At 70.7% G+C, this 113,205-nt stretch carries 98 protein-coding genes (1 of these 98 only partly in view); 39 read left to right on the top strand and 59 right to left on the bottom strand.

The genetic code is table 11. From position 1 onward, the window contains the following. Positions 1-611: the 5' portion of an amidohydrolase family protein gene (locus tag K8640_RS04605; RefSeq protein WP_223745956.1), read on the bottom strand. Its footprint begins 3,904 nt before the window's first position; only the first 611 of its 4,515 coding nucleotides appear in the window; it begins with the start codon at positions 609-611; its stop codon lies off the left edge, out of view. Between the two features lie 185 nt (positions 612-796). Between K8640_RS04605 and K8640_RS04600 the strand changes: the two genes are divergently transcribed. Next, positions 797-2,407 (top strand): serine/threonine-protein kinase, encoded by a 1,611-nt coding sequence (locus tag K8640_RS04600; protein WP_141328976.1) that lies wholly within the window; start codon positions 797-799, stop codon positions 2,405-2,407. A 250-nt stretch (positions 2,408-2,657) separates the two neighbouring features. Then, the gene (locus K8640_RS04595) at positions 2,658-3,506 is read left to right on the top strand and encodes a RimK family alpha-L-glutamate ligase (RefSeq protein ID WP_141328974.1); all 849 of its coding nucleotides are present in this window, start codon (positions 2,658-2,660) and stop codon (positions 3,504-3,506) included. 24 nt (positions 3,507-3,530) lie between these two features. Here the strand turns inward: K8640_RS04595 and K8640_RS04590 are convergent, their stop codons facing one another. Continuing rightward, positions 3,531-4,955: an alpha/beta hydrolase-fold protein gene (locus K8640_RS04590; protein ID WP_223745955.1), complete on the bottom strand. Its 1,425-nt coding sequence runs from the start codon at positions 4,953-4,955 to the stop codon at positions 3,531-3,533. A 39-nt stretch (positions 4,956-4,994) separates the two neighbouring features. Continuing rightward, positions 4,995-5,540 carry a hypothetical protein gene (locus K8640_RS04585; protein ID WP_223745954.1) on the bottom strand — a complete coding sequence of 182 codons (546 nt, stop codon included), beginning with the start codon at positions 5,538-5,540 and terminating at the stop codon, positions 4,995-4,997. A 149-nt stretch (positions 5,541-5,689) separates the two neighbouring features. Here K8640_RS04585 and K8640_RS04580 point away from each other — a divergent pair, with 149 nt between their 5' ends. After that, complete coding sequence (locus K8640_RS04580) at positions 5,690-6,226, top strand: FHA domain-containing protein (protein WP_141328968.1); 537 nt, start codon at positions 5,690-5,692, stop codon at positions 6,224-6,226. Between the two features lie 51 nt (positions 6,227-6,277). Here the strand turns inward: K8640_RS04580 and K8640_RS04575 are convergent, their stop codons facing one another. The 3 genes from K8640_RS04575 to K8640_RS04565 all read right to left on the bottom strand — a co-directional run bounded on the left by K8640_RS04575 (position 6,278) and on the right by K8640_RS04565 (position 10,585). Then, a complete protein-coding gene (locus tag K8640_RS04575; protein ID WP_223745953.1) occupies positions 6,278-7,822 on the bottom strand; it encodes a serine/threonine-protein kinase in 1,545 nt (514 codons plus the stop codon). A gap of 229 nt (positions 7,823-8,051) precedes the next feature. Next, the gene (locus K8640_RS04570) at positions 8,052-9,356 is read right to left on the bottom strand and encodes a MopE-related protein (RefSeq protein WP_223745952.1); all 1,305 of its coding nucleotides are present in this window, start codon (positions 9,354-9,356) and stop codon (positions 8,052-8,054) included. A 5-nt stretch (positions 9,357-9,361) separates the two neighbouring features. Next, positions 9,362-10,585: a hypothetical protein gene (locus tag K8640_RS04565; RefSeq protein WP_223745951.1), complete on the bottom strand. Its 1,224-nt coding sequence runs from the start codon at positions 10,583-10,585 to the stop codon at positions 9,362-9,364. A 192-nt stretch (positions 10,586-10,777) separates the two neighbouring features. Between K8640_RS04565 and K8640_RS04560 the strand changes: the two genes are divergently transcribed. Together K8640_RS04560 and K8640_RS04555 are read left to right on the top strand one after the other, a co-directional pair. Then, on the top strand, positions 10,778-11,218 hold the full coding sequence (locus K8640_RS04560) for a host attachment protein (protein WP_046711014.1): 441 nt from the start codon (positions 10,778-10,780) through the stop codon (positions 11,216-11,218). Positions 11,219-11,274: 56 nt separating this feature from the next. After that, on the top strand, positions 11,275-11,874 hold the full coding sequence (locus K8640_RS04555) for an HAD family phosphatase (RefSeq protein WP_141328960.1): 600 nt from the start codon (positions 11,275-11,277) through the stop codon (positions 11,872-11,874). A 10-nt stretch (positions 11,875-11,884) separates the two neighbouring features. Here K8640_RS04555 and K8640_RS04550 read toward each other — a convergent pair whose 3' ends face one another. The 4 genes from K8640_RS04550 to K8640_RS04535 all read right to left on the bottom strand — a co-directional run bounded on the left by K8640_RS04550 (position 11,885) and on the right by K8640_RS04535 (position 18,141). Next, positions 11,885-12,535, bottom strand: a complete 651-nt coding sequence (locus tag K8640_RS04550; RefSeq protein WP_223745950.1) for a glutathione S-transferase family protein — start codon at positions 12,533-12,535, stop codon at positions 11,885-11,887. 41 nt (positions 12,536-12,576) lie between these two features. Continuing rightward, positions 12,577-13,176, bottom strand: coding sequence for an adenylate/guanylate cyclase domain-containing protein (locus K8640_RS04545; RefSeq protein ID WP_223745949.1), 600 nt, complete (start codon positions 13,174-13,176; stop codon positions 12,577-12,579). A gap of 294 nt (positions 13,177-13,470) precedes the next feature. Continuing rightward, complete coding sequence (locus tag K8640_RS04540) at positions 13,471-15,774, bottom strand: protein kinase domain-containing protein (protein WP_370640314.1); 2,304 nt, start codon at positions 15,772-15,774, stop codon at positions 13,471-13,473. Between the two features lie 288 nt (positions 15,775-16,062). After that, on the bottom strand, positions 16,063-18,141 hold the full coding sequence (locus tag K8640_RS04535; protein ID WP_223745947.1) for a S46 family peptidase: 2,079 nt from the start codon (positions 18,139-18,141) through the stop codon (positions 16,063-16,065). Positions 18,142-18,248: 107 nt separating this feature from the next. On the opposite strand from K8640_RS04535, the gene K8640_RS04530 reads away from it, so the two are divergent. Further along, a complete protein-coding gene (locus K8640_RS04530) occupies positions 18,249-19,391 on the top strand; it encodes a triacylglycerol lipase (RefSeq protein WP_194869405.1) in 1,143 nt (380 codons plus the stop codon). On the opposite strand, the gene K8640_RS04525 is transcribed toward K8640_RS04530, so the two are convergent. Next, on the bottom strand, positions 19,366-20,886 hold the full coding sequence (locus tag K8640_RS04525) for a PLP-dependent aminotransferase family protein (protein WP_223745946.1): 1,521 nt from the start codon (positions 20,884-20,886) through the stop codon (positions 19,366-19,368). The genes K8640_RS04530 and K8640_RS04525 overlap by 26 nt on opposite strands. A 123-nt stretch (positions 20,887-21,009) precedes the next feature. Between K8640_RS04525 and K8640_RS04520 the strand changes: the two genes are divergently transcribed. Further along, the gene (locus K8640_RS04520; RefSeq protein ID WP_223745945.1) at positions 21,010-21,447 is read left to right on the top strand and encodes a rhodanese-like domain-containing protein; all 438 of its coding nucleotides are present in this window, start codon (positions 21,010-21,012) and stop codon (positions 21,445-21,447) included. A 5-nt stretch (positions 21,448-21,452) separates the two neighbouring features. Here K8640_RS04520 and K8640_RS04515 read toward each other — a convergent pair whose 3' ends face one another. Further along, on the bottom strand, positions 21,453-22,550 hold the full coding sequence (locus tag K8640_RS04515; protein ID WP_223745944.1) for a TonB C-terminal domain-containing protein: 1,098 nt from the start codon (positions 22,548-22,550) through the stop codon (positions 21,453-21,455). 256 nt (positions 22,551-22,806) lie between these two features. Between K8640_RS04515 and dps the strand changes: the two genes are divergently transcribed. The 6 genes from dps to K8640_RS04485 all read left to right on the top strand — a co-directional run bounded on the left by dps (position 22,807) and on the right by K8640_RS04485 (position 27,515). Next, positions 22,807-23,415, top strand: a complete 609-nt coding sequence (gene dps, locus K8640_RS04510; RefSeq protein ID WP_255652664.1) for a DNA starvation/stationary phase protection protein Dps — start codon at positions 22,807-22,809, stop codon at positions 23,413-23,415. A 104-nt stretch (positions 23,416-23,519) separates the two neighbouring features. After that, a complete protein-coding gene (locus tag K8640_RS04505) occupies positions 23,520-24,383 on the top strand; it encodes an SDR family oxidoreductase (RefSeq protein WP_223745942.1) in 864 nt (287 codons plus the stop codon). After that, complete coding sequence (locus K8640_RS04500) at positions 24,380-24,997, top strand: glutathione S-transferase family protein (protein ID WP_223745941.1); 618 nt, start codon at positions 24,380-24,382, stop codon at positions 24,995-24,997. The genes K8640_RS04505 and K8640_RS04500 overlap by 4 nt, the downstream gene beginning before the upstream one ends. 58 nt (positions 24,998-25,055) lie before the next feature. Then, positions 25,056-26,498 carry a YdiU family protein gene (locus K8640_RS04495; protein WP_223745940.1) on the top strand — a complete coding sequence of 481 codons (1,443 nt, stop codon included), beginning with the start codon at positions 25,056-25,058 and terminating at the stop codon, positions 26,496-26,498. 46 nt (positions 26,499-26,544) lie between these two features. After that, positions 26,545-27,093 (top strand): hypothetical protein, encoded by a 549-nt coding sequence (locus K8640_RS04490; RefSeq protein ID WP_223745939.1) that lies wholly within the window; start codon positions 26,545-26,547, stop codon positions 27,091-27,093. Beyond that, positions 27,090-27,515 carry a B-box zinc finger protein gene (locus K8640_RS04485; RefSeq protein WP_223745938.1) on the top strand — a complete coding sequence of 142 codons (426 nt, stop codon included), beginning with the start codon at positions 27,090-27,092 and terminating at the stop codon, positions 27,513-27,515. The genes K8640_RS04490 and K8640_RS04485 overlap by 4 nt, the downstream gene beginning before the upstream one ends. 243 nt (positions 27,516-27,758) lie before the next feature. On the opposite strand, the gene K8640_RS04480 is transcribed toward K8640_RS04485, so the two are convergent. The 3 genes from K8640_RS04480 to K8640_RS04470 all read right to left on the bottom strand — a co-directional run bounded on the left by K8640_RS04480 (position 27,759) and on the right by K8640_RS04470 (position 30,206). Further along, positions 27,759-28,169, bottom strand: coding sequence for a hypothetical protein (locus K8640_RS04480; RefSeq protein ID WP_223745937.1), 411 nt, complete (start codon positions 28,167-28,169; stop codon positions 27,759-27,761). Positions 28,170-28,319: 150 nt separating this feature from the next. After that, the gene (locus K8640_RS04475; RefSeq protein WP_223745936.1) at positions 28,320-28,889 is read right to left on the bottom strand and encodes an imm11 family protein; all 570 of its coding nucleotides are present in this window, start codon (positions 28,887-28,889) and stop codon (positions 28,320-28,322) included. A 3-nt stretch (positions 28,890-28,892) separates the two neighbouring features. Beyond that, positions 28,893-30,206 carry an AHH domain-containing protein gene (locus K8640_RS04470; protein ID WP_223745935.1) on the bottom strand — a complete coding sequence of 438 codons (1,314 nt, stop codon included), beginning with the start codon at positions 30,204-30,206 and terminating at the stop codon, positions 28,893-28,895. Positions 30,207-30,386: 180 nt separating this feature from the next. Here K8640_RS04470 and K8640_RS04465 point away from each other — a divergent pair, with 180 nt between their 5' ends. The 3 genes from K8640_RS04465 (at position 30,387) to K8640_RS04455 (ending at position 32,574) form a co-directional block, all read left to right on the top strand. After that, on the top strand, positions 30,387-31,040 hold the full coding sequence (locus tag K8640_RS04465; RefSeq protein ID WP_223745934.1) for a hypothetical protein: 654 nt from the start codon (positions 30,387-30,389) through the stop codon (positions 31,038-31,040). Positions 31,041-31,129: 89 nt separating this feature from the next. Continuing rightward, complete coding sequence (locus K8640_RS04460) at positions 31,130-31,669, top strand: inorganic diphosphatase (protein WP_223745933.1); 540 nt, start codon at positions 31,130-31,132, stop codon at positions 31,667-31,669. A gap of 5 nt (positions 31,670-31,674) precedes the next feature. Further along, positions 31,675-32,574 (top strand): CHAD domain-containing protein, encoded by a 900-nt coding sequence (locus tag K8640_RS04455; RefSeq protein ID WP_223745932.1) that lies wholly within the window; start codon positions 31,675-31,677, stop codon positions 32,572-32,574. Positions 32,575-32,588: 14 nt separating this feature from the next. Here the strand turns inward: K8640_RS04455 and K8640_RS04450 are convergent, their stop codons facing one another. The 3 genes from K8640_RS04450 to K8640_RS04440 form a co-directional block, all read right to left on the bottom strand. After that, positions 32,589-33,170 carry a DUF4142 domain-containing protein gene (locus tag K8640_RS04450; RefSeq protein ID WP_223745931.1) on the bottom strand — a complete coding sequence of 194 codons (582 nt, stop codon included), beginning with the start codon at positions 33,168-33,170 and terminating at the stop codon, positions 32,589-32,591. Between the two features lie 118 nt (positions 33,171-33,288). Then, positions 33,289-33,648, bottom strand: a complete 360-nt coding sequence (locus K8640_RS04445; protein WP_223745930.1) for a tenascin-X — start codon at positions 33,646-33,648, stop codon at positions 33,289-33,291. 81 nt (positions 33,649-33,729) lie between these two features. Next, entirely contained in the window at positions 33,730-35,208 is a 1,479-nt protein-coding gene (locus K8640_RS04440) for a hypothetical protein (protein ID WP_223745929.1), read from the bottom strand. 165 nt (positions 35,209-35,373) lie between these two features. On the opposite strand from K8640_RS04440, the gene K8640_RS04435 reads away from it, so the two are divergent. After that, positions 35,374-36,627, top strand: a complete 1,254-nt coding sequence (locus tag K8640_RS04435; protein ID WP_223745928.1) for an Hsp70 family protein — start codon at positions 35,374-35,376, stop codon at positions 36,625-36,627. 6 nt (positions 36,628-36,633) lie between these two features. Here the strand turns inward: K8640_RS04435 and K8640_RS04430 are convergent, their stop codons facing one another. The 9 genes from K8640_RS04430 to K8640_RS04390 all read right to left on the bottom strand — a co-directional run bounded on the left by K8640_RS04430 (position 36,634) and on the right by K8640_RS04390 (position 48,200). Continuing rightward, positions 36,634-37,590 carry a hypothetical protein gene (locus K8640_RS04430; RefSeq protein ID WP_223745927.1) on the bottom strand — a complete coding sequence of 319 codons (957 nt, stop codon included), beginning with the start codon at positions 37,588-37,590 and terminating at the stop codon, positions 36,634-36,636. A 113-nt stretch (positions 37,591-37,703) separates the two neighbouring features. Next, positions 37,704-38,135 carry a hypothetical protein gene (locus K8640_RS04425; protein WP_223745926.1) on the bottom strand — a complete coding sequence of 144 codons (432 nt, stop codon included), beginning with the start codon at positions 38,133-38,135 and terminating at the stop codon, positions 37,704-37,706. A gap of 169 nt (positions 38,136-38,304) precedes the next feature. Continuing rightward, positions 38,305-40,572 carry a pyridoxal-dependent decarboxylase gene (locus K8640_RS04420; protein ID WP_223745925.1) on the bottom strand — a complete coding sequence of 756 codons (2,268 nt, stop codon included), beginning with the start codon at positions 40,570-40,572 and terminating at the stop codon, positions 38,305-38,307. A gap of 236 nt (positions 40,573-40,808) precedes the next feature. Beyond that, on the bottom strand, positions 40,809-41,678 hold the full coding sequence (locus K8640_RS04415) for a hypothetical protein (RefSeq protein WP_223745924.1): 870 nt from the start codon (positions 41,676-41,678) through the stop codon (positions 40,809-40,811). Between the two features lie 2 nt (positions 41,679-41,680). After that, positions 41,681-44,299, bottom strand: a complete 2,619-nt coding sequence (locus tag K8640_RS04410) for a TonB-dependent receptor domain-containing protein (protein ID WP_223745923.1) — start codon at positions 44,297-44,299, stop codon at positions 41,681-41,683. A 40-nt stretch (positions 44,300-44,339) separates the two neighbouring features. Continuing rightward, a complete protein-coding gene (locus K8640_RS04405) occupies positions 44,340-45,146 on the bottom strand; it encodes an OmpA family protein (RefSeq protein ID WP_141327593.1) in 807 nt (268 codons plus the stop codon). A 128-nt stretch (positions 45,147-45,274) separates the two neighbouring features. Next, positions 45,275-45,826 (bottom strand): chalcone isomerase family protein, encoded by a 552-nt coding sequence (locus K8640_RS04400; protein WP_223745922.1) that lies wholly within the window; start codon positions 45,824-45,826, stop codon positions 45,275-45,277. A 313-nt stretch (positions 45,827-46,139) separates the two neighbouring features. Next, complete coding sequence (locus K8640_RS04395; protein ID WP_223745921.1) at positions 46,140-47,147, bottom strand: 3-oxoacyl-ACP synthase III family protein; 1,008 nt, start codon at positions 47,145-47,147, stop codon at positions 46,140-46,142. Positions 47,148-47,288: 141 nt separating this feature from the next. Further along, positions 47,289-48,200: a hypothetical protein gene (locus tag K8640_RS04390; protein ID WP_223745920.1), complete on the bottom strand. Its 912-nt coding sequence runs from the start codon at positions 48,198-48,200 to the stop codon at positions 47,289-47,291. Positions 48,201-48,276: 76 nt separating this feature from the next. Between K8640_RS04390 and K8640_RS04385 the strand changes: the two genes are divergently transcribed. Next, positions 48,277-50,493, top strand: coding sequence for a molybdopterin oxidoreductase family protein (locus tag K8640_RS04385; RefSeq protein WP_223745919.1), 2,217 nt, complete (start codon positions 48,277-48,279; stop codon positions 50,491-50,493). Here K8640_RS04385 and K8640_RS04380 read toward each other — a convergent pair. Then, positions 50,426-51,523 (bottom strand): lysylphosphatidylglycerol synthase domain-containing protein, encoded by a 1,098-nt coding sequence (locus K8640_RS04380; RefSeq protein ID WP_223745918.1) that lies wholly within the window; start codon positions 51,521-51,523, stop codon positions 50,426-50,428. The genes K8640_RS04385 and K8640_RS04380 overlap by 68 nt on opposite strands. 196 nt (positions 51,524-51,719) lie before the next feature. Here K8640_RS04380 and K8640_RS04375 point away from each other — a divergent pair, with 196 nt between their 5' ends. Both K8640_RS04375 and K8640_RS04370 read left to right on the top strand, forming a co-directional pair. After that, complete coding sequence (locus K8640_RS04375; protein ID WP_223745917.1) at positions 51,720-52,706, top strand: zinc-dependent alcohol dehydrogenase family protein; 987 nt, start codon at positions 51,720-51,722, stop codon at positions 52,704-52,706. A gap of 29 nt (positions 52,707-52,735) precedes the next feature. Next, positions 52,736-53,509: a glucose 1-dehydrogenase gene (locus K8640_RS04370; protein ID WP_223745916.1), complete on the top strand. Its 774-nt coding sequence runs from the start codon at positions 52,736-52,738 to the stop codon at positions 53,507-53,509. 4 nt (positions 53,510-53,513) lie between these two features. Here K8640_RS04370 and K8640_RS04365 read toward each other — a convergent pair whose 3' ends face one another. Both K8640_RS04365 and K8640_RS04360 read right to left on the bottom strand, forming a co-directional pair. Continuing rightward, complete coding sequence (locus K8640_RS04365) at positions 53,514-56,267, bottom strand: hypothetical protein (RefSeq protein WP_223745915.1); 2,754 nt, start codon at positions 56,265-56,267, stop codon at positions 53,514-53,516. A 44-nt stretch (positions 56,268-56,311) separates the two neighbouring features. Beyond that, a complete protein-coding gene (locus K8640_RS04360) occupies positions 56,312-57,739 on the bottom strand; it encodes an ELWxxDGT repeat protein (RefSeq protein WP_223745914.1) in 1,428 nt (475 codons plus the stop codon). 199 nt (positions 57,740-57,938) lie between these two features. Between K8640_RS04360 and K8640_RS04355 the strand changes: the two genes are divergently transcribed. The 3 genes from K8640_RS04355 (at position 57,939) to K8640_RS04345 (ending at position 60,551) form a co-directional block, all read left to right on the top strand. After that, positions 57,939-59,360, top strand: coding sequence for a galactose oxidase-like domain-containing protein (locus K8640_RS04355; protein WP_223745913.1), 1,422 nt, complete (start codon positions 57,939-57,941; stop codon positions 59,358-59,360). Positions 59,361-59,417: 57 nt separating this feature from the next. After that, on the top strand, positions 59,418-60,110 hold the full coding sequence (locus K8640_RS42445) for a zf-TFIIB domain-containing protein (RefSeq protein WP_255652663.1): 693 nt from the start codon (positions 59,418-59,420) through the stop codon (positions 60,108-60,110). Between the two features lie 84 nt (positions 60,111-60,194). Continuing rightward, a complete protein-coding gene (locus K8640_RS04345) occupies positions 60,195-60,551 on the top strand; it encodes a PilZ domain-containing protein (RefSeq protein WP_223745912.1) in 357 nt (118 codons plus the stop codon). 10 nt (positions 60,552-60,561) lie between these two features. On the opposite strand, the gene K8640_RS43055 is transcribed toward K8640_RS04345, so the two are convergent. The 3 genes from K8640_RS43055 to K8640_RS04330 form a co-directional block, all read right to left on the bottom strand. Then, complete coding sequence (locus K8640_RS43055; RefSeq protein ID WP_223745911.1) at positions 60,562-61,221, bottom strand: TetR/AcrR family transcriptional regulator; 660 nt, start codon at positions 61,219-61,221, stop codon at positions 60,562-60,564. After that, positions 61,218-62,330, bottom strand: a complete 1,113-nt coding sequence (locus K8640_RS04335) for a saccharopine dehydrogenase (RefSeq protein WP_223745910.1) — start codon at positions 62,328-62,330, stop codon at positions 61,218-61,220. Before K8640_RS04335 ends, K8640_RS43055 begins: the two co-directional genes overlap by 4 nt. Before the next feature lie 281 nt (positions 62,331-62,611). Beyond that, the gene (locus tag K8640_RS04330; protein WP_223745909.1) at positions 62,612-63,802 is read right to left on the bottom strand and encodes a GTP-binding protein; all 1,191 of its coding nucleotides are present in this window, start codon (positions 63,800-63,802) and stop codon (positions 62,612-62,614) included. Positions 63,803-64,189: 387 nt separating this feature from the next. On the opposite strand from K8640_RS04330, the gene K8640_RS04325 reads away from it, so the two are divergent. The 6 genes from K8640_RS04325 (at position 64,190) to K8640_RS04300 (ending at position 69,845) form a co-directional block, all read left to right on the top strand. After that, a complete protein-coding gene (locus K8640_RS04325) occupies positions 64,190-65,026 on the top strand; it encodes an urease accessory protein UreD (RefSeq protein WP_324289123.1) in 837 nt (278 codons plus the stop codon). A gap of 86 nt (positions 65,027-65,112) precedes the next feature. Next, positions 65,113-65,883 (top strand): urease subunit gamma, encoded by a 771-nt coding sequence (gene ureA / locus K8640_RS04320; protein ID WP_223745908.1) that lies wholly within the window; start codon positions 65,113-65,115, stop codon positions 65,881-65,883. After that, positions 65,880-67,595, top strand: a complete 1,716-nt coding sequence (gene ureC / locus K8640_RS04315; RefSeq protein WP_223745907.1) for an urease subunit alpha — start codon at positions 65,880-65,882, stop codon at positions 67,593-67,595. Before ureA ends, ureC begins: the two co-directional genes overlap by 4 nt. A gap of 20 nt (positions 67,596-67,615) precedes the next feature. Beyond that, positions 67,616-68,278, top strand: a complete 663-nt coding sequence (locus K8640_RS04310) for an urease accessory protein UreF (RefSeq protein WP_223745906.1) — start codon at positions 67,616-67,618, stop codon at positions 68,276-68,278. Positions 68,279-68,290: 12 nt separating this feature from the next. After that, positions 68,291-69,025, top strand: coding sequence for an urease accessory protein UreG (ureG, locus tag K8640_RS04305; RefSeq protein WP_223745905.1), 735 nt, complete (start codon positions 68,291-68,293; stop codon positions 69,023-69,025). Between the two features lie 28 nt (positions 69,026-69,053). Further along, the gene (locus tag K8640_RS04300) at positions 69,054-69,845 is read left to right on the top strand and encodes a ceramidase (protein ID WP_223745904.1); all 792 of its coding nucleotides are present in this window, start codon (positions 69,054-69,056) and stop codon (positions 69,843-69,845) included. A 4-nt stretch (positions 69,846-69,849) separates the two neighbouring features. Here K8640_RS04300 and K8640_RS04295 read toward each other — a convergent pair whose 3' ends face one another. Beyond that, positions 69,850-70,926 carry a leucine-rich repeat domain-containing protein gene (locus tag K8640_RS04295; RefSeq protein WP_223745903.1) on the bottom strand — a complete coding sequence of 359 codons (1,077 nt, stop codon included), beginning with the start codon at positions 70,924-70,926 and terminating at the stop codon, positions 69,850-69,852. A 219-nt stretch (positions 70,927-71,145) separates the two neighbouring features. Between K8640_RS04295 and K8640_RS04290 the strand changes: the two genes are divergently transcribed. The 3 genes from K8640_RS04290 to K8640_RS04280 all read left to right on the top strand — a co-directional run bounded on the left by K8640_RS04290 (position 71,146) and on the right by K8640_RS04280 (position 75,925). Further along, positions 71,146-71,649, top strand: a complete 504-nt coding sequence (locus tag K8640_RS04290) for a hypothetical protein (RefSeq protein WP_223745902.1) — start codon at positions 71,146-71,148, stop codon at positions 71,647-71,649. Positions 71,650-71,801: 152 nt separating this feature from the next. Next, positions 71,802-73,961: a kelch repeat-containing protein gene (locus K8640_RS04285; RefSeq protein ID WP_223745901.1), complete on the top strand. Its 2,160-nt coding sequence runs from the start codon at positions 71,802-71,804 to the stop codon at positions 73,959-73,961. Between the two features lie 218 nt (positions 73,962-74,179). Beyond that, positions 74,180-75,925, top strand: a complete 1,746-nt coding sequence (locus K8640_RS04280; RefSeq protein ID WP_223745900.1) for a hypothetical protein — start codon at positions 74,180-74,182, stop codon at positions 75,923-75,925. Here K8640_RS04280 and K8640_RS04275 read toward each other — a convergent pair. From K8640_RS04275 to K8640_RS04250, 6 genes are all read right to left on the bottom strand, one after another. Further along, positions 75,854-76,696: a glycosyltransferase family 2 protein gene (locus K8640_RS04275; RefSeq protein WP_223745899.1), complete on the bottom strand. Its 843-nt coding sequence runs from the start codon at positions 76,694-76,696 to the stop codon at positions 75,854-75,856. The two genes, K8640_RS04280 and K8640_RS04275, sit on opposite strands and share 72 nt — an antisense overlap. Positions 76,697-76,765: 69 nt before the next feature. Continuing rightward, positions 76,766-77,515: an NTP transferase domain-containing protein gene (locus tag K8640_RS04270; RefSeq protein ID WP_223745898.1), complete on the bottom strand. Its 750-nt coding sequence runs from the start codon at positions 77,513-77,515 to the stop codon at positions 76,766-76,768. 25 nt (positions 77,516-77,540) lie between these two features. Then, positions 77,541-79,691 carry a lysylphosphatidylglycerol synthase transmembrane domain-containing protein gene (locus K8640_RS04265; RefSeq protein ID WP_223745897.1) on the bottom strand — a complete coding sequence of 717 codons (2,151 nt, stop codon included), beginning with the start codon at positions 79,689-79,691 and terminating at the stop codon, positions 77,541-77,543. Continuing rightward, on the bottom strand, positions 79,688-80,233 hold the full coding sequence (locus K8640_RS04260; RefSeq protein ID WP_223745896.1) for an HAD family phosphatase: 546 nt from the start codon (positions 80,231-80,233) through the stop codon (positions 79,688-79,690). The genes K8640_RS04265 and K8640_RS04260 overlap by 4 nt, the downstream gene beginning before the upstream one ends. A gap of 236 nt (positions 80,234-80,469) precedes the next feature. Continuing rightward, a complete protein-coding gene (locus K8640_RS04255) occupies positions 80,470-80,889 on the bottom strand; it encodes a type II secretion system protein GspG (protein WP_223745895.1) in 420 nt (139 codons plus the stop codon). Between the two features lie 241 nt (positions 80,890-81,130). Beyond that, the gene (locus K8640_RS04250; protein WP_223745894.1) at positions 81,131-81,631 is read right to left on the bottom strand and encodes a nuclear transport factor 2 family protein; all 501 of its coding nucleotides are present in this window, start codon (positions 81,629-81,631) and stop codon (positions 81,131-81,133) included. A gap of 97 nt (positions 81,632-81,728) precedes the next feature. Between K8640_RS04250 and K8640_RS04245 the strand changes: the two genes are divergently transcribed. The 3 genes from K8640_RS04245 (at position 81,729) to K8640_RS04235 (ending at position 84,546) form a co-directional block, all read left to right on the top strand. After that, positions 81,729-82,508: an alpha/beta fold hydrolase gene (locus K8640_RS04245; RefSeq protein WP_223745893.1), complete on the top strand. Its 780-nt coding sequence runs from the start codon at positions 81,729-81,731 to the stop codon at positions 82,506-82,508. Between the two features lie 105 nt (positions 82,509-82,613). Beyond that, on the top strand, positions 82,614-83,948 hold the full coding sequence (locus K8640_RS04240) for an AHH domain-containing protein (RefSeq protein ID WP_223745892.1): 1,335 nt from the start codon (positions 82,614-82,616) through the stop codon (positions 83,946-83,948). 22 nt (positions 83,949-83,970) lie between these two features. Continuing rightward, on the top strand, positions 83,971-84,546 hold the full coding sequence (locus K8640_RS04235) for an imm11 family protein (protein WP_223745891.1): 576 nt from the start codon (positions 83,971-83,973) through the stop codon (positions 84,544-84,546). A 6-nt stretch (positions 84,547-84,552) separates the two neighbouring features. On the opposite strand, the gene K8640_RS04230 is transcribed toward K8640_RS04235, so the two are convergent. From K8640_RS04230 to K8640_RS04205, 6 genes are all read right to left on the bottom strand, one after another. Beyond that, on the bottom strand, positions 84,553-86,727 hold the full coding sequence (locus tag K8640_RS04230) for an LA_2272 family surface repeat-containing protein (protein ID WP_223745890.1): 2,175 nt from the start codon (positions 86,725-86,727) through the stop codon (positions 84,553-84,555). 95 nt (positions 86,728-86,822) lie between these two features. Next, positions 86,823-87,749, bottom strand: coding sequence for a hypothetical protein (locus K8640_RS04225; RefSeq protein ID WP_223745889.1), 927 nt, complete (start codon positions 87,747-87,749; stop codon positions 86,823-86,825). A 2-nt stretch (positions 87,750-87,751) separates the two neighbouring features. Next, positions 87,752-90,472: a TonB-dependent receptor gene (locus K8640_RS04220; protein WP_223745888.1), complete on the bottom strand. Its 2,721-nt coding sequence runs from the start codon at positions 90,470-90,472 to the stop codon at positions 87,752-87,754. 167 nt (positions 90,473-90,639) lie between these two features. Then, entirely contained in the window at positions 90,640-91,431 is a 792-nt protein-coding gene (locus tag K8640_RS04215; protein ID WP_223745887.1) for an energy transducer TonB, read from the bottom strand. A gap of 10 nt (positions 91,432-91,441) precedes the next feature. Further along, positions 91,442-91,867, bottom strand: coding sequence for a biopolymer transporter ExbD (locus K8640_RS04210; protein ID WP_141333083.1), 426 nt, complete (start codon positions 91,865-91,867; stop codon positions 91,442-91,444). Positions 91,868-91,869: 2 nt separating this feature from the next. Beyond that, on the bottom strand, positions 91,870-92,544 hold the full coding sequence (locus K8640_RS04205) for a MotA/TolQ/ExbB proton channel family protein (RefSeq protein WP_046710965.1): 675 nt from the start codon (positions 92,542-92,544) through the stop codon (positions 91,870-91,872). Between the two features lie 156 nt (positions 92,545-92,700). On the opposite strand from K8640_RS04205, the gene K8640_RS04200 reads away from it, so the two are divergent. Further along, positions 92,701-93,513: an SDR family oxidoreductase gene (locus K8640_RS04200; protein WP_223745886.1), complete on the top strand. Its 813-nt coding sequence runs from the start codon at positions 92,701-92,703 to the stop codon at positions 93,511-93,513. Positions 93,514-93,567: 54 nt separating this feature from the next. Here K8640_RS04200 and K8640_RS04195 read toward each other — a convergent pair whose 3' ends face one another. Next, a complete protein-coding gene (locus K8640_RS04195) occupies positions 93,568-93,834 on the bottom strand; it encodes a hypothetical protein (protein ID WP_223745885.1) in 267 nt (88 codons plus the stop codon). Between the two features lie 202 nt (positions 93,835-94,036). On the opposite strand from K8640_RS04195, the gene K8640_RS04190 reads away from it, so the two are divergent. Beyond that, a complete protein-coding gene (locus K8640_RS04190; protein WP_255652781.1) occupies positions 94,037-95,263 on the top strand; it encodes a hypothetical protein in 1,227 nt (408 codons plus the stop codon). A 16-nt stretch (positions 95,264-95,279) separates the two neighbouring features. On the opposite strand, the gene K8640_RS04185 is transcribed toward K8640_RS04190, so the two are convergent. The 6 genes from K8640_RS04185 to K8640_RS04165 all read right to left on the bottom strand — a co-directional run bounded on the left by K8640_RS04185 (position 95,280) and on the right by K8640_RS04165 (position 107,173). Beyond that, on the bottom strand, positions 95,280-96,878 hold the full coding sequence (locus K8640_RS04185; RefSeq protein WP_223745884.1) for a DUF4041 domain-containing protein: 1,599 nt from the start codon (positions 96,876-96,878) through the stop codon (positions 95,280-95,282). 411 nt (positions 96,879-97,289) lie between these two features. Then, the gene (locus K8640_RS42430; protein WP_255652661.1) at positions 97,290-97,415 is read right to left on the bottom strand and encodes a hypothetical protein; all 126 of its coding nucleotides are present in this window, start codon (positions 97,413-97,415) and stop codon (positions 97,290-97,292) included. A 375-nt stretch (positions 97,416-97,790) separates the two neighbouring features. After that, complete coding sequence (locus K8640_RS04180) at positions 97,791-100,364, bottom strand: hypothetical protein (RefSeq protein WP_223745883.1); 2,574 nt, start codon at positions 100,362-100,364, stop codon at positions 97,791-97,793. A gap of 48 nt (positions 100,365-100,412) precedes the next feature. Continuing rightward, a complete protein-coding gene (locus K8640_RS04175) occupies positions 100,413-101,447 on the bottom strand; it encodes a trypsin-like peptidase domain-containing protein (RefSeq protein ID WP_223745882.1) in 1,035 nt (344 codons plus the stop codon). 210 nt (positions 101,448-101,657) lie between these two features. Beyond that, entirely contained in the window at positions 101,658-104,078 is a 2,421-nt protein-coding gene (locus tag K8640_RS04170) for an alpha-2-macroglobulin family protein (RefSeq protein WP_223745881.1), read from the bottom strand. Next, positions 104,075-107,173, bottom strand: coding sequence for an MG2 domain-containing protein (locus tag K8640_RS04165; protein WP_223745880.1), 3,099 nt, complete (start codon positions 107,171-107,173; stop codon positions 104,075-104,077). Before K8640_RS04165 ends, K8640_RS04170 begins: the two co-directional genes overlap by 4 nt. 107 nt (positions 107,174-107,280) lie before the next feature. Here K8640_RS04165 and K8640_RS04160 point away from each other — a divergent pair, with 107 nt between their 5' ends. After that, positions 107,281-108,474 (top strand): hypothetical protein, encoded by a 1,194-nt coding sequence (locus K8640_RS04160; RefSeq protein ID WP_370640321.1) that lies wholly within the window; start codon positions 107,281-107,283, stop codon positions 108,472-108,474. Here the strand turns inward: K8640_RS04160 and K8640_RS04155 are convergent, their stop codons facing one another. Both K8640_RS04155 and K8640_RS04150 read right to left on the bottom strand, forming a co-directional pair. Next, on the bottom strand, positions 108,475-108,756 hold the full coding sequence (locus tag K8640_RS04155; protein ID WP_141332980.1) for a hypothetical protein: 282 nt from the start codon (positions 108,754-108,756) through the stop codon (positions 108,475-108,477). A gap of 83 nt (positions 108,757-108,839) precedes the next feature. Further along, positions 108,840-109,034, bottom strand: a complete 195-nt coding sequence (locus tag K8640_RS04150) for a hypothetical protein (protein WP_046710946.1) — start codon at positions 109,032-109,034, stop codon at positions 108,840-108,842. Positions 109,035-109,264: 230 nt separating this feature from the next. Here K8640_RS04150 and K8640_RS04145 point away from each other — a divergent pair, with 230 nt between their 5' ends. Beyond that, positions 109,265-109,474: a hypothetical protein gene (locus K8640_RS04145; RefSeq protein WP_141332979.1), complete on the top strand. Its 210-nt coding sequence runs from the start codon at positions 109,265-109,267 to the stop codon at positions 109,472-109,474. Positions 109,475-109,531: 57 nt separating this feature from the next. Here K8640_RS04145 and K8640_RS04140 read toward each other — a convergent pair whose 3' ends face one another. The 4 genes from K8640_RS04140 to K8640_RS04125 all read right to left on the bottom strand — a co-directional run bounded on the left by K8640_RS04140 (position 109,532) and on the right by K8640_RS04125 (position 112,781). Next, a complete protein-coding gene (locus K8640_RS04140) occupies positions 109,532-109,921 on the bottom strand; it encodes a hypothetical protein (RefSeq protein WP_223745878.1) in 390 nt (129 codons plus the stop codon). A gap of 193 nt (positions 109,922-110,114) precedes the next feature. Further along, positions 110,115-110,789, bottom strand: a complete 675-nt coding sequence (locus K8640_RS04135) for a hypothetical protein (protein ID WP_223745877.1) — start codon at positions 110,787-110,789, stop codon at positions 110,115-110,117. A 124-nt stretch (positions 110,790-110,913) separates the two neighbouring features. Next, the gene (locus K8640_RS04130) at positions 110,914-111,714 is read right to left on the bottom strand and encodes a nucleotidyltransferase family protein (RefSeq protein ID WP_223745876.1); all 801 of its coding nucleotides are present in this window, start codon (positions 111,712-111,714) and stop codon (positions 110,914-110,916) included. A gap of 161 nt (positions 111,715-111,875) precedes the next feature. Next, positions 111,876-112,781 carry an AEC family transporter gene (locus tag K8640_RS04125; protein WP_223745875.1) on the bottom strand — a complete coding sequence of 302 codons (906 nt, stop codon included), beginning with the start codon at positions 112,779-112,781 and terminating at the stop codon, positions 111,876-111,878. Positions 112,782-113,205: the final 424 nt, after the last annotated feature.

Here is a 113,205-nt window from a genome sequence, read left to right as displayed (position 1 = left end):
GGACCGTTCTGCTTGGTGACGTGCTCGTGCGTGTTGATGAGGCCCGGGGAGATGACGCCCGTGGGGCACGCCACGTGCGTGGCCTCGGCCGCGCCCGCCTCCGCGGAGCAGTCACACGACGCGCAGGTGATGACGCCGCTGGCGTCCACCAGCACCTGGCCGCCCACCAGCGTCTCGTCGTCCTTGAGCACCAGGCCCGTGAACAGGCGCGCGCCGTTGCCGGGCTTGGAGACCTCGCACGTGGCGCCGCTCGCCAGGGGCGGAGCGTCCGCCGCCGCGCAGCGCGTGAGCGTCAGCGAGCAGTCCGCCTCACAGCCATCCTGGCCCGTCAGGTTGCCGTCGTCGCAGACCTCCGTGCCCTCCAGCCGGCCGTTGCCACAGGCCGCCTGCGGCCGGGTGGGCGTGGAGGTACAGTCCGCCTCACAGCCGTCGCCGCCCACCTTGTTGCCGTCGTCGCACGCCTCCCCCTCCTCCTGGACCCCGTTGCCGCAGACAGCGGCCTGGGTGCAGCCCGTCCCCTCACAGGGCTTCGGGTCCTCCCGCGAGCACCCGACCTGGAACAGCAACACCGCGCTGAGCGCGGCCAACAACGAGCGAGGCGACATTCGCATCTCGGGGGTCTCCTGATGGCACCCGCCTGGGTGCGCGGACGGCACGTACTTGAAACGCCGCGCAGAGTAGCCTGTGAAACATTTCAGCGACAGACGTCCCCGGGGCAATCCACCCTGGCGAAATGCAAGGGGCTCGGGGGCACCCCCCGCAGCCGCTTCCCACCTTTCTGTAGACTGAGAAGCCGATGACCGCCCACACCCTGACGAGCCCCGTCTCCCGCTTCCTCGACGGACACCTACGACGCGATGCGCAGGGCCGTGAGCTGTCCGTGGCGCGCTTCATGGCGGGCCTGTCGGGCGCGTCGGTGGTGGTGGCGGCGGCGCTGGGTCCCTCGCTGGGCTGGGGGCTGACGCAGGCGCTGATGGGGCTGTCGGCGGTGCTGGCGCTCTACTACACGGCGCTGTGGCGCGTGCTGCGCTCGGGCGCGTTCCATCCGGCCATCCCCTGGCTCAACGTGGCCATCGAGGTCAGCATCCCCGCGGTGGTGCTCGCGTTCGACTTGCGCTTCCAGGGGCCCATCTACGCGCTCACCGCGCCCACGCTGGTCATCTGGCCCACGCTGATTACGCTCGCGACGTTGCGCAGCAACCCCCGGCTGGCGCTGGCCGCGGGCCTGCTGGTGGCCGCCGAGTACCTGGGCATCTACTTCCTCTTCGTCCAGCCGCTGCTGCCGGAGTCGGCGCTCATCACGCTGACGCCGCGCTTCATCGCCACGCGGGCCTTCTTCTTCGTGGCCGCGGGCGTCTTCACCGCCACGCTGGCGCGGCACTTCCTTCAGCTGACGCGGGGGGCGCTGTCCGCGCTGCGCGAGCAGGAGGTGATGGGCAAGTACGTGCTGCACGAGCGCGTGGGCGCGGGCGGCATGGCGGAGGTGTACCGGGCCACGTACTGCCCGGAGGGCGGCTTCCAGAAGCAGGTGGCCCTCAAGCGCATCCTCCCCTCGTTCGCGGACGACGACGACTTCGTCGCCATGTTCCGCCGCGAGGCGGAGCTGTGCTCGTCGCTCAACCACCCCAACATCGTGCAGGTCTTCGATTTGGGGCGGCACGGGGGCACGTACTTCCTCGCCATGGAGTTCGTGGATGGGATGCCGCTGAGCACGCTGATGCGGGGGCTTGCGCGCAGGCCGCTGCCGGTGGCGGCGGTGACGTTCCTGGGGGCGGAGCTGGCGTCGGCGCTCGACTACCTGCACCGCCGCACGGGCACGGATGGACAGCCGCTGCGGCTGGTGCACCGTGACCTGAACCCGCCCAACGTGCTGGTGTCGCGCTTCGGCGACGTGAAGCTGTCGGACTTCGGCATCGCGCGGGACTCGGCGCGCTCGCAGCTCACCGCCGCGGGCAGCGTGCGCGGCAAGCTGGGCTACATGGCGCCCGAGCAGGCCGCGGGCAGGCCCTTCGATGGGCGCGCGGACCTCTTCGCGCTGGGCCTGACGCTGCACGAGGCGCTCACGGGGCGGCGCGCGCTGCAGGGCTCCACGCAGGAGGCGCTCTTGCGCGCCACGCTGGACCAGGAGGTGCTCCCGCCCTCGCGCTTCAACCCGGAGGTGCCGCCCGCGCTGGACGCGGCGGTGATGGGGCTGCTCGAGAAGCGGCCCGAGCAGCGCACGGCCAGCGGGGCCATCCTGCGGCAGCAGCTGCTCGCGCTGGAGGGAGAAGCCGCGCCGTATCCGCGGGGACAGGCGCTGCTCGCGGGCGTCCTGCGTGAGGCGTCGGAGCGGCAGCAGCAGGAGAAGGCGGCCCAGGCCTCGCCCGAGGCTCCCGCGCGTGTGCCCGTATCGGCGCGCTCGGCGTGAGGCGCTGACGACACACCGAGGGAGCACGCGCCCCAGGGCCGCGCTCCGCGCGCTCCCGCGGTGAAGCCGGAGCACACCTCCCCACGCCGCTGACCATCACAGTGCGAGCCCCCGCGAAACTCCTGCTGCCCGGACGACCTCGCGCTACGTATCGTGTCGATGCGCGCCGCCCGGTCCGCCTCGACTGTCCGAGGCGTCCGTGCCCGGCCACCGCCCACACCCCTCGGCGCCCCACCTGGAGCCCTTCACCATGGATGTCGCTGTCCTCACCTATTCAGACATGCCCGAGCTCGCCGAGTTCGAGCGTCCCCTGCTCCCCGCGCTCCGCGCGCTGGGCCTGGATGCGCGGCCCGTCGTCTGGGACGACCCGACGGTGGACTTCAAGACCGTGCGCCTCGCCGTGGTGCGCAGCACCTGGGACAGCCACCTGCGCCGCGACACCTTCGTCGCCTGGGCCCAGAAGGTCGGCCGCCTCACCAGGCTCCACAACCCCGCCGACGTGCTGCGCTGGAACACGCACAAGTTCTACCTGCGCGAGCTGGAGGAGAAGGGCATCCCCGTGACGCCCACCGCGTGGGTGGAGCGCGAGGGCACCCTGGACCTCGAAATCGTCGCCCGCGCCCGGGGCTGGGACACGCTGGTCCTCAAGCCCGCCGTGTCCGCCGGCGCCGTGGAGACGCACATCATCCCGCGCGCCGAGGCCGCGGCCGGCAACGCGCTCGTCACCCGACTCTCCGCCACCAGCGAGCTCATGGTGCAGCCCTACCTCCGGGCCTTCGAGTCGGAGGGAGAGCGCAGCTATATCTTCTTCGACGGCGCCTTCAGCCACGCGGTGCGCCGCCCGCCCACGCTGAAGTCCGCGCCGCGCGGCTTCTCGGAGCCCACCCTCTTCACGCCCGACGCCAAGGAGCTGAAGCTGTCCGAGCGCGTGCTCGAGGCCATGGGCGCCCCGCTGCTCTACGCCCGCGTGGACGTGGCCACCGACAACGAAGGCGTCACCCGGCTGCAGGAGGTGGAGGTCACCGAGCCCGCCCTCTTCCTCAACCTGGACGCCGAGGCCCCGCACCGGCTGGCACGGGCCATCGCCGCGAAGCTGTAGCGGCGTCGCCGAGGGAGTGCGCGCCTAGAGGCCGCACTCCTTCGCGTCCGTGTTGCGGAACGCGCACAGCAGCCCCGGCTGGCGCTTCTTCCAGAAGGCCCAGTCGTGCGCGCCGCTCACCTCGTTCACGTGCACCACGCCGTAGCCCTTGTTGCGCAGCGCGGAGACGAACTGGAGGTTGGACTGACAGTCGTCCGCGCCCTGCTCGCCGTCGCGCGTGCAGCCCGCCGAGGGTGAGCCGTGGTCCACGTAGAAGCGCACCGGCACCACCGGGTCCGCGCTCGCGCGCACCACCATGGCGTTGCCGTCGTTGCGGTCCACCTCGCCGTCGTGCGGCCAGAACAGCGTGCCGGACTGCGTGCCCACGAAGCCGAACTTCTCCGGCGCGCGGAAGCCCGCGTACACGGAGATGAGCCCGCCCAGCGACGCGCCGGAGATGCCCGTCTCCTGGGGCCCCGTCTTCACGCGCAGGCCCGACTCCACGCGCGGCATCAAGTCATTGACGATGAAGGCCAGGTAGTCGTCACCCCGAGGCGTGGGCCAGCCCGGCGCGAGCGCGGGCGGGAAGGTGTACTGCCCCAGCCGCACGTCCTGGCTCGGCAGCGCGATGAACACGAGCACCGCCGAGTCCTGGGGCCGCGCCTTGTAGTGGGCGTCCGCCGCGTCCACGAAGGACTCGCGGGTGATGCTCTCATTGCCGTCGTGCACGTACATCACCGGCAGCGACGGGCACTCCGGGCCGTCGTACGACGCGGGCGTGTAGACGAAGACATCGCGCGCGTCGTTCAGCGCCGTGGCGCGCACGTCGTACCACGCGGTGAGCCGGCCCTTCGCCGGGTCCTGCGCGTCCGGATAGACGAGCGAGTTGAACTGGCCCACGTCGTTGCGGTTGAGGCGGTCCCACACGACGTTGCGCGCGCGCGGGTCCTCGAAGAAGCTGCCGCCCTTCACCAGCTTGTACGGCTGCGGCCCCGTGCGCGGAATCTCCACCTCCGCGAGGTACAGGTCCGTGTCGCGCACCTGCCCGAGCGGCGTCGCCGTGGGCGACCACTCGTTGAACTCACCGGCCACGAAGGTGTCGCGCGCGGACTCGCCCCGGGCGAAGAAGGCCACGCGCTGGCGGCCCGCGCTCGCGTCGCTCACCAGCGGCGTGCCTCCCTGGGCCTCCACCTGCTCCACGAAGCGGTCGATGGCCTGGGTGCGCTCGTTCGACGTCGTGGCCCGCCCCATGGCGAGCTGCAGGTCCGCCAGGAGCGACATGGGCGCGCCCTTCACCACCGCCTGCCGCTGACAGGCCCACGTCGTCGGACCGCCTCCCCCGTCGGGCGTCGGCCCCGCGTCCGGATAGGACTGGGTGAAGGGCGGCGGCGGGACGACGGGCGCGCCCTCCGAATCATCACAGGCGGACGAGAGGCTCGCGCACAGCAGGACCAGGGACAGACGGCGCATCGCGACTCCAGGCGGCGACAGGCGAGAAGCAGGGACGGACTACGGCTGCGGCTTGGCGGCGGTGGCCGCGGCGGGCACGGTGAGCTCGCGCCCCCACACCCGGACCTTCGTGGCCTTCTCCGCCTCGCCATCGAAGTAGATGCTCGCCTTCACCTTCACGGAGGGCGGCACCTTGATGGAGTCGGCCGACTGTCCGGGGGAGCGGGCCTGCAGCGGCGTGGCGAAGCCGTCCTTGTCCAGCAGCTGCGCGCCGCCGCCCTCGTGCAGGCCCAAGAGGTGCAGCGGCTGGTCCGTCTTGTTCGTCACCGCGAGCACCACCTCCACGCCGCCGCCGTGGGAGGGCTTCGCCTCCAGGACGGACAGCTCGGTGTTGGCGGCCACCTCCTCGGCGGTGGACAGCGTGCGCGAGCCGTCCGCGCTGGCGGCGCCCTTGCGGCCCTCGTTGAAGCCCTCGACGACGCCGCTGCCGGCGCCCTTGGCCACCTCCACCGTCTTGCCCACCACCGTGGCGGTGACGTCCTTGGCCGTCTCACCCTTGCAGGCGGGGACGAGGAGCAGGAGCGGGGCGAGCAGGAGACGACGCATGGGACCTCCAGAAGGATGTGGGCGCGGGTGTACTACAGGGCCCACTCCGCGCGCGAGTGGGGGGCCACCCGCCGGGTTTCAGACGATTCGTGGACACCGGAATGCACCTTCTCGCGCGCTGCGGGGGCCGAAGGGGTTATGAGTCATCCATGGCTCGCGCACTGCTGCTCTCGCTGCTGGTGAGGCAGCACCTGGCACTCAAAGAGAAGTTTCGCGCCAAGTACCCGCACCCCTGGCTGGTGTGGGAGGCAGGCGCGTGGAACGTCCCGGAGACCGTGGACGGAAACGTGGGCGCCACCCGGCTGCCGCTCACGGACCTGAAGGACTGCCTGCCCGCCGGGGACGCCATGTGCTTCGAGCTGGTGGCCCTGGCCGAGCGAGGCCCCATCCGCCTGGGCCGCGCCTCGCAGAACAACGCGCTGGTGGTCAACGACGCCACGGTGTCGCGCGAGCAGCTCATCCTCACGCCCCAGTCCGAGGCCACCTGGCACGTGGCCCGCGTGGCCGACGCCAGGCCCGTGAAGCTGGACGGCCGGGAGCTGCCCGACGCGGGCGTGGTGCTGACGCCCGGCGCGAAGCTCGAGGTGGGCGACGTGCGCCTCACCTTCCACGACGCGGCGGGCTTCGACGAGCGCATCTCCCGCATCGCCGCGCAGGTGCTCGCCCAGACGGCCACCTCGCGCTGAAGGTCCAGGCCGAGACGGCGGCGAGGGCCTCCCGCCGCCACGAAGCCAGGCCTAACGCCCCGAGGACTCGGCGCTCGCCGAGCGCGCCTTGGTCTTGCGCGAGGCGGCGGCGTCCTGCGACAGCTTCTTCGCGCTCGGCTTCTTGCTCGCGTTCGCCCTCGGCGCGGTGAGCGACTTGGCCAGCGGCACCTCCAGCTCCGTGTGCGAATCCAGCCGCACCGAGCGCTCCGAGGACACGTACCCCGCCAGCTCCACGCGCAGGTGCAGCGGCACCTCGCGGCGCGGCAGCTCGCGCACCAGCGGCGTGACGCCCAGCACCTCACCGGTGTCCGAGCGCACCACCTGCGCGCCCTCCGGGAAGGAGTGCACGGTGAGCCGCACCGCGGGCACCACCACCTGCTCGGGCGCCGCCGCCAGCACCAGGGGCTCCGGCACGCGCTCCGGGGAGACGACGGACTCCGACGCGCTCGGGACGATGACCGGCGCGCTCGATGTCCCGGTGCCGCGCCACACCAGCGCGCCGGCCGCGAGCAACGCCACGACGCCCGCCCCCGCGGCCCACAGGGCGCGGCGACGATGGGGCCCCATCACCACGGGCATCCGCCGCGTGGGCCGCTCCGACGGCTCCAGCGCCGCCACGGCCTCCGGCGACGAGGGCACCTGCACGGGCAACAGCAACAGCCCCGTCGTCACCTCCGCGAGCGTCTGCGGCCGGGCCTCCGGCTCCTTCGCCAGACACCGCATCACCAGCTCCGCGAGCTGGGACGGCAGCGGCTCACCGGTCGCCAGCTGCGTGGGCAGCGGCGGCGGCGGCTGGGTGATGATCTGCACCACCAGCTGCCCGAAGGCCTCCGCCTGGAAGGGCGGGTGGCCGGTGAGCATCTCGTACAGGATGTTGCCCACCGCGTAGATGTCCGAGCGCGCGTCCACCGTCAGGCCCGCGGCCTGCTCCGGGGACATGTACGCCGGCGTGCCGATGATGGTCCCGTCCAGCGTGCCCGTGGGCGCCGCGCCCTCGGTGGCCAGGTGCTTGGCGACGCCGAAGTCGAGCACCTTCACGAAGTCCGGCTGCCCGGCGCGCTGGGTGAGGAAGAGGTTGTCCGGCTTGATGTCCCGGTGCACCACGCCCACCTGGTGCGCCGCGCCCAGGGCCGCGCACACCTGCACCGCGATGCGCTGGATGCGCGCGAGCGACAGGGGCTCCTGCTTCAGGAGCGCGCCCAGGCCCTGCCCGCGCAACAGCTCCATGACGCAATAGACGTGGCCGCCCTCGCCCTCGTCCACGAAGTCGAAGATCTCCACGATGTGCTCGTGGTTGATCTGATTCACCGTGCGGGCTTCCTGGAAGAAGCGCTGCACGAAGCCGCCGTCGCGCGCGTGCTCGGGCTTGAGCACCTTCAAGGCCACCTGGCGCCCCAGCCGCGCGTGACGCGCCTGGAACACCCGGCCCATGGAGCCCTCGCCCAGGAGCGCCTCCAGCTGGTAGCTGCCCAGCTGCGAGCCCTCCCGCAGCTCCACGCCGACACGTTGCTCGCCGCTCACGGGCCCTCCGCGAGAGGACAACAAGGTCTGCGCGAAGAGGTCATCGTTGCCCATGGTGTGAAGAACTCTCCATGCTCAGGCCCAACGGCAACCCACCGCGGCCCCTCTGTCTTCCACGTAACGCCCACGTCCCACGTCCCCAGCGGTGCTCGCGAGACGGAGGTCGACGAAGACCCTGTCCGAACCCCGAACCCCTCCACCCCGCACGGCCCCGACGCCCCCCCCGCCACCGTCCACTCGTGGACAGGCGCGAGGGCCGGGCATCCAGGCGGGGCGGCGTGGATCACGTGCAGACCCCCGAGCGGCAGACGCCGGCCACGCGGTTGCCATCCACCAGGCGCGAGCAGCGGGAGTTGTTCGGGCAGTCCTGGGTGTCCGCGCAGTCGGTCAGGCCATCCTTGTCGTTGTCGACGAGGTCGTTGCAGCTCACCTCGGCGCAGCGCTTCGACGTGACGCCGCACACCGCGTTCGGCTCACCGGCCACGCACAGCTGGCCGCCGCAGTCGGAGTCCTGGCAGTCGACGCTGGGGTTGTCCGTCGTGCCATCCCCGTCATTGTCGATGCCATCGGTGCAGTTCGCCTCGGCCTTGGCGCTGCTGCGGCACGCGCAGCCCACGCCGCACGACTGGCCGCTGCAGTCCAAGTCCGCGCAGTCCGTCTGGCCGTCTCCGTCGTCGTCCTCGCCGTTATCGCAGGCGCCCTCGACACAGCTGCCAACGTTGTTACACGAAAGCCCCGGCCCGCACTCCTTGCGCTCGCAGTCGGGGTCCGCGCAGTTGAGCCGGCCGTCGCCGTCCTCGTCGCCGCTGTCCGGCGTGCACAGCGACTCCGTCTTGCGGCCGTCCGTGCACACGCAGCCGGCGCCGCAGGACTTGCCTTCACAGTCGTCGCGGTCCGCGCAGTCGATGCTCCGGTCCTCGTCGTCGTCCTCGCCGTTGCCGCAGTCCGACTCCGTCTGCCGGCCGTTCTCGCAGAGGCAGCCCGCGCCGCAGGCCTGCCCATCGCAGTCGTCGCGGTCCGCGCAGTCGGTGGCCCCGTCGCGGTTGTCGTCGATGCCGTTGCCGCAGTCGAGCTCGCCGCGCTTCTGGCAGACGCCCTCCACGCAGGTCTGCAGCGCGGTGCACACCGTGCCGCACGTGCCGCAGTTGAACGGGTCCGTGAGACGATTGAAGTCCTCGTCCACCTCGCCGTCGCAGTCGTCATCCACGCCGTTGCAGCGCTCGACGGTGGGCAGCACGTCGCCCACGCACGCCACCGTGCCCTGACGGGTGCAGACGGACTGGCCGTCGCGGCACGCGCCCTTGCCGCGGTTGTCGTCCTTGCCCGAGAAGCACGTCGCCTCCAGCTCGTCGATGGCGCCGTCGCAGTCGTCGTCCAGGCCGTTGCAGAGCTCCGCGCCCTCCGGGAGGCAACAGTAGCGGGGCCCGTCATCGGGCAGCGACGTACAGACGAAGCCCTCGCCGCCGCAGTCCCCGTCCTTCTCACAGGTGTAGGCGGCGTTGTCGGGGAACGTCACCTTGCAGCCCGCCACGCCGGAGAGCAGCAGCACCGCGGTGAGGGCTCGCAGCCAGGATTCGAAGGTCTTCATAAGGCTCAGAAGCTCCCACCGACGACGACGTGCACCGCCGTGGACGCGCCACCCGCGCTCACCGTGCCCACGGGCGCGGCCGGCTCGCTGCGCGACGGAATCACCAGGAGCCACGTCACGCTGCCGGCCGCCACGGCTCCACCGCCGATGAGCAGCCCCGCGGCCAGGTTGGCCTTTGACTTCGCGTCCAGCATCTCCTTGCGCGTCACGTCGATGATGCCGTCCCCGTTGGTGTCCGTGGCCCGCTTCTCCACGTCCTTGGCGCTCATGCTCATCACCGCGCCCGCGCCCGCCACCGCCAGCCCCACCAGCGCCGTGTAGAACGCCGGCCGCTTGTAGATGGGCGTGCTGGCGCCGCCGCGTCGCTTCGACGACACCCGCGCCACGCCGTCCTCGGGCCCCTCCGGCGCCGGGCCGGAGATCTCCATGCGGACCTGGACCTCCTCACGCGCGCCGGGCTTGAGCACCACCGCCTTCGTGAAGGACGCGTACTCGTCCGCGGACACCTCCAGCTGCACCGTGCCCGGCGCCAGCCGCGCCTCCACGCTGCCCACGCCGAGGATGCGCTCGCCCACCTTCACCACCGCCGTGGGCACGTTGACGCTCACCTTCAAGAGCGCGCGCGGACGCGCCAGCGCCATCATCCGATTGCCCAGCTTCGTGGCCGCCTCCTTCTGGAAGGCCTCGTCCTTGGGGTTGCGCCCCGACACCACGTCCTCGTGCACCACGCCGCGGTCGCGGTCATACGTCCACGCGCGCAGCGTCCACCCCGCGTCCTCCAGCGACAGCCGCGCCGTCGTCAGCAGGTCCGCGTCCAGCTGCTCCGCCGGCTCCGTCATGCACGACGCCTGGGCGCAGCTCAGCGCCGCCTCGTAGCCCGCCTCCAGTCGCTCCCGCGCCTGCTTGGGCGTCGCGGCGAACTCCACCATGCCGGACGACATCGCGCCCTTCGCCAGCTCCCGCACCCACGCCGACGCCTGCTGCGAGCCCGCGCGCTCCGGCGTCTCCAACCCCAACAGGATGAAGCGCGGCGTCAGCGACACGGCGCTCTCCTCGCCCTCGCGCAAGTCCAGGCCCATGCCCGGCGCCGGCTGCTCCTGGGGCGCGGACTCCGACGACGTCTCGGAGCTGAGGTCCAACCCCAGGCCACCCTGCTCCTGGCTCCTCGCGGGCGGAGCCCAGAGCGCGAGCGCCAGCACGGCGACAGGCAACAACGCGGGAATGCGCATGCCGCCGTTCTACTCCTTTGCCATTCCCAACGGAATGATCGGTCCGGTTCCGAACACCGGAACTCCAGATGTGGGTGTCAAACCCGCGTGACACGCCCGCCTGCCCTGCGCGCGACGGGGGAGCGGCTCGGGACAGGAAGGTTGCCGGGCGCCGCGTGGGTCCTCATCTCCCACCCTAAGGAGGCGTGACACATGGCGGACGCAAAGCTCTGGATTCTCGTGGGGAACGCGAGCCGGGCCCGGCTCTTCGAGACGGACGCGAAGGGGCGCGAGGAGTGGAGTCTGGTCGAGGAGTTCTTCCACGAGGAGAGCCGCGTCAAGAGCGAGCAACTGCGCGAGCAGCCGGACAACCCCAACGCGGGCACCCTGCACGGTCCTCCCGGGGAGAACGAGCCGCAGGGTCGTCGGGAGCTGGAGCACGACCGCTTCGCGCGCGAGCTGTCCGGCGTGCTCGACAAGGGGCATGACCGCCACGCGTTCGACAAGCTCATCATCGCGGCGCCGCCGGAGTTCCTCGGCAGGTTGCGCAAGGCGCTGAGCACGCGGGTGCGTCAGCGGGTCCTCCTGGACGTGGGCTCGGACTACTCGACGGTGCCCGCGCGGGATTTGCCTGAGCGCGTCCCGCTCCTCTAGCCTCGCCTGCCCTTCTGATGACCGGGCCGTCAGGCGACCCGGTGCGAGGAGCAGGCATGGCGGAGGTGAAGGCGGTCCTCCTGGACCTGGGCAACGTGCTCGTCTTCCACGACAACGCGTTGCTCTTCGCGCGGCTGGGCGCGTGCGCGCGGATGTCCGCCGCGGAGGTCGCCCAGCGGCTGATGGGCGCCGGGTGGACCGAGGCCAACCGGGGCACGCTGGACGCCGAGGGCATCCGCAAGAGCGTGTGCGGGGCGCTGGGCGTCGAGCTGCCCATGGCGGAGTTCGCGCCCCTGTGGAGCAGCCACTTCACCACCCACGAGGCCGTGCTGCCCCGGGTGGAGTCGCTCATCGGCCGGGTGAAGCTGGTGCTGGTGTCCAACACCAACGCGCTGCACGCGGCGTACTTGCGGCCCCGGCTGCCGCTGCTGCAGCGCTTCGACGCGCTGGTGATGAGCTGCGAGGTGGGCTTCGTGAAGCCCGAGCCGGACATCTACCGCATCGCCCTGGAGCGCGCCGGCGTCGAGCCGCGCGAGGCCGCCTTCTTCGACGACCTGCCGGAGTTCGTGGAGGCCGCCGACGCGCTGGGGCTGCGTGGGCAGCTGTTCACCACCGCCGACGCGTTCGACGCGCAGCTCGCCCGGCTGGGGCTGTGAGCCAGCGCGCTCAGTCCTCGTACTTCGCCACGGGCGGCTCGTGCAGTCCGGCCTGGGCCCACTTCTGGAAGGCGGGCTGGGACAGGAGCGTGTCGCGGTACGCGGCGCTCACCGGGTCCAGCGTCACGTCGTAGGTGACGAAGCGCGTGGCCACCGGCGTGTAGAACGCATCCGCGATGCTGAAGCGGCCGAACAGGAACGGCCCGCCCTGACCGAAGCGCGAGCGGCAGTCGTTCCACAGCGCCTGGATGCGGGCGATGTCCTCGGCGACGCCCGGCGCCCGCCCCTGTCCCGGCTTGCGCGCGCGCAGGTTCATCCCCATGTGCTCGCGCAGCCGCGAGAAGCTCGAGTGCATCTCCGCCGTCACCGAGCGCGCCACCGCGCGGGCCTCGCGCGACTCGGGCCACAGCCGGGCCTCCGGGAAGGTCTCCGCCAGGTACTCGCAGATGGCCAGCGAGTCCCAGATGACCAGGTCTCCGTGTCGGAGCGCCGGCACCCGTCCGCTGGGCGAGTGCTGGAGGATGCGGTCCTGGGTCCCTGGCGTGTCCAGGGGGATGACGACCTCCTGGAAGGGCTGCCCGGTATGGCAGAGCGCCAGGTACGGCCGAAGCGACCACGAGGAGTAATTCTTCGAGGCGACGACGAGGGTGAGCTGGGGCATGGCGCGCACCGTAGCGCCAGCGTCCGGTGAATACCCGCGCTTCAGTTCGCCGTGGGCGTGCGACTCAACAGCGAGCGCATCCGGGACAGCCACGGCCGACGGCCGCGATGCTCCCGGGGGTCGATGCGATAGACGGCCACCGGCAGGCGGATGTTCTTCATCTCGCCCCGGCCCAGGCGCACCGGCGGCGACGCCAGCCGGCCTTCCACCTGCCGGGCCACCGACTCGCTGACATAGAGCGTGCCGGGCCTCGCGAGCGCCTCGATGCGCGCGGCCAGGTTGACGCCCTCGCCGAACACGTCGCCGTCGCGGTGCACCACCATGCCCACGTGCACACCCACGCGCAGCACCACGCGGCGCTCGGCGGCCACGGTGCCGTTGTGGGTCTCCAGCTCCCGCTGGAGCGCCAGGCCGAAGTCCACGGCGGACATCCCGCCCTCGAACTCCAACAGGAACCCATCCTCCAGACGCTTCACCTCGCGCCCTCCATGGCGCGGCAGCAGCTCTCGGACCAACGACGCGTGTTCCTCGCGCACCACCTGCTGGAGCGCTTCATCACGCCAGGACTGACGGCTCACGGCCTCGATGCCCGTGAACAGGATGGCCGACAGTTTCCCCGGCTCGGGTGCCTCCACCACCATCGCTCATCTCCCCTCCCCCCGATGCCAACTGTTCGAAAGCCTACTCCAGGACGCGGTCCCAGTCCCCGCCGGGCCCCCCTCACGGCGGAGACCGGACCTCGGACGGCCGCTTGCCCTGGTAGGGCGCTGCCTCGCGAAGCTGAACCATCCTATTCGACACCATCAGGAGAATTCATCTTTAACGCAGCGCAACACCCGTCCGCAGGAGGGCGTGGTGGGTCGTGTCTGGCCAACGACGTGGCGGGTCGGGCGGGGGTCTGACGGATGACAGAGGCGAGCGGGGCTCGCCGGTGCTCACAGGGTGATGCCGTGCTGCTGGCAGTACCTGCGCACCTCGGCCTGCTCGGAGGCGGGGACGCGGAGCCAGACGAAGCGCGCGCTGGAGAGGTCCTTCTGGTGGCAGTGGGCGCGCGCGAGGAGCGCGAAGGAGGCGCCGGTGGCCTGGTCGCGCTGACTGCGGCGGGCCAGCTGGATGGCTTCGCCGGGGTCACCACGGGCCAGGGCCTCCTCGGCCAGCTCCAGGTCCGTGGGCTTCGTGTCATTGCCCTCGCGCTTCGCCTTGGCCTCGCGAGATGGCTTCACGGAGGACTCCATCTGACTGATGCCCGTCGGGGGTGGCGAGGGGGCCTGCGTGTTCTTCTCCGCAGGAGGCGTGCCCTGGACGAGCCGTGTCTGTGATTCCGGCGCTGGCGGCGGTGCTGGCGCGGCGGGCGCGACCTCGGGCGGCGGCGCGTTCTGGGTGGGCGTCGTCGCCAGCGGGACGTTGGTGGCGGAGCGGTTCTTGTGGGTCACCACGAGGCCCGCGCCCACGAGGGCGACCACGCCGGCCGCGAGCAGCCATCGCCCGTAGCGCCTGCGGCCCACCACCGGGACACCTCCCGAGGGCGAGCGGATCGTCACCGGCTCGGAATCCGAGTCGGGCTCCATGGCAGGCGCGTTCGCGGCGGGAGGTCTCCAAACCTCCAGCGGGACGGCGGGGGTGTCCGGGACGGGAGGCCGGGGGAGCTCGAGTGGAGGGGAAGGCTCCGCGACGGGAGGGCGCGCGACGACTCCGGGCTTCGGAGGGGAGACGCGCACCGACCTGCCGACGAGCCCCGACGCGGGTGCACGCGAGGGATCGACGGAAGGGTTGTCCACGTCCTGCCCCGCGCTGCCCCGCTCGGCATCGGACGACGCCCTCGCGGCTTGAGCCGCCACGCCGCGCGCGGGACGCGTGGAGCCATCACCGCCATGCACCACGGCACCGAGTGGCGCGCGCGCCGGAGCCTCGGCTCCGTTCGCGGCACGTCCCGCGCCCTGCGCCGAAGCCTCCAGGCCACGGCCCGTCGCGACAGGCCCCTGCGCCGAGCGCGCCGACGCATCCGCGCCGTTCGCGTCTCGTCCCGTGCCATGCGCCTCGGCTCCGTTCGCGGCACGTCCCACGAGTCCCGCGCCCTGTGGCGAGCGCGCCGACGCATCCGCGCCGTTCGCGTCTCGTCCCGTGCCATGCGCCGAGCGCGCCGATGCATCCGCGCCGTTCGCCCCGCGTCCCGTTCCATGCGCGGCGGCCGCCACGCCATTCGGGGCGTGTCCGGTGCCCTCCAGCACGGCTCGAGACGAGACCTCCTCGCGAGGAGCCTCCGCCGGCTTCGCGCGCGACGCCGCGTCCGCCTGCGGCCTCGAGGCCCGCCAGGGCGAGACCACCTGCGTCGCGGGCTTCGACGGCGGCGACGCGATGGGCCGGGGCTGCACGGTCGCCGTCGGCACCTGCGCCGCGGGCCGCACCACCACGGGCGCCGGCGCATCCGGTGACGGCGTCGCCGTGCGCAAGGGCGTCCCCGTCAGCGCGGCGATGAACGCGCTCACGTCCGGGAAGCGGTCCTCCGGGCGCTTCGCCAGCGCCTGCTCGATGGCTCGCACCACGTGCACCGGCGTCTGCGGCGCCACGTCCAGCAGCGGCTCCGGTGGATCATAGACGATGCGGTAGATGAGCTCCGGCAGGATGCCCCCGTCCTTGAAGGGCAGCTTGCGCGCGAGCATCTCGTACACCATGCACCCGAACGAGAAGATGTCCGTCCTCGGGTCCACCTCCCGGTTCTTCCCGGTGGCCTGCTCGGGCGCCATGTACTGCGGCGTGCCCAGCAGGATGGCGTCCTGCGTCTGCACCGTCTTCGAGTCGATGATCTTCGAGATGCCGAAGTCGAGCAGCTTCACGTGCTCCACCGACATCCCCCCGAGCTCCGTGGGCACCAGGAACACGTTGCCGGGCTTCAAGTCCCGGTGCACCACGCCCGCCCCGTGCGCCGCCTGCAGCGCCGAGCCCATCTGCCGCGCGATGGAGAACACCTCCGGCAGCGTCAGCTGCGCGCCCTTGCGGATGCGCCGGGACAGCGGCATCCCCTTCAGGTGCTCCATCACCAAAAACGGCGAGCCGTCCGCCAGCGTGTCGAAGTCGATGACCTCCACGATGTTCGGATGCCCCAGCCGCGAGGCAATCTCCGCCTCCCGCCGGAAGCGCAGGTAGACCTCCTCCCCCAGGCTCGCGTCGTGCCGCAGCACCTTGACCGCCACGTGCCTGCCCGGCAGCCGCAGATGCCGCGCCAGGAAGACGGTCCCCATCCCTCCTCGGCCCAGCACGCCGGAGATCTCATACGTGTCCCGCAGGACCGTACCGAGCGGGATGTCATTCGTTGGCGAGGAGCCCATGGATGAAGCCGGCCTTCACACCGGAAACCTCATTCTATCCTGGAACCCCTGACATGCCTCGGCCAGTCATCAGCCATCCACGCACGTCCCCGCCGAATTTCCGCAGGCACACTGCACCCCGAGGTGCCCTCAGCGAGGACACCTCGGGGTATCGACTTCTCACAGCTTGAGGAAGCCGAGAGGAAGCGTCCTGAATCCAACCTACCTCGCGGGTGGGGCCTCGACGTCGCTGGCTGCCTTCAGCTCGCGCACCACGCGGGCCGCGCCGTAGACGTGCTCCAGCGCGGCGAGGATGCCGTCCCCGTGCACCGCCACGGCGCGGTTCGTCTCCGGGACATAGGCGTAGCGCCCGCCGAGCGAGTGCAGGTTGCCGTCGAAGATGAGCCCCACCACGCGCCCGTCCCGGTCCACCACGGGCGAGCCGGAGTTGCCGCCGATGATGTCGTTGGTGGTGGCCATGTCCAGGGGCGTGGCGTCGGGCACCTTGCCCTTCGCCTTCATCCACGTGTCGGGCAGCTTGAAGGGCTCCTTGCCGGTGTGGCGCGCGTAGGCCCCGCCGAACGTCGTCAGCGACGCCACCGGACGGCCATTCTCCTCCCAGCCCTTCACCTGACCGGGGTTGAGGCGCAGCGTGAAGGTGGCGTCGGGGTAGCCCGAGGTGCCGTACACGGCGAGGTGCGCCTTGGCCAGCCGCTCGCCGTTGCGCTTGAGCACCGCCTCCACCGTGTCCTCGTAGCGCTTGCGCACCTCGCGCGCCGGGCCGTCCACCTTGCGCGCGAACAGCAGCATCGGGTCCTTGGACGCGTCCACCGCGGCCTTGCCACCCTCGAGCAGCGCCTTGCGCGTCTTCACGTCGCCCAGCTTCGTGCCGCGCACCAGCGCGCGGGCCAGCCCCTCGGGGGACTCCGTGCCGAGCACCTCGCGCACGAACGGATCATCCGCGCCCAGGGTCTCCCGCAGCCGGCCCAGGCCGAAGGCGAGCATCGACTCGTCCAGCTCCAGCGCGATGGGCGCGCTCCTGAGCAGCTGCTGACGCAGCGAGGGCAGCTGCGCGTCCGTGTACTCGCGCAGGCGCTCCGCGTTCGGCTTGCCCTGCTCCTCCGACAGCCGCACCAGCTGCCGGGCGATGCCGAACAGCTCCGAGCCGTACGCGTCCCCGGCCTCCTTCATGCGGTACTCGGGCAGCATGCGGCGGTACGTGTCGAGCGCCTTCGCCGTCTCCTCCCACGCCCCCGCCGTGGCGGCCTTCACCTGGGGGTTGGCCTCCACGCGCCGGCGCAGCTCCGCCTCGTCCTCGCGCTTCTTCGCGAGCAGCGCCGGGTCCGCGAGCGCCTGGAGCCGGCCGCGCAGGGCCTTCAGCCCGTTCTCCACGCCGCGCAGCCTGGAGCGCGTGGTGCGGAAGCGCTCCGGCGACGTGCTCGCGTACTCCTTCAGCTTGCCGCGCACCTCCGCGAGCATCAGCAGCGTGTAGGGCAGGTTCACGTCGCGCTGGAACTCCAGCTCCGCGACGCTCGCCTTGCGCTCGGTGCCGCCGGGGTGGCCGGAGACGAAGACCAGGTCCCCGTCCTTCGCGCCCGTCTTCGCCCACGGCAGGTAGTCGGGGCTCTTCGCCGGCTGCTCGTCCTTCCACACGCGCAGGAAGGCCACGTCGTAGCCGAAGCGCGGGAAGTTGAAGTTGTCCGGGTCTCCGCCGAACGCCGCCATGGAGAACTCGGGCGCGAACACCAGGCGCACGTCCTGGAAGCGGCGGTACTCGTAGAGGTGATACTTGCCGCCGTTGAACAGCGTCACCACGTCACAGCGCACGTCCGTGGACGTGGCGCACGCGGACTCCACCGCGGACATCTCCTTCTTGAGCGCGGTGTTGAAGGCCGCGCCGGACAGGCCCTTCGTCGCCGTGTTCATCCGCTCGGTGACGTCCGTCATCTTCACCAGCTGGTTGGCCTCCACCTTGGGGCAGCGCCGCTCCTCGGCGGGCGTGCGGGCCTGGAAGCCCTTGGCCAGCAGGTCCTCCTTGGGCGAGGCCAAGTCCTCGATACATCCTCGGATGCAGTGGTGGTTGGTCATCACCAACCCCTCCGGGGACACGAAGCTGGCGGAGCAGCCGCCCGCCAGACGCACCGAGCCGAGCCGGACCTTGTCCAGCCACGCCTGGGTCGGCGTGAAACCATGGGCCTTCTTCACCGCCTCCACGGGGAAGGCGTCGTAGGTCCACATGCCCTCGTCCGCCACGGCGGGCAGCGACAGGAGCAGGCCAAGTGCGAGCAGTGCACGGTCCACGGGTGTTCATCCTTCTGGAAGTCGAGTGAGAAAGGCGCCGCACAACGCCCGCTCGGCGGCAGCATTCCCGAGGGGAATCACGCGGCGCGTCAGGTATGGTGGAGGCAATGGCCGCGAAGCACCACATCTATCTCGTCCCCGGTTTCTTCGGGTTCATCAATCTGGGCGAGCTCGTCTACTTCGGACACGCGCTCGACTACTTGAAGGCGGAGCTGGCCCGGCGGGGCATGACGGACTCGGAGGTCACCATCGTCCTGTCCCATCCGACGGCGTCCATCCGCACGCGCACCGCGGACCTGCTCAAGGTCGTGCAGGAGACGGCGGGTGGGGACGACGGGCCCATCCACCTGGTGGGGCACTCGACGGGTGGGCTGGACGCGCGGCTGTTCGCGAGCCCCGGCGCGCAGTTGGCGGAGGGGTTGGAGCTGGAGCCGTTCGCACGCAGGGTGCGCTCGGTGGTGACGGTGTCCACGCCGCACGCGGGCACGCCGCTGGCGTCGTTCTTCCTGGGGCTGTTCGGTCAGCGGCTGTTGAAGTTGTTGTCGCTGTTCACGGTGTACGTGCTGCGCTTTGGCCGGCTGCCGCTGCGGGTGGTGTTCCGCTTCGGGCACCTGATGGCGCGCGCGGATGACCAGCTCGGCTGGAAGCAGACGCTGTTGGACCAGCTCTATGACCAGCTCCTGGGGGACTTCTCCTCCGAGCGGCGCGACGCGGTGTCGAAGTTCCTGAGCGACGTGGGCAACGACACGTCGCTGATTCCGCAGCTCACGCCGGAGGGCATCGACCTGTTCAACGCGAGCACCGTGGACCGGCCGGGCGTGCGCTACGGCTCGGTGGTGACGCAGGCCAGGCCGCCGTCCTTGCGCACGCGGGTGTCCGCGGGCCTGGACCCGTACGCGCAGCTCACGCACACCATCTACGCGTTCGTATATGGACAGACGCAGCGCATGCCGCTGACGGCGCTGCCGCTGCACTCGCCCGCGCAGACGGCGGCGCTGGTGCAGGCGTATGGCGCGATGCCGGGGCCCACGGCGTGTGACGGCATCGTCCCCACGCGCTCGCAGGTTTACGGACGCGTGCTCGCGGCGGTGCGCGCGGACCACCTGGATGCCATCGGCCACTTCGACCAGCCCGCGCACCAGCCGCCACACGTGGACTGGCTCATCTCCGGCTCCGGCTTCCGTCGGCCCCAGTTCGAGGCCACCTGGAAGAGCATCACCGACTTCATCTTCGAGGACGAGGCGCGCTGAGGTGAGGTGACGCCTCGCTCTCCGCGAGCAGTGGGACCAGCTCCCGGACGGCGGCGCGGAGGCCGGCGGGACTCGCCCCCGAGAACCCCAGCACCAATCCCTGCTCCCGCTTGCGTCCCAGGTAGAGCGGCGACAGCCGGCGTGCGCCCAGGCGCCTCGCATCCGTCCGCTCGACCAGCGCCAGGTCCTCACACCCGGACGCCAGGAATGCCGTGACATGCATTCCCGCCTCCGCCGCGCCGGGTCGAAGGCTGGGATTGCCTTCACGTCGCAATGCATCCAACAGCGCATCGCGTCGCTCCGAGTAGACCTGCCGCATGTGTCTCAAATGGGTGACGTAGTGGCCCGAGTCCATGAAGTCCGCCATCGCGGCCTGCGACAGCGTGGGCGTGTGTCCCTCCGTCGAGGCGCGCGCCGCGGTGAAGGGCTCCACCAGCCCCTGGGGCACCACCAGGAAGGCCAGTCGCAGCGACGGGAACATCACCTTGTTGAAGGTGCCCGCGTAGAGCACCCGCCCCGCGGCGTCCATGCCCTGGATGGCCGCCAGCGGACGCGTCGCGTAGCGGAACTCACTGTCGTAGTCGTCCTCGAGCACCCACATCCCCGAGGCTCGCGCGTGCTCCAACAACGCCAGTCGCCTCGGCAGGCTCATCGTCACGCCCAGCGGGTATTGGTGCGAGGGTGTGACGTACGCCAGCCGCGCCCTCGGGGCCCGCGTCCGCCCCGTGTCCACCTGGAGCCCCTGCGCGTCCACCGGCACCGGATGCAGCCGCGCTCCCGCGGACTCGAACGCAACGCGCGCTCCCAGATAGCCCGGCTCCTCCAGCCACACGCCGTCGCCTTCATCCAGGAGCAGCCGCGCCGTCAAATCCAACGCTTGCTGTGTGCTGGAGAAGACCAGCACCTGACGCCAGGCACAGCGCACGCCGCGCGCGGGCCCCAGGTGCGCCGCGATGGCCTCGCGCAGGGGACGAAAGCCCTCGGGCTCACCGTGGAGCATCCGCTCCGGCCCCCACGCCCTCGCCTGCCTCGCGACGGCGCGCGCCCAGGCCTTCGCCGGAAACAGCTCCAGCGCGGGGAGGCAGGGCGTGAAGGGACGCACGTCCCGAGGCTCAGGTGGAAGCACGTCACCCGCCATCCGCCGTCCCCGACGGGAGAGCCCATCGCCCCGGGCCCGTGGCGAGCCACCTCGCACTGGGGTGCTTCGGGGCGCGCGTGAATGCTCCGGCAGCGCGACGGTGCTCCCCGAGCCCACGCGCCGCTCCAGGAAGCCCTCGGCGTCGAGCTGCGCGAAGGCCTCCTCCACCGTGCCCCGAGAGAGCCCCAGCTCCCGGGCGAGCGTGCGCGTGGAGGGCAGCCGGCTCCGAGGCGCCAGCGTCCCCGAGAGGATGGCCTCGCGCAGCCGCTCGTAGAGGCGCCGATGCAGCGGGCCTGTCCCCCGACTCGAGTCCAGCATCAGGAAGGACAGGGGCACGCCCTGGGAGCGCTTCGTCATGGCCCCTCACGTAACCGGGCCTCGTGAAATGGTCCACCCCTGTGCACCGAAGTGGTGCTTTCCCATGGGCCACTGGGAGCGCACTGTTCCGAGCGTCACGGCCCATCCACCAGGAGCCCTCCCATGACCACGCCCTTCTCCTTCGTCCTCGAAGTCCCCGCCGCGTCACCCGAGGAGGCCCGCCGCCACTTCCTCGCGAAGCTCTCCGTAGAGACGGACGCCGCCGACGTGCACCTGGACCTGGAGCGCGGCAAGAAGGGCTTCGTCGTCGTGGACACCCGCTCGCCGGACGCCTACGCGCAGCGCCACATCCCGGGTGCGCGGAACCTCCCCACGCGGAGCATCTCCGAGACCACCACCGCCCACTTGAGCAAGGACGACGTCATCGTCACCTACTGCTGGGGCCCGGGCTGCAACGGCTCCACCCGCGCGGCGGCGAAGCTGGCCGCGCTCGGCTTCCGCGTGAAGGAGATGCTGGGAGGAATCGAGTACTGGGTGAAGGAGGGCTACGCCACCGAGGGCACGGCGCCCCAGGGACAGCCCGTGTACGCGGAGCGCTGAGCCCGTCAGTACACGCCGATGAGGATGACCTTCACGCGCGGGTTGCCCACGTACTCCTCCAGGCGCCAGCGGCTGCGCAGCCCGTCCGAGCGGAGCCCATGGCCCGACTCCGGGGGCGCGTCCGCGCTGGCCAGCGCCTCCTTCAGGTGCGCGACGGCCCACTGGTCGAACTTCGGGTCACCCGAGCCCTCCAGCACGCGCAGGTCCACCAGCTCACCTTCACGCGTCTGCCGCACCTCCACCACCGCGGCGAGCGCCAGGATGGGCTCGGTGACATCCACCATGAACATGTTCGCCGCGCGCCCCGCCTCCACGGCCGCCTGCATGCGGTTGCGCTCCTCGAGACGGCGGTCGCGCTTCGTCGCCACGTAGGGCGAGCCCGTCTCACCGAAGCGCTTCACCGCGTCCACCTGCTCGCGCTTCATCCGCGAGGCCAGCACCTTCAGGTCCGGCGACGGCGGGTTCACCAGCTTCTTGGCGAACCGGTCCTGGAGGTTCGTGAAGTAAGGATTCACCGCGCCACTCTCGGCGCGCGCCGAGGCCGCCGCGTCCGCCGCCCAGCCATCCACGCGCGCCTGGGCCTCCTCCGCCTGCTCGCGCGCAATCACGCTCGGGTCCGTCCCCGCGTCGCCGTTGTTGCGCAGCGTCCGCCCGGACTGCGACGGGCCCACCGGCATGCCGCCCACCCAGCCCTTGGGCATCAGTGAAATCGCCGGCCCGCTCGCGCGCGGAGCATCCGCGGGCAGCTCTTCGGAACCGGGCGCGTCCTCCCTCTTCCCGCCACCGGGCGCCTGCGCGACCCGCGAGGGCTCCGTCGACGGCGAGGACGGCGGCGTGGCGGGCGCTTTCGCGATATCCGTCGGCGGACGCTCCGCCTTGCGCGGGGGCTTCGGCGGTTGCGGCGCGGAGGGGCTCGTCGCCGGAGCGGGCGTGGCCACCTGCCGCGGTGCCTTCATGGGCACGTAGACGATGTCCAGCTCCGTCACCGTCGCCGTCCGCCGCGCGGGCACGGGTCCGCTCATCCGCGACAGCGCCACGAAGAGCGCCGCGTGCAGGAGCAGCGACAGGACGACCGCGATGGACCACGAGGAGCGCCGGGACACACCTGAAGTCTGCCTCCAGTGCCTCCCGAGAAGAAGCACTTCGCCGCTCGAAATGTCCGGCCCCGAGCCCCTACCCGGTCCCTCCCAGGACGAAGGGGGCCTGGAGCCGCGTCATCGCGACCCCGTGAGCAGGCCCGTCTTCCAGGGAACCCGGGCGCGCCTCGCGATGCTCACGACGGGGCTGGCCGCCACGTGTCGTCGGGGAGACCGCCCGGTCGGCCGGCCGCTCTGCGGGCGTGATGGGGCGCCATGGCGCATGTGGGAGGTCATCCCCACTCTTCGGAAAGCTTTCTGGAGGGAGCGCCAAACCATGAACTTTCCCAGCCATGTGAATGTCCCCAGTGAGAAGCGTGAGGAGATCATCGACCTGCTCAACACGCTGCTGGCCGACTCCATCGACCTGCACTGGCAGATCAAACAAGCGCACTGGAACATCCGGGGCACGCACTTCTACAGCCGCCACCTGCTGTTCGACGACCTGGCCAAGCACGCGCGCAAGCAGGCCGACGAGTTCGCCGAGCGCGCCGGCACCCTGGGCGGCTACGCCGAGGGCACCATCCGCCTGGCCGCCAAGAACAGCGAGCTGCCCGAGTACGACCTCAAGGCGGTGGAGAGCGAGGACCACCTGAAGGCCCTCGTCGACCGCTTCGCCCGCTACGCGGCCTCCATCCGCGGCGGCATCCAGCGCTGCGACGAGCTGGAGGAGCCCATCACCGTGGACCTGCTCACCCAGGTGCTCGGGGACGTGGAGCTGGACATGTGGTTCCTGGAGAGCCACCTCAACGGCGGCGCGCGCCCGGGCATGCGCCCCGGCAAGGGTGGCCGGGACGCGGGCACCGAGCCCACGCGTCCCACCAACGCCTGAGGCCGCGACAAGGGTCCTCCCTTCCACACGGGCCCGGCGCTTCCACGAGCGTCCGGGCCCGCGTCGGCATATAGAAGGCGTCCTCGAAATCCTGGGGACGTCATATGAGCGCCGAGACACGGATGGACGGGAAGGTGTGCCTCATCACCGGGGCCACCGGCGGTATCGGCCTGGAGACCTCGAAGGCCCTCGCCCGGCTGGGCGCCACCGTGGTGCTCGTGGGCCGTGACGCCACCCGCACCCAGGCCGCCGTGGACGCCGTCAAGGCGGAGGCGCCGGACGCCCGGGTCGACTTCATCCTCGCGGACCTGAGCTCGATGTCCGCCGTGCGCGCGCTGGCGAAGGTGTTCCTCTCGCGCTACTCGCGGCTGGATGTGCTGGTGAACAACGCGGGGCTCATCATCGACCGGCGACAGGTCACGGTGGATGGGCTGGAGGCGACGTTCGCCACGAATCATCTGGCGCCCTTCCTGCTCACGAACCTCCTGCTGGACACGCTCAAGGCCAGCGGCGCCGCGCGGGTCATCAACCTGTCGTCGGACGTGCACTACATCGGCAAGCTGGACTTCGACGACCTGCAGAGCGAGCGCCGCTATGACGGCTTCCGCGTCTACGCCACGTCGAAGCTGGCCAACGTCCTGTTCACGCACGCCTTGGCGAAGCGGCTGGAGGGCACGGCCGTGACGACGAACGCGGTGCACCCGGGCGTGGTGCGCTCGGGGTTCGGGCACAACACGCTGGGCTTCTTCAAGTGGATCGTGAAGCTGGGCGGGCCGTTCTTCCTGTCGCCGGCCGGCGGCGCCAGGACGTCCATCTACCTGGCCACCTCGCCCGACGTGGAGAAGGTCTCCGGGAAGTACTTCGTCCGACGCAAGAAGAGGAAGCCGTCCGCGGCCGCGCGGGACGACGCCCTCGCAGAGCAACTCTGGCGCGAAAGCGCGCGGCTCACGGGAGTCAGCACACCATGATTGACCTGTACACGTTCGCCACGCCCAACGGGCGCAAGGTCTCCATCGCCCTGGAGGAGCTGGGGCTGCCCTACACCGCGAAGTCGGTGGACATCTCCAAGGGCGAGCAGTTCAAGCCCGAGTTCCTGGCCGTCAATCCCAACAACAAGATTCCGGCCATCGTCGATGCGCAGGGGCCGGGTGGACAGCCCATCACCGTGTTCGAGTCGGGCGCCATCCTGCTGTACCTGGCGGAGAAGACGGGGAAGCTGATGCCCTCGGACCTGCGCGGCAAGGCGCAGGTGACGCAGTGGCTGATGTTCCAGATGGGCGGCGTGGGCCCCATGTTCGGGCAGCTCAACCACTTCGCGCGCTTCCACTCCTCGAAGATTCCCTACGCCATCGACCGGTACACGCAGGAGTCGAAGCGGCTGCTCAAGGTGCTCGACGGGCAGCTCGGCAAGGGGGACTACGTCGCGGGGGCGTACTCCATCGCGGACATCTCGCTGTACCCGTGGGTCGCGGGCTCGCAGAGCTACTTCCCGGAGCTGTTCGCGGGCCTGACACGCGTGCCGCAGTGGCTCGCGCGCGTGGGCAGCCGCCCCGCCGTGCAGCGGGGCATGAAGGTTCCCTGAGTCGTCCTCCCGGGATGCGGCCGGACGACGGCCGCGTCCCCGCTTGTTGTCCTCCGTCATGCCCACGCTCGAACAACTCGTCTTCGACAACACCTACGCCCGCCTGCCGTCTGGATTTGGAGCGAGGGTGGCGCCCCGCGCCTTCCCGAACGCCCGGCTGTTGAGCGTGAACCCCTCGGCGATGCGGCTCTTGGGGTTGGAGCCGGAGGAGGCTCGGCGGCCTGAGTTCGTCGAGGTCTTCGGCGGTGGCAGGCCGCTGCCGGGCATGGAGCCCTTCGCCATGGTGTACGCCGGGCATCAGTTCGGCGTGTACGTGCCTCGGCTGGGGGACGGGCGCGCGCTGCTGCTGGGCGAGGTGCGCACGACGGACGGGGCGAAGTGGGATTTGCACCTGAAGGGAGGCGGGCCCACGCCGTTCTCGCGGGGTGGGGATGGGCGCGCGGTGCTGCGCTCGTCCATCCGTGAGTACCTGTGCGGTGAGGCGATGCACGGGCTGGGCATCCCGACCACGCGGACGTTGTGTCTGATTGGAGGGGATGAGCCGGTGTACCGCGAGGAGGTGGAGACCGGCGCGATGATTGTGCGGATGGCGCCCTCGCACGTGCGCTTCGGGACGTTCGAGTACTTCCACTACACGGAGCAGCCCGAGCAGGTGGCGCGGCTGGCGGACCACGTCATCGACGGGCACTTCCCGCACCTGTCCGGGGTGGAGGGCCGGTATGCGCGGTTCTACGCGGAGGTGGTGGAGCGCACGGCGCGGCTGGTGGCGCGATGGCAGGCGGTGGGCTTCGCGCACGGGGTGATGAACACGGACAACATGTCCATCCTGGGGCTCACGCTGGACTATGGGCCGTTTGGGTTCCAGGATGACTTCGAGCCGGGGTTCATCTGCAACCACTCGGACCACCGGGGCCGGTATGCGTTCGACCAGCAGCCGCGCATCGCGATGTGGAACCTGGCGTGTCTGGGTGAGGCGCTGCTGACGCTGATGACCGAGGACGAGGCCCGCGCGGCGCTGGCCACGTTCGAGCCGACGTTCAGCGCGCACTTCCTGTCCTTGATGCGCGAGAAGCTGGGGCTCCAGGAGGCGCGCGAGGAGGACCGGGCGCTCGTCGGGGATTTGTTCTCGGTCATGGCCGAGGCGGCGGTGGACTACACGCGCTTCTTCCGGGCGCTTGGGCGGGTGGAGGACGCGGCGGTGATGTTCGCGGACCGCGTGCCGTTCGATGGCTGGGCGGAGCGCTACCGGGCGCGGCTGGCGGCGGAGGGGAGCGTGGATGAGGAGCGCCAGGGGCGGATGGAGCGGGTGAATCCCAGGTATGTGCTGCGCAACTGGATGGCGCAGGCGGCCATCGAGCGGGCACGGCAGGGGGACTATTCGGAGGTCGTGCGGTTGCTGTCCGCACTGGCGGACCCCTTCACCCAGCGCCCCGAGTACGAGGAGTACACGGTGGCGCCGCCGGCCTGGGGTCGGCACCTGGTGGTGAGCTGCAGCTCTTGAGGGGCTGGCTGGTGTTCGAGGGAAGTGGTGGATTAGAAAGACGGCCATGCGTCAGGTCGTCATTCCCAAGAACGAGCTCAGTGAGTTCGATTTGCCCCGGGTGTGCGTCATCACCGGGCAGACAGAAGGCATCACGTTCCAGCCGGTGAAGTTCTCGTGGTATCCGCGCTGGCTGCTCATCTTCGTGCCGTTCGCGGCGCTCATCGTGTTGCTCGTGGCGATGCTGCTGACGAAGAAGGCGCAGGGGACGCTGCCGTTCAGCGAGGAGGGCTGGGCGCAGTGGAAGCGCGCGAAGCTGGTCTTCGGGTTGTCGTTCCTGGGGACCATCGCCGTGTTGTTCGGCTCCATCTTCACGTTCGGCGGGAACACGCAGACCGGGAGCTACCTGATGGTGGGGGTCCTGGTGGCGGTGCTCGTGCCCGTGGTGGCGTACTTCGCGGTGGTGCAGGGGAAGGTGCCGCAGGTGTTGCGCATCGACGACCGGAACATCACGTTGCGGCTGCCCAGCGATGAGGCGGCGTCCGCCATTTTGAGGCACCTGCAGGCGGGACAGGCCTCGCGGGCGATGCCGGCGCGTGAGGTGCGCTCGGCATGAGCGTGGAGGCTCCACCGGAGGGAGCGAGCTGCGCGGCACATCCGGACGCCGAGGCGAGCTGGGTGTGTCTGCGGTGTGGCACGTTCATGTGCCCGGCGTGTGAGCGTCGGGTGCGGCCGGAGGCACGGCCCATGTGTCCGACGTGCTGGGATTTGCGCTCGCGCGTCGTGCCGGGGCAGGAGGGCACCAGCAAGTCGACGGTCATCACGGGCTTCGTCCTGGGTGTGCTGTCAGTGCTCCCCTTCTGCTTCATCCTGCAGGCGGGCGCGGTGATCATGAACCTCGTGATGATGAGCCGCGTGGAGAAGACGCCCGAGCTCGCGAGACTGCGCTGGATGCCCATCGCGGGCCTCGCCTGCTCGGGACTTGGCTTCGCCATCACGCTGCTGGTGTGGATGCTGGGGGGCGACCTGCGGGACTGAGCGACGACAGCCACACCAGGCCATCGCTCACAGGCGATTTCTGCCCCGGCCCCCATCTGCTGTAGCTCCATCCAGTCGTCCGAAGAAGTCCTCAGGGAACTCGACTTCCAGATGTCCACGCTGTTCGAGGTGGTCGAACAAGCGGTTCGTCACGTGTCGAAGCTCAGCGATTTTGAGCTTCATCCCTCAGACCTCGTCGAGTTCCACGCCCAGGGCGCCAATGAGGCCCCAGAGCTCGTCCTCTCACCAGAGTTCCAGCTTCAACTGCGACGCCTCGCGCAAACTCGCCGCCTCCCTACCCCAGTAGGTGCGCGTCGCACCATCAGCCATCAGTTCCTTCTTACAGCGAGTCATGAGCCATGAAGACCACGCCAAGAAACCTGGAGGCTTATCCACCTCTTTCTCTCCTTCATAGTACCGAGCCTTGAAAAACAGACGCCCCGGGCGCATCACGGAGTTGTTCACCCTACATGGACTGAACTCAACGACTGGCGAGTCAGTCGAATCCACCCTGTAGAGATTCCTACCTGGAATCGGTTGAAACCGGACCCCAAGCGCGTCCACGCCCCTAACCAGATAAACCATGTGGGTTTGCTCCGCGAGCACACCTTTAGCGTCGACAACACAAGGCGTCTCAGTCAGGCCCTTGACCACTCGGAATTCCTCTCCCGCACGAAGAACCGCCTCCAATGCCTTTACATCCATACCCGTAAGGCACACTGCCATTTGTCGTCCCACAAAGACCTCGTCAACTGTACGAGCAGAATCGCTGGCGAAACTCGGCCACCTCTTGAACTTCTTGGTTCAGACCTCGTCGAATCTGCCGCCGAAGATGCCATTGGCCTCCAGCGCGTCCTTGAGGTCCTCATCGACGATGATGGGAGCGTGCCATCCCCAGGTCCGGAACACGCGAGCGTCGCCAACCTTCGTCTTGTCGATTCGCAACCTGGACACTGAACGGTACTCCCCGACCCGCTCCGTGTACTCGTCCGCGGTACGAATCTGGACCGCCGCGCATGCGGCGTCATCGATGCACCGAATCTCCCGAGCCACGTTGAGCAGGAAGAAAGGTTGAGACTCTCCCTCGACATCCACCGAGAAGAGCTGAACATCTTCGGGAGCCATCTGGCGGAACAGGGACGCGACCCGGTCGCTGACAATCGGCGCCTGCCCTGCCCCTGCGGTCGTGAAGTCCAGTGGAGCCCCTGCTTGGTAGAGCGGGATGCGCAATCGCTCGGTCAGCTCGACCGGCTTCCCCTGGATGAACTGCCAGATGTCCTCGATCTCGTCTCCGGCGGGATTCTGAGGGTCCGACAGGTACCAACGGCCGGGCACGTATACGTCGATCTTCAAATCAAAGAAGCGGCGCCCCATGTGTCATCCCTCGATGTCCTTCAACACCAGCTTCCGGAGCCAACTGCCAGGGGTCGTCAGGTCTCGTGCAATCTTCGCCAGTTCGTCGACAAGCGCGACACGGCACTTCGCGGGCCCTCGACAGCCCTGCATGGCGTCCGTGAGCCGGCGGAGCACCTCCTGGTGATACTCAGCAGGATGCGGGCCCTTGTGCCCCTGGATTCGTACGAGATTCGCGGTGTCATTCAGGCTCATGTTCGCTCGTTCGAAGAGCGCCTGGAAGATCGGCGTCCATGGGCCACCGGATACCTCGGAGATCTCGTTCTTGTCGGTGCAGATATGGTGGACGTTGCCCTCCGGGTCTCCCTGGATGACGCCCCCAGCCTGCGCGGAGGCGCCCGGTCCCATCGCCACGGCGGCGACCGCCGTCGGCGCGAGCGTCACGTTCAACACTCCGGCGGAGGCCACTGAAATCGCCTGGACCTCGCCGACCAGGGCCCCCGTGAGGAGAAACCCACCCTCCATCTGGGCCCGGGAAGCCGCGTGAGCGAAGCCCGGCAGCCTGGGCCCCTGCGCGGCCATCGCCCCCCTTCCGCCCAGCGCCGACAACGCGACCACCACCAGGACTCGCGCGCCGTTGTCTCCGAGGAGCTTGCCGAAGCGGTGCCCCGCCCGCTCCAGGTCCGCGAAGTTCGCCGCAGCCTTCGACTCGTCCATGAGCCGCAGGAACCCCTGCCCCAGATTCCACACCGGCCCGGTCCCCAGGTACGCAATCAACGACGCCGTCAGCGCCACCGCGACGAGCTTCGTGATCGGCTCCGGCGCCACCAGCATCACCAGCGCCGTCCCAATCATGGAGGTCACCATCGCCCGCAACGCAGCCGCGTTCACCACGTCACCCAGCGCCTCCTCCACTCCCTCCCAGACCGTGTCGAGCGCGAAGTAGAGCGCCATCATCCTGCGCTCCATCGGCCCCAGCGCGAGCCCTCCCGCCAACATCCCCAGGCAGTTTCCAGGATCGTCCTGCCGCTGGCAGATGCGCTCGTACTCCGGAGAAACCGCGCGCCCCCGCGCCCCATCCACGAATCCACCCGAGGACGCGAGCAACGAGCGCCGGAGGTCCTCCTCCTCACTCTCCCTGAACGCCACATCCAGCTTCATGTCGAGCACGAGCCGGGAGACCACCTCCTTGAAAGCGTCTTCTTCAATCTCGACCGGCGCTGACTCCACCGGCGTGTAGGCGATGGACGTCCCCTGCCCGGTCCTCAGGTTCACGACCCGGGACGCTGAACACCCGACACCGAGCAACAGCAGTGCGATGAGCCCCTCGAGCTTCATGTCTTCCCCCCAACCCTGACGCCAATGCCTCGGGCGGTGCGGCGCGACATAACAGCCCAGACAGACAACCTCAAGGGTCACCAACCAAACGAGTGACTCCATACATCTTTCCATCTCCACTCCAGCGACGGCGCCACCCGGCACTTGAGTTCCCGCCCCGCGCTCGCCCAGGATGTCCGCATGCGCGCCCTGCTGCTCCTCGCCGTGCTCCTGGCCTCCTTCGCCCAGGCCCAGACGGCCCGTCCCTCGTCCCTGATTCCGAACTTCGACGACGCCCGCGACAAGGCCCCCGAACGCTCGTGCGACAAGGACTGGAGCGGCCGCGTCACCTGGGGACTCTGCACTCTCTCCCGGCAACCCGACGCGCTCTGGTTCCTCGAGAAGAACGACGCCCTCATTCGCGGCAGCTCGAAAGTCTGCGGCCAGGACCAGTCCATCAAGAGCCTCACCCTGTCGAGCTGCGGCAAGCCCGATGCCACCGTCGTCGACGCCACGCCCTGCGCCGCGCGGATCACCACCTGCCTGCATGAGCTCGGCACGGGCCTCATCGCCGTGGAGCACTACGACGTCGGCAACTCCACCACCTACGTGCGCGTCTACGACGTCCCCAACCGCAAGCGCCTCACCTCAGAGCAATGGACCAACGGCTGCACCTCCAGCGCCTGCTCCGTGGGCGCCCTCCAGGACGTCGATGGCGATGGCCTCCCGGAAATCGTCTTCCGCCAGTCCCGCGAACCCACCGCCCGCCCCGAGCGCATCCTCAAGTGGAAGGGCTCCTCCTTCCAGGACGTCGGCCGCTTCCTCTGGAAGGGCCAGCCCACCCAGGCCCGGTAGACTTCCCGACACTCGGAAGGTTGGCGACCCGTAACGTCGCCCACAGGGCTCTTGCCGGGCCGCGCCTCCGGCACGACCTTTCACCTTCCATGACGACGGACCTCTCCCGCCTGCCCACCCGCGGGCCCCAGGGCGCCTTCCACGTCGTCGTCGAGTCGCCTCGCGGCTCGACGGTGAAGCTCAAGTACGACACCGCGCTCTCGGCCTTCTCGCTCTCACGTCCCCTCACCCGGGGACTGCGCTACCCCTTCGACTGGGGCTTCATCCCCTCCACCCTCGGCCCGGACGGCGACCCGCTCGACGCCATGGTCCTGTGGGACGACTCCACCTGGCCCGGCGTCGTGCTGCCCTGCCGCGCCCTCGGTGTCCTCCAGGTCGACCAGAAGAAGAAGGACGGCAAGCCCGGGGAGCGCGAGCGCAATGACCGCATCCTCGCCATCCCCACCCAGGCGCCCCGCGCCGAACAGCTGCGCACCTACCAGGACATCTCCAGCCGAGAGCGCGATGAGCTCGCGCACTTCTTCCTCACCGTCGTCCACTTCGCCGACAAGGACGCCCGGGTCCTCGGCTGGGAAGGCCCCGAGGCCGCCGAGCAGATGATTCGCACCTACGCCGCGAAGGGAGGCTAGGCCCCATGGCTCAACCCACGCCCATCCGAGGTCTCGGCCCCGACAGCGAGCTGGGACAGGCCGCGCGCCGCATCCTCGCCGGACGACTCGCCGATGTCCGCAAGCCGGAGTCCAAGCTCAACGGCACCATCGACGACGACGCCGTCCACGACATGCGCGTCGCCACCCGCAGGCTCCGCGCCGCCCTCCAGGTGTTCCGCCCGCTGGGTGGACTCACCAAGCTGGAGCACGAGGTGAAGCGCCTCCAGGACGCGCTGGGCGACGTGAGGGACCTACACGTCCAGGCTTCATGGCTCGAGGACGTCGCGAAGAAGGCGCGCCGGGAGAAGCCGGAGACCCGCAAGGGCATCGCCGCGCTGGGCAAGGCCCGGCTGACCGGCCTGGAGGCACGGGAGAAGCGACTGCGCTCGGAGCTGAAGCGCTGGTCGTCCCGCACCCTGCCTCGCATGCTGCGCAAGGTGGATGGGCTGGAGGATGACCATCGCTTCGGCGGGCGCCGCGTGAAGGAGCCCCTGCACTGGCGCGTGCGCCGCGTGCACAAGCGGATGAAGGTCTACATGGACGCGCCCGACGCGACTTCCGCCCATGTGCTGCGCAAGGAACTGAAGAAGCTGCGCTACGAACTCGAGATCTTCCAGCCCGCCTTCCGGCGGACGCTCGGCGCGATGACCGAGATGCTCGTCCCGCTCCAGGAAGGACTCGGCGAGCTGCACGACGCGGACGTCCGGCTGGAGGTCTTCGAGCGGCTCGCCGCGGGCGGCAAGCCCCAGGAGCGCAAGGCGGCTCGCGCCCTGCTCCCCCTCATCCGAGAAGGCCGCGCGAAGCGCTCCGCCGAGATTGCGCGCGAGCTCCAGCGCTGGCACGCCGAGGACATCCCCCGGCGGCTGCTCCAGGTCCTCTCGTAGCGCGTCGGGCGGGCTCAGGGAGCAGGGGCGTCGAAGAGGGCCTTCTGGATGGGCAGGGCCTCCTCCAGGTGCCCCTGCACCGTCTTGCGCTGCGCCGTCAGCGCCTGGCGCAGGGCCTCGTTGTCCGACTGGGACAGCAGCAGGGAGTCCATCAGCATCGCCGTGCGCGCATGGAGCGCGAGTTGCACGTCCATCAGCGCCAGGTCGAAGCGCGTCCCCTCCAACGAGTCCATCTCCGCCATCATGTGCTGGGCCTCCGCCATCAGCATCGAGGACAGCTCGCTGTCCGCGGGCCGGAGCCCCTGGTCCACGGCCAACAGGCCCAGCTCCTCGCGCGCCACGGTGTGCTCGGTGACCATCTTCACGCTGAAGTCCCGCACCGACGCGGTGGTCGCGCGAGACTGCCCGAGCGCCCCGAAGGCAACCTCGCTCTCGTTCGCGACCTGCACCACCCGGAGGATCTGCGCGTCCGTGAGCTCCACCGTCTGCGTGCTGAGCCCCGGCACCGGGCTCTCGCTCGACTCACTCATGCAGCCCACCGCGAACACCACCGCGCCCGCCAGCAGCGCGCCCATCCACCCTCTCACCCCGTGCATGTCCCCTCCCCGTTCTCCACCCAGGCTGGCGGAGGTTGGGGAGGGGCAGGTGCGAGCGGTATGGGCGCGGGAACCGTTGCCACTGTCCGACGGACGATAGGTGCCCGACCAGCGACGCTCAGCCGTCGCAATCCAAAGGACAGCTCTGGTGCGTCTCCGCACCGGTGCAATAGCCGTCACCGCACCCGTCAACCGGAGCGTCGCAGTCCGCCGGGCAGCTCTGGGGCGTCTCCGCACCGAGGCACGCGCCGTCCCCGCACGTGTCCGTTGGAGGCTCGCAGTCCGCCGGACACGTCACCCAGTCCTCGCCGGAGCCACACTCCCCATCCTTCTTGCAGAGCGCGGGCTCCTGCGGTTCGTCCCACAGGGACGCGGCCTCGCTGGCGGTCGGCTCGAGGGCTTGCTCGACGGCTCCACCACAGCCCATCACCACGCCCAACCCCAGTGCTCCCAGGATGACGACGAGACGCTGCTTCATGATGAGACCTCCTCGGATGTTGTGAGGAGGCCTTTCGTATCACGAGGCGCTTTTCGACACCCCATCACCGGAGCGATGGGATTACTGCTGCGGTGTGGGTTGCGTGTCCTGGAGTGGGGTGCTGGAACCAGTGGGCCCGCCTGGCGAGGTGGCCTCGATGCGCGTGGCGGTGGCCTCGCCTGACTCATCCATGGTGTACGCGGCGCGCACCTGGGCGCCCTCCGGGAGGTCCTCGGCGACCGACTGGATGCCATTCACCATCACCAGCGTCGAGGGGCTCACCGTCACGCGGAGCTGCGGCTCGCCGTTCTGGCTGAGCAAGACCTCGCTCTCGGAGGCGCGCACCACCTCCCCGGTGAACTGTTGTTCGGCGCCGAGCTGGGCCCCCGAGGACGCCGTGCCGCCCTGCCACGTCCCCGTGGACGGGACGGGGAGCATGACCACGGGCTGCTGGGGTTGCTGTGTGACCGTCCCAGTCTGCGACTGGGTGCCGGTGGTTTCTGTCTGAGACTGTGTCTGGATGTCGGTGGACGGCGCGGTAGCCACCGGCTGCTGCTGGGTGTCCGCGGTGGGCTGCTGTGGCTCCGCGGTGCCGAGAATCTGTTCCTGCTGCTGCCGTGCATCGAGTTGCTCGAGGGGTGAGAGCGGCTGGGGCGGCTCCTCGACCGGCTGCGAGGTTTGCGCCGAGCTGCTCGAATCGGTCGAGGGCAAGGTCTGCGATTCACCCGCCGCGGAGGAGCCTCCAATTCCCGGCTCCGCGGTGGACTGGGACGGGACCGACGAACTCGATGATGAGGTCTCCGAGCCCGTGCCACCGACCGCCGCCGCGCTGGACTGGCGCGCCTGCTGCTCCGCGCGCAGCTCGGCCTGCCGCTCCGCCGCGCGCTCCGCCTGCCTTTCAGACTCGAGATCGCTGGCGTCATCCGTCAGCGTCCCCGTGGCGCCAGCGCTCTGCTGGGCCTGCGCCTGCTGCTGCGCCTCACTGCCCTGCTGTCCCGCCTGTACGGACTGCTGCTGCGCCTCCGAGCCTCCCGGTGCAGTCTGACCCGCTTGAGCCGCCTGTGCGGACTGCTGCTGCGCCACTGCGCCTTGCTGTCCCGCCTGCGCCTGTTGCCGTGTCGTCGGGTCCACCTGCCCCGCCTGCGTGGCCTGCTGCTGTGTCTGTCCCGCCTGTGCGGCTTGTTGCTGGGCTGCGGTGGCCTGCTGTCCCGCCTGCGTGGCCTGTTGCTGAGCCGCGGTGGCCTGCTGGCCCGCCTGCGTGGCCTGCCGCTGTGCCTCGGCCGCCTGCTGTCCCGCCTGCGCGGCCTGCTGCCGTGCATCCGCACCCGCCTGGGTGCCCTGCTGCGGCTCCGCCTGCCCCTGGCCCGACTGCCGTGCCTCCGCGGACTCGCGCTCGGCCCGGCCCTTCGCTTCGTCCAGCTCGCGCTGCTCCCGCTGGACGTCCTCGCGCGCCTGGGTGGCCTGCTGTTTCTGCTCGTCCTCCTGCGACGACTTCGACCGACATCCCGTGACGAGCAACGCGGCGCCCGCGGCCACCGCCCACTTCGCGCGGAGCTTCATGAGTCCTCCTGTCGTGACTGCCCGAACAAGAAACATGGGAAGTCATCGAACTCCGCCAACCCACGCCCTCTCCGGGCGGCCGCCCACTCGGCCGTCCTGCATCGGGCAGCCCACCTCACGACGCCCTACCCTTTCCGGGACTTTGGGGATAAGGGGCGCACCCCCATGCACGCCTGCGGACTCGACTTCGGAACCAGCAACACCGCGGCGGCCCTGCCCGACGGCACGGTGCTGTCCCTGCAACCCCACACCTCGGAGCCCCGGCTCTATCGCTCCGTCATGTTCTTCCCGGACGACGAGCGCGAGATCTACACGGGCGCCGACGCCATCAACCGCTACCTCGAGGACAACACCGGGCGCTTCATCCAGTCCGTGAAGTCCTTCCTCCACTCCAGCTCCTTCCGCGCCACCCAGGTCAAGGGCCGCACCTTCACCATCGAGGACCTGGTCGCCATCCTCCTGCGCCGCGTGCGCGAGGCCGCCGGCGCCCACATGGGCACGCCCCCGGAGGCCGTCATCCTCGGCCGCCCCGCCGTCTTCACGCCGGACCCGGACGCGGACGCCCTCGCCCAGAAGCGCCTGCAGCGCGCCGCCGAGCTCGCCGGCTTCCAGCACATCGAGTTCCTCATCGAGCCCATCGCCGCCGCGCTCGCCTACGAGGCCCAGCTCACCCGCGACGAGCTGGTCCTCGTGGCCGACTTCGGCGCCGGCACCACCGACCTCACCCTGATGCGCCTGGGCCCCTCGCGCCGGGGCGCCAAGGACCGCCGCCCGGACGTCGTCGGATCCACCGGCGTGCGCATCGGCGGAGACCGCTTCGACGCCGAAATCATGCGCCACAAGCTCTTGCCCCGCTTCGGCGCCGGCTCCACGTACCGGGTGCGCGGCCTGAGCGACAAGCGCCTGCCCATTCCACAGCACATCATGGCCAAGCTGCTGTCCTGGCACGAGATGTCCTTCATCCGTGAGAAGTCCACCCAGGAGCTGCTCAATACGATGATGGAGACCAGCGACAAGCCGGCCGAAATCGAGGCCCTCCACGACCTGGTCGTGGACAACCTGGGCTACCGCCTCTTCCGCGCCATCGAGGCCGCCAAGGTGCGCCTGTCCCGCGACGACGTCGCCACCATCGACTTCGAGGAGGCCCGCATCAACCTCCACGAGCCCATCACCCGCGCCGAGTTCGACGCCTTCAGCCAGCCGCTGCTCGACGAGCTGGAGCAGTGCACCCAGGGTCTGCTCGCGCGCCACCCGGAGGCCGAGCACATCGACGCGGTGTTCCTCACCGGTGGCTCGTCGCAGATTCCCGCCGTGCGCCAGCTCTACGTGCGCCGCTTCGGCGAGGAGCGCGTGCGCACCGCGGACGCCTTCACCTCCGTCGCCGAGGGCCTCGGCCGAGCCTCCGCCACCCTGGGCTGAGCCCGCTCACTCGAGGTAGAGGATTTCGGGCCCCGACACCCGGAGCAAGACCTCTCCCGCGTGGTCGCCCTCCTTCAGGCGGCGGCCCCACCACGCGATGGCCGCGTCGACCTGTCCATAACCGACGACGTCGACCCAGGCCGCATGGGGCGCATGGCAGCCGGGCCGGGACACCGTGGTGACCCCACGCTCCGTCCCGGGCGCGCCAATCAACACGCCGGTGTTGCCGCGCTGCTCGATGGCCTCGGGCTGACCGTCGACCAGCGGCGCGAAGACCCGCGTCCCCTGCCCCGTGAGCACGAGGAGACGGTGGCCCGGGTACTCCTCCGGCTTGCACCACGCGACGGTGTAGCCGTCCTGCGCGCCCATGCGAGTCTTCACCTGGTCGACCGTGCCCAGTGGCGCCCACACCTGGATGACGATGGCGCCCTTGCGATGCCCCTCCTGCATCCAGCGCCCCAGGTACGCGATGAGCGCATCCAGCACCTGGAAACTGGGAGCCACCAGCACCCTGTTGCCGGGCTCACACAGCCACACGAAGCCCGGCTCGCAGCGCTCGAACAGCCATCCCTGGTCGCGCAGGTAGTCGTAGTCGAGTCCCTCGACACGCGATAGCACCCGCTCGGGTCGCGCCGCCGAGGGGAGCTGGGACGCCATCATCACGGGATGTTCGATGCTCAGGCCGGGCGCGAGCCGCCGCTCCAGCGCGACATCACCCTGCCGCCGTGACGTCGTCGCCAGGGGCACCTCGCCCAGGCCCGTCACCACGACATCGCCCAGGTGTCCCTGGTGGCGAGCCGTCTGCAAGAAGCTCAGCGTCACCGAGTAGCCGACGTATCTCCCCGGCCGCGTCCGCACGTCGGACTCGCTCCCCAGGGGAGGCACCGGACGCACCGCGCGCGGGGCACACGCGCCCAGCACGAGCCCCGCAATCACACCCACGACCAGGAGCCTGTGTTCCATGGGCTCGGAGCATTCCCTCCGGAAGGCCCCGCACGCCAATCATGGAATCGGCATGGCTTTCCCGACAGCACCGCGCCGCCCGGAGACACCTGCTCCGGACGGCGCGAGGGACATCACTCCACCCAGGCGACGTTGCCCAGGCCCGCGGCGACCATGTCGCACACGTAGAAGATGTCGTCGTAGGGGTAGTCGTCGTAGACGCCGCGCGCGGGGATGCAGCGCGCCGTGGACGGCGACGGGGCGTTCAGGGACGCCGCCAGGTCACGGCAGCTCTGGTGGTCCGTCGGGCCCGAGCACTCCTCGGTGCACGAGTCCGCGCGAATCCAGTACGGGTTGTAGAGCGGGTACGAGTCCGCCTCCAGCCAGCACAGGCCCGAAGCACACTCGGAGTCATACTGACAGCCGCCGCCCGTGGCCGTCAGGCCCTGGGTCTGCTCCGTGGTCTCCGGCGTCGGCTCGGCCGGGGCCTGCTCCGGCGCCGCGTTGCTGCAGCCGAACAGCGAGAGCGACAGGATGGAAGCCGTCACTGCGAGGAAGTTCCGCATTCGATGCGCACCTTTCCAGGTGAGGGGGAGCGCACAACCAAGCATTCCCCGCGAACAGAGCCAAGGGGCCTTCTCGTAAATTCTTATTTACGGAGACAAAACAAGGTTTCCGTTGACTCGGGCTACATCGGCCACCTCGGAGCACTCCGAGGTGGCCGGAGGCCCGTGGCTAGCGGGCGCGGCGGGTGGCCTTGCCCTGCAGCTCGAGGAGGGTGTCCTCCACCGCGGCGCGCAGCTCCTGGATGATGGTGTCGAGGAAGGGGCGGCCCTCCAGGTCCTCGGTAATCCAGGGGTCCATGATGACGGAGCGCAGCACGGTGATGCGGCCCTCCTCGACGTCCTCGGGCGTGGGCGTGCCCAGGAGCCGCTCCTGGTAGTCGGCGAAGAACTTCTTGCCGTAGTCCGCCTCGATGAAGTCGGTGGTGCTCACCAGCAGCCGGTAGCCGTAGATGTCGCGGCCATCCGCCTTCACGCCGAGCCTGTCGTAGATGCCCCGGTTGAAGTCATTCGCCTTGGCGAGGCTGGGATTGAGCCCGTCCGCCGTCTGGAAGTTGAAGGCATACGTGAGGATGTTGAGGTCCGCGCCCATCTCTCGCAGCAGCTCCAGCTCCTCGGAGCGGGCGCTGGCGAGCAGCTCCTCGTGGCGCTTGTTGGAGAGCTGGTGTCGCAGCGTCTCCAGCGCCTTCTGCGTCCCGCCGTACTTCTTGCGCAGGTTCTCCGGCAGCTCGAAGCGCGGGCCGGGCACCACCCGGTAGCCGTCCGCCACCGCGTTCATCATCAGGAGGCGCGCGTGGAACAGCTTGCAGTTGTAGAGCGCCCTGCCCAGGATTTTGCCGTAGCCGCGCTGGTCGGGCGGCACGACGGCGTGGCTCAGGTACACGCCCGCCGCGGCGGCGCCGGGCTTGGAGCCCTCGATGCCGTACTTGCCCACCGTGAGGTCCTCCTGGCTGCCCGCGGTGTTGATGTACGGCGCCTCGAAGGCCACGAGGCTGCGCATCGCCTGGTTGCGGTAGCACAGCGCGCCCGCGGGGTACGGCAGGTAGCCCGTCTTGTGCGGGTCCACGGTGATGGTGTCCGCCTCCGGCAGCGCCTCGAACTGCTTCATCGCGTAGGTGCTCAGCTGCAGCACCGGCGCCGGCGGCCCCGAGCGCGCCCCCTTGGGTCCGGGCGCCGGACGCAGGAGCGACGCGAAGTAGCCGCCCCACGCCGCGTCCGCGTGCACGCAGAAGGTCATGTCCAGCGGGTGGTACTTCTGCTTGCGCAGGCCCACCACCGACGCGAGCGGGTCCACCAGCCCCTCCTCCGTGGTGCCCATCACCGCCGTCACCGCGATGACCGGCCGCTTGTCCGCGCGGCACTGGTCCAGCCGCGACTCCAGCATCTCCATGTCCATGCGCCCGGCCTCGTCCAGCGGGACGCTGTACATGTGGTCCGCGCCCAGGCCGAGGATGGCCGCGGCCTTGGGCAGCGAGTAGTGCTTGGAGCCCGGCACCATGAACACCGGCGCCTTCACGTCGCCCAGGTGGCGCCGGGTGAACTCCACCAGGCCCAAATCCTGGAGCGTGTAGTCGGACAGCCGCGCCGTCAGCGTCTCCACCGGGATGCCGAACTGCTCCTGGATGCGCGTGGGCAGCCCCAGCACCTCGTCCACCTCCAGGTTGAGCGCCTGCCACGCGTTCAGGTCCAGCAGCCGCGCCTTCGTGTCGGACGGCAGGGTGACCTCCAGCCCCTTCGCGGCGGCGAGCGCGGGCTCCTTGCTCAAGGCCTCGCGCAGGGACAGCGGGTAGAACTTGAGGTTGCGCGCGGCCCACATCGCCTCGATGTTGGCGGTGGTGCCGCCACACGTCAGGTGGCTCCAGGGCCGCACCTGCCCCTGCTCGGCGTAGCCCACCATGCGACACAGGTCCTCACCGACGCGGACCTCCAGCACCGTCGTCAGCGGTGAGGCCTCCAGCGCGACGTTGTTCTGGTTGTAGAGCATGGCCGCGAAGTAGCCCGCCATGCCCGGCAACGTCTGGTCCCACGTCATGTGGCCCTGGTAGCGCATGCTGAAGAACGGCGCGGACTTCTTCAGCTCGGCCAGCAGCGTGTCGAACTCCGTGTGCAGCGTGTCCAGCGCGCGCAGGTAGCCCGGGTCTCTCTTGATGCTCTGAGTGATGGCGGGCGGGTCCGTGGGGTGGAAGTTGCGGCGCCAGAAGGAGTGGTCTCTCAGGGCCTCCAGCACCAGCTGCTCGAACAGCTCCGCGTTCTCCGCGCGCGGGCCCAGGAACCACGCCTCCACGTCGCGTCCGCCCGCGAGCGGCGACACCTCCGTGCGCGCCGAATCCCAGGGGACCTCTCGGTGCACGAGCTGATTGCGGTCCAATCGCTCGCGCAACGCCTGCTTCAAGCTGTCGAGGGCACGACCGGCGTAGTCCGGTTGGGACTTGTTAGCCATGAGGGACGCTCCTTGCCGACGGGGAAGGACCGTGGCGCGACGTGGGGCGCGCGCTGGGGGAGGGCCACGGTCCGCGCCAGACATACAGGACCCGTGTCCCGCGCCCATCACGCTCGCGACGTGGCGACAATTCCAGACAGTCCCACCGCCCTCCGGGGCCGGGAGCCGTTGACCCCTCCCTCAAAGGCAGACGGCCCGCTCGAAGGCGGGCCGCTTCCCCATCGACAGGTGCTCGACTACGGCCCCGCGTCCACCTCGCGGCTGAGCCAGCCCACGCCGCCACGACCGTCGCGCGCCACCACGTACACGGTGAGGCGCTGGGGCGTCTTGGGCGTCTCGTACTTCGACGTGGGGTCGCCCGGCTTGCCGTCCACCGGCTCCAGCGAGCGGAACTCCTTCACCTCGCCGTCCCCCGTGACGAACCAGCTGTAGAAGACCTGCTCCGTCTCCGCGCCGTCCTCGCCGGTGAACACCTCCAGGCTGCCCTCGGTGAGCGTGGGGCGGAACACCACCTCCTGGTCCAAGGGCAGCGGCCCCACCAGCGGCGCGTCGTTCCACAGGATGTCCGCCACGCCCGGGTTGTGGTTCGGCTCGCGCGTCATGCGCACCAGCACCTGGCGCACGCCGCGCTCGGTGCCCTCGGGCGTGCCGGAGCCGTCCGTCGCCTCGTAGCCCACGAACAGGGGGATGCCCTTCTCCAGCGCCGCGCGCGTGCGCGGGTCGTCCGGGTCGGGCGTGGCGCCGCCGTTGGGGTTGGCGGCCTGGAGCGCCTGCCGCAGCACCGCCTGCACGTCGGGGTTCTGCAAGGACAGGGTGCCATCCGCCAGCGGCACGCCGTTCTCACCGGGGCAGCGGCCGTCGTACGGGTTGCCGTTGAGCCGGCACAGCGCGTAGGTGACGGTGACGGGCCGCGCGTCCGGCGCCACCGCCAGCGCGGTGAAGGACGTGGGCCCAGGCAAGGCGCCCGTGTCCGGGTCCAGCACCAGCTCCGGCGGCTCCGCGCGGATGCCGAGCACCCGCACCCGCCGGATTTCGCTCTGCAGCTCGAAGTCGGGGCCACACGCCAGCAGCGCCGCGGCCAGGGAGAGGAAGACGCACGCGCGCATGGTCAGAAGCTCCCCTTGGCGCCGATGACGGGGAGGATGGGCAGTCCCTCGAAGTAGGCGCTCTGGGTGTAGTTGTAGTTGTAGGCGATGCCCTCCACCGCCGCGTTGTTGTAGACGTTCGTCAAATCCAGGTAGAGGTCCAGCGTCCACTTGTCGAAGACGAAGATCTTGTCGACGCGGACATCCAGCTGGTTGAAGGACGGCAGCCGCCGCGAGTTCACCCCCGCGAACAGCGGCAGGAACACGTCGGTGCCGTCGTCACGCACCGAGCCCACCACCGGCGTCGTCGGGTTGCCGGACGCGAAGCGGAACCTGGCGCCCACCTCCCAGCCCCTCGGCAGCTTGTAGGACGCAATCGCCGTCAGCACGTGCGTCTGGTCGTTGTCGAACAGGCGCCAGTTCGCCCCGGGCGCGTCCCGGCGCTCGCTCTTGCTGAGCGTGTATGCAATCCAGCCGAACAGGCGCTCCGTCAGCGCGCGGCGCACGAGCAGCTCGAAGCCGTAGACCCGGCCGATGCCGCCGTTCTTCAGCCGCTCCGGCACCAGCTCCCCGTCGCGCTCCACCAGCGCGTCCGAGCGGCTGATGAGGTTGTCCAAATCGTTGTAGAAGACCTCGCCGCTGACGAACCACTCCTGCACGGGCTGCCACTCCGCGCCCACGCCGTACTGGAGCGAGCGCTTCGCGGAGAGGTCCGGGTTGCCGAACGCGAGGCTGGGCTCATCCTGCACCGGAGGCCCGTGGTACACGCCCGCGCCGCCCTTCAGGGTCAGCGTGTCCGTCAGCGCGTAGCGCACCGCCAGACGCGGGTTCAGCGTGCGCTTGGCCTTCTTCTGGTCCGTGAAGACATACCCCTCGTACCGCACGCCCGGCACCACCAAGAGCCCCTTGAACGGACGCCAGCGCCCCTCGAGCCACAGCGAGGGGAAGTACTGGAGGAAGTCGCCATCGGTGTCGAGCAGGTCCTCGGTGACGAGCGGGCTGGGCGGCTCACCCTCGCGAGGCGGGCGCTGGATGCGCGCCTTGACGTTCGCGAAGCTGCTCGTCACGTCCACGCCACCCGCCAGGGTGAAGGGCTCCACCAGCGCGTACTCCGCCGTGGCGCGCAGGTTCAGGTCCGTGGAGGCGATGCGCAGGTTGCGCTCGCCAATCTCGAACTCCACCAGCGTGTTGCCCACCAGCGCGTGCGTGTCCAGCGTGAGCCGCTCCCCGCGGTACTGGTGACGCAGGCGCAGCTGGTTGAAGCCCGTCGTCACGTCCAGGTTGCCGTTGACGGACGGGTCGTCGTCCGACGGTCGGTCGAACACCAGCCCCAGCCGGTCCCGAGAGGTGATGCCCTGCAGCGTGAAGGTGTGGCGTGAAATCGGCTTCCACACCAGCTTGAGCTGCGCGTCGTAGTAGCGCGGCGCCACCTGGAGGCTCGGGCCGTCGTCGCCCTCCGGAATCACGCCCAGCACCAGGTCGATGTACGAGCGCCGGCCGCCGATGGCGAAGCCCAGCGTGTCGGTGATGGGCCCCTCGATGACCGCGTTGGACTCGATGAGGCTCACGCCCACGGTGCCGTGGATGCGGTCCATCTTCGGCTCGCGGCTGTTGACGTTGATGACGCCGCCGGTGATGTCGCCGTAGTACGAGGAGAAGTTGCCGGGCAGGTAGTCCAGCGACTCCAGGAGCTCGGAGTTGTAGACGCTGGTCAGGCCGCCGAAGTGGAACAGCAGGGGGATGCGCTGGCCGTCCAGGAAGACGCCGGACTCCTGGGGGCTGGTGCCGCGGATGACCAGGGCGCCGCCGTTGAAGGCCGGGCGCGCCACGCCGGGCAGGTTCTGCACCACCTTGAGCGTGTCGCCCTGGGTGCCGGGCACACGCTGCACCTCGGCCACCTGGAGCGTGGTGCTCGTCACCTCCTTGCGCTCACGGTCGCTGCGCACCACCGTCTCGAAGGGGCTGAAGATGCGCTTCTGCACGTAGTACGTGGCGCGCGTCTCGCGGCCCTCGGACACCGTCTCCCGCGTCTTGAAGCGGTCATAGCCGCCCTGCACCACCAGCACCTCGTGGGTGCCCAGCGGCACGCCCCGGAAGGAGAAGCGCCCCTCCGAGTCCGCCACGGTGGAGCGGTCCAGCTCCGGGAGCACCACCTCCGCGCCGTTGAGCGGCTTGCGCGTGCCGCGCTCCAGCGCCTGGCCGCTGAAGTTCACCGGGGCCTCGGGCTCCACGGTGCCGCCGTCCGCGTCGGTGGGCGGGGCCACCGGCCGGAAGACGAACTGGTAGGCGTACTGGATGCGCACCGGGGCGGGGACGTTGTCGACCTCCGCGGGGGAGAACTCGAACTGCTTCACGGCCTCCACGGCGGCCTCGTCGAAGCCGTGGCCGGCGGGCTGGGTGATTTCGACATTCGTGACGGCGCCCGTCTCCGAGATGTCGATGAACATCACCACCGTGCCCTCGAGCTGCTGGGCGGCGGCTTCGGGTGGATAGGGGGCCTCGACCTGACGCAGCAGCTCGGGCGGTTTCGTCAACACGCCCGTGGGGACGCCCGCGTCGGGGTCGGCGACACCGCCGTCCGGAGCCTGTGCCCAGGCTCCGGCGGCGAGGCAGAAACACAAAACGGCCAGGAACGTTCTCATGGGGGGAAGGGCGCGAAGGCGCCCGACCTCCCTAACGCTTTCACAACTTGGGTGCGAGAACGATTTCGATACGACGATTCAGACTGCGATTCTCGGGCGAGTCATTGACCGCGATGGGCTGGTATTGCCCGTAGCCCGCCGCTGACAGCGTCGTCGGGTCCACGCCCGCGTCCTGCAGCGCCCGCACCACCGCCATGGCGCGCGCCAGGCTCAGCTCCCAGTTGGTGGGGAACTGGCCGCCGCCCGTCGGAACGTCATCCGTGTGTCCTTCGACGCGGATGATCTTCCCCTGCACGCTCTTGAGCGCGTCGGCGATCTTCTTCAGCGCCTCGCCGCCCTCCTTGCCCACGCGCGCGGAGCCGGACGCGAAGAGGATCTTGTCCTTGAGCTGCACCGTCATGCGGCCCTTCAGCTCGGACAACTCAATCTTGCCCTCGGAGATCTCCGACTTGAGGCTCTGCGCCAGGCTCTCGTACTCGGAGCTCTTCTTCTCCAGCTCCTCCTTGGCCTGGGCCAGCTTCTTGGAGTTGCGCGCCAGCTCCTCGTTGAGCGCGGCGAGCTGCGCGTTCTGGTCCTGCAACGCGCGGCGCTCGGCGGCGCCCGCCGTGAGGCGCGACTCGGAGGTGGTCAGCCGGGTCTCCAGCGCCTTCTTCTCCTCCTCCAGCGCGGCGATCTTCTCCGTCAGCTCCTTGACCTTGGCCTCGGCGGCCTCACGCGCGCCCTTCTCGTCGTTGAGGCCCTTGGTGAGGTTCTCCGCCTCCAGGGCCTTCGCGTCGAACTTGCCCTGAGAGACGCATCCCGTGGTGGAGAGCGCGACGAGCGCAGCCAGAATCAGCCGTGTCCGCATGTGTATGTATTCTCCTGACAGCGATGGTTGGAGCTCCAGCCTACTGCCTGGAAGTTCCAAGGTCAGGAAGAACCCACACGGGCATTTCGCCAGCCTGGACCCCCGCCAGAGGGCCCGGGTGTAAAGCTTCAACGAGGGAAGATGGGGTGCACATCCAGCCAGACGGCGAAGAGCGCGTCGGCGAACGTCTTGCCGGGGATGAACACGCCGCCGCTGGCCGCGCCGCCGACCTCCAGGCCGCCATCCGGGGTGTAGGTGATGATGAGGTCCCCGCCCTTCTCCACGTCACGCAGCGACGCGAGCATGACGCCCAGCTGCTGGGACAGAGGCCCCTCGCGCAGCTCCGGGTTGCGGTACAGGCCGTTGCGCAGGCTGTCCACCAGCTGCGAGCGGGTGATGTCTCGCAGGAAGCGGAAGTGCAGCCGCTTCACGGAGTTGGAGGCGATGGCCTCCGAGGCGCTCCTCGGCCGCGACTCCAGATAGAGACTCCACACGTACACCTTGAACAAGAAGCGCTTGTGCAGCTCCATGTGGGCCAGCTCCACCGTGCGCCCCTGGAGCTGCAGGGAGTCCGGCATGTGGACTCCACCCACCTGCTTCTGTCCCGCCTGCGCCGCGCCCGTTGCCAGCACCCACCCCAGCACGAGCCACCGCGCGCTCTTCCACGCCTGCTCTCTCATGCGTCCGACCCCCGCCCTGTCCGAGTACGGTGCCCGGATAGGTGCGCATGCCTGGACGCGACCGCCAGCAGATCGTTCCAGTTCCCTGTGGAGCAGTGGACGGAGCGGACCCGGGGTGAGGCCCCGCCCACGCCCGGCGTCGAGGCGCACGGGACCGGGGCCGTCAGCCACGGGGAGCTCGGGAGGGGGATGTCGCGGGGTGTCGGGGCCATGACGCTCGTTGGAGAACATACCAGCGCTCTCCGACGTGCGGGGAAGGAGGCTGCATGACGGGCGCCCGGTCGGACACTTCGGACCGGGGTGCCAGGGTGCGTCAGGGGGCGGCGCGAGTGCGCTCGAGCAGGGCGCCGGCCCAGGTGAGCCCGCTGCCCACCACGCTCAGGACCAGGGCGTCGCCCAGGCCGGGGTCGTCCCAGTGCTCGCTCAGGACGCCCGGGGCGCCCGCCGCGCCGGTGTTGCCCCGGACGTGGACGTTGAAGAAGTGGCGTGACTCGGGGACCTCGCAGCGGCGCTGGACGGCCTCCAGCATGCGCAGGTTGGCCTGGTGGCCGATGAAGGTGACGTCGCCGGGCCCCTGGTCCGGGTGTCGGGCCAGGTAGTCGGCGCGCAGGTCCAGGAAGGTCTCTCCCGCGCGGCGGATGGCGAACTTCTGCACCTCCGCGCCGTGCTGGGTGAAGTGGCCGATGCGCGGCACGCGCACCTTGTCCGCGCCCGAGGGGTCTCCGGCGAGCCGGGTCTCGGTGATTCGCCAGCGGCCCGGCACGCGGGGGGACAGCACCGCCGCCGAGGAGCCGTCGCCCCACAGCACCGCGCTGGAGCGGTCCGCGTAGTCCACCACGCGCGTGGAGTTGTCCATGTTCACCACGAGCACGTACTCCGGCAGCCGCTCCGGGCGCATGCCCGTCAGGAAGTGCAGCTGCGTGCAGAAGGACGAGCAGGCGCTCTGCAGGTCCACGGCCGGCGCGTCGATGCCCAGCTCCTGCGCCACGCGGTTGGACTCGGCCGGGATGCACTCGTCCGGGCTGCACCCGCCCGCGACGACGAGGCCGATGTCGGAGGGCTTCAGCCCCGCGCGCGTGAGCGCCAGGCGCGCGGCGTGGGCACCCGTCTGCGCGTTGCTGTAGAGCGCGGCCTCCTGCGCGGCCCGCACGTCCCGGTTGCGCGTCTGCCGCAGGTAGTCGAGCGGCAGCACCGTGTGGCGGGAGCGGATGCCCACCCGCTCCAATATCCACGCGTCCGAGGTCTCGAGGCCCAGCTCCTCCAGGAAGGCATTGGTGAGGAGGTTGGGCGGATGGAAGTGACCGAGCGCGTGCAGGAACATGGGAACCCTCTAACGCCCAACCCTGCCCATTCTCTGTCAGCGTGCTGTCACGCCCGCGCTGCTCCGCGGAGCAGCCGGCCATGCGGGCGTCGCGCCGGGCCATTCCAGTCCCGACGCGACGGGGACTGACGCGACGTGTCGTCAGGGCTTCTTCACGGGCTGGACGGAGAAGAAGAGGACCGAGTCGCCCTTGCCCTTCACCTGCATGCCCTTGGCCTTCATCGCGGGGATGGGGGTGTAGACGACGGGCCCCTGCAGGTTGAAGGCGGTCAGCTCGGTGCCCTCGCCCAGCACGTGCATCGTCCCCTGGTAGGCGATGGTGGTGGTCATGGGGTTCTGCTCGTCCGGGGCCAGCTCCATCGTGGTGGAGACGAGGAACAGGCCGACGAGGCCGCGCGGGTCCTCGTGGATCTCCTGGAGCTGGACGCGCGTCTTGCGGAACTTCACGCTCGCGGGGTTGCCCTTCTGCAGGAGCTTCTCGAAGGCGCGCGCCACGCCGTCCAGCTTCGCGCCCACCTTCACCGGGCCCCGGGGGAAGGCGGCGGCGATGGGGTCCTCGGCGCCCAGCCCGTCCAGGTCCTTGCGCACCAGCTCGGCTTCCTCCGGCGGCACCGGCTGGCCGTTCGCGTCCGTCACCTCGACACGGCCCGCCCTGGCCTCACCCACGTAGGTCTTCTGGTGGACGACGGTGACCTGCCGCTTCTGCCGTCCCTGCGGGTCCTTCATCACGTCCACCACGTCGCCATAGGCGAGCTTCGCCTTGGTGACGAGGGGCCCCTTCACCTCCAGCGGGGTGAAGACCTGCGCCTGGAACATCTCGGTGGAGACGTCGATGGGCTCCGGCTCCATGAAGGGCGCGGTGATGTAGAAATCCTGCTGCATCGTCATCCCCATCCGCACCTCCTCGGCCCGCCCCACCACCGCGTCCTGGCGGGTGAAGCTCAGCGCCCGGGCCTTGGACACGACGATTCGGGGCGGCTCGGTGGCCCCCACGTCCAGCGGCGACAATGCCAACAACCCCACGGCGATGACCCACGGCTCCATCCGGCGCATGTGTTCTCCTCGTGACACAATCCTTTCATGGCACCGCCATCCGCGTCAGGCATTGGCGTTGTGTAGAGTGCGCGGCATGAGCGCCAAGGCCACGTCCCGGGTCCACTTCCGTACGTGCAACCTGTGCGAGGCCATGTGCGGCCTGCGCATCGAACTCCGGGAGGAGCGAATCACCTCCATCCGGGGAGACGACGAGGACCCGTTCAGCCGGGGCCACGTGTGTCCCAAGGCGCTGGCGCTCAAGGACCTGCACGAGGACCCGGACCGGCTGCGCCACCCGATGCGGCGGACCCAGACGGGCTGGGAGCGCGTGTCGTGGGACGAGGCGCTGGACCAGGCGGCGAAGGGCCTGCACGCGGTGCAAGAGGCGCACGGGCGCGACGCGGTGGCGTCGTACCTGGGCAACCCCAACGTGCACAACCTGGGCAACATGGTGTTCGGCTCGGAGCTGGTGCGCGCGCTGCGCTCGAAGAACCGCTTCTCCGCCACGTCGGTGGACCAGCTCCCCCACCAGTTGGTGTCGTACTTCATGTTCGGCCACCAGTTGCTGGTGCCCATCCCGGACCTGGACCGCACGCGCTATCTGCTGGTGATGGGCGCCAACCCGCTCGCGTCCAATGGCAGCCTGATGACGGCCCCGGACGTGCGCACCCGGCTGCGCGCCATCCAGCAGCGCGGCGGCAAGCTCGTGGTGGTGGACCCGCGCCGCACGGAGACGGCGGCCATCGCGGACACGCACGTCTTCATCCGCCCCGGCACGGACGCGCTGCTGCTGCTCGCGCTGCTGCACGTCGTGCTCCACGAGCACCCGCCGAGGACGGGGCACCTGGACGCACTCACGGACGGGCTCGACACCGTGCGAGCGCTCGCGCGCGACTTCCCGCCCGAGCGCGTGGCGCCGCACACCGGAGTCCCCGCCGAGACGGTGCGCACGCTCGCGCGCGACTTCCTCGCCGCCGACGCGGCCGTCTGCTACGGGCGCATGGGCCTGTCCACGCAGCCCTTCGGCTCGCTGTGCCAGTGGCTCATCAACGTGCTCAACGCGGTGACGGGCCAGCTGGACAAGGAGGGCGGCGCCATGTTCACCCAGCCCGCCTTCGACATCATCTGCGGCCCCAAGGCGATGGCGCTCGGCCGGGGCAGCCATGGCCGGTGGAAGAGCCGGGTGCGTGGGCTGCCGGAGACGGGCGGCGAATTGCCCTCGGCCGTGCTCGCCGAGGAGATGCTCACCCCGGGCGACGGCCGCGTGCGCGCGCTCGTCACCATGGCGGGCAACCCCGTGCTGTCCACGCCCAACGGCGCGCAGCTGGAGCGCGCGCTCCAGGGGCTGGACTTCATGGTGAGCGTGGACCCGTACCTCAACGAGACGACACGCCACGCGCACATCATCCTGCCGCCCGTGTCCCCGCTGGAGCGCGGCCACTACGACGTGGCCTTCCACGCGCTGGCCGTGCGCAACACCGCCAAGTACTCGCCGCCGCTGTTCGAGCCCGGGCCGGAGGGGCGTCACGACTGGCAGATCGTCCTCGCGCTGCAGCACCGCCTGGAGACCCTGCGCAAGGGCCGTCCGTCCGTGCGCCAGACGCTGCGCTACCAGACCCTCACGCGGCTGGGGCCGGAGCGGATGCTGGACATCGGTTTGCGCCTGGGCCCGCACGGCAGCCGGTTCCATCCGCTGCGCCAAGGCCTGTCGCTGTCGAAGCTGCGCGCCTCACCGCACGGCGTGGACCTGGGCCCGCTCGAGCCGTGCCTGCCCGAGCGGCTTCAGACGAAAGACAGGCGCCTGCACCTGGCCCCTCCGCTGCTCGTCGCGGACGTGCAGCGGCTCGCCCAGACGTTCCCGGAGGGCGGGGCGCCCGACGCGCGCGCGGGCGAGCTGCTGCTCATCGGCCGCAGACACCTGCGCGACAACAACTCCTGGATGCACAACGTGCCGGGCCTGCTCAAGGGCAAGCCGCGCTGCACGCTGATGGTGCACCCGGAGGACGCGTCGCGGCTGGGGCTGGCGGACGGCGTGGACGCCACCGTCACCTCCCGCGTGGGCGAGGTGACGGTGCCGGTGGCGGTGACGGACGAGGTGATGCCGGGCGTGGTGAGCCTGCCGCACGGCTATGGCCATCGCCGTCAGGGCACGAAGCTGCGCGTGGCCAGCGAGCACGCGGGCATCAGCCAGAACGACCTGACGGACGACCACGCGGTGGACGCCGTCAGCGGCAACGCGGCCTTCAACGGCACGCCGGTGAGGGTGAGGCCGGCCGCGCCACCCCAGGCATCCGCCACACCAGCGGCGTGAGCGCGCCGGCGAGCACGAAGACCAGCTGCACCAGGTGGCCCAGCAGCGCCACCGACATGGCGCGCGCGGCGGTGGTGTCCAGCACGCCCGCCGCCAGCGCGAAGGCGCCGTCGCTCACGCCCACCTGGCCGGGCACCAGCGAGCCCACCGCCAGCGCGCACAGGTAGAGGCCCTGCGAGAAGAGCGCCTGCACCACCGACGTGTCGATGCCCACCGCGTGCGTCAGCACCGCGTACTGCGCCACCTGCAGCGTGCGGCTGCCCAGGAAGGCCAGCACGGGGCTCTTCGGGAGCAGCGGGCCGTGGCACGCGGTCTCGCGGAACTGCTCCGTGAGCTGCGCCCACCTGCGCGAGCGCTTCGCCAGCCACGCGCACGGTCCCTGGGCGCGCATGCACGCACGCACGCCCGTGGAGGCCAGCACCAGCACCACGCCGTGACCGAGCATCGCCAGCGTGAAGACGGACCAGCCCGTGAGCAGGAACGAGGCCGCCGCGCAGGGAAAGGAGATGAGGCCGCCGGCCGCCAGCGAGGCCGCCTGGGACGTGGCCGCCGCGGCCGCCGCGGTGCCGCCACCCATGTGGGGTGACAGGAGCGCGGCCTTGGTGGCCTCCGCCGCCGCGCGGCCCGCGGGCGCCATGCTGGACACCGCGGTGCCGATGAGCTGCGCGCGCGCCAGCACCCTCAGGGGCACCCGCTCCGCGCTCGCGCCATAGGAGGCGCGCGTGGCGAGCGCGTCCATGCCCTGACGTCCCACCTCCAGGAGCACCACCCACGGCAGCCACGGCGCGGCGCCCAGCAGCACGCTCCCGAGCTCATGCGGGCCCACCTTGCGCACCAGCAGCGCCAGCATGCCCACCCCGGCCACCGCGAAGAGGGGCCGTAGGAGCCCCGTCATCCTGCGTCTCCACGGAACGGCCAGCGGAGCCGCCACCGTCGCGGCCTCCATCGGTCGGCCCAGGGTCATCCCCGCGCGCACGTTGCTGCCCACTGTCGCCTCCTCGCCACCCAGCCGCCCCGAGTCACCACGCAAGGTGAGCAGCGCGACGCGGGAATGCGAGGCCCTCGTGCTCCCCTGCCCCTCCCCTCGCGTCCGCCGGTGGACACCGTGCCCGGCGCCCCCACCCTGGCGAACGGGTTGCCGCGACGACTTGGAGTGCGTGCTCGGCTCCGGGCCCGAAGGTCGCTAGGGTGCGGACCCGAATTCCCGCGCGCACTCGGAGCAACCCATGAAAGCGGTCCGGTTTTCGAAGTTCGGGCATCCGTTGAAGGTGGTGGAGCTGGTGGAGGAGCCCGACGCGGCGCTCGAGTCGGGGCAGGTCCGCATCGAGGTCCTGGCCACGCCCATCAACCCGTCGGACGTGCTCACCCTGTCGGGTCAGTACGGCTCGCTGCCCAAGCTGCCGGCGGTGCCGGGCAACGAGGGCGTGGGCCGCGTGGTGGAGGTGAAGGACACCTCGGCCGTGAAGGTGGGAGACCTGGTGTTCCTGCCGCTGGGCGCGGGCACGTGGCGCACGCACCTGGTGGCGCCCGCCGAGGGTCTGGTGACGGTGCCCCCCGGCACGGACCTGAAGCAGGCGTCCATGTTGTTCGTCAACCCGCCCACCGCGGACATCCTGCTGCGCGAGTTCGGCGCGTTGAAGCCCGGGGACTGGGTGCTGCAGAACGCCGCCAACTCCGCGGTGGGCCGCTACCTCATCACCCTGGCGAAGCAGGCCGGCTACAAGACGCTCAACGTGGTGCGCCGCGAGGAGCTGGCGAAGGAGCTCACCGAGCTGGGCGCGGACGTGGTGCTGACGGACACGGATGATTTGCCCGAGCGCGTGAAGGCGGCGACGGGCGGCGCCAAGGTGCGGCTGGCCATCGACGCGGTGGGCGGCGACTCCACGCGGCGGCTGGGGGATTCGCTCGCCACCGGCGGCACGGTGGTGAACTACGGCGTCATGTCCGGCAAGGGCCCCAAGCTGTCGGCCGCGGCTTCCATCTTCAAGGACATCACCCTGCGCGGCTTCTGGCTGGTGCTGTGGCTCAAGCGCGCCCCGCGCGAGCAGCAGCAGGAGACGTTCGGCCGACTGGCGAAGCTGGTGGCCGACGGCACGCTGAAGACGGCGGTGGAGGGCACCTTCACGCTGGACGCCATCCAGGAGGCGCTCGCGCGCTCGATGGAGGGTGGACGCGGCGGCAAGGTGCTGCTCACGCCCAATGGACCTGTCTGAAGACACGCTGTTCGACGGGAGGCACGACGATGAAGCGCGTGGAAGGCAAGGTGGCACTGATTACGGGCGCGGCGGGCGGGCTGGGCAGCGCGGCGGCGCGGATGCTCGCGCGCGAGGGCGCCAGGGTGGTGGTGACGGACCGGCCCCAGCAGGAGGAGGCCGGCGTCGAGGTGGCCAAATCCCTGGGTGAGGGCATGGGCCTGTTCGTCCCGCTGGACGTCACGCGCGAGGAGGACTGGGTGCGCGCGATGGAGGTGACGCTGGAGAAGTTCGGCCGGCTGGACGTGCTCGTCAACAACGCGGGCCTGGGCGTGCCCAAGGACGTGGAGAACATCACCCTGGCCGAGTGGCGGCTGGTGCACGCGGTCAACCTGGACGGCACGTTCCTGGGCTGCAAGCACGGCATCCAGGCCATGCGCAAGTCAGGCGCCAGGGGCTCCATCATCAACATCTCCTCCGTGGCGGGGCTCATCGGCGTGCCCACGCTGGTGGCGTACGGCAGCGCGAAGGCCGCCGTGCACATGTTCACCAAGTCGGTGGCGTTGCACTGCGCGCACCACGGCTACGGCATCCGGTGCAACTCCATCCACCCCACGTTCATCGAGACGAACATGGTGAAGGCGCTGATTGCGTCCTCGGGCTCGCCGGAGCGGGCTCGCGAGGGGCTGCGGCGCACGATTCCGCAGGGCGCGATGGGGGAGCCGGATGACGTGGCCAACGCCGTGGTCTACCTCGCCTCGGACGAGTCGAAGCTGATGACGGGCGCGGAGATGATTCTCGACGGCGGCTCCACCGCGCAGTAGCGCTTCAGCTCCAAGGCGCGTGGAAGAGCTGGGAGAAGCGCAGGCCCAGCTCCGGGCGTCGAATCATCGCCTCGCCCCAGGCGCGGCCCTCCGTGCCCCACGACGTCACGGACAGGCCATTGGCGGCAAACACTTCCAGTGCGTCGTCGCCCATGCTGAGGGCCTTGAGGATGCGCGAGTAGTCCAGCACCGAGGCCATCGTCGCGCCGGGGAAGATGACCTCCACGTCGATGGGGAGGAGCTCCACCTGGGGGTTCGCGTCGAACCGTCGCAGCTGCGTGGGACGCGGCCCCAACCGCGCCAGCGCTTCCGCCAGGCGGGCCTGGTGTGCCTCCTGCTCCGCGCGGGCCTGTGCGGCCTCGAGCGCGGCGGCCTCGACCTCGAGACGGGCGAGCTCGAGCTGACGCTCCTGGTCGCGGCGCCGCGACTCCTCCACCCGCTTGCGCAGCTCGGCCTGGCGCAGGGCCTCTGCCTCCTCGGCTCGACGCTCGAGGGCCTCGCGCATCAGCCGCACCTCGACGTGCAGGTCCTCGAGCAGGTCCCGCTGGTAGCTGGATTCGGCCTCGGGCGAGGACGCCGCGAGCACCCGCGCCTCGAAGCCGGGGAACCACGCGAGGAAGCGCTCCGCGTCGGGGACGAGGGCGTCGTGTCCCGAGCGCAGGGCCCCGGCCAGCGGCGCGGCGGCGAGGAAGACTGCGTGTGACGTGGGGCGAGGCCACGTGTCCACCCGCGCCTCGGCCGCCGCCCAGACGAAGGGGAGCCTCGCGGGCAGCGCTTCCACGGGCGCGTTCTCCACGAGGAAGGACACCAGGTCGGGCAGCCTCTTCTGTGAGTCCACGCGCCACCAGGTCTCGAAGATGGCGATGGCGTCCGGCTGCGCCGCGCGCTGACGCTCCCAGAGCTCCTGTCGCCAGGGCTCGAACGCGGCCAGCAGCTCCGCGCGCTCGACGGGGTGACGCTGGAAGCGCAGCCACACCGCGTCGATGAGCTCCTCGCGTCCGGAGATGCCGCTCCAGGAGCGCACCGCCTTGTTCAAGGGCGCCAGGATCGTCGAGCGCGCGGGGCGCTCCCACGCGGCCATCAGCAGCCGCGCGCACCGCCCCGGAACCGGGCGCTCGCGACGCAGGCGTCCGGGCAGCGACACGAGCAACTCCAGGAGCGGCGCCGCGCACGCCGCGTCCCGCGCCCAGGTGTGCACCAGGGCCAGTTCCTCCACGTCTCCGTGGACGAGGAAGTCCACGAGTGCGCGCGAGTGGAGCAACTCCGCGCGCTCGGACGAAGACGCGCGGGACAGGGCCTGGCCCGCGGCGCGCTGGAAAGCTGTCGCGGACGCATCGTCCGGGGCCTCGTCGCCTTCGCGCACCCACTCCAGCAATCGCAGCACACGCGCCGCGGGCAACGTCCCCAGGCGGGCATCGGCCCACTGCCGCCAGCGCTCGCGCACCTCGGGCGGCAGGCTCGCGTAGGGCGTCTGGCGCGCCCACTGGGACAGCGGCTCGATGAGCCCGTCATCGAATCCAGCGGAGACCGTCAGCAGCGCGTCCACCGCTTCCCACGAGGCGGGCGCGGGCCAGCGCCGCATCACCTCGCGCGCGAGCACCGCGCTCCGCGTCTCCCGCAGGACCGTGAGTAATGCGGGGGCACCCATTGATGCCAGCGTCCTCGCCGCCAGCGCGGCCCGGTCCTCGGCATCCGAGTCCTGCGCGGCATTGCCCTCACCGTCCAAGCTCAGCGCGCCCCTCGCCTTGTCGTCCGAGCCACGCGCGGCTCTGGCCTTTTCGTCCGCGCCCTGGACGACTCTGGCCTCATCAGCCGAGCCTTGCGCTGCGCTGGTCTCATCGTCCGCGCCCTGGACGGTTCTGGCCTCAACGGCCGAACCTTGCGCTGCGCTGGCCTTGTCGTCTGAGCCCTGCGCGGCCCTGGCCTCGGCGTCCGAGCGCAGCGCGGCGAGCAGCCCTCTCTCGTCCCCCAACACGAGCGCGCACTCGAAGGCGATGTCCTCGTCCTGGGCGCGCAGGCCCTCGCGCAGCGCGAGCAACAGGTCCACCTCCGGCGCCTTGCCGGTGGCTCGCACCCAGGCCACGGCGGCGCGGGCGGCATGCTCCGGATGATTCGCGAACACGTCGCGCGCATGGCGGGCGATGAGCTCCCGCTGCGGCCGGCTCGACGGCGCGACGAACCAGACCCGCCAGCGCGTCAACGCGAGCGCGGCCTCCAGACAGGCGAGCCCGTCGGCGTACAGCGCGCCCTGCGCCGCGGAGTACAGCTCTCGCGACGGCCGGCCCCGGTTCACCGCCGCGAGCGCCGCGAGCTGTCGCACGCCCGGGTCCTCGCTCCGCTGGTAGAGCGCCTCCAGCGAGTCATCCGCCTCCGCCGCCGCGTCACGAGAGACCGGCGGCTGGCTCCAGGGGACCACGTCCGCCCAGCGGTCCTCCGCCTCCTCGACGAAGCCCCCGAGCGTCAGGAAGGGCTCGCAGCGCCGCGCGTCCTCGACGATGCGCAACACCCCCGCCCACTGCCCGGAGTACTGGGCCTCCAGCTGTCGGGCCAGCCCGGGCTCCAGCGCCTCCAGTCGCCCCGTCAGCGCGAAGCGGTCCACCCCCGCGTGCAACAGCATGCGCGCCGCGCCGTAGTGCTCGGGCGCCACCGGACCACAGGCGCAGCTCGGACACCGGACACCGGGAGGATTGAAGCGGGTGCAGCCCGGACACCGCACCCGCGCGCCGCGAACGGCGCCATTGTCCCAGAAGGGAGCCATGCCCCCTGTCTACAACGTCCCGGGACCTGTTTTCCTCCAGGTGCTCACGGCCCCGGCACAAGGCACCTGCCGTCCGGCCGGAACGGCAGCGTGAAGAGCCGCCGCACCCCCGTCGCATCCTCCGCCGAGAAGAAGACGCTCCACCCCGAGCGCCGGAAGCTCCTCGGCGACGAGCCCCGAGGCCCCGGCGCCAGCTCCGTCAGCGGCACCGTGCCCACGCGAAAGCCGTTGCTCACCCACGGCTCCTGGCCCCGCCCCCGGATGTCCGCGCTGAAGAACAGGTGGTCCTCGACCACCGTCAGCGCCTGCGGAAACGAGCCGCCCGGCCCCAGCTCCAGGTCCCCGAAGATGCGCGTGCGCGCGGCCGTGCCGTCGCTGTCCCAGAGCTCCACGCCGTGGGTGCCGTCGTCCGCGGCGAAGAAGAGCGTGTCCGCGAGCACCGCGAAGTTCCGCGGATTGGAGCCGACGTTGCCCGCGCGCACGTCCTCCACCAGCACCGTGCCCGCCGCCGTGCCGTCGCTGCGCCACAACTCCAGGTTCTCGTCCTCCATGTGCGCCGCGGCGCTGAACACCAGCCGCTCCCCCACCGCCGCCAGCTCCCCCACGCGCGCGAAGGTGCCCAGCATCGCCGGCGCCCTTCCCGCCTCCGACACCATCAACCCCACCGCGCCGTGGTGCTGCTGGCTCCTGACGAAGAACAGCTTGCGGCCCACGGGCACCAACGGGAACTGGAAGCCCAGGTCACTGGGCACACGCACCACCTCGGCGGCGTTCGGCCCCACCCCCAGCCGCATCAGCCGCGTGAACAACCCCCGGGACGAGATGACGAAGTACAGCGCGCCGTCCCCACCCCGGGTGAGCTGGTCCGGCGAGGAGTCCTCCACCCCCGGCTCCAGGTCCTCCACCAGCACCGTGCCCGCCGCCGTGCCGTCGCTGCGCCACAGCTCCCGCCCATGCGCCGGGTCTCCCGCCGTGAAGTACAACAGCCCCTGGTACTCGAAGAGCGCGTTCGGGAACGAGCCCACCTCGCCGGGCCAGATGTCCTTCACCCGGACGGTGCCCTCCGGCGTCCCATCCGAGACGAACAGCTCCCGCCCCGCCGCCGGGTCGTTCGCGGCGAAGAACACCTTCGCGCCCACGCGCGTGAACCAGGTCGGCTCCGAGCCGCCCACCCCTGGGAACACGTCCTTCAACAGCCGCGTCCCCGCGCCCGGCGCGCCCGAGCTCACCCAGGGCTCGCGGCCGCGCTCCGCGTCCTCCGCGCTGAACACCATGCCGCCCGTGCTCGGCGCCATCGGCGGGGTGTAGGGCCTGTCCTCCACCAGCGTGACCCCCAGCGACACCGCCGTGCGCGAGCAGTACTCCCAGGACTCCAACAAGGGCGAAGCCGCCGCCTCCACCGGCTCCGGCGCTCCCGAGGCCGGGGCACACCCCACGAGCAGACCCACCCACAGCAGCCAACGGCACCTCATCGGGACATCTCCTTCGTCGACACGAATCGAGCCAGACAGAGGACCAAGCCACCTCGCGCCCTCCGCGGACAACGGTCCTCCGGTGGCACGGCTCGTCACCCAGCCGTCAGTGACTTGCGACGGGCGGACAGCTCGCGCCCGCGCGCGACGTCCCTAGGTTCTGGCCCCTCGTCCGCCCGACCCCGCCTGGAGCCCGCCAATGCGCCACCCTCCCCTGCCTCGTCGGTGCGCGGTCCTCGCCGTCCACCTGCTGGGCCTCGTGGTGCTGGGCGCCACCTCGGCCAGGGCCCAGGTGCCGTCGCTGACGGGGCGCTGGTCCAGCGTGCTGACCTGGCCCATCTCCGCCACGCACCTGTCGCTGATGCCGGACGGCAAGGTGCTCTTCTTCGGCGAGTTCGACGAGGGCGCGCTGCCACCCCGCCGCTGGGACCCGTCCACCGGGGCGCTCACCACGTATCCGTACGCGGGCTACAACATCTTCTGCAGCGGCCACAGCTTCCTGTCCAACGGCAAGCTGCTGGTGACGGGCGGCCACATCGCCAGCCACGTGGGCCTGCCCGACACCAGCGCGTTCGACTTCAACACCAACACCTGGACCCGGCTGCCGGACATGAACGCCGGGCGCTGGTACCCCACCAACACCACGCTCTCCAACGGCGACGTGGTGGTCATCTCCGGAGAAATCGCCGGAGCGGGCGACATCAACGAGATTCCCCAGCGCTTCATCGCGGGCACCAACACGTGGCGCACGCTGACGGGCGCCCGGCGCAACCTGCCCTTCTATCCGAAGATGTTCCTGGCGCCCAACGGCCAGCTCTTCTACGCGGGCTCGCTGCGCGGCTCGCTCTGGCTGAACCCCAATGGCAACGGCGCCTGGACCACCGGCCCCCTGAGCAACTTCGGCGGACGCAGCTATGGGCCCGCGGTGTTCATCGACGGCAAGGTGACGCTCTTCGGCGGAGGCGAGCCGCCCACCGCCACCGTGGAGCAGATAGACCTCACCGTGGCGGCGCCGAGCTGGCGGTACGTGGCGCCCATGAGCATCCGCCGGCGCCAGCACAACGCGGTGCTGCTGCCGGACGGCACCGTGCTCATCGTCGGCGGCAGCAGCGGCAGCGGCTTCGACGACGCGACCTCGCCCGTCCGCCACGCGGAGCTCTACAACCCCGCCACCAACACCTGGACCTCGCTGGCCAGCCAGGTGCGCTACCGCGGCTATCACTCCACCGCGGCGCTCCTGCCGGACGGGCGCGTGCTGTCGGCCGGCGGCGCGAACGAGCGCACCGCGGAGGTCTTCTCCCCGCCCTACCTCTTCAAGGGCGCGCGCCCCGTCATCACCGCCGCGCCCACCACGTCCCAGCCCGGCGCCACCTTCCTCATCACGACACCCGACGCGGCCCGCATCACCCGCGTGTCGCTCATCGCGCTCAACTCCACCACGCACACCTTCGACATGAACCAGCGGCTGCTCACCCTGGCCTTCACCCGGACCTCCGGCGCCCTCACCGTCACCGCGCCCCCCAACCGCAACCTCGCGCCGCCGGGCTACTACCAGCTCTTCATCGTGAACGACGCGGGCGTGCCCTCGTACGGCCGCAGGCTGCGCATCCCGCCCCCGTGAGCCCCGCGTCGACACCCCCTGCGGGCCCCGGCGGATTCATGGAAGGATGCCCGGGTCATGGAACGCTCCTGCCCCGTCTGCCCGCCCCCCGCGCCCCCGCTGCGCGTCATCGACCTGCGCGGTGTCCCCGTGGACACCTGCGCGCGCTGCCAGGGACACTGGCTGGACGCGGGCGAGCTGGAGCGGCTGGCGCCGGGCTGGAGGACGGAGGCGCTCCAGGCCGCGCTGCCCTCCGCGACCCGGCGCTGCCGCCACGCGCGGCACCATGTTCCGGCCACGCGCGAAGAATGTGGCCTGTGTGGCTCACCCGCCGCGCGCTGTCCGTCCTGCGACGAGACGCTGTCCCAGGTGCGCACGGAGGTCTGCGCGGTGGATGTGTGCTCGCGCTGCCACGGGCTGTGGCTGGACGCGAACGAGCTGAAGCAGCTGATGGACTGGCACCGCCGCTGGAAGCGTCCGCTGGTGGTGGGGCTGACGGCGGCGGGCACCACGGCGGCCGCGGCCGTCGCGCTCTCCCAGGTGGCGGGCGACACCCCGACCCGCACCCGGGTGACGGAAGTCCTTCAGTCCACGATGGAGCAGGCGGCCGAATCGGTGGACGTGGTGGAGCTGGCGGTGGGGGCGGTGGACCTGGCGGGCAGCGCCGCCGAGGGGGTGGGCACGGCCGTCGAAGCCGCGGTGGAGGGGGGCGAGGTCGTCTCCGCGGCCGTGGGCGGGCTGCTCGCGGTGGTGGCGGGGTTGTTCCAGTGACCCACCTGCACGGCGCGTCTGAATCCCCTATGCTCGTGACAGGCCCGTGAGACCCGCCGGATCCTGACGGGGGGAGCGCCGATGATGAACCCAGCAAGTCAGAAGAGCAGCCTGGCGGATGACCGCCGTTCGTTCCCTCGCCTCCAGGCGCCGCTCTATGCGCGCCCGGCGCGACTGAAGTTCGGGGACAAGCAGCGGGTGCTGGATGCGAGCCTCGGCGGCGTGCGCATCTACTCCGACGACGCGTACACCGAGGGCAGCAACCTGGAGGTGGACCTGTTCCTGGGGGACGGCACGACGCTGGAGTGTCGCGCGCGCGTCGCGTGGCTGCGCAAGCTGCCCAAGGACGCGGCGGCCGTCTACGAGGTGGGGCTCGCGTTCATGGACGTCCCCCCGGAGGCGCTCGAGCGCCTCAAGTCGGTGCTCGTCGCCGAGGACTGAAGGCGCGCCGTCATTCGGGCGGGGTCGTCCAGTCGGCCCAGAGGGCGCGCAGCTCCTGCTCCAGTCCCGGCACCGCCACGGAGCGCAGGCTGCCGCCGCCGCGGAAGAGGGACAGGCCCTCGAAGAAGGCCATCAACAGGGCGGCTCGCCGCTCACGGCGCGCGGGCGTGAGCCCGGGGGTCAGCGGCGTGAGCAGTTCGACGAGCCCCTCGCGATAGCCCGCGTAGAAGACCCCGAGCGCCTCGGCCACCATGGTGTCCCTCGCGGCCAGGGCCCACAGCTCGGCGAAGAGCTGGAAGTGCCGGGGGGACTCCTGGTCCTCCAGGATGGCGTCCAGCGCGTGTCGCAGCCGCTGGTCGGGGTGCGTGCCCGCGCCGTCCATGCGCTCGCGGACGTGGCGGATGGCGGCCTCCAGGTAGCGCGACAGGAGCGCGCGCACCACGTCCTGCCTGGTGGGGAAGTAGTACTGGAGGTTGCCCAGGCTCAGCCCCGCGCGCTGGGCCACGCCGCGCAGGGCGAGGCCCGCGGAGCCCTCCTCCACGAGGACGTCCATGGCCGCGTCGAGGATGCGCTCCACGCGCTCGTGGCCCTTCGCGTGGACGGCGGTGCCCGCGCGGGGCTTCGCGGAGGGGAGCGTGCCGGGCGGCTTGCTCGCGCGGCGGGGGCTCACGCGGCCACCATCGACGGGACGGGGGCGGCGCCGACGAGCGACTCGTCGAGGCGCACCTGGACGCCGCACGCGCGCAGCGCCGCGAGGGCGTGCTCGGCGCGGGGCTCGTGCTCGGGGAACCACACGCCGGGGGCGTGCGGCGGCGCGCCGTCGACGCCGAGCAGCCGCTCCACGCCGAGCAGCGCGCCCACGGCCGTCAGGTGGGCCTGGCCCTTGGGGTCGACCACCTCGACCCGGACGCGGCCGCGTTCGCCCACCACGTCCGCGACCCAGGCCGCGTCACCGCCCTTGTTGCTGGTGGCGAGCAGCGCGCGGCGCAGGCGCGTCAGGCGGGGATGCTGAAGCAGCTTGAGCACGCCGAGCCGCTGGAGGACCACCAGGGCCCAGGTGGCGGAGTCCGCGTCGAAGCCCATCCGCGTCGCCACGCCGCGCGCGCCCAGCACCGCGGGCAGCGTGGCCTGCTCGGGCGTGTCCAGGCGGAACACCCGCGTGCTCTTCCCGTCGGAGAAGGTCACCTTCCGTCCATCCGTCAGCGGCAGCACGTGGCGCTCCTGGCCGTCCTCCTTCACCTCGAAGGACAGGGCCAGCCGGTCCATGTACTCGAGGGAGTCCGGTCCCGCCACGTCGGCGAGCGCGAAGCGGATGCCCACGTCCACCTGGGCCAGCGCCCCCACGCGCGCGGCGGCCACGGCGACCAGGCGAGGCACCAGCCCCGCCATCCACGAGGAGCCCAGCAGCACGGGCGCGCGAGGGGGCGTGCCCGACAGGCGCAACATCGCGGAGCGCATGCGCGAGGTCCATCGGGTGATGTCCAACAGCGGCACCCCGGCGCGCGCGGCCCAGACGAGGAGGTGGTCCTCGGGGTCGTTCACCAGGGTGACGACGGCGGCGGGCCTGCCCTTCAGCACGGCCAGCGGGTCCCTGGCGCGGATGTCCATCGCCACGCCCTGGGCCAGCCCGAGCTGGGAGGCGAGCGCGGCGGCCTGCTCCTGCCGGCGTCCGGCGATGACCAGCGGCAGCTTCGGGTGCCGCTCCCTCAAGAGCCGGGCGAGCCGGACTCCCACCACGCCATAGCCACCCACCAGGACGACGCTTCCCTCGGACTCCATGAAGACTCCCGTGCACGGACACGGACCGTCCGTGCCTCACGGGAGGACAATATAGGTCGTTCGACCTAATTTTCACGACAATCGCCCGGGAGCCGGAGGTGGACGGGGCGAAGGTGTTCCGGACAGGGGGATGGCCCATCGCCATCATCGTCTCGGAGGAGAGCAAAGCAGCCTTGGAGCGCATCGGGGCGACCGGAACGAAGGACACGACGCACCTCTCCCCCCGGCCTCGACAAGGAAGCCAGCAACCCGGTACCTGGAGATGACCGCGAGGGGGCGGCTCAGCAGACCTTCGTCACGATGCCGACGCCCACGGTGCGGCCGCCGTCGCGCACCTCGAAGCGCAGCGTCTCCTCCAGCGCGACGGGGTCGGTGAGCTCCACCAGCAGCAGGAGGCTGTCGCCCGGCTTCCCCAACCGCTCCCCCTCCAAGAGCTTCACCGCCCCCATCATGTCCGTCCCATGGAGGCAGAACCGCAGGCGGTCATCGTCGAGCAGCACGCCGTGTCGCCCCCCATCGGCCCGGGGCAGCAGGTAGACCCGCGCGATGAACCGGTGGTGCGCGCGGATGCTGCCGGGCCTGGCCAGCACCTGCCCACGCTTCAGGCTCCAGCTCTCCAGGCCGCGGACCCGCACGTCGACCTTGTCGCCCACCCGGCCTTCACGCAGTGGCTCGTGGAACCGCCCGATGCTCGTCACCACCGTCTTCAGCGTCGGCCCCAGGCCCACCACCTCCACCTCTTCGTGGAGCTGGAGCGTGCCGCGCTCCACCCGCCCTCCCACCACCGCGCCGCGACCGATGATGAAGCGCACCCCCTGCACCGGCATCAGGAACGGCTCGCGCGTCGCGCACCTGGGCGGGGTGATGGAGCGGTCCACCACCTCCAGCAGTCGCTGGATGGCCGGCTCCCCCCACGCCCCCGTGTCGCCCGCCAGCGCCCTCTGCGCCGAGCCGATGACGATGGGCGTCTCATCGCCCGGGAAGTCATACGACTTCAGCAGCGTCCGGACATCCTGCTCCACCAGCTCGCGGATCTCCGGGTCGTCCATCAGGCGCCACTTGTTCAGGAAGACCACGATGGACTTGATGCCGGCCTCGCGCGCCAGGCGGATGTACTCGCGCGTCTGGGGCATGGGGCCCTCGTCCGCCGACACGACCAGGATGGCCCCATCCATCGGCGTCGCCCCCGTCAGCAGCCCCTTCACGCAGTCCACATGCGACGGAGGGTCCACGTGCGAATAGCGCCGATTCGACGTCTGACATTCCATGTGCATCATCGAGAGGGAGGTTCCCCGGGCCCGCGTCTGTCTGGCCGTGCCCCACCCCGTCGGCGACCAGACCGGGGCAGCACCCGACTTCGCCAGCAGCTTCGTGATGGCCGCCGCCAGGGTCGTCTTGCCGTGGCCCTGGTGGCCCAGCACGCCGATGTTCACTCGGGGCTTGAGAGATTCGAGCTCCGCCTGCACACGCATGACATTCCTCACCGTGACCGGTCCGCCGATGCGCCGGCCCGCGATAAATCCCAGGAAAATCACTGGGAGACACAGGTTGTCTGTCAATTCAGGAGAACTGCATCAACCGGAACGAACGAGGCGTCCGCCATCCCGCAGACTGGACCGACCCTGGGCTTCCCTGCCTGCCGTCTCGCTGCAACACCAGACATCGTGTCTGGGTATCACCCGCATGAGCTCCCCGAGCCCCGGCCCCCGTGTCGCCACGGGAGCCCCGCAGAGAGGTGATGCGGCGGGGGGCTCGAGAGAATGCCTGTCCAAGGGGAGCAACGTCGCTCGACGCCCCTGGAGGTCTGACGCGAGGTGGCCCCTTTCCCTCGGGCGCCAACTGGTCCAGGCTCCAGCCACGTGAGCCAGGTCCCCTCCTCCGAGACACCCCGACGCGCGGGCTTCGCCCGGCTCGCCTTCGAGCGCGCGGGGGGGCGCACCGTGGTGAGCACCGCGCTGGCGCACAGCCCGCTGCGACTGCTCACCCCGCGCAACCACGGCCACGCCGCGTGGGCGTACACCAGCTCGTTCGGCGGCGGGCTGGTGGACGGAGACTCGCTCCGCCTCGACCTCGACGTGGCCCCCGGCGCCACCGCGTGGCTGTCCTCCCAGGGCGCCAACCGCGTCTACCGCTCCCCCTCCGGCTGCACGAGCGACGTGTCCGCCCGCGTGGGCGACGACGCCCTGCTCGCGTGGGTGCCGGACCCCACCGCGTGCTTCTCCGGCGCGCGCTACGCCCAGACACTCGCCTTCCGGCTCGCGCCCACCGCGTCGCTCGTCCTCGCCGACATCGTCACCTCCGGCCGCAGCGCCAGCGGCGAGCGCTGGGCCTTCTCCCACTACGCCTCCACCCTGCGCGTCCACGTGGGCGAGCGCGCCCTCGTCGACGAGCGCTGGCTCTTGGACCCCACCCACGGCCCCCTGCGCGAGCGGCTCGGCCGCTTCGAGGCCATGGCCTCCCTCCTCCTCGTCGGCCCCGCCCTGGCCACCGCCCGCGAGGCCCTGCTCGCCCGCGTCACCGCGCTGCCCGTCACCCCACGCGCCGACCTCGTCCCCTCCGCCAGCCCCCTGGGCCCCCACGGCCTGCTCCTGCGCGCCGCCGCCGTCTCCGTCGAGTCCCTGGTGCGCACCACCCACGACTGGCTGTCCTTCCTCCCCGCCCTCCTCGGGGACGACCCCTGGGCCCGCCGCGTGTGAGCCCCCCCTCCTGGCGGCGCACCCCGGCCCTGCACTAGTGTTGACGCATCAAGTCATGGCGCCGTCGAACCCCGGGAGTCGCGCGCGTGCACCTGTCCCCTCGAGACGTCGACAAACTGTTGCTGCATCAGGCGGGCTTCCTGGCCCAGAAGCGGCTCGCCCGAGGCGTCCGGCTGAGCTACCCGGAGGCCGTCGCGCTCATCGCCACGCAGTTGCTGGAGTTCATCCGTGACGGCAGGAGCGTGGCGGAGCTGATGGACCTGGGGCGCAAGCTGCTGGGGCGCGCGCAGGTGATGCGGGGGGTGCCGGAGATGCTCGCGGAGGTGCAGGTGGAGGGCACCTTCCCGGACGGCTCCAAGCTGGTGACGGTGCACCACCCCATCGTCGCCGAGCACGGCGACCTGGAGCTCGCGCTGTACGGCAGCTTCCTGCCGGTGCCCCCACGGGAGCGCTTCACGGCCTCCACCGCGGCGGACGACGGCATCCCCGGCGAGGTGCGCGTGCTGCCCGGCGAGGTGGAGCTCAACGCGGGCCGCGACAGCGTCTTTCTCCGCGTCACGCACCGGGGAGACCGCCCCATCCAGGTGGGCAGCCACTACCCCTTCTTCGAGACGAACCGCGCGCTCGTGTTCGACCGGGAGAAGGCCTACGGCCACCGCCTGGACATCCCCGCGGGGACGGCGGTGCGGTTCGAGCCGGGGGAGACGAAGACGGTGAGCCTGGTCGCCATCGCGGGCGAGCAGGTGGTGCGGGGCGGCAACGCGCTGGGCAGCGGCAAGGTGTCCGCCGAGAACCGTGAGCGCGCGATGGCGCAGGTCCGCGAGCAGGGCTTCGGCCACGAGGAGGAGCGCGAATGAGCCGGAAGATGGACCGTCGCCACTACGCGGACATGTTCGGCCCCACCACCGGGGACAAGGTGCGGCTGGGCGACACGGGCCTGTGGGCCCAGGTGGAGCGCGACGCCACCGTCTACGGCGACGAGTGCAAGTTCGGCGGCGGCAAGGTGCTGCGCGAGGGCATGGGCCAGCGCGCGGGCGTGGGCGACGCGGACGCGCTGGACCTGGTCATCACCAACGCGCTCATCCTCGACTGGACGGGCATCTACAAGGCGGACATCGGCGTCAAGGCGGGCCGCATCGTCGGCATCGGCAAGGCGGGCAACCCGGACATCATGGCCGGCGTGACGCCCGGCATGGTGGTGGGCGTGACGACGGAGGCCCTCTCCGCGGAGGGACACGTCGTCACCGCGGGCGGCCTGGACACGCACATCCACTTCATCTGCCCGCAGCAGGCGGACGAGGCGCTCGCCAGCGGCATCACCACCTGGGTGGGCGGCGGCACCGGCCCCGCCACCGGCACCAAGGCCACCACGTGCACGCCGGGCGCGTGGAACCTGCAGCGGATGCTCCAGGCCACCGACACGCTGCCGCTCAACATCGGCCTGACCGGCAAGGGCAACACGTCCCTGCCCCACGGCCTGGTGGACCAGATTCGCGCGGGCGCCATCGGCCTGAAGCTGCACGAGGACTGGGGCACCACGCCCGCCGCCATCGACACCTGCCTCACCGTGGCCGAGGACGAGGACGTGCAGGTCACCATCCACACCGACACGCTCAACGAGTCGGGCTACGTGGATGACTCGCTCGCGGCCATCAAGGGCCGCACCATCCACACGTACCACTCGGAGGGCGCGGGCGGCGGCCACGCGCCGGACATCATCCGCGTGTGCGGCGTGGACCACGTGCTGCCCTCGTCCACCAACCCCACGCGCCCGTACACGGTGAACACGCTGGACGAGCACCTGGACATGCTCATGGTCTGCCACCACCTGGACCCGGGCATCCCCGAGGACATCGCCTTCGCGGAGAGCCGCATCCGGGGCGAGACCATCGCCGCGGAGGACATCCTCCACGACCTGGGCGCCATCAGCATCATGTCCTCGGACAGCCAGGCCATGGGGAGGGTGGGCGAGGTCATCTGTCGCACGTGGCAGACGGCGCACAAGATGCGCGAGCAGCGCGGGCGGCTGTCCGGCGAGCAGGGTGACAACGACAACCTGCGCATCCGCCGCTACGTGGCCAAGTACACCATCAACCCGGCCATCGCCCACGGGCTGTCGCACGAGGTGGGCTCGGTGGAGGTGGGGAAGCTGGCGGACCTGGTGCTGTGGCGCCCGGCCTTCTTCGGCATCCGCCCGGAGCTGGTGCTCAAGGGCGGCTTCATCGCCTGGGGACAGATGGGGGACGCCAACGCGTCCATCCCCACGCCGCAGCCGTTCATGATGCGGCCCATGTTCGGCGCCAGGGGCCGGGCGCTCGGGGCCACCAGCCTCGTGTTCGTCTCACCGCGCGCGCTGGCCGAGGGCACCACGCGCGAGCTGGGCCTGGGCAAGCGCGCCGTCGCGGTGAAGCGGTGCCGGGGACTGGGCAAGCGCGACATGCGGCTCAACGACGCCCTGCCCGTCATCACCGTGGACTCGGAGACCTACGAGGTGCGCGCGGATGGGGAGCTGCTCCGCTGCGAGGCCGCCGTCCGACTGCCGCTGGCGCAGCGCTACTCGCTGTTCTGAAAGGACGGGGACTTCCGCGCATGGGCTCGTCCTGGAAGGTGCTCCAGCTGGCGGACTCGGGCTTTCCCACGGGGGGCTTCGCCCACTCGGGAGGGCTGGAGGCGGCGGTGCAGGCCGGCGAGGTGCGCGGCGCACCGGAGCTTCGCCGCTTCACGCGAGAGCTGTTGTGGCAGGCGGGGCATGGCGCCCTGCCGCTGTTGAGCGCGGCGCACCGCGAGGCCTCGCGGCTGCCGGAGCTGGACGCGCGGGCGGACGCGTTCCTCACCAGCCATGTCGCGCACCGGGCCAGCCGCACGCAGGGCCGGGCCTTCCTGGACACGTGCGCGCGCATCTTCCCCGGGCCGGTGGGGCCGCTGCGCGAGTCGGCGAGGGCCGCGGGGATTGGCTTCCACCACGCGCCGGTGTTCGGGGCGGTGGTCCGCGCGCTGGAGGTGGAGCTGTCGGAGGCGCAGCGGCTGCACCTGTCGCTCACGCTGCGCGGCGCGCTGTCGGCGGCGGTGCGGCTGGGCATCGTCGGCACGCACGAGTCGCACCAGCTCCAGCACCAGGCGACGCCGCTGTTGGACGCGGTGCTGGAGCGCTGCGCGGGGCTGGGGTTGGAGGCGCTCGCGCAGCCCTCGCCATTGTTGGACTTGTTGGGTTCCACGCACGACCGCCTCTATTCGAGGCTCTTCCTGTCCTGAGGTGAAGCGCACATGCACGACGACCACAGGGGCCACGGCCACGACGATGAGCACGACCACACGCATGAGGAGTGGGAGCATCCGGGCCACTTCCACGAGCGCGAGGAGCCGAAGCGGCGTGATTACCAGGCGCGCGCCTTCACCATCGGCATCGGCGGGCCGGTGGGCAGCGGGAAGACGGCGCTGGTGCTGGCGCTGTGCCGCGCGCTGCGTGAGCGCCACCGGCTGGGCGTGGTGACCAACGACATCTTCACCCAGGAGGACGCGGAGTTCCTGGTGCGAAACCACGCGCTCTCACCCGAGCGCATCAAGGCGGTGGAGACGGGAGGCTGCCCGCACGCGGCCATCCGCGAGGACATCAGCCACAACCTGCTGGCGCTCGAGCAGCTCATGGAGGAGCTGACGCCGGAGCTGCTCATCGTGGAGAGCGGCGGCGACAACCTGGCGGCGCAGTACAGCCGGGAGCTGGCGGACTACACCGTGTACGTCATCGACGTGGCGGGCGGGGACAAGGTGCCGCGCAAGGGAGGCCCGGGCATCACCCAGTCCGACTTGCTCATCATCAACAAGACGGACCTGGCGCCCCACGTGGGCGCGGACCTGGGCGTCATGGAGCGCGACGCGAAGAAGATGCGCGGCGACGGCCCCTTCGTCTTCACCCAGGTCACCCAGGGCGTGGGCCTGGACGTCGTCGTCGAGCACCTGCTCACCGCGTGGAAGCAGCGCACCGGAGCCCGGACGGGCTGAGGCCGCGAGGTGCTACGCTCCGCTCCACATGTCCGCGATTCCCACGGGCTACTGGGGCCCGAGCACCTCGACCGTGGATTGGTGCGAGACGAACTACCAGCACTTCTTCCACATCGGCGAGCTGTTCAACTCGGCCTCCAGCCTGGTGCTGGTCCTCGTGGGCGTGCTGGGCGTCGTGCTCCACTGGCGCGTACTGGAGCGCCGGTTCCTGCTCGCCTTCGGGTTGCTCGCCCTGGTGGGCGTGGGCAGCACCGCGTTCCACACGACGCTGCGCCGCGAGCACCAGATGCTGGACGAGCTGCCGATGCTCTATCTGGCCATCGTCATCGTCTACATCCTGCTGGAGGACCGACCCCAGCGGCGCTTCGGGCGCTGGTTCCCGTGGCTGCTGTTCTGTCACGCGGTGCTGGTGACGTACCTGACGGCCTTCACGCGCGGCGCGCTCCAGTTCTTCCTCTTCCAGGTGAGCTTCGCGTCGCTGGAGTTCTTCGCGCTCGGCCGCACCTACGTCCTCCAGCGGCGCAGCCCGGATGCGAGCACGAAGCGGCTGTTCCAGCTCGGCATCGCGTCCTATGCGCTCGCCATCGTGCTGTGGGTCAGCGACATCCAGTTCTGCCCCACGCTCAACGAGACGCTCCCCGCGCACGGCATCCCCAACCCCCAGTTCCATGCCTGGTGGCACGTGCTGGTGGCCTTCGGGTTCAACGCGCTCCTCCTGGTCATCGCGAAGGAGCGACTGCGGACGCTGGGGAAGGACTCACGTCTCGGCAGGCTGCTGGGCGTGGTCCCGTGCGTGAAACTGACGCCGCCCGGAACGTGAGGCGTCAGCTCAGGCCCAGCTTGCACTCGGGGAGCGCGAGCCGGAGCTGCTCGAGCTCCTGGGGCGGCAGCGTCGTCGAGTAGAGGTCCAGCGTCCTGAGCCACGGCATCCGGAAGAGGACCGGCGGCACCGTCGTCAGGGGCGTGGACTGGAGGTCGAGGAAGGTCAGGCGACGCAGCCGCTCCAGCGAGTCGGGCAAGGTCGTCACGCCGGTCTGCCGCAGGTTGAGCGACTCGAGTGACTCGAGGTTCCCCAGCTCCGGCGGCAGCTGCGCCAACGCGGGGTTGAAGGACAGGTCCAGCTTCTTGAGCTTCGTGAGTCGCCCCAGCTCCGGTGGGACCTGCTGGATGCCCGTGGTGCGCACCCAGAGGGACTCCAGCTCGGTGAACTCGCCGATGACCGGCGGCAGCTCCCCCAGCTTGCGGCCGTTGAACAGCAGCTCCTTGGAGTCGCGCGGGAACCTGTCGAACAGGGCGAAGGCGCCCTTGGCCTTGGACGCGGCCGCCTTCGGGAGGGAGGCCTGCGCGAGGTCCGGCGGCTCCTGGGAGGTGGCGCCCTCCTCCGCGCCCTGGAGTGACTCGGCCATCGAGCCCAGCTCCTCCGCGAGCCAGGCGGAGAACGGCCCCAGTTCGTCCACGGGGAGGCTCTCCTCCACGCTCCAGACGACCAGCCCGTCGCCCTGGGTGCCCTGGCCGAAGGCGAAGCCCTTGACGTCCTCCAGGTCGCGAGCGGCGAACATCACGAACGCGTACGTGTGCGTCCCCGCTTCGCGCTCGGCGCGGACTTCGCTCCAGTTCCGGTCGGGGACACCGGTCTGCTGGGACAGACTCACCCGCCAGCGCGGCGGGAGAAAGCCCAGCGTGGACTCGGAGGTCGACAGCCACCGATAGCCGAGCGCCTCGATGAACTCGACGTACTCGGCGGGCAGCAGCGACGCGATGTCGGGCACGGCCGAGAACGGCACGACGCGCGGCTCCAGGTCCTCCGCGTAGCGCCCCACGGCGCCCCTCCCCAGCACCTGGGTGGCCTGCTTCTCCACCTTCTTCCACTGCGTCGTCGGCGACACGGACTTCTTCGGCATGTCCTGTTCCCTACCCGCATCCGAATCCGTGGGGGAAGCGCGAATGCATCCTGGAGCCCGGCGCGTGACGCCGGCGCGCCCGACCTCCCAGACTTCCAGGCCAGTCCACGCCTCCTCGAAAACATCTGCTCCCACTTCAATCCCACCTCGTTTGCCGCGCCAACGGCAACCATGTTAGGAATTGAGCCCATCCCCGCAATGGCATTCCAGGAGGTTCTCGTGACCCGGAACGTGAAGCGATTGCTGGCTTTCGCCCTGCCGCTGTCCCTTGCCCCGACCAGCGGTCTCGCCGAGCCATCCTGGACAGAGACCTTCGTGCTGCCTTCGCGCCCCTCGACTCCCGGTGCCATGCCCCTGCTGTGCATGGCGTGGCAGGAGTACTACGTCCTGAACCTCACCGGCGTCACGGTCTCGTCATCCGGGCCCCTGACCCCTCCCTTCCCGAACTCCGTCGCCGCCGGCGGTTTCGCTTCGGCGGGAGTGGTCACCAACCTTCCGGGAACCCACCAGTACCTCTTCACGACCGATCTCATGAACGCGTTTACCGACGCGAAGACGTGCATCTGGCAATTCTCTGTCACCCGCGACAGCAACGGAGTCTTTTCCGGCGTCATCAACCAGGCCTCCGCCGGCAATCAGGGGGTCCTCTGCACCATCGACCCGACGCAATCCTATTTCGACCCCTCCACCTGCCGGAGCCAGGTCGTCACCTACATCCAATGAGATGCAACGCCTGACACACCACGCTCAAAACTTTCCTTCCAGCGCCGAGGTGGCGACCGACCCGGTCAGGGTCCATTTGAACTGACTGGGATAAGGGTCCAGGATTCGCCGCGCCCGAGCGGAGAGCGATTCCCGCGCCGTCGGGCGCTCCCATGAAACGAATTGCGCTCCTCCCTGCCCTGCTCACGCTCCTCGCCTGCGCGGCTTGCGGTCCCCCGACCGTGGAGTCACCGCCTCCCGCCACGGATACCCAGACCTCCGCGCTGGCGGCGCCGCAATGGCTTCCGACCACCTCGGCGCTCCAGGCGCGGAGCAACGCCACCGCCACGCGGCTGGCCACCGGGCAGGTGCTCGTCGTCGGAGGCAGCGTCTCCGGCGCCGTGACGACCACCGCGGAGCTGTACAACCCGGCCAACGCCTCGTGGACGTCCACGGGCTCGATGACGGGCGCTCGCAGCGAGCACACCGCCACCCTGCTGGACAATGGCCGCGTGCTGGTGGCGAACGGCTACGGCGGCGGGGGCGCGGGCGTCGTGCTCAACACCGCGGAGATCTACTGGCCGACGACGGGGACCTGGACCGCCGCGGCCGCTTCTCCCTCGACGCGCACGGTGGGGCAGGCCGCGAAGCTCACCACGGGCAAGGTGCTCATCACCGGTGGCTACTCGGGCGCCATCGGAATCCTCTCCAGCGCGGACCTCTATGACCCGTTCACCAACAGCTGGACGGCCACGAGCATGAACGGAGGTCGCTACCGGCACACGCTGACCGCGCTGCCCGGCGGCAAGGCGCTCGTCGCGGGTGGCAGCGGCCGGCTGAGCACGCTGAGCACCGCGGAGCTGTTCGACTCCGCGACGAACAGCTTCACCTATGCCGCCCCGATGAGCCGGGCGCGCCACAGCCACACCGCCACGATGCTGCCCTCCGGCAAGGTGCTCATCGCCGGTGGCAGCGGCACCAACACGGCGGAGCTGTACGACCCGGCCACCAACACCTGGACGCCCACCGGCTCCATGTCCCGCGCCCGCTCCAGCCACCACGCCGCGCTGCTGCCGTCCGGCAAGGTGCTCGTCTTCGACAGCAGCGGCACCAGCGAGCTGTACAACCCCGCCACGGGCACCTGGAGCATCACCGCGCCCCTGCTCTCCAGCCGCACCGGCGGCGTGTCCGCGCTGCTGCGCTCCGGGCAGGTGCTGCTCTCCAGCGGCGCCATCGGCGCCACGCCCACGGCGTCCTCGGAGCTGTATGAGCCGGGACAGCAGTCGTGGAGCGCCACCGGCTCGCTGTGGGTGGGACGCTGCCAGCACACCGCCACGGAGCTGCCCTCGGGGGCGGTGCTCGTGGCGGGCGGCTCGAGCTCCGGCACCCCGCTCGCGAGCGTGGAGTCGTATGACCCGGCCACCAGGACCTGGACGTCGCTGGGCTCGATGACGCAGGCGCGCAGCGGACACGTGGCCGTGCGGCTGCCGTGGGGACAGGTGCTGGTCATCGGCGGCAATGCGTCCACCACGCAGACCACGACGGAGCTGTATGACCCGGACACCCACACGTGGACGGCGCGTGGCAGCCTGAACAACGCGCGCGAGGGCTTCACCGCGACGGTGCTGCCCACCGGGAAGGTGGTCGTGGCCGGTGGACGAATCAACACCATCAACTACCTGACCAGCGCGGAGGTCTACGACCCGGCCACGGGCACCTGGTCGGTCACGGGCAGCCTCAACTTCGGCCGCGCGGACCACAGCGCGGTGCTGCTCCCGGATGGCAAGGTGATGGTGGCGAGCGGAACGTACTTCACCAACTCCATGACGACGCAGACGCCGACGGTGGAGCTCTATGACCCGACCACGGGGGCGTGGACGTACACCACCAACATCGCCTGGGCGGGGAGGAGCGACTTCACGCTGGACGTGCTGGGCTCCGGGCTGGCGCTCGCCGCGGGCGGACGCACGGGCAACTCGCTCAACTTCGGCGCGTTCTCCGTGAAGGTGGCGGATGTGTACTCGCACACCACGGGCACGTGGACTCCGGTGGGGAGCCTGGCCACCACGCGCCACGAGCACTCGAGCGCCCTGCTCGCGTCGGGCGCGCTCATGGCGGCGGGAGGCTTGTCGCGCGTGGGCGGCGGTCAGCCCGTCACCACCACGCTGGCCAGCGCGGAGCTGTTCGACCCGGCGACGAACACCTGGAAGGAGACAGCGGGCATGCGCGTCGCCCGCGCGGGCTTCACGCTGACGCCGCTGTACACCCAGGAGGTGCTCGCGGTGGGCTGCGGGCCCGCCGGTGAGCCCTCGGCGGAGCTGTACACGCCGTAGCGGCGTGTCACGGGGCGACGGCTCTCCTGGCCCGTCGCCCCACGCCATGGCTTCGCGAGGGTGACGATGAGCCCGTCCCCACCGATGACCCGCGTGGGGCGTGCCCGGATTCGTCGGGTGCTTTCGCGGTGAACAGCACTCGACAGGAAAGGTGAAACTGGGGATACGTTGCGCTCCCTCGAATCGAGCGGCACGGATTGCCGTTGAGGTGAAACGCGATGCAGGTGCGCAGCGGGTTGGGGGGCAAGGCACGCTCCTGGGTGGGCCGATACCGGGTGGAGCTGGGGCTCGCCGCCCTGGCGTTGCTCGTCGGCGCGGTCGTCTTCGGCCTGATGCGGTCGACCTGGCCCACGCCGCTCCCTGCCCGTCCGGAGCGGCGGGTCCTCCAGACGAGCGACACGCTGCTCTCGCTCGTCAGCGCCCTCTGCACCTTCTTCCTCGCCTGGTGCTTCACCCGAGGCGCCGGGCGCGTGGACCCCGTGTCGGTGCGCCACCGCTGGCGCTCCTTCCTCGGCCTGTGGGCCCTGTTCGCCGCGGTCTTCCTGCTCTGGTGGGCAGGCGAGTGGCCGGGCCACTACTACAGCGACGCGCTCCAATCGCTGTCTGTCTCCAGCCAGTATCAGGTGGAACCCTGGCTCAGCACCTTCTGGGGCATCTGGGCCCACGGCATCCACCGCGCCACCGGCCAGTTCTCCAGCCTCTCGCTCTTCAATCTCTTTCTCTTCAGCGCGCTGCTCGCGGACTTCTTCTCCCTGCTGCTCAGCCAGGGCCTGTCACGCCGTGTGGGGGGACTCTTCGTCGCGCTGGTCGTGACGTCCATCCCCCTGGGCCTGCTGGCCATCTACCTCTCGCACGACATCATCAATGGCCTGCTGCGCCTGTCCATCGCGCTCATCCTGATGCGCGCCATGGTCCGCCGCGCGCTCACCGGCGCCTCCGGCCTCACGCCCGTGACGCTCCCCGCGCTGGTGCTGCTGACGGCCACCGCCACCTTCCTGCGCGGCGACAGCATGGCGCTGGTGCTCTACGTGCCCGCCGTCCTCGTCGCCTCGCGGCAGGTCCGCGTGGGAGTGGCCGTGGCCCTGCTCGTCGGCACGCTGGGCCTCATGCAGGTGTTCCGCCGCGCCGTCGAGCCGCGCATCGCGCCTCCCTCTCCCGAGCGCGGCAACCGCTACGCCTTGTCGCTCATCCTCAACCCGCTGGGCTACCTGGTCACCAACCGGTACTACTCGCCCGACCCGGAGGGAGACCAGGCCGCGATGGACGCGGTGATTGCGTACTCCTGCCTGAGGGACCGCTACAAGGCGGAGGAGTCCCCCTGCTATTGGGACTCCCTGCACCCGCCCATCTCCAACGAGAAGATGGCGGAGCTCAAGAAGCGCTTCCTGCGCATGGTGCGCGACAACCCCGCGCTGATGCTGTCCAACCGCGTCTACACCTTCGCGGGCACACTGGGCCTGAGTCCGAAGACGCCCCCGCCCTTCCTCTACATGCGGGAGAAGTGGAAGGCCGAGGAGCAGTACCCGCCTCACGGCGTGCGGCTGCTCGCCGAGCTGAACCTGGACCCGGCGCGGGCGCCTCAATCCCTTGCACGCATCACCCACTGGCTGCGCGACGAGAGCTGGCCGGCTCGGGGCGGCCAGTCCCTGTTCTTCCCCTGGAACGGCGTGCCCGCGCTGCTGCTCGCCCTGTGGCTGGTGTCCCGCTGGCGCACCCTGCCCGCCTCCGCGGTGACGGCGGGCGCCATCCTCGCGCCCGCCTTCCTGGTGTTCGTCGCCGGCCCCGCCAGCCACCCGTCCTACGTCGCCGACCTGTGGATGTTCGGCTACCTCGCCGTGCCGCTGGCCTGGTTCGAGGCCCGAGCACTGCGCGCCCGGGCCCTCCAGCCGCCGTCAGCGGGCGGGGAAGGCCGGGACGCGGGTGCGCTCGATGTGCCCCCCGCTCACCTGCGCCACAACGGTTGAGGTGTAGGGCCGACCCGGGCGGCTGCTCCAGTCCTTCGCCAGGAAGGCGCCCGGGGACTTCGCGTACTCCAGCGCGATGCGGCCCGTCTGCAACGACTGGCGCACCATGCGCACGTTGCTGACCTGGTCCTCCTCGCGCCAGCTCAGCGGGAAGAAGCCGAAGGACGACCCCCGGTGGATGCCCGCGAGCAGCAGGTGGATGTTGAACGTGAGGTTGTCCGGGAAGCCCAGGTAGAAGCGCGGCTCCAGGTAGCGCGTCGAGTACAGATTCAGGCCCGAGCCCAGGTCATGGATGCGCCGCCGCGCCGACAGGGAGAACAACAGGTTGAAGACGTGGTTGCCCAGCGTCCGGAAGCGCGAGTAGCCCTGCAGGCGCGACTGGCTCATGAAGCGGCTGCCCAGCAGGGAGTCGCGCTCGCGGTCCTCGTCCGCATCCAGGATGGGAATCAGGTCGTTGATGTCCGCCTGGTCATCGCCGTGCAGCACCACCACCCGGTCGAAGCCGTGCGCGAGCGCATACTCGAAGGCCACCTTGTGTGAGCCGCCGAGGTTGTAGTTGTCGTCGTTGACGAGCACCTTGCCCGGCAGGTGCTTCAGCTTCGCCAGGCCCTCGGCGGCGGCCTCCACGCCGTTGTCGCGGCTGCCGTTGTCCACCACGATGATTTCGGCGAAGCGGCGCTGCACGTCCTCCCCGAAGCGGCCGAGCACGCGCGGAATCTGCCGCTCGCAGTTGTACATGGGGATGAAGACGAGGATGCGTTCGGCGGCCACGAGAGGCTCCTTCGCGCGAGGCGCGCGGGTGCTGCGTCGCGGCTCCCCTACCGCGACGCCTCGCGCCATTCAAGGCACCGTGGGGCCCGAGGCCTCGTATTGGCGCAGCTCCTCCGGCGTGCCGAAGGAGGCGTAGCGCGCCGCCTTCGCCGCGCGAACCGTGCCGCCGGACTCCAGCAGGAGGTTGTAGAGCAGGGAGAGATAGTACTCGCGCATGCCCTCCGAAATCGGGCGGTCCATCAGGAGCCGACCCGCGGTGAGGAAGTGGCGCTCGGTGGCGAAGAAGTAGGCGCCCATGATGGCCGCGTCGGAGATGACCACCTTCTCCGCGGTGCGGACCACCCGCGCCCCCTCGCACTTCGCATAGCTGTAGCGCGGCAGCTGCGAGGGGAAGGTGAGCAACCCTCCGGCCAGGGTCGGGTCGTCGCTCGCGAGCGCCTCTCGCACCAGCTCGCGATACGCGGGGCTGTCGAACCACAAGTCGCAGTCCATCACGAGCAGGCCCCGCTCGCCCGTCATCCGCCCGGCGGCGGCGAGCGCCGTCTCCACCGCGCCCCGGGTCATCTCCTCCAGCATCACGACCTGGAGCCCGGGCACGGCCTGTCGCAGCCGAGTGGCCAACTGGAACTGCTCCTCGTGCGGGCGGCGCACCACGGCGGTGTGGACCACCTCCAGACCCCAGTCGGACACGCTGGAGAGGGCCTTGAGCACCATGGCCATGCCATCCACGGGGATGAGCGGCTTGGGGGTGGTGAAGCCCGCGTCGGTGAAGCGCGAGCCGAGGCCCGCCATGGGGAGCAGGATGTGGAGCGGACGCATGGGGAGAGCTTCCGGGGAGGCGCGCTCAAGCCGAGCGCTGGAGGGACGACGGCCCGGTGGACGTCACCGGCGCGTACTGGGCATTGAAGGCGTTGAACAGGCGCACGGCCGTGGCGAAGAAGGCCGGCAGGCTGTCCGGGTTGATGCGGGCCCGGTAGGTGAGCATGCGGCAGTAGTGCACCGCCTCGTGGAAGAGGATGGTGCGGCGCACCTCGGGGGGCAGCGTCGTCTCGAAGCGATGCTGGAGATGGGCATACAGCTCCGCGTAGCGGGAGGAGGTGGCCTCCTCGTACTCCACCACCGCGCCGATGACCCGCGCGCGCGACAGCTGGCAGAGGAACTCGTAGCCGGAGTGCAGGGACTGGCACAGCTTGCCCAGGTCCACCACGGGGTCGCTGATGGCGTTCTCGTTGTTCGGGTCCAACACGAGGAAGTCCGCGTCCTCGCGCCGGACGATGAGGTTGTCCACCGTCAGGTCGCCATGGATGGGGGTGTCGCGCATGCGCGACAGCTCCGCCAGCGCCTGGGGGTTGGCGCGCAGGCGCGCGAGCGCGGGGAGGATGTTCTCGTAGCGCTGACCATTGATGGTGAGCGTGTCGTGCACGAGCAGCTCCGCGAGCACGGGGCTGAGCGCGGCCGCGTCCCGAACCTTGTCCTCGACCTTCTCACGCAGGTAGCGCTCCAGCACCGCGGGCTCGTCGCGCGGCTCCACCGGGGCATAGATGTGGGTCCCCACGAAGTCGAGCACCTGGTCCAGCACCTGCTTGGAGCGCGCCACCTCCTCCGAGTGGATGAACTGGAAGAACGGGACGTACTGCTCGCGGTACTCCAAGTCGAAGGCGTAGGAGCGCTCGTCGCGCAGCTCGCGCAGGATGCGGGGCAGGTGCGGCAGGTGGCGACGCGACTGCAGCCAGTCGTGCTGCACCTTCAGCTTCTCCGCGTGCTGAGGCAGCGTCACCTTGCGCACGCTCAGGGCCTGCTCCACCCACACCAGCAGGGTGCTGGCGTTGGAGCCGCCCTTGAAGGTGCGCACCATGCGGAAGTCCCCGTGCAACTCGCCTGTGGACAGCACATGGCTGAGGGCCTGCCCGGAGAAGTACTCGTCCAGGAAGTGGCTGAACTCGCGGCTGATGTCGGAGTCACGGTGCAGCTTGTTCTTCAGCGGCTCCAGCGCGGGCTCGGCCGCGGTGGCCGAGCGTTCGCGGCGACGCTCCAGCAGGAAGTACAGGCCCACCAGGGAGAACGGTCCGATGAGCACTGCCCAGGATACCAGCGACAGTCCCAGCGGCACGCCGGTGAGGCCGAGCAACCCTCGCGCGATGGTCGAGTAGTAGTAGTGGAAAGTGCCCAGGAAGCCGGGGCCGGAGGGGACGCCCACCGAGAGATAGGCGGCGACGGAGGCGCCCAGCGTGCCCAGCAGGTCGCGGGTGGGGAGGTAGGCCCAGACCAGCACCGCCATGGAGGTCAGGTAGAGCAGCCACATGCTCATGGCGGTGAGCACGAAGCGGCCCAGCCGCGCGGAGCGGAAGATGACGTGCGTGCCATAGATGAGGGACCAGAGCACGAAGCGGCTGCGGTCCCTCAGCCTGTCGTTGAGCAGCGCGGTGAGGCGGCCCAGGGCACTCAGCATGCGCCGGTTCTGCGTGTAGAGCAGCCAGGTGAGCGCCGCGGCCGCCAGGCTCACCGCGCCCACGCCCACCGCGAGCCGGAGCATCAACGCCGCGGCGTCCGGGGCACGCGACCACGTGGCGAGCACCACGCCGAGCGCGCACAGGCCCAACAACAGGCCATCCACCGCGCGCTCGAAGAGGATGGTGAAGAGCACCACCGCGCGGCTGATGCGCATGCGCGTGCCGATGAGGTGCGCGCGCACCAGTTCGCCCAGACGGAACGGGAGCAGGGCGGTGAAGAGGTAGCCGACGGACAGGCCCGAGAAGAGGATGCGCCAGGTGGTGGGGCGCACCACGCGCAGCAGGCGCTGGGCGTTCTTGGTGCGCAGCGAGTGGGCGATTCCCTGACAGAGCACGGCGATGGGGACGGCCCAGAAGGGCACATGCCCGGAGGGCACCCACTGACCGGACTCGCGCGACTCCGTCAGGAAGCGCCCGAGGAAGGCGGCGCTGATGAGCAGCCCCACGGCCACCAGCGCCAGGGGCCACAGGCGCGAGCGCTTCACGTGGGCTCCTGGATGCGCACCACGCGGATGCCCGCGGCCTGGGCGGCGGCGATGCCGCTGGGGCTGTCTTCGAAGGCGAGACACTCGGAGGGGGGGATTTCCGCGAGCGTCGCCGCGCGCAGGTAGCCCTCCGGGTCGGGCTTGGGGCGCGCCACGTCCTCGCCGAAGACGGTGACGTCGAAGAGGGGGGCCAGGTCGAAGTGTCGAAGCAGGGCCCGTGCGTTGGCCGTGGCGGCCGTCGTCACCAGCCCCGTCTTGTGCTGGGCGCGCACCGAGCGCAGGAAGGTGATGAGGGGAACATTGGGGCGCACCTGGTCGAACGACTCGGGATAGTAGCGGGCCTTGGCCTCACGCACGCGCCGTGCGTCCTCCGGACTCAACTCCGCGCCGACCTCCTTCACCATGGCGTCGAAGCGGAGGCCGAAGGCGCGCTGGTAGGCAGCCTGCTCCAGGGTGAAGCCGACGTCGGCGAAGGCGCGGCGATATGAGATGAAGTTCGCCTCTTCCGTGAAGAGCAACGTCCCATCCATGTCGAACAACATGCAGCGGATCATCCGTCCCCCATGAGTGCCCGGATTCCGCAGCACACCAGGTTCGGGCCAGATACTTTGGCGTGTGCCTTGGATGCAAGGTGAGAGAAGGGCGCTGGAGGCGTCGCCTGCCTGGCCCCACACGCCAGGAGTGAAGTCTCCAGCCGTGACGCCCTGGCGGCCCGCGAGGGGCTCAGGGCGTCTTCAACCCATTCCCAGGGGGAAAACCCTCCCTCTGCGTTCGCCCATCACCCCCGCGGAGAAAGCGTGGCATTGGACGCGATGTCCGCGTTCTCGTCCTCGCCGCCCGCGGCGCCATCCGCGCCGTAGGAGAGGACGACGGGGCGGCCGCCCTCGTTGAGGTACACGTAGTCGTTCTGCCACGGGTCCTTGGGGAGCTGCTCGAGGACCCGGCTCTCCACGAGCGCGCCGAGCCCCGCGCTCGTGTCCGGGAAGCGCCCTGTCTTCGTGTAGTGGAGCTTGAGGGCGGTCTCGATGTTCTTGATGTCCAACGAGGCCCTGTCTCCCTTCGCTTCTCCCAGCATGGGCATGACGGCGACGCCGACCGCCGCGGCGATGAGCCCGAGGATGGTGATGACCACCATGATTTCAATGAGCGTCATGCCGCGACGGTAACGGCGGTGCTGGCTGGACTTATTCTGATTCATGACGGTGATTCACCTCATGTGACGTTCTGGCAGGGTCGCTTTCGTCGCGTGCGTCGCCATGTCGTTGCAGCGTCTGGCTTCACACGTGGCGCTGCCCCGCGGCCCTTCCTCCGACCACCGGAGAGAAGCGCCACGAGGAGGCCAATGCAGACCTCGTGCCGGCATGAGGTTCGTCCTGTTCGGGGCCATTGTCGGTGATGCCCCCAGGCCGAGATTTCCCACTCAGGGGCTCTGCGACAACTCAGTTCTTCGGCGCGGGCGCCGCCGCGGGCTTCGGCGCCTCCGCGATGCGCTTCACCACGTCATCGACGATGTCGTTCGGGATGGGGATGGACAGGTTGTACTGGGCGATCTTCCAGGTGGCGCCGTCCTTCACCAATACGCCGCTGCCACGGCTGGGCCCCAGGTTCGGCGTGTCGAGCACCTCGTCGAACCAGGCCACCTTGCCGTCCTTGGACAGGGTGATGTGGCGCGAGGTGGCCTTGAAGGTCCACGCCTTGCCTTTCGAGAAGTAGGGCTTCGCCCACGCGCGGAACTCGTCGCGCGTCCAGCGCTCGGTGGCGTCGGTGCCCAGGTAGATGGCGTCGGGGGTGAAGTACTTGAAGTAGCGCGCCTCGTCCGCCTGGGCGGCGGCCAGGTGCCAGTCATCCAGCACTGTGGTGATGGCGGCCTTCGGGTCAGCGGCCTTGCCCGTCACGGGGGCGGCGGCGAGCACGAACAACAACAGGGAGACAGTGGACACGCGAAGCGACCTCGTCGATGAGAAGTTCGGGGTATGAAGCGGCACGGCCCACCCCCGGGTCAAGCGCACCCGGGCTGGCCAGAAAGGTGTGAGTCGCGTGGTCCTCGAGAGCTTCCAGGTCGGTGAGGGGGATGTGCCCACGGTGCTGCTGCACGGCTTCCTGGGCACGGGGCGCAACCTGCGCTCGCTGGCGACGGCGTGGAGCGCGGCGGACCCTCGGCGCCGTTTCCTCCTCCCGGACCTCACCGGCCATGGCGCCTCCCCTGTCCCGCCGCCCAGCTCGGACCTCTTCAGCGTGGCGCGCGACGTGGTGGACACCGCGCGGGCCCAGGGCTTCAGCGGCGCGCTCCATTGGGTGGGCCACTCGCTCGGAGGCCGCGTGTCGCTCGCCGCCAGCCTCCACGTCCCGGAGGCGGTCGCCCACGTCTCGCTGCTCGACATCGCGCCGGGCCCCGTGCCGTACGACTTGTCCGACAGCGGCATGGTGCTGGGCATCCTCCTCCAGGCGCCGCCGCGCGCGCCCAACCGCAAGGACATGCGCGCCGAGCTCACCTCGCGTGGGCTGTCCGACCACCTGGCCGACTGGCTCGTGATGAACCTGATGCCGGAGGGAGAAGGGGTGCGCTGGCGCTTCGACCGGCAGGCGCTCGCGGAGCTGCACTCGCGCGTCAACGGCACGGACCTGTGGGTCGCGGTGGAGCGTCCGGACCGTCCGCCCATGCGCGCTGTCCGAGGAGGCCGCTCGCGCTACGTCTCCGACGCCGAGGCCGCGCGCCTGGAGGCCGCTGGTTGCCCGGTGACGACGTTCCCCAACGCCGGCCACTTCGTCCACGTGGACTCGGCCAAGGAACTGCTGGAGTGGCTCCTGCGCGAGTGAGGCCCTGCTCGAAGCCAGGGCCTTGAGGAGGCGACATGTGGAGCACACACCCGGCACTCAACGATGATGCCCGCGCATTGCTGGCGACTCGCCGGGGGATTCTCCATGTGGCTCCGCAGAGCACTACCGCTGCTCGTGATGATGTGTATCCCTGGCTGTGCGACGAGCCGGGTCGTGCGGCTGGAGACGGAGCACGGCTCCGTGACGCTCACCCCGTACGAAGACGTCGGCGGTGAGGTCGAAGAGGCCAGAATCGACGACGCTGAGTTCGAGGAGTCACTGGCGGCGCTGGCCCGGGACGTTCCGCCCTTCCGCCATCCCATGAAGGAGGCACGGGAGCTCTTCGGCGTGCCCACACGCAGCGGTGTGTACCGGTACGAGCGCGGCCCATCACGGCTCATTCCCCAGTCCCAGGAGGATGGAGCGGGCCCCCACCTGCTCGAGTCCTATGCGGACGACGAGCTGACGCGCGCCTATGGCCAGTGGTGCGAACGACGTGACCAGCCTGGAGACTGCTTACGTCTGCTCGATGAAGGCCCTCTATTGGCCAGCGATGGCAAGTACACGCTGGCGCTGGCCATCGCCCTCGGCTCCGTATGGGAAGCGTCGCTGGAGGCCCTCGATGACATGACGGACCCGAGCGCGGTCATGGCCACCCTCACCTCCGCGGTGACCATGTACCTGCTGCTCTGGGCGCTCCCCGAGCCCGTGTCCAAGGGCGTCGCGGCCACGTTGACGGCCCTCGCCATCGCCTATCTCGGCGTGGACACGGTGTGGAGCCTGCTGGATGGATGGCTGACGCTGGTCCGCGCGGTCGACCAGGCCAGGACCTTCGAGCAGCTCCACTCGGCCGGCGAGGCCTACGGCGAAGTCCTCGGGGAGAACTCAGCACGCGTCTTCTTGATGTTGGCCACGGCCGCCATCGGCAACACGGCCGGGCTCGCGGCGAAGGCCCCTCGACTCCCAGGTTCGGCGCAGGCAGCCCTCGCCGTGGAGACCCAGGCCGGCTTCCAATATGCGGCGGTGGGAAGCGTCCGGTCCATCGCGCTCACTTCGGAGGGATTCACCGTCGCACTCGCGCCGAATGCGCTGGCCATGGCGAACCAGGGCATGGGCAAGCCCCACAAGCATCACATCGCCACGAACAAGAACGACGTCTCCACGGCGCGAGGAGGACCTTGGACGCCACGATTCCGAGAGCTCTTCACCCGCGCCGGGATGGAACTCAAGGACCCGGAGAACATCGTCAAGGTCGCAGGCCATAAAGGCCCCCATCCCATGCGTTATCACAAGCAGATCGACGAGCGACTGAGGCAGGCTTTGTCAGGATGTCGAACCGTGGTGGATTGTCGCAAGGCACTCACCAGCGAGCTGCGCAAACTCGCCCAGGAAGCACAGACGCCCGGGACACGACTCCATAAGCTTCTGACGCAGGGCTAGTGTGATAGCTAGAGCATCCGTCATGCCGAACCCACCGCGCTACTTCAGGCTCAGCGAAGACGTCCAAGGCGGGAACTGGTACCTGGGAGACCCCTCGGGCGAGACGGGTCAGGAGGTCGAGGACATCTGGGCCTTCGCGATGGGACAGCCCATCCCGCCTCCAGGCCGTCTGACGTTTCCCATCAGAGAGCCTGGACGACGATTGGACTTCTGTATGGCAGGCGTCGGGAGCGCGCCCATCGTCCATGTCCGCGTGGCCCACCTCTTCGCGGAGCTGGCGCCCGACGACGTTCAGCTCTTCCCCGTCGATGTCGAAGGCACTCCAGAGCAGTACGTCATGCTCGTGGCCACCAAGCTCATCCGCTGCATCGACGACCAGGCCACCGAAGAGGTCCTCTACTGGAAGCCGGAGGATGAACGTCCGGACAAGCTCGACCAGTACCGCAGTGTCTTCGGCATGCGAATCGACTCGACGAAAGTGGGCGGAGCCAAGGTGTTCCGCACCTGGGGATGGACCATCGCCCTCATCGTCTCCGAGGACCTCAAGGTGGCCCTGGAGCAGGCCAAGGTCACCGGGGCCGCGTTCGAGGAGGTCTGACGCGCGTCAGATGCGCACGCCCAGGAACAGGCCGGGCCACATGCGCGTGCCGGAGGCCCCTCGGCCCGTCTGCCACTGCGGCATCCACGTCACGTCCTGGTCCGGGTCCTCTTCGGGCGGCTTGTAGGCGTTCAGCGACAACCCGCCGAACACCGCGAAGCGCCGCTTGAGCTCCCAGCCGAAGCTCGCGCGCAGCCGATACAGGTTGTTCGGCCTCCCCTCCTCGAACAACTGCGGCGTCCACCCTCCCAGCGAGAGGTCCAGGTCCACGTAGTAGCGGTCCGCCGCCCCCACCGGCAGGTGCACCCCCACGCCCAACGACTTGAAGGTCCGCCACGAATCCTTCCACGGCGACACCCCCGCGCTCGCAATCACATGCACCGTGCGGCTGCCGTACTTCACTCCCACCGACAACGGAGAGACCTCGTCCGCCCAGATTTCGAACGCGATGCGCCCCTTGCGCACCAGGCTCAACAACCCGATGGGCACCGACACGTCATCCGCGATGTTGATGAGCCCCAGTTGCACCCCCTTCACGTTCCCCGCCACGTTGATGAAGCCCACCTGCGCGCCCGACACACTGCCCGCCAGGTTGAAGAGCCCCACCTGCGCTCCCGTCAGCCGCTCCACCATGTTGACGCCCACCGCGAGCTGCGAGCCCTGCATCTGCTCGTCCGCGCGGTTGCCCACCACCGAGAGCTGCAGCCCGCTGAAGGCCCGCTCCGAGTAGTTCACGATGGCCGCCATCTGCGCCCCCGTCGCCCCACCGAAGGCCAGGTTGCCACCCACCGCCAGCTGGAGCCCCAACACCTCGCCCCCCGTCACGTTGGCGATGCCCGCCACCTGCGCCCCCTCCATCGTCCCATCCACCCACCCCAACCCTCCCGCCACCCCCACCCCACGCAACTGGAACGAGCGCACCGCCAGCCCCCCCAACGCCAGGTGGTTGAGCCCACCCCCACCCCACAGCGACGTCGTCGATAGCGGAGGCACCAGCGACAGGTTCACCGGCACCGACGGCAAATCCTCCCGCGCACCCGAGGACTCCCGCGCGAGCGGCACATCCGTCACCACGCCCCCACGCGACACCGTGCGCGTCAGCGTCACCGGGACGAAGTCCCCCACCCGCAGCTCCGCGCCCCCCTTCACCCCCACCACCAGCTCCGCCTCGAAGCGCTGCGACGGACGCTCCAACGTGACGTGGTAGCGCCCCGGCTCCAACCCCAACGACAGCCTGCGCCCCAGCGGCTTGCGAAGCTCGGCCACCAGCTGGTTGCCCCAGTCGCGCACGAACAGCCGCCCGTGCACCTCCTCGGCAATCCCCAGACGCGCGCTCGAGCCGCGCAGGTCCGTCATCACCAGGTCCCCACTGCCCGCCAGCTGGATGTCATAGGCCGCGTGCTGCGGCCCCCCCTGCGAGCGCTCCGTGCGCGCCAGCGTCTCGTGGAACGCGAACTGATACGCCTCGTGCAACGTGACGCGCCCATCCCCGGACATGTCCGCCGCGCCGCGCAGCCCCGTCACCAGGAAGTGCGTGAAGAACGACGCGCCGATGGTGTCCGACTCCTGCGCCACTTCATCCGCGGAGCTCGAGGCCAGGTACGCATGCCCCCGCACCTGCGCGGACGCATCCGTGAGGAACGCGGGCCGCCGGAGCCCACCCTTGTAGCGCGTGAGCGCGCCCGAGCCACACGAGTCCAGGATGGCGATGCGCACGTCCACCGGCACGCGGGACATCCGCTTGCGCAAATCGTCGTAGGAGACGCGCTCGCCGCGCGGCAACAGCCCGTCCGCGTCCGAGTGGCCCGAGTAGTACACCACCAGCTCGCGCCGGAGCCCCGGCACGGCGGCGGCCTCCACCAGCGTCACGAGCCGCTCGAGCGCGGCCAGCAACGCGCCCCGGTCCGCCTCCAGCAACAGCACCTGGTCGGCCGAGGCCACGCCGCCCAGCTCCTGCAGCACCCGCGACATCGCCAGGGCATCCGAGCCCGCGTAGCGCAAGCGCTCGCGCCCCGGGCCGCCCTCGCTGGAGCCCGCGATGAGCGCGAAGCGGCGCAACGTGGCGTCGGGCGCCTCGTCACGACGGGCCGCGTGGGCCTCACGCGTCCACACTCCCAGCACCCACATGGCCAACACGCAGGCCACGCGTCCCCACCGGCGCGCTGTGCTCCCACTCATCATCCGCGTCCCACTTCCGCTCCAGCTCCGGCCCGGCCTCGCGCGAGCACCGGGCATACCCCGGATGGCCGCCCCCTTGCGAGCCATCCGCTACCACGTCACGGCGTCCAGCGCGCCCGACGGACGAGCCAGGAGCTGCCTCCCCGCCCGTCTCGCACCACCGCCCAGAAGGTGACCTCCTGTGCCACCCCGTCCTTCTCCGGCGGCTCCCACTCCGTGCGGTGGCGGCCCGGCTGCCCGTTGAACTCCACGCTCTCCGTCTCCTCCACGGAGAACTTCCCCAACGTCGCGTGCCAGGTGATGGCCCAGGACTCCTTGAGCTGCACCGCCTCCTTGCGGAACCCCGGCACCACGTACGACTCCTCGAGCGCGGAGATGTCATTGGCGCGCACCACGAAAGGCCCCTGCCCCTGGAGCTCGGGCAGCGCCTCCGCGTCCCACGCCGCGTCGTCCAGCGTGAGCCCCTGCAGCCGAGGCTGCTGGTTGGGCGCCATGCCCGGCACCAGCGGACACGTGAAGACCATCAGCTTCTGCGCGTAGACGCCCTCCTCGCCCGCGGTGACGTGCAGCACCAGCGGCATGCGCAGGCCCCCGAAGCCCTGGTACGGGTCCGCCTCGCGCACCGCGTCCAGCAAGAGCGTCCCGTCCGCGAGCTGCGAGGCGCCCGGCCGGATGGGCAGCACCAGCTCGCCCGCCGTCGTGGTGCCCCGCGCCAGCTCCACGCGCTTCGAGGCGTCCTCGCAGAGCGAGTCCTCCGGGTCCGCGCAGGCCGTCAGCGTGTAGGCGATGGAGCGCCCCTGCCCCAACGGGTCCACCAGCAGCGCCCGGTAGGACACCTGCTCGGTGAGCACCTCCAGCGCCTCCGCGGTGGGCTCGCACGTCGGAGCCATCAGCTCCGGACGCTCCACGGCGATACCCAGCACGCGCAGGTCGCGCACGTGGGACGAGTGGTCATCCGGGTCGACGCAGGCCACCGCGCCCAGCGCCATCAACAACAGTCCGCCACACTTGAACCAGGTCCCCATGGTCAGAAGCTCCCTTTCACGCCCAGCACGGGGAGGATGGGGATGCCGGGAATCTCCATCTCCTTGCGGTAGCGGTAGTCGTTGAAGACGAACTCGACGTTCTCCGCGTTGTAGAGGTTCTGGACGTCCAGGTAGAGCGCGAGCGTCCAGTTGTCGAAGCGCCAGCCCTTCTCCACGCGCACGTCGAGCTGATGGAAGCTCGAGGCCCGCCCGGAGAGATAGCGCCCGTACGACGGCGAGTAGTTGTTCGAGTCCGAGTTGTAGATGTCATGCGGATGCACCAGCGGCGTCACCGGACGGCCGGTGGTGAGGCGGAAGCGCCCGCCCAGCTCCCAGCCGTTGCCGAGCACGTAGTTGGCCACCAGCGTGAGGATGTGGGTCTGGTCCCAGGGGCTGGGGCCGTAGGTCTCCTCGCCCACGCCCGGCAGGCCGTCATCCCCGAGCGGGTTCTCGGCGCGGGGCTTGAGGCCCGCGCGGCCATCCTCGGCGTGGCTGAGGGTGTAAGACAGCCAGCCGTACCACTTGTCGGTGGCGGAGGCGCGCTCCTTCTTCACCATGAGCTCCACGCCGTACGCCTTGCCGATGCCCATGTTGACGAAGCGGTCCTGGACGAAGCTGCCGTTGTCCGAGGGGCGCACGTCACCCGGAGACACCACGTTCTCGAAGCGGCGGTTGAAGAAGCCCGTGACGTCCACGTTCCACACGTCGGTAAGGCGCTGCTCCACGCCGAGGCTGGACTGGAAGGCGCGCTGGTAGCCGAGCAGCGGGTTGCCGTACGGGGCGAAGACGAACTGGAAGGTGTCCGCCGGCTGGCTGTAGAGGCCGAGCGAGCCCTTGAAGGCGGTGCGCTCGCTGAACCCGTAGCGGACCCACAGGCGCGGGTCCAACAGGAAGTTGCGCGTGCCGCCCACCTTCTGGAAGTTGCCGCGCACGCCCGGCGTGATGGTGACGGGGCCGAGCTTCAGGTCCGCCTCCGCGAAGAGCGCGCCGTCGAAGCCGTTGATGGTGCGCTTCTCGTAGATGAGCTCCGAGACGGGCTCCGAGCCCGGGAAGGGCACGTACTCGGCCCCGCCCACGGAGGGGGCCTGCACGTCGATCTTCACGTGGTCGAAGTAGACGTCCAGACCCGTGCGCACGGTGAGCAGCGAGGAGACGTCCAGGGCCATCACCTCGCGCGCGCCCAGCGAGTAGATGGTGTCGTCCTCGATGTAGTTGCCGAAGGAGATGTCGAAGTAGTCCACGCCCACGTACGGCGTGAAGACGGAGCTGAAGTTGCCCTTGCGGTACGTCCAGTCGCCCTTCACGCGGTGGAAGCGCGTGTGCGTGTTCAGCTCGATGTCCGCGGAGGACTCCTCGCCGCCGGTGACCAGGCGCAGCTTGTCGTCACTGCCGAAGGCCATGACGTAGCCGGTGCTGCGCGCCGCGCCGGGCTCCGGGGTGGAGCCGCGCGGGGCGCCGAAGTCCAGCCGGAGCTGGTAGTCCCAGTACACCGGGACGATGGAGAGCGTGGTGCCCTCGTCCTTGGGAAGCACCGCGGGGAGGATGGTGTCGATGTACGAGCGCCTGGCGGACGCCGCCACGCTGATGCCGTCGGTGATGGGCGCCTCGAGGAAGAAGCCCGCGTCGAGCAGGTCCACCTTCACCGAGCCGTGCACCGTGTCCGCCGCGCCCTTGCGCGTCGTCACGTCCACCACGCCGCCCACCGCGCGGCCGTACTGGCTGCCGTAGCCGCCCGGGAAGAAGTCGAGCGAGTCGATGAACTCGGCGTTCACCACCGACGGGCCGCCGAGCAGGTGGAAGAGGTTGGGGATGCGCACCCCGTCCATCAGCGTCGCCGTCTGGCCCGGGTTGGAGCCGCGCACCAGCAGGTCCCCCGAGATGAACGGCGCGCGCGCGACACCGGGCAGCGTCTGGAGGACGCGGATGGGGTCACCGAAGGTGCCCGGCGTCTTCTGCGCCTCCTCGCGTGTCACCGTGCGGCGGACCACCTCCTTCTTCGGGCGGTCCGAGCGCACCACCGTCTCGAAGGCGCTCCCGGCCGGGGCCAGGTAGAAGTTCACCTCCGTGGTCTCGTTCGCCTTCAGCGTCTCCTTCGTCTGGTAGAGCTGGTAGCCGGAGGCGACGACGCGCACCGCGCACTCCCCCGGGGGCACCTCGAGGGTAAAGCGGCCGTCCGCGTCCGACACGGCCTCCGCCGCGTCCGCGTCGTCGCCACAGCGCACGGTGGCGCCGGCCACGCGCGAGCGGCTGCCGCGCGAGATGAGCTGACCGGTGAGGACGGCCTTGGGCTGCTCGGGCTCCTCGGTGGCGGCGCCCTCGGCGGGGGCCTTCGGGGTGAGGGTGAAGTGGTAGACGTACTCGACCTGCACGGGCGCGGGCACGCCGTCGACCTCGGCGGGCGAGAAGCGGAACTGGCGCACGGCGGCGAGCGCGGCCTCGTCAAAGCCATGGCCCGCGGGCTCGGTGGGCTGCACGTCGGAGACGCTGCCGTCCTCGGCGATGGTGATGATGAGGCGCACCGAGGCGGTGAGGCCCTGCGCGAGCGCCTCCGGCGGATACACGGCCTCCACGGGCTGCACCAGCGCGGGCGGCCTGGTGATTTGAGGCTGGGCCGCGGCTTGCGCGCCCGGGGCCGGAGGCGTGGGCGCCTGGGCGAGCACCGGAGTCGCCACCCACAGGGAGGCGGCGGCGAGCGCGGCGCGGGCATTCACATTCGAGGACATAGGTCTTTCAGGAGCGGGGACGTGGAGACGGCGTGTGGGCTCCCGCCGGCAAAGGGACGGAGTGAGGGTGTGCTGGAGGAGTCGGCGGGCAGTTCCGGGCCGTGGATGTGGATGAGGCCCACCGATGCATCTCCTCGCTCCGGCCCTCTCCCAGCGGGAGCGGGGGTTCAGTCGAGCAGGAAGGTATAGGCGTACTTCATCTCCGTGGACACGGCCTCGCCGCCCTTGAAGGCGGGACGGAAGCGGAAGCGGAGGATGGCGTTGCGCGCGGCCTCCTCCAGTCCGTGCCCCGGCCCGTTGAGCACGCGCGCATTCACCACGCGGCCCTCCGGGTCGATGGTGATGGACAGCGTCACCGTGCCCTCGACGCCCAGCCGGCGCGCCTCCTCGGGATAGGGGACCTTCACCTCGCTGGCGAGCTGCGGCTCACGGTCCACCTGGTAGATGGGCGTGTACTTCGGCGCGCTGTAGGCCTTCACCTCTTGCGGCGCCTTGGCCTTGTCGGCGGTGCGGCCGTAGAGCGTGTTGCCCACCGGGGCCGCGAAGCCTCCGGCGCTGGTGGTGGAGGACAGGGACATGCCCACCACCAGGGGCGCGGGCTTCGCGCTCGGCGGCGGCGTCTCGTTGGGCGGCGGCGGGGCCTCCGTGGGCGGAGGCGGCAGGGGCCTGGGGGCCTGGGCCACCTTCACCGGCGGGGGCTTCACGCGCACCTTGGGCGGCGGGGGCGGCTCGGGCTTGGGCTCCTCCTTCACCTCGGGCGGCGGAGGCGGCGGCTTCGTCACCTCCACCATCACCAACTCCACGGGCCGCTGCGGCGCGGCGCGCTCGGGAGGACGGGTGTGCAGCACCACCAACCCCAACCCGTGCAGCGCGAGCGAGCCCGCGACGAACCCCACGAACAACCCGTTGCCGCCCCGGCGGGGCAACACGAACTCACTGTCGAGCGCGCTCGTACTCATGGCCTTCACGTCAGCCCCGCGGCGCGGGCGCGGCGTCCTTCTCGATGTTGAGGGCGAACTTGGCGATGCCCTGGCCCTTCACCGTGTCGATGAGGCGCATCACCTGGCCGTACGCGATGGTCTGGTCGGCGCTGATGATGGCGCGCGTGTCCTTGTCCTTGGCCACCGCCTCCGCGACCTTGGCGGACAGCTCCGGCTCGGTGACGAGCGCGCCGTCGAAGTAGAGCTTGCCCTCCTTGTCGAGCACCACGTTGACCAGGCCCTGCACCGTCTCGCCGCCGTTGGCCGCGCGGGGCAGGTCCACCTCCACCGTCTCCCGGACGATGAAGTTCGCCGTCACCATGAAGATGATGAGCAGCACCAGCACCACGTCCACCAGCGGCGTGACGTTGATGCCCGTGATTTCTTCTTCGTTCTCCTGCGCGCCTCCGGCCATGGCTAGCGGGCCTCCGCGCGCAGGCTGCCGACCAGGGCGTGGCCCAGGGCGTTGGCGCGACTGGTGAGCGTCTTGAGCTGACGGTTGAAGATGTTGAAGGCGACGACGGCGGGAATCGCGACGGCCAGGCCCACGGCCGTGGCGACGAGCGCCTCGGAGATGCCGCCCATCACCGTCTGCTGGATGGCCGCGCCCTTCACGTTGCTGGCGCCCAAGTCGTTGAACGCCTTGATGATGCCGAGCACCGTGCCGAACAGGCCGATGAACGGCGCGTTGTTGCCCAGGGTGCCCAGGAAGGAGAGGAAGCGCTCATACTGGGGACGCTCGCGGGCCATGGTGGAGGCGATGACCTGCTCCACGGTGTCGGCGCCTTGCTCGCTGGAGGCCAGGCCCTCGCGGATGATGGCCGCCTCCATGCCGCGCTTGCCCTGGATGGCCACGCGCACCGCCTCGTGCTCGCCGCGCGCCAGCCGCACCGCCAGCGCCTCCGAGTCCGCCAGCCGGTACCGGGCGAAGTACACCGCGCGCTCCAGCATGATGCCGATGGACAGCACCGACAGGCACACCAGGATCCAGAGCACCCACTCGGCGGAGGTGAGCGTGAAGCCGAGCAGCTTGCTGCTGAGCCACCCGAGGTTCTCCGCGTGAGCCTGGGCGATGACCGCGATGGACGACATGGTGTTCCTTCCCCTCGTGAAATGCGTTGGCGCGACTGGAACACCGGGGGCGCCAGGAAGTGTCACCCGGTCGATTCACGGTGGATCTGAACCCCTGTGCGTGGGTGTAGGCCCCAGGGCAGGCGCCCCTCGACGGGCCGTTCCTGCGAGGTGAGAATGCGGGCCATGCAAGGCAAGTGCGTGGTCGTGACGGGTGCCTCCATGGGCATCGGCGAGGAGCTGTCGGTGGCGCTGGCGGCGCGGGGCGCGAACCTGGTGCTGGCGGCCAGGAGCGAGGAGGCGCTCCAGCGGGTGAAGCAGCGGTGCGAGGCGGCGGGGGGCAAGGCCGTGGCGGTGGCCACGGACGTGGGGGACCCGGAGGCGTGCCGGCGGATGGTGGAGAAGGCGGTGGAGGCCTTCGGCGGCGTGGACGTGCTCGTCAACAACGCGGGCATTTCCATGGACGCGAAGTTCGAGGACGTCACGGACCTGGGCATCTTCGAGCGGCTGATGCGCATCAACTACCTGGGCGCGGTGTACTGCACGCACGCGGCGCTGCCCTATCTGAAGGCGCGGCGTGGGTTGTTGGTAGCGATTTCGTCCCTGACGGGGAAGACGGGCGTGCCCACGCGCACGGGCTACGCGGCGAGCAAGCACGCGATGCACGGGTTCTTCGACTCGCTGCGCGTGGAGCTGATGGGCACGGGGGTGGATGTCACGGTGGTGTGTCCCGGCTTCGTGTCCACCAACGTGCGCGCCAACGCGCTGGGCAAGGACGGCAAGCCGCTCCAGGTGAGCGCCCATGACGAGAGCGAGGGCAACAACATGGACGTGGCCACCTGCGTGGCCATCATCCTGCGCGCCATGGACCAGCGCGAGCGCGAGGTGGTGATGACCACCAAGGGCAAGGTGGGTCAGTACCTCAAGCTGTTCACCCCGGGCCTCTTGGACCGCATCGTGTTCAAGACCATCCAGGACCGGCGGCGGTAGGGCGCGCGGGCCCCGGTCCACCGTGACGGCGGTGGACCGGGAGGCCGTCCGTGGCTAGCAGCCGCAGATGCGCTTGCGCGTGGTGGTACAGGCGCCGTTCTCGTCACAACAGGTCGTGGTGAGAATCGCGAACCGGTCGAGCGCTCCCAGCTCGCACCGCCCCACGTTGCACGTGCCCCAGGTCTCCGTGCACGTCACCGCGGCCTGGGACACCTGGCCCTCGGCGAGGTCCTCGGAGAGCGCCTCCTCCTCCGGAACAGGGCCACCACAGCCAACGACAGACAGCGCCACCGCGCACATCAGCCATCGCAGGTTCTTCATCGTGTCTCCCGTGCCGTCCGCATCGTGCGGACGTCAGACATTACGAACCCATACTCGGGGTATTGCAAGGCGTCCGCGGCCTGGGGCATCACAGTCCGGCTGAAGACCTCTGTCCCGTGCGAAATCGCAGGCCGGCTGACGTACTGACTTCCTCTTCAGGCCCGCGATAGAGCGTTCACGTTCACGAGATGAGGCCTGGACCATGAACGCATCACGTCGGGGCCTGTGCGCCCTGTTGCTCTGCTCCCTCGGACTGGCCTGTGGCGAGGCCAACATCATGAAGGACCCGCCCGATGTCGTGGATTCGGGCACACAGCCACCGGACGGGGGCGGGCCTGATGCCGGTCCGGGTGATGCCGGTGCTCCAGACTCGGGGACTCCGGATGCGGGGGTTCCGGACGCGGGCGGGCCCGACTCCGCGCCCATCACGAGCGCCCGGGTCTTCTTCTCCGGACACAGCCTGCTCGACAACCCCATGCCCGACCACTTCGCGGACATCGCCGCGAGCAAGGGCAAGGACTCCAAGTGGAACCAGCAGAATGTGATTGGTTCACCCATCCGGGTGCGGACCTGGGGCAATGGGAGCTGGGAGGGGTATCGCAGCGGGAAGAACCGCGAGGGCTCCGGCATGGACGTGGTGCAGGAGCTCTTGTCCCCCCGGACGCTGGGCACGGGCGAGAAGTACGACACCCTGCTCATCACCGAGCGGCACGACCTGCTGGGCACCATCGAGTGGGAGAACACCATCGGCTATCTGCGGCACTTCCATGACCGGTTGATTGCCGGCAACCCGCGGGCCGTCACGTATTTCTATCACACGTGGTTGGACATCGATAAAGCCAACCCCTCGCGGTGGATTGCCTATGAGAAGAACGCGCAGGTCGCGTGGGAGTGTGTGTCTTCGAAGGTGAACCTCACGCTGCAGGCCGAGGGGCGGGCGGACCGCGTGCGTGCGCTTCCGGGTGGCGCGGCGCTGGTGGACCTGGTGGAGCGGGTCATCGCGGGCGAGGTGCCGGGCATCACGGGGACGACGTCGCAGCGGCTCAACGTGCTCTTCAGCGACAACGTCCACCTGACGAACCTGGGCGCGTACTTCATGGCCGCGGTCCACCATGCCTCCGTGTTCCGGTCCTCGCCCGAGGGGGCCGCGGGGCCCGCGGGTGCGAACGCGGCCACGGTGCAGGCGCTCCAGCGCATCGCGTGGAACTTCGTGAGCGCGTACTACGCGCAGCCGAGCGCGGGCGAGCGGACGATGGCGGACTGCCGCACGCGCATCCCGGCGGAGGTATGTCCGGGCTTCTGGGAGTCTCGGGGGGAGCCGGGGAACACCGCGGGCTGCCAGCGGTACTTCGGCAACGCGAATCCGGGCCAGGGGGGCAATCCGTTCGTCTGGCCGGACCCGAACTGGCAGCCGCTGCCGGCGCCGTAGGCGGGGCGCGGGAGCGTCATCCCGCGAGCTCGGCGCCACGGGTGGCTTCGAGGCGCATCGCGTCCTGCGCCTCGAGCTGCTTCTTGAGCCAGGTGCTCTCCTCGAAGGACTGGCTCTGCATGGAGCGCTCGACGGCCTGCGTCTCCCGGTACTCCCGGGCCTCGGAGGTCATCGTCCACTGGGTCTGCAGGCCCATCTCGTCGACGACCTGTCGGATGTCACGGAGCGCGACCCGGAAGAACTCCTTGCGGGGATTGACCTTGTTGACCTGGGCCCGGACGAAGCGCTTGTGCAGCTCGCGCTCGAGGGAGGGGGCGTCCTCGCTGTGGATGAGGGCGTGCACGTCGAACTCGAAGGGCACGCTCGCATCCCCCAGCTCCCGGATGCGGTCCAGCGGCTCCAGCCGGCGGGTGAGCCCGACCTTGAAGACGTCCTCGCCGAAGGAGCCGATGTTGGAGATGACGTAGACATGGCCTGTCTTCGTCTGCTGGGCCATGGAGAGGGCTCGCTTGTTCTTCTCCTCCGCCTCCTGGAGCTTCAGGGCGAGCTCGGCGAGCTTCTCCTCGTATCTGGCCTTCTGCGCGTCCCCCGCCTTCTCGAACTCGCTCCGGGCCTTCTCCATCGCCTTGCGAAGGACGTCTTCTTCCTTCTCGGCCTCCCGCTGGGCGCGCTCGAATTCCCGCTGGGCCTTCTCCTCCTCGCGGATGCGCTCCTTGATGAGCCGCTGCTCCTCGCGCTCCTTCAGCTTCAGCTCGTTGACCACCACGGCCCACTTGAGCTCATCGAGGCGTACGTTCAGGTAGTCCAGCTGGATTCGTGCCTCCCGGAAGGCCTGCCCGTTGTGGTTCACGACGCTGAAGGCGTCGCGCACCTTCTGTGAGAGCGTGCCGTGGTTGTCGTGGCGGACGTCCGCGAGGATGGAGTCCACCTTGCCATTGAAGGCGTCGAGGACGAACTCGATGGCGGTGGCGCGGCGGTGGGCCTCCGCGTAGTTGCAGGTGGCCGCCTTGCCCGTGCGAATCATCGAGCGCATCTTCTCGCGGGAGGCCTTGAGCCTGGCACCGGCGTCGGTGAAGCCGAACTGCTCTGCCAGTTCGTCGAGCACGCCCTGGGTGGGTTCAAGGTAGCGGTCTCCGTATCCCTCGATGATGTTGCGCATCGCCGTGGCGGTCTGTTCCAGCTGCTTCGATTTCTGGATGGCCGTGAAGGCCTCGCCGGCGATCTCCTGTGCGCGCTTGTTCGCGGACTCGATGAGCCGGCTGGCCTCGCGGCTCGCATCCGCGAGGGAGCCTTCGGCACGCTTGCGAATCTCCGCCGCGTCCACATCGGCACGGCTTCGCAGGGAAGCGGCTTCCGTTGAAGCGCTGGCCAGGACCTCGGCGGCGCTCTTCTCGGCTTCGTCTCGCAGCGTCGCCACGTGGGCTTCCACGTCGATGATGGCCTGGTACTTCTCGAGCACGCGATTGCGCTCACGCAGGGCGGAGAGCTGCCGCTCACCCTCATCCTTCACCGAACGAAGTGTCGCCTCCGCATCCTTCTTCAGCCCGACGAGGACGGAGATCGCGATGAACTCCGCGAACGCCACCGCCAGGAGCAGCAGACACCACCCGGTCATACAGGGGCCCCCTTCCAGCAATGAGTCACGCCAGCATCGAGCGGAGCCTCATCACCAGCCATACCACCCGAGGGGTAGAGACAGAGAGCGGGTGGCAGGTCCTTCGGGGACCTGCTGGAATGAGGACGCCAGGAAGACCTCCTCCATGCCGACTCCCCATCGATACTTCAGGCTCAACGAAGCCGTGCAGGCAGGGAACTGGTACCTGGGGACCCCGTTGGATGAGCGCGGGCACGAGTTGGAAGACCTCCGGGAGCTCACGTCGGGGCGCGCCGCCCATCCGAGGGGCCGACTGACGATTCCTGTGTTGCCCTCATTGTCTCCGAGGACATCAAAACGGCCCTGTTGCGAGCGAACGTCACGGGCGCCGAGTTCGAAGAGGTCTGACCTCGCTCCAGGACCGCCGTCGACTCACGGCCCGTCGAGCACCGCCAGCATCCGTGGCAGCACGTCGTAGAACGCGTAGTTCCAGCAGCTGAAGTTGTGGCCCCCGTCACAACCGAACGGCTTCTGTCCCGGCAACAGCCGGCCATACATCTCATCGTGATGCGGCCCCCCCCGCCGCGTTCAGCGCAGGGTGGACGCGGTCCGTCGCCGCCCCCGGCGCGCGCCGCCGTCCCTGTGATTCACAATGCCCAGTCAAATACCAAACTCTGCCCTGAACTTCGCAATCGCCTCGACAAGACTGGCGCACGGCTCCGATCGCTCCTCGGGCGCGCTCTCACTCATGAGCTCGAGAAACTGCCGCTCATGACCGTCCCCTCCTCGCATCCTGTCCGCGCTCTGCACCACGAACCCGCCACCCGGAATCAACTCCAGGCAGCGGTAGACAATCACATCCCCGTCACCCATGCGCTCATACACGTCATGACGCAGATACAGAGACGCCCGCATACTCACCATTGCAGCATCTCAGGAGTCCCCACCCGCGCTCGCGCCGCCCCGTCGGTCCACGCGGGTCAACAGGCCCGCCAGTCCCTCGAAGCTGGCGTTGCCCACCTGATGCAAGCCAAAGCCCCACAGGAACGCCGTCATCCCCGCGCCAAAGCCTCCCCACGTCGGTGAGAAGACATTGAGCAACTGAAGCCCCAACACCACCGCCACGCCCGTCAGCAACACCAACATCGCCAGCTCCACCAGCCACAGATGGCGCGCCGCCGGCAACGGCATCCCCTCCAACTCCCCCAGCGCCCCTCCCGCGTCCTCCGCCCCCACGGGCGCCTCCGGCAACGCGGGCAGGCTGCCCCCCGTGGGCGCACTGGCCGAGGGCACCTCCGGCACCGACGCCGTCGAGCCCCGCTCCACGAACGACAGCGGAGTCCCCGGTCGCCCCATCCCGACCCCCTGGGAGCTCGGATACCCCTCCAACGCCAGCTGCGCCTTGTCCGCCTTGTATTCCGCGTCCTGCAACGTCTCGGGCGTCAGCGCCAGCTCCGCCTCGTTCAGCAACGCGTTGATGTGCCCCAGCTCATGCAACTGCCCCTCGCCCTCCGCCTCCCCCCGCTTGCGCGACACCTCCGCGCGCAACCCGGCAATCCGCACACGCACCTGTCCCGTCTGCGCGCGGTGGAGCGCGTCCCGCGCCTCGCGATACCTCGCCGAGGCCTCGTGCGGCGACTCCGCCGCCAGCGCCAACATCGCCTCGCGCAGCTTCGCCTCCGCCGCGTCCAGGTCCGTCTTCTGCGCCTCCGTGGCCGCGCTCCGCGCCTCCTCCACCGCGCCGCGAAGCTCCAACAACAACCGCCGCACGTAGTGCGCGTACGCCCCCTGGTACAGCCGGAAGCCCTCGTCCACGTTCACGTCCGCGCGCGCTCGCGCCTGCTTCAGCCGCTCCTTCACGTCCGACGTCAGCTCCCGCCACTCCTCCAACGAGAAGCCCCGGGGATTGCGCGGCGACGCCACCGCCTGGGACAGCTCCGCGCACAGCACATCGAAGTACGAGCGACGCGCCATCTCGAACTGCTGCCGCGCCGTCGCCACGTCCCCCTGCCCCAGCCGCGCCCTCACGTCCTGCAGCAACGGCAACAGCTCATACGTCAGCCGGAACCCCAGGCTGTCCTCCCCCAGCTTCTGCGCCAGCGCTCGCGCCTGCGCCTCCAGCTCCTCCAGCTTCGCCTTCAGCCCCGCCCGCGCCAGCTCCTGCACGTTCTGCCCGCGCAGCACCTTGAGCTGCTCCTCCAGCCGCTCCGCCGGCACCGTGCCCAGCCGCAGCGACGTCTCCGCCTCCTCCAGCGCCGCGCTCGCCGACTCGGGGCGCATCTCCGGCGGAAGCGCCCGCAGCTCGCGCGAACAGCCGCGCCACGCCTCGTACAGCCGCAGCTCGGACTCCACTCGCGCAAGCTCCCCGTCCGCCACCCGACCACCCCTCACCGGCGAGCGGATGCGCGAGATGAGCGCGTCGATGCGCCCGCGCACCTCCAGCCCCACCTTGCGCGCGTCCTCCTCCTGGCCCTCCAACAACACACTCATCCTCCGCCGCAGCACGCGCGCCCGCTGGAGCTGCTGCGCCCTCGGCCGGATGCTCTGCGTGTACAGCCGCACGCCATACGACGACACCGCGCCCGCCGCGATGAGCAGCGCGCCCCACAGCCACGGCGTCCTCACCCACACCGTGAACGACTGCTCCACCGCCACGCCCTGCGGCACCGCCATGCGCACCGTGCCCGTGTACTCGCCCGGCCCGTCCAGCCCCCTCAACCGCATCAGCAGCGTGCCGCTGCCATTCGCCGCCACCGTGACGCCCTCCACCGTGGAGAGGTCCAAGTCCGCCCCGTCCTTGCCCCCACCCTCCAACCAGAAGTCCGCGCCACCGAAGCGCGGCTGCACCAGCGTGGCCCCCAGGTCCGGCGCCTTGTGCGAGAGCTGGAGCAGCCTCGGCACCGACACCTTCCCCGTCACCCCCGCCGTCTCCTTGAACGGCAGGCGCACCGTCGCGTCCACCGCGCCGAAGCCCCACCCCGGCGCCGCCACCGCGGGCGACGTCGCCACGAACTGCACCGCCGGCACCGCCTGCACCCGCGTGACGATGAGCGACGTCGTCTCGCGCCCGCCCTCGTGCACCAACACCACCTGCCCCGTGTAGTCCCCCGCCGCCGGCAGCTTCCCGGACACCTCCACGTGCAGCGGCGAGCGCGAGGACAACGGCGCCACGCCCGCGTCCGCCGAGGCCGTCTCGCGCACCACCGCCGCCAGCGCCACCTGCGAGCCGTCGCTCGCCTGCAGCGGGTCCACCAGCACCGTCACGCCGCCGGGCAGCCCGTCCTGCACGCCCGCGTCCGCGGAGGGAGGCGACAGCAGGTCCACCCGCAGCACCGCGCGGAAGTCCTCCGACGTCGTGCGCAGCTTCACCTCGTTGCTGGCCGTGGCGCCGGCCACGCGCAGCCGCGACTGGGCGCTCGCGCCACGCCACGGCGCGACGAGCAACACGAGCAGGGCCAGGACGCAGAAGCCCCGACCACGGAGGAAGCGGGCATCGAGGACGAACATCCACCGACGATAGCAGGCGCGCCCCCCGCCTCCAGTTCACACCCGCCCTCACGTCCAGCCGAGCAGCGCCTTCACCTCCGGCGACAGCCCGCGGCGGATGGTGTCCGTGGGGATGCCCTCGTTGTGACCAGTAGCGGACGGCATGCGCGGCCCACCGCTGTGATGCAGCGCGACGAGCCGCAGCTCCTGCGTGAAGCAGGGCGCCCCCGAGGAGCCCGGGCTCGTGGACGTCCGATAGGACACCCGCGTGCGCGAGGCGTTGACGCCCAGGAACTCGTCCAGCGCCACGCTCATCGGCTGCCCCTCCGGGTGCTGGACGATGAGCGCCAGCTGGCCAGGGATGATGGGCGTCGGCTCCTCGGGCAACTCCAACCAGCCCCGCGGCGCGTCCTCCACCTGCTCGTCACCGGGCGAGCCCTCCACCTGGAGGAAGGCGTAGTCGAGCTCGCTCACCATCGCCTCCCTCGGGCGCGGGTGCATCAGGTCCGCGGGGCTGTACGGACTGCGCGCGATGCAGCGCTTCACCACGTACTGCCTGCCCGGCTGCAGGAGCGTCCGGTCCGGCAGCACCTTGTGGTCGAAGCGCACGCGCAAGGACTCCAACAGCCGGTTCTCGATGACATGGAAGTTGGTGAGCACCACGTCGCGCGACACCAGGAAGCCCGTGCCCAGCGAGGCCCCCACCACGGGCTCCACCCGACACACGCGCCGCTCGATGGCGGACAGGCGCTTGCGCCACCCGTCCGCGGCGCCCTGCTCCCACGTCGGGCCGACGATGCGCTCCAGGCTGCGACGCGGGACGCTGCGCTGCACCGACGCGAGGTAGCCCTGCATGAAGCGATTCAGACGGGGATGGCGCGGCTGGGCGCCGTGCATGCCCGTCACCAGCTCGCGCGTCCACCCCTCCGACTCCGCGCGGAGGATGAGCCCCGACGCCCGCTCCCTCGGGCCTCCCCTGGGCACGAGCAACTCCAAGTCCCGGTGACAGACATTGGCCACCACCCGACGCAGCTCCTCCACCGAGGGGAAGGCCCCCAGCAGCGCCAGCAGCAACTCGTCTCTCTCCGCGCCGTCGAGCTCCATGGTGCCACCCGTGAAGAACCGCTGACGAGGCCTGCCCCGGCCCGCCGCCGCCGCCGTGACGCTTCCGTATTCTCCGCACGGCGCGACGGGATTCCCAGTGGAAGCAGCCCGCATGCCCTGACGTGCAGGGCCCCACCGGCTGGCAGGACACCCCACCCCCCAGCCCCAGCCCCTGGGGCCCGGGGCCGGGAGTCCACGCGGACACCGGTCTCAGCGCACCGCCCAGGTGGCGGGAGGTACGTAGGAGACCAGGTCCGGCCGAGCCTCCACGCGCAGCGACGACGCGCCCGTCTGGAGCGTGCCCCCCAGCGTGGGGATGACACGGAAGCGCGCCTGGAAGGGTGCCCCCGGACCGCGCGGCGGCAGCTTCAACGTCACCGCGCCGTCCTCGGACGTCCACGAGGACACGCTGCCAGAGGCCACCAGGGCATCCAGGCTCGCCGCGTCCACCTGTGCCCCCGCCGGCAGGCCGTGCCGCAGCTCCAGCGCGAGCCCCGAGGGCGTGGTCGCCTGCACCGTCACCTCCACCGGCTGGCCCACCTTCGCCTCCTGGGACGAGACCACCGCCAGCTCCAGCCCTCGCGCGTCCTCCTTCGCCCACGGCACCGCGGCGGACAGCGCCAGCGCGAAGCCCAGCCCCGGCACCGCCGGCTCCGCGCGCACCGTCCACGCGTGCGCTCCGGCCGAGCCCGTCGCCGGGGCCTCCATCACCAGCACCTCGCGCAGCGCCTTCGCGTCGTAGGTGCCCTCCGTCACCGCCTGGCCGTCGCGCTCCAGCACCACCCTCACCCGCGCGGGCAGCGGCTCCTTGAAGAGCGCCACCACGGCCCGCAGCGCCAGCCGGTTCGCGCGGCCGCTGCCCCAGCCCGTCGACGGCGCGTAGCCGGACAGCAGCGACGCGCCCAGGTCCGCCAGGGGCGCCTGGGGGTCTCCTTCCAGGCCCAGCACCGCGAGCGCCGTGGCCTCCGCCTCGGTGGGGGACTGGCCGTTGGCCGCCACCACGCCGGACTCCACCGGCAGGTACACGGCGCCGTCCTCGCGCTTCTTCAGCGCGTCGCGCACCTGCGCCCGCAGGGCCTCCCGCAGCGAGCCCTTCACGACGCCGCTCGACAGCAGCGCCGCCGCCGTGTAGCCGTCCTTCACGTGCGCCCGGTTGCGCTCCAGCGCGCCCTCCGCCAGCGCCGTGAAGCGCGAGGCGCGCCGCTGTCCCGCGGGGCTCCCCGACGCCGCCACCACCGCGCGAGCGCAGTCCGCCGTGGCCACCAGCAGCCGCTGCAGCGTCCAGCCATCACCGCCCTGGCACGTGCCGTCCGGCCGCTGCGCCTGCGCCACCCAGCCCGCGAGCCGCTCGCCCAGCCGCGCCAGCACCGGGTTGTCCGGATGCGCGAGCGCGCCCTCCACCAGCAGCGTCCCCGTCGCCACGTCCGGCGTGCGCGACATCCTCAACGCGCGCTGCGTGGCCCGCGCCACCAGGACACGAATCGACTCCGCGTCCACCAGCCCTCCCGAGGACTCCGGAGGCATCGCCACCCGGCCCTGGCTCGGCGAGAGCGCGGAGCGCACCACCTTCGCCGCGTCGGGCTCGCCCAGCGCCGTGAGCAGCTCGGGCGCCTTGCCCGCGAGCAGCAGCGCGTGCGCCACGTCCTCCACGCTCTCGCGCGCGCCCGCCGACGACAGCTCCGAGCGCAGCACGCCGAGGCCGCCCGGGTACACCTGCAGCCGCACGCGCTCACTGCCCTCCTGCGCGTCCGCGGGGCCGGTGAGCGACAGGGTGCGCGGCGTGGCCAGCGTGCCGCTGCGCGTCTGCACCACCGGCCGCCCCGTGGGCCAGACATCCAGGGGCCGCTCGACGCTGTCCGCGTCCCCCAGCGACGCGCGCACCGCGACGGGCCCGGGGCCCGAGACGCGCACCGTCACGTACTCCACCACGCTGCCCCGGGCCGGCACGCGCACGGTGCGAAGGCCGCCCTCCACCACCGCGCCCGTCGCGGCCACCTTCAGCGGCGCCTCCACGACGGACTCCGTGGTGTTCACCACCTGCACCGGCACCCGCGCGCTGTCCCCCGCGCGCAGGAAGGCCGGCACCACCGGGTCCACGTACGTGGGCAGCGTGCCCGCGAAGCTCGTCACCGCGCCGGCCTGCGCGCCCGAGCGAGAGTGCGCCAGCGCCAGCACCCGCCAGCGGGTGAGCCGGTCCGGCACGCGCACCGGCAGCGTCGCGGCGCCGGAGTCGTCCGTCAGCACCAGCGGCTCGAAGAGGAACGTCTCGGGGAACCACGCGCGGCTCGGCGCGCCCTCGGCCTGGGGCGAGGCCTCATCCTTCATCGGGCCCCCTCGCGAGGCGCCCTTCTTCTTCGCGCCGAAGGCATCGTCCAGGCCGCCGACGGCCACGGCGCCCGGGGCACCGCCCTCCACCTCCTCCATCACCGGCTCGGCCAACGCCTCCATGGGCGCCGGGGCGGCCTGGGCCTTCATCGGCGACTGAAGCCTCACCATCATCTCCGGCTCGGCCGAGCCGCTCAGCGCGTCCGCCGACATGCCCATCAGCGGCCGCGCGGCGAAGAGCGCCCCGAACACCGCCACCACGCCCGCGATGAAGCACACCACTCCGACGATGACCGTGCGCTTCATGGCGCCTCCCGGGCAACCCACGCGTTCCAGTTCTCCACGTCCTCCGGCAGCCGCGTCCCGCGCGACACCACCGCGCGCGGGTCCGTCAGCTCCAGCAGCGCCTGGGGCAGCCGCGACAACCGCAGCCGCTGGCCATACGCATCCGTCACCTTCTCCCCGCGCGCCTCGCACGCCGACAGCGCCTGGGCCCACAGCTTCGCCAGGCCCTCGGGCGCCAGCGTCTCGCCCTCGGGCGCCTTCTCCTCCCACTCACGCACCCGCGCGTGCAGCTCCCCGAGCACCGTGTAGAAGGGCTCGGTCAGCTCCACGTCCGGGTCGAACTCGCCCACCTGCAGGCCCCGCACCCGCGTCTCCGTGTCCACCAGCGTGGGCACCGAGCTGACCCGCAGCAGCGCCGCGGCGGCCGCGTTGGAGCCGCGGATGCGGCCCTGCGCCAGCGCCACGCCATCCAGCACCCCGAAGGCGGGCGAGGACACCGCCGGCGCGGGACGCAGGCTCGCCAGCGCGTCGCCCCCCGGCAGCGGCACCAACTGCCCCAGCGTCTCGTCCACGCCGACCAGGCCCACCGCCGCCGGGCCGTCCTTGCCATCCACCCGCGTGCGCACCAGCAGCCGCGCCAGGTCCCCGGGCGCATACGCCGGCTTCTCCGGCGACACCTCCACGGACAGCCGCGCGCGCGGCGCCACGTACACCCGCGCCCGCGTCCCCGCCCACTCGGCCTCCGCCCAGCCCTCGAAGTCGTCCGGCAGCCGGAAGCGCGCCGAGGTGGCGCCCTTCTCCAGCTTCGTCACCAGCGTCTGCTTGCCGGCCTGGAGCCGCAGCTCCTCGGGCAGCTTCCCCTGGAAGGACGGACCGCGCATCAGGTCGATGCGCACCTCGTCGCCACCGCGCGCCAGCACCGGCGTCGCGCGCAGGCGGAAGGGCGGCAGGCGCGCGGGGCGCAGCAGCCACTTCGTGTCACCCACCGGCTTGCCCTCCACCGTCGCGACCACCTTCAGCTCGTAGCCCAGGAAGGTGGTGGCCTGTCCCTCGCCGTCGTCCTCCCCCTCACCTCCGGCGGGGTGGACGGTGAGCTCGGCGATGCCCATCGCCTCCAGCCCCGCGTCCTCACCGGAGCCGAAGGCGGACGCGGAGGCCTTCAGCCGCGAGAAGCGCTCCTGGATGCACGCCACCGTGGACGCCCCCAGCTCGCTCTTCACCCACGGCCGCGAGGACCAGGACGTCGTCAGCGCGCCCTTCGCGCCCAACCTCCAGGTGAGCGACATCGGGAAGGGGCTGCTCGTGGACTGCGTCGGGGACACACAGGCGCGCGCATCCCGGGCCGCCGTGCCCAGCGAGTCCATCAACGCCGTCGCGGTGCCGAAGGCCGGATGCACCGCCAGCTCCACCCACGGCAGCCCCGGGTCCTGCACCTCGAGGCTCAGGGCCAGCATCCGCTCACGCCCCGCCGGCAGCGCACGCGTGCGCACCGCCTGGGCCAGACACCGGGACAGCGCGTCGTTCGCGCCCACCACGTCCACCACCGCGCCGCCCATGCCCACGCGCACGGCCAGCGGCACCTCGCGCACCGGGTCCTCCGGCAGCACGAAGCGCGCGCACGGGAGGAGCGCGGGCAGCCAGGCCTCCACCGCGACGCGGTCCTGGAGCGACTCCTCGCCGTCCTCCTCCAGGAGGCTGCGCACCTCCGTCAGCGTCACCGACGGCGCCGGCGGCGGGCGGCGCACCGGCATCGGCGGCACCACCACGTTGACGGGCGGGCCCGGGTCCAGCTGGAACGCGGCCACGCCGTCCTCGTCCGTCACGCCCCGGACGCCCTCGTCCTGGGAGTCCCACGCGCGCGTCACCGTCAGCTCCGCGCCCGGCAGCACCCGCCCGTCCGGCGTGGTGGCGCGCAGGTACACGCGGTTGCTGAAGCCCTCCACCAGCCCGTCCTCCAGCTCCGTCACCGACGACACCGCGAGCGCGTCCTCGGACAGCAGCAACGACACGCCGCTCGCGACGCGGTCCCCCGCCGCGTCCTTGGCCACCACGCTCGCGGACAGCCGCGCCTGGCCCCGCAGGTCCTCCGGCACGCGCGGCAGCGTCACCTGGAAGCGGCCCGCCTTGTCCGTACGCGCCTGGCCTGGCAGCCCGCCCGTGCCCCACTCGGGGGGCGGCGGCCACGCGCCCGAGACGTCCCACGACAGCTCCACCTCCGCGTCCGCCACCGGCGCGCCGGACGCGTACACCACCTGTCCCTCCACCTGGGGCACGTCGCCCGCGCGCCAGTAGGGGCGGGGGCTCTGCGCCTCCACGCGGAAGCGCGGCAGGGTGAACGGCTTCACCGTGAACTGCGCGCGGGCCACCGTCTCGCCGCTCGCCCACTCCACCGTCCACGCTCCCGTGGGCGCGCCCCGGTCCAGCGGGAAGCCTCCCGCGACGACGCCCCACGGCCCCGCGGGGGCACGCTCCTCGAGCACCACCTCACCCGAGGGGTCCTTCAAGAACCACGTCCCGGGCCGCCCATCCAGCGGCGCCAGGTCCTTCGCGCGCAGCGCCACCGCGCGGAAACGCACCTCGTTGCCGGGCTCGTACAGCGGCCGGTCCGTCAGCACGTGCGCCACCGCGGGCGCATAGAGCGGCAGCGGTATCTCCACCGTGTCCTCGCCCAATGGCGTGGAGAGCCGGGCGCTCAGCCGGTAGTCACCATCCGGCACGTCGGGCAGCTTCACCGTGGCCCGCGACACCTCGCCGCCGTCGCGCTTCCAGGGGCCGTCCTTCTCGGGCGTCAGCGGCGTCTCTTTGCCCTCGGCATCCACCAGGAACAGCGACACCGAGCCGCGCCGCACCCGCGCCGTCATCCGCTCGCCCCGCGAGTCGATGCCGTGCGCATCCGCCCACGCGAAGACCTCGCCAGGGAGGTTCCGACCGAGTCCCTGCGCACCCAGGCTCACCGTCTGACGCAGCGTCCCCACCGGACAGCGCGCGAGCTTCACGCCTCGCAGCATCCACGTGGACACGCACACGTCCCACGCCGTGAAGGCCCACAGGCCCACCAGCAGGAACGCCACCAGGCCCCCCGTCAGCCATGGACGGCGTCGCAACCGCTCTGTCATGCATCCTCCCCGAGTCCCTACTGTACGCCGGGAAACCCCCAAACCGTTCCCAGCGTCCGTTTTCGCGTACACGGCACCCATGCGGTAGCGTCGAGCGCTCCATGCCCGTGTCGCCACCCAAGCCCCGCGCGCCCCGTGTTCCCCAGGATGCCCTGCCCTCCCGCCTGGAGGCGCTGCTGCATTCGCTCACGGACCGACACCTGGCGGACCGGCTGGAGCGCGTGCACCGCGCGGCGGCGGTGGCCATCGACCGGCTGGGGCACCTGAGCATCGCGAAGTACGAGCCCACCACGGTGGAGCCCGAGGGCGGCGCGGACCTGGCCCTGTGGGAGACGATGGCGCCCGCCATCGGCGACACGCTGGTGGGCGTCAACCAGCTCGTCACCGCCATCCACCACGAGTTCCCCCCGCCGCCCACGCGAGGCGCCTCGGACGGCGGCTGGGCACCTCCCCCGGCCAGCTCCGACGAGCGGCTGGCGCAGGAGGTGGAGACGGTGCTGCACGCCATCGCGGAGCGGCTGTCCAAGCGCGTGTCGGAGCTGGGCCAGCAGATGCGGCGACCCGAGGTGGTCAGCGACCAGTGGACGCTGATGGCGAAGCTGCAGGCCTTCCGCGCGGACTTCCGCGTGCGCATCGGCGACCTCGTCTACCTGACGGCCGCGGCCTTCGAGGACGTGCGGCGCGAGGACGTGGTGCCCGGCTACGTGCACCAGGTGGGCGCCCGCGCGGCCCTGCGCGCGGCGGCGGCGGACCTGCGCCGCTCGCTGCAGGGGAGACTGGAGCGCGCGGCCAAGGCGGAGGCGCCGTCACGGCCCACCTTGGCGAGGCAGGCGGCCGAGAGCCTGTCGGCGTTCATCACCCTGCCCGCCTCGGTGGCGCTGCGCACGCCGCAGAAGCAGCACGTGCTGACGCTGCGCGCGCGCATCCAGGAGGCCGCGGGCAGGAGCGAGCTTCCCGCGGAGGCGCTGCCGGAGCTGGTCGAACCGTTCCTCGGCTTCCTCGACGAGGCGATGGACGAGGTGACGCGCACGTGGCTCACGGTGCATGACCGCGAGCTGTGGGCGTCGTGCGGCGCGAAGCTGGAGCAGGCGGAGATGCACCTGACGCTCGGCTCGCAGGGCGCGGCGCGCGTGCTGGCGGACGCGGTGGACACGGCGGCGGCGCTCTACGGCCGCTCGACGCCCTTCGACGGCTTCCTGCGCAAGGCGCGTCAGGAGGCCGCCGAGGGGCTGGACGAGGCGGGCTCATGGGGCCTGCTCGAGCGCTTCCGCGAGCGCCTGGCGGCCCTGCCCTTCAGCTGACTACTTCGGCTGCGTGTCGGCGGGCAGCGCGGGCGCCTCGGGCTTCGGCGGCAGCACGCGCAGCTCGTTGAAGCGCTCCGCCAGCGTCTGCGGCGTCAGCTCCTCCTGCCACTGCTTGGGGCTGGTGTTCCAGCCGAAGTCCGCCGGCACCTTGCCGCCACCCTGGCTGCGGTAGCCAATCATGTCCGGAAACTGCGTGCTCCAGCGGCCCGCGGGGTCCGGCTCCTGGGTGATGTGCTCCCGGTTCGGGCGGTGGAGGAAGTTCTTGCTCGCGTCGCTCATGGCACAAGCCTCTCCGAAACCCGGCCCCAAGGGTAGTGGGAAGCCACGGTGCCCGGCTCCCCACGCCCGGGCACGAGGGTTCCTCAGGCGGCCTTCCGGGCCTTCCCCCGTCGCACGGGCGGCCACACCCGGGGGCCGAGCTCGAAGATGGCCGCGAAGTAGCGCGCCTGCGCCTCGCTCGCGTACCGGTAGCGCCTCACCTCGCCGTCCGAGGTGACGACCTCGACGCCCCACCCCTTCTTCTCCTCGCGCACATCCACACGCTCCACACCACCCATGCCCTCCCCCTCTCGTGTTCCCGGCGCGGGGCAGATCAATCCACGTGCCAGTCGCGCCACGTCGGAGCCGGGGGTTGCGATGTCGTCAGGACGTCACTCGCGTCCGAGCCCGTAAGGAATGCAGGTGCGCTCGCCTGTCCGCCTGCCTCTTGCGGGGGGAGGGCCAGGAGGATGCGGGTGGCCTGGTGCGGTCTGCTTGTGCCGCGCGATTCCTGCGTTACTTGTGGGACATGACCGAAATCGAGAGCAACCTCGGCGAGCGATTCGCCGAATTCGTCCTTCCCGACGGCTGCGTGCTCTGCGGCGGAGCGGTGAGCGTGCGCGCCACTCCCTCCGGCGCGAACAGCTACTGCGCGCACTGCCACTGGTTGTCCAAGCCGCGCATGCGCGTGAAGGACAACGGCGTGGAGCTGTCCTTCGGCGCGACCGCCACCGCCTGAAGTCTTTCTTTCGCGTCGAGCCCGAGAGCGGGCTCGACGCATCCACCTGCCGACGACTCAGGACGCGCTACACGCCCACTGGCCCGTCGGCATGCAGTAGCAGTTGCCCGCGCGGCGGTTGATGCAGCACGAGCGCGTGCCGCCCACCGGTGAGCAGGTGCGTCCCGCCAGGTACGAGCAGGCGCTGTTGGGCGACAGGCAGACGCTGGGAATCGTGGGGAGGCAGATGTTGTGCAGCCCGTCGCACTCCACGGACTCCCCCGGATAGGTGTTGCACGTCGTGCCCTCGCACGTCACCGTCGAGCCGTTCGGACACGTCGTCGAACAGACGACCGCGCTCGAAATCTGCCCCAGCGAATCCTCCTCCGGCTCCACGGCTCCGGTGCCACCGCAGGCAAAGAGGCCGGACACGACAAGGGCCGACAACACACCCAGGCACAGCTTCATGGTGGGACTCCTTCTTCCGCCAGGGATGGGCCCGCATGCCCATCCACGCGCCGACGTGCGCGAGCGGAAGTCAGGGATTGAAGCACGGGCCGCGCGGAGACTCCCGCGAGTGCCACGTGACTCACCATGACGGATGCATCTGGATTGCACGATTCCGCGCGGAGCGGCTCGACCGGCCCGCACCGGGCCCACCTCAACGCCGAGGTGTCTCGTTCAGGCCAGGCCCCTCCAGCGTGCGCCCGGTGTTCGCGGGCGCCTCGCGCGGCGGGGCGGGTGGCAGCCCCTTCGCGGAGAGCAGCAGCGACAGGAGTGCGGCCTGCTCCGCGGTGTCGAGCGCGAGCACCGTCTCCGGCAGGCTCAGCGTGACGGCGGTCGGCTCGCCCTCCAGGTCCGGCTGACAGGTGCGCCACCCGGTGTAGCGGCCCCCCGCCACCGTCAGCGAGTAGCTGCACCCGCCCACGTCCCCGGAGATGCCCACGGGCGAGAAGACCAGCGAGGTGGGCCAGTTGGACAGCTCACCGTCCACGCGCATGCCCTGCTCGGAGGAGAAGCGCGACAGCTCCAGGCGCGTGTCCTCCACGCCCACGCGCCCCACGATGGGGCCCCGTCGCCAGCCCAGCTCCACGTCGCCGCCGCGAAGCTGGCCACGGAAGGACGCACCCGTGCGGCGCAGGTCGAAGCCGCCACCGCTCAGGCGCTCCTTGCCCAGGGAGATGGCGAGGGACTGGTCGCCCACCTGCAGGCGGATGGGCCCCGAGCGCTGGGAGGTGGCGAGCTGCGCGCTCGCGGGCGCGACGACGCCGAGGGACAGCAGCACCGCGCCGAAGCGGCCGAGCGCGCGTCGGGGTCCTGACGGGGAACGGGCCACGGGACACCTGCCTTGTTCGCGAAGGGACACTGGAAGCAAGGTAGGGCCGTGAGCCCGGAAGGCACATGGGCCCACGACTCGGGGGCTCGCACGGTGGGACGTGGAGCCCCCCGAGTGAGGGCGCTCAGTGGGGCCCGTGCAGGCCCGGCGCCTCGCCGCTCGCGACGGAGTCCGCCTCGCGCTGGCGCTCCTCCCTGTCCCAGCTGTGCCCGTCCTGGAAGCCCCACTCGTCCACGTCCACCTGGTAGCTGACCTTGGACAGGATGCGCCCCCGGCAGATGCGCTCCTGCCAGTTGCCGGCGTCCACGGAGCCGTTCGCGCGCGAGAGCAGCTCGCGCATCAACCACTCCGGCACGGTGGCGCGGTCGGACGGGTAGGCGAAGCGGAAGAAGAGCAGGTGCGAGAGCAGCACCTCCCAGTACCGGTCGAAGCGGCGCAGCAGGCGCTGCCAGTCGAACGTGGGCCCCGCCTTGAGCAGCAGGTGGGTGAGCTCATGGCCGTCGAAGCGCTCGCGCTCGAGGACGAAGGCCTTGCTCCAGAAGATCTCCTCCGCGGGCGGGACACGGCACGGACAGCCCAGCACCTGGGCCGGCACCGCGTGCTCGAACCACGCGTCATCCACGGCGGTGAAGCCGTTGCCGGAGCCGTAGATGAGGTCGACGAGGAAGTCCTCCCAGAAGGCCTTGTGCAGCCAGCCGTGGACCTCGCTCTCGGTGCGCCACTCGTGGCGCGCGAGCATCTCCACGGCGCGGTCCCCGTCCTTGCGATGCAGGAAGAGGTCCAGGTCCTTCGTGTCGCGGTAGAGGCCCGTGTAGTGGGCGAAGGCGTAGGCCCCACCCACGAGGAACGGGATGCCTGCGTCGGTGAGAAGTTGGATGGCGTAGGTGCGCGCGCCCAGCTCCGCCACGGAGCGCCGCACTTCCATCCGCCTCGGGTCTCCTCCGGGTGCCCCGGAAGCCTTCGGTGGTTGCTCGGCCATGACGGAAGATAGGGGAGCTGCGGCTACACGTCAGTGAGCCGTCCGCGCACCCGCCCGCAGAGCAGGCGGGCAGACCAGACGCCCGCTCACCTCCCCCCGAGGATGACTCAGCGCACCAACCACAGCATCACCGGCGCGGTGACGAAGGACAGGGGGATGCCCACGCCCACCATCAGCACCGCCAGCTCCGGGTCCAGGCGGTGCTCGGCGGCCAGAATCGCCGCGCTCACCATGGGCGCCATCGCCGCCTGGAGCACCGTGGCCTGCACCACCATGGGCGACAGGCCGGGCAGGGCCCACAGGCCCAGCATCACCACGCCCGGCACCAGCACCAGCTTGTAGAGCAGGCCCAGGGACAGCGCCGGCAGCCGCGCCTTCACCCCGGACAGTCGAAGCTGCAGGCCCACGGAGAACAGCGCCAGCGGCGTCAGGAGCGCGCCCAGCCGCTCCAGCACGGAGTCCACCCAGACGGGGTAGCCCACGGGGCGCAGGAGCAGCGCCAGCACCAGCGCCACGAACGGCGGGAAGGTCGCCACCTTCTTCGCGAGCGCGCCCAGGGGCAGCGCCACCTCCGCGCTCGCCCTCGCCGCCGCCAGCGTCGCGAGCGTGGACAGCACCAGGAACGAGCCGAGCTGATCCACCACCACCGCCACGGCGAGCCCCTCCGCGCCCAGCAGGGCCTCCGCCATCGGCAGGCCCACGAAGGCCGTGTTGCCCAGGCCGCCCGTCAGCACCAGCGCGGCCACGGACTCCTTGGACAGCCCCAGCTTCGGCCCCAGCCACCGGAAGAACGGCCCCGCCGCGAGGTAGTACAGCCAGGGCACCACCGCGGCCACCAGCAGCGACGGCACGAACTCCAGCCGGTGCATCACGCGCAGCACCAGCGCGGGCAGCGCCACGTACAGCACGAAGGTGTTGAACGGCCCCGCGGAGCCCTCCGGGAACTTCCCGCTCCTGCGGGCCAGCACGCCCAACACCAGACACGTGCCCAGCAACCCGATGACCTGACTCATGACGCCCACGCCCTCCGGCTTCGCCACCGTCCCACCCCTGCCTCGCGGGCGATGACGTCCCGCGCTGATAGCGCGCAGGGCGGGCCCACGCCAGCTCCCTCGCGACCCAACGGCGCCAGCGCAACCATGGGCCCACGCCACCGCGCTCACTCACAGGCTCCGGCAAGTTCAGCCGCGCCAGTGTCCGCGAGGCCCGCGCCCCCCGCGCTCACTCATAGGCTCCGGCAAGTTCAGCCGCGCCAGTGTCCGCGAGGCCCGCGCCACCCCGCGCTCACTCATAGGCCCCGGCAAGTTCAGCCGCGCCAGTGTCCGCGAGGCCCACGCCACCCCGCGCTCACTCATAGACCCCGGCAAGTTCAGCCGCGCCAGTGTCCGCGAGGCCCACGCCACCGCGCTCACTCACAGGCTCCGGCAAGTTCAGCCG

The organism is Myxococcus sp. XM-1-1-1 (assembly GCF_020037095.1).
Lineage (GTDB): Bacteria > Myxococcota > Myxococcia > Myxococcales > Myxococcaceae > Myxococcus > Myxococcus fulvus.
This window is presented reverse-complemented; position numbering and strand designations above follow the sequence as displayed.

What these genes read in the sequence shown, in the direction of transcription:
- K8640_RS04600 (WP_141328976.1), top strand. Translation starts at nt 797, where the DNA reads ATGACCGCCCACACCCTGACGAGCCCCGTCTCCCGCTTCCTCGACGGA.
- K8640_RS04595 (WP_141328974.1), top strand. Translation starts at nt 2,658, where the DNA reads ATGGATGTCGCTGTCCTCACCTATTCAGACATGCCCGAGCTCGCCGAG.
- K8640_RS04590 (WP_223745955.1), bottom strand. Translation starts at nt 4,955, where the DNA reads ATGCGCCGTCTGTCCCTGGTCCTGCTGTGCGCGAGCCTCTCGTCCGCC.
- K8640_RS04585 (WP_223745954.1), bottom strand. Translation starts at nt 5,540, where the DNA reads ATGCGTCGTCTCCTGCTCGCCCCGCTCCTGCTCCTCGTCCCCGCCTGC.
- K8640_RS04580 (WP_141328968.1), top strand. Translation starts at nt 5,690, where the DNA reads ATGGCTCGCGCACTGCTGCTCTCGCTGCTGGTGAGGCAGCACCTGGCA.
- K8640_RS04575 (WP_223745953.1), bottom strand. Translation starts at nt 7,822, where the DNA reads ATGGGCAACGATGACCTCTTCGCGCAGACCTTGTTGTCCTCTCGCGGA.
- K8640_RS04570 (WP_223745952.1), bottom strand. Translation starts at nt 9,356, where the DNA reads ATGAAGACCTTCGAATCCTGGCTGCGAGCCCTCACCGCGGTGCTGCTG.
- K8640_RS04565 (WP_223745951.1), bottom strand. Translation starts at nt 10,585, where the DNA reads ATGCGCATTCCCGCGTTGTTGCCTGTCGCCGTGCTGGCGCTCGCGCTC.
- K8640_RS04560 (WP_046711014.1), top strand. Translation starts at nt 10,778, where the DNA reads ATGGCGGACGCAAAGCTCTGGATTCTCGTGGGGAACGCGAGCCGGGCC.
- K8640_RS04555 (WP_141328960.1), top strand. Translation starts at nt 11,275, where the DNA reads ATGGCGGAGGTGAAGGCGGTCCTCCTGGACCTGGGCAACGTGCTCGTC.
- K8640_RS04550 (WP_223745950.1), bottom strand. Translation starts at nt 12,535, where the DNA reads ATGCCCCAGCTCACCCTCGTCGTCGCCTCGAAGAATTACTCCTCGTGG.
- K8640_RS04545 (WP_223745949.1), bottom strand. Translation starts at nt 13,176, where the DNA reads ATGGTGGTGGAGGCACCCGAGCCGGGGAAACTGTCGGCCATCCTGTTC.
- K8640_RS04540 (WP_370640314.1), bottom strand. Translation starts at nt 15,774, where the DNA reads ATGGGGACCGTCTTCCTGGCGCGGCATCTGCGGCTGCCGGGCAGGCAC.
- K8640_RS04530 (WP_194869405.1), top strand. Translation starts at nt 18,249, where the DNA reads ATGGCCGCGAAGCACCACATCTATCTCGTCCCCGGTTTCTTCGGGTTC.
- K8640_RS04525 (WP_223745946.1), bottom strand. Translation starts at nt 20,886, where the DNA reads ATGACGAAGCGCTCCCAGGGCGTGCCCCTGTCCTTCCTGATGCTGGAC.
- K8640_RS04520 (WP_223745945.1), top strand. Translation starts at nt 21,010, where the DNA reads ATGACCACGCCCTTCTCCTTCGTCCTCGAAGTCCCCGCCGCGTCACCC.
- dps (WP_255652664.1), top strand. Translation starts at nt 22,807, where the DNA reads ATGTGGGAGGTCATCCCCACTCTTCGGAAAGCTTTCTGGAGGGAGCGC.
- K8640_RS04505 (WP_223745942.1), top strand. Translation starts at nt 23,520, where the DNA reads ATGAGCGCCGAGACACGGATGGACGGGAAGGTGTGCCTCATCACCGGG.
- K8640_RS04500 (WP_223745941.1), top strand. Translation starts at nt 24,380, where the DNA reads ATGATTGACCTGTACACGTTCGCCACGCCCAACGGGCGCAAGGTCTCC.
- K8640_RS04495 (WP_223745940.1), top strand. Translation starts at nt 25,056, where the DNA reads ATGCCCACGCTCGAACAACTCGTCTTCGACAACACCTACGCCCGCCTG.
- K8640_RS04490 (WP_223745939.1), top strand. Translation starts at nt 26,545, where the DNA reads ATGCGTCAGGTCGTCATTCCCAAGAACGAGCTCAGTGAGTTCGATTTG.
- K8640_RS04485 (WP_223745938.1), top strand. Translation starts at nt 27,090, where the DNA reads ATGAGCGTGGAGGCTCCACCGGAGGGAGCGAGCTGCGCGGCACATCCG.
- K8640_RS04475 (WP_223745936.1), bottom strand. Translation starts at nt 28,889, where the DNA reads ATGGGGCGCCGCTTCTTTGATTTGAAGATCGACGTATACGTGCCCGGC.
- K8640_RS04470 (WP_223745935.1), bottom strand. Translation starts at nt 30,206, where the DNA reads ATGAAGCTCGAGGGGCTCATCGCACTGCTGTTGCTCGGTGTCGGGTGT.
- K8640_RS04465 (WP_223745934.1), top strand. Translation starts at nt 30,387, where the DNA reads ATGCGCGCCCTGCTGCTCCTCGCCGTGCTCCTGGCCTCCTTCGCCCAG.
- K8640_RS04460 (WP_223745933.1), top strand. Translation starts at nt 31,130, where the DNA reads ATGACGACGGACCTCTCCCGCCTGCCCACCCGCGGGCCCCAGGGCGCC.
- K8640_RS04455 (WP_223745932.1), top strand. Translation starts at nt 31,675, where the DNA reads ATGGCTCAACCCACGCCCATCCGAGGTCTCGGCCCCGACAGCGAGCTG.
- K8640_RS04450 (WP_223745931.1), bottom strand. Translation starts at nt 33,170, where the DNA reads ATGCACGGGGTGAGAGGGTGGATGGGCGCGCTGCTGGCGGGCGCGGTG.
- K8640_RS04445 (WP_223745930.1), bottom strand. Translation starts at nt 33,648, where the DNA reads ATGAAGCAGCGTCTCGTCGTCATCCTGGGAGCACTGGGGTTGGGCGTG.
- K8640_RS04440 (WP_223745929.1), bottom strand. Translation starts at nt 35,208, where the DNA reads ATGAAGCTCCGCGCGAAGTGGGCGGTGGCCGCGGGCGCCGCGTTGCTC.
- K8640_RS04435 (WP_223745928.1), top strand. Translation starts at nt 35,374, where the DNA reads ATGCACGCCTGCGGACTCGACTTCGGAACCAGCAACACCGCGGCGGCC.
- K8640_RS04430 (WP_223745927.1), bottom strand. Translation starts at nt 37,590, where the DNA reads ATGGAACACAGGCTCCTGGTCGTGGGTGTGATTGCGGGGCTCGTGCTG.
- K8640_RS04425 (WP_223745926.1), bottom strand. Translation starts at nt 38,135, where the DNA reads ATGCGGAACTTCCTCGCAGTGACGGCTTCCATCCTGTCGCTCTCGCTG.
- K8640_RS04420 (WP_223745925.1), bottom strand. Translation starts at nt 40,572, where the DNA reads ATGGCTAACAAGTCCCAACCGGACTACGCCGGTCGTGCCCTCGACAGC.
- K8640_RS04415 (WP_223745924.1), bottom strand. Translation starts at nt 41,678, where the DNA reads ATGCGCGCGTGCGTCTTCCTCTCCCTGGCCGCGGCGCTGCTGGCGTGT.
- K8640_RS04410 (WP_223745923.1), bottom strand. Translation starts at nt 44,299, where the DNA reads ATGAGAACGTTCCTGGCCGTTTTGTGTTTCTGCCTCGCCGCCGGAGCC.
- K8640_RS04405 (WP_141327593.1), bottom strand. Translation starts at nt 45,146, where the DNA reads ATGCGGACACGGCTGATTCTGGCTGCGCTCGTCGCGCTCTCCACCACG.
- K8640_RS04400 (WP_223745922.1), bottom strand. Translation starts at nt 45,826, where the DNA reads ATGAGAGAGCAGGCGTGGAAGAGCGCGCGGTGGCTCGTGCTGGGGTGG.
- K8640_RS04395 (WP_223745921.1), bottom strand. Translation starts at nt 47,147, where the DNA reads ATGTTCCTGCACGCGCTCGGTCACTTCCATCCGCCCAACCTCCTCACC.
- K8640_RS04390 (WP_223745920.1), bottom strand. Translation starts at nt 48,200, where the DNA reads ATGCGCCGGATGGAGCCGTGGGTCATCGCCGTGGGGTTGTTGGCATTG.
- K8640_RS04385 (WP_223745919.1), top strand. Translation starts at nt 48,277, where the DNA reads ATGAGCGCCAAGGCCACGTCCCGGGTCCACTTCCGTACGTGCAACCTG.
- K8640_RS04375 (WP_223745917.1), top strand. Translation starts at nt 51,720, where the DNA reads ATGAAAGCGGTCCGGTTTTCGAAGTTCGGGCATCCGTTGAAGGTGGTG.
- K8640_RS04370 (WP_223745916.1), top strand. Translation starts at nt 52,736, where the DNA reads ATGAAGCGCGTGGAAGGCAAGGTGGCACTGATTACGGGCGCGGCGGGC.
- K8640_RS04365 (WP_223745915.1), bottom strand. Translation starts at nt 56,267, where the DNA reads ATGGCTCCCTTCTGGGACAATGGCGCCGTTCGCGGCGCGCGGGTGCGG.
- K8640_RS04360 (WP_223745914.1), bottom strand. Translation starts at nt 57,739, where the DNA reads ATGAGGTGCCGTTGGCTGCTGTGGGTGGGTCTGCTCGTGGGGTGTGCC.
- K8640_RS04355 (WP_223745913.1), top strand. Translation starts at nt 57,939, where the DNA reads ATGCGCCACCCTCCCCTGCCTCGTCGGTGCGCGGTCCTCGCCGTCCAC.
- K8640_RS42445 (WP_255652663.1), top strand. Translation starts at nt 59,418, where the DNA reads ATGGAACGCTCCTGCCCCGTCTGCCCGCCCCCCGCGCCCCCGCTGCGC.
- K8640_RS04345 (WP_223745912.1), top strand. Translation starts at nt 60,195, where the DNA reads ATGAACCCAGCAAGTCAGAAGAGCAGCCTGGCGGATGACCGCCGTTCG.
- K8640_RS04335 (WP_223745910.1), bottom strand. Translation starts at nt 62,330, where the DNA reads ATGGAGTCCGAGGGAAGCGTCGTCCTGGTGGGTGGCTATGGCGTGGTG.
- K8640_RS04330 (WP_223745909.1), bottom strand. Translation starts at nt 63,802, where the DNA reads ATGCGTGTGCAGGCGGAGCTCGAATCTCTCAAGCCCCGAGTGAACATC.
- ureC (WP_223745907.1), top strand. Translation starts at nt 65,880, where the DNA reads ATGAGCCGGAAGATGGACCGTCGCCACTACGCGGACATGTTCGGCCCC.
- K8640_RS04310 (WP_223745906.1), top strand. Translation starts at nt 67,616, where the DNA reads ATGGGCTCGTCCTGGAAGGTGCTCCAGCTGGCGGACTCGGGCTTTCCC.
- ureG (WP_223745905.1), top strand. Translation starts at nt 68,291, where the DNA reads ATGCACGACGACCACAGGGGCCACGGCCACGACGATGAGCACGACCAC.
- K8640_RS04300 (WP_223745904.1), top strand. Translation starts at nt 69,054, where the DNA reads ATGTCCGCGATTCCCACGGGCTACTGGGGCCCGAGCACCTCGACCGTG.
- K8640_RS04295 (WP_223745903.1), bottom strand. Translation starts at nt 70,926, where the DNA reads ATGCCGAAGAAGTCCGTGTCGCCGACGACGCAGTGGAAGAAGGTGGAG.
- K8640_RS04285 (WP_223745901.1), top strand. Translation starts at nt 71,802, where the DNA reads ATGAAACGAATTGCGCTCCTCCCTGCCCTGCTCACGCTCCTCGCCTGC.
- K8640_RS04280 (WP_223745900.1), top strand. Translation starts at nt 74,180, where the DNA reads ATGCAGGTGCGCAGCGGGTTGGGGGGCAAGGCACGCTCCTGGGTGGGC.
- K8640_RS04270 (WP_223745898.1), bottom strand. Translation starts at nt 77,515, where the DNA reads ATGCGTCCGCTCCACATCCTGCTCCCCATGGCGGGCCTCGGCTCGCGC.
- K8640_RS04260 (WP_223745896.1), bottom strand. Translation starts at nt 80,233, where the DNA reads ATGTTGTTCGACATGGATGGGACGTTGCTCTTCACGGAAGAGGCGAAC.
- K8640_RS04255 (WP_223745895.1), bottom strand. Translation starts at nt 80,889, where the DNA reads ATGAATCAGAATAAGTCCAGCCAGCACCGCCGTTACCGTCGCGGCATG.
- K8640_RS04240 (WP_223745892.1), top strand. Translation starts at nt 82,614, where the DNA reads ATGTGGCTCCGCAGAGCACTACCGCTGCTCGTGATGATGTGTATCCCT.
- K8640_RS04235 (WP_223745891.1), top strand. Translation starts at nt 83,971, where the DNA reads ATGCCGAACCCACCGCGCTACTTCAGGCTCAGCGAAGACGTCCAAGGC.
- K8640_RS04230 (WP_223745890.1), bottom strand. Translation starts at nt 86,727, where the DNA reads ATGATGAGTGGGAGCACAGCGCGCCGGTGGGGACGCGTGGCCTGCGTG.
- K8640_RS04225 (WP_223745889.1), bottom strand. Translation starts at nt 87,749, where the DNA reads ATGGGGACCTGGTTCAAGTGTGGCGGACTGTTGTTGATGGCGCTGGGC.
- K8640_RS04220 (WP_223745888.1), bottom strand. Translation starts at nt 90,472, where the DNA reads ATGTCCTCGAATGTGAATGCCCGCGCCGCGCTCGCCGCCGCCTCCCTG.
- K8640_RS04215 (WP_223745887.1), bottom strand. Translation starts at nt 91,431, where the DNA reads ATGAGTACGAGCGCGCTCGACAGTGAGTTCGTGTTGCCCCGCCGGGGC.
- K8640_RS04210 (WP_141333083.1), bottom strand. Translation starts at nt 91,867, where the DNA reads ATGGCCGGAGGCGCGCAGGAGAACGAAGAAGAAATCACGGGCATCAAC.
- K8640_RS04205 (WP_046710965.1), bottom strand. Translation starts at nt 92,544, where the DNA reads ATGTCGTCCATCGCGGTCATCGCCCAGGCTCACGCGGAGAACCTCGGG.
- K8640_RS04200 (WP_223745886.1), top strand. Translation starts at nt 92,701, where the DNA reads ATGCGGGCCATGCAAGGCAAGTGCGTGGTCGTGACGGGTGCCTCCATG.
- K8640_RS04195 (WP_223745885.1), bottom strand. Translation starts at nt 93,834, where the DNA reads ATGAAGAACCTGCGATGGCTGATGTGCGCGGTGGCGCTGTCTGTCGTT.
- K8640_RS04190 (WP_255652781.1), top strand. Translation starts at nt 94,037, where the DNA reads ATGAACGCATCACGTCGGGGCCTGTGCGCCCTGTTGCTCTGCTCCCTC.
- K8640_RS04185 (WP_223745884.1), bottom strand. Translation starts at nt 96,878, where the DNA reads ATGACCGGGTGGTGTCTGCTGCTCCTGGCGGTGGCGTTCGCGGAGTTC.
- K8640_RS42430 (WP_255652661.1), bottom strand. Translation starts at nt 97,415, where the DNA reads ATGTATGGCCGGCTGTTGCCGGGACAGAAGCCGTTCGGTTGTGACGGG.
- K8640_RS04180 (WP_223745883.1), bottom strand. Translation starts at nt 100,364, where the DNA reads ATGTTCGTCCTCGATGCCCGCTTCCTCCGTGGTCGGGGCTTCTGCGTC.
- K8640_RS04175 (WP_223745882.1), bottom strand. Translation starts at nt 101,447, where the DNA reads ATGGAGCTCGACGGCGCGGAGAGAGACGAGTTGCTGCTGGCGCTGCTG.
- K8640_RS04170 (WP_223745881.1), bottom strand. Translation starts at nt 104,078, where the DNA reads ATGAAGCGCACGGTCATCGTCGGAGTGGTGTGCTTCATCGCGGGCGTG.
- K8640_RS04165 (WP_223745880.1), bottom strand. Translation starts at nt 107,173, where the DNA reads ATGACAGAGCGGTTGCGACGCCGTCCATGGCTGACGGGGGGCCTGGTG.
- K8640_RS04155 (WP_141332980.1), bottom strand. Translation starts at nt 108,756, where the DNA reads ATGAGCGACGCGAGCAAGAACTTCCTCCACCGCCCGAACCGGGAGCAC.
- K8640_RS04150 (WP_046710946.1), bottom strand. Translation starts at nt 109,034, where the DNA reads ATGGGTGGTGTGGAGCGTGTGGATGTGCGCGAGGAGAAGAAGGGGTGG.
- K8640_RS04145 (WP_141332979.1), top strand. Translation starts at nt 109,265, where the DNA reads ATGACCGAAATCGAGAGCAACCTCGGCGAGCGATTCGCCGAATTCGTC.
- K8640_RS04140 (WP_223745878.1), bottom strand. Translation starts at nt 109,921, where the DNA reads ATGAAGCTGTGCCTGGGTGTGTTGTCGGCCCTTGTCGTGTCCGGCCTC.
- K8640_RS04130 (WP_223745876.1), bottom strand. Translation starts at nt 111,714, where the DNA reads ATGGAAGTGCGGCGCTCCGTGGCGGAGCTGGGCGCGCGCACCTACGCC.
- K8640_RS04125 (WP_223745875.1), bottom strand. Translation starts at nt 112,781, where the DNA reads ATGAGTCAGGTCATCGGGTTGCTGGGCACGTGTCTGGTGTTGGGCGTG.